Here is a 113,919-nt window from a genome sequence, read left to right as displayed (position 1 = left end):
TCAGTCGCGCGGACAAGAGATTCCGGCGCGGCGGGAGAGACCTCCGGTACCCGCTAGGTCTACCGGAGGTCTGTGTTCATGCATGTGTCACCGCTGGTCTGGGTCATCACCTGTGTGGTGATTCTCGGACTGTTCGTCTTCGACTTCTTCGCGCACGTGCGCACCCCGCACGCCCCCACCTTCCGTGAGTCGGCGTTCTGGTCGTCGGTCTACATCGGCGTCGCGATCCTGTTCGGCCTGGTCGTGATGTGGTTGTGGGGAAGTCAGTACGGCGGCGAGTATTTCGCCGGTTACGTCACCGAGAAGGCGTTGTCGGTCGACAACCTCTTCGTGTTCGTCATCATCATGGGAACATTCGCGGTGCCGCGGGAGTACCAGCAGAAGGTACTGCTGATCGGCATCGTGATGGCGCTGGTGATGCGCGGCATCTTCATCGGGGTCGGTGCCGCGGCGATCAACGCCTACAGCTGGGTGTTCTACCTGTTCGGTGCGTTCCTCATCTACACCGCGTACACGCTGGTACGTGATCACGGGCACGAGAAAGAGGTGGAGGAGGAGCGCGACAGCAAGATCGTCGCCGTCGCGAAGAAGATCCTCCCCACCACGGACACCTACGACGGCGACAAGCTCGTCACGCGGATCAACGGCAAGCGCGTCGTGACGCCGCTGCTGCTCGCGCTGGTCGCCATCGGATTCACCGACGTGCTGTTCGCACTCGACTCGATTCCCGCGATCTATGGACTCACTCAGGAGCCGTACCTGGTCTTCACGGCCAACGCGTTCGCGTTGATGGGTCTGCGTCAGCTGTACTTCCTCATCGGCGGCCTGCTGGACCGCCTGGTGTACCTGTCGTACGGCCTGTCGATCATTCTCGCGTTCATCGGCGTCAAGCTCGTGCTGCACGCCCTGCACGAGAACACGCTGGGCTTCATCAACGGCGGCGAGCACGTGGCCGTACCGGAGGTGTCGACGGTGTTCTCGCTCGCCGTCATCATCGGTGTGCTGGCAGTGACCACCGTCGCCAGCCTTCTCAAGACGCGGAACACGACGCCGGCGAAGTAGTTCCGCCGGGCGTCGTGCTCGAGGGTGTCCGGTGCTCGGCGAGTCAGGAACTGAATTCGCCGAGCACCGGAACCCATTCCACGATCCGCGAGGCCGCCACGAGTCCGTTGCGGGCGAACGGGTCGTGGGTGAAGAGCAGTTCCACGGTCTCCGCGTCGGAGGCGTCGACGATGATGAATGCGCCGCTGCCGTCGGCGAACGGGCCGGACGACACGACGGTCTTCCGCTCGGCGAGCTCACCGAGCCACTCGCGGTGGGCGGGGCGATGCTCGTCGCGTCCTGCGACGGTATCGGCCGAATACGTGTACTCCACTACGAACAGGGACATGTTCTCGCTCTCTCGGGACGGGTTCGTCGAACAAAAATGGGATCACGGCACTTCTGTCTCACACACTGGGATTTCAGAGGGTGAGAAGCATTCGGGTATTGCCGAGGGTGTTCGGCTTGACGTAGCTCAGATCGAGGAATTCGGCGACACCGGTGTCGTACGAGCGGCACATCTCGGCGTAGACCTCGGCGGTCACGGGTGTGCCGTCGATTTCGACGAATCCGTGCTTACCGAAGAAGTCGACCTCGAACGTGAGAACGAAGAGACGCTCGAGTTCGAGTTCCCGCGCCACCTCGATCAGCTTGGCCACCACGTGGTGTCCCGCACCCTGGCCCTTTGCCGACGGATCGACCGCGATCGTGCGTACCTCGCCGAGATCGGCCCACAGCACGTGCATTGCGCCACAACCGATCACATTGCCGGCGCGTTCGGCCACCCAGAACTCCTGGACGGATTCGTACAGGGTCACGAGGTTCTTCTCGAGCAGGATCTTGCCGGAGTAGATGTCGATCAGGCGCTTGATCTCGGGAACGTCGGAGGTTCGTGCTCGCCGCACGATCAGCTGATTGTCGGCGGTGTCCGGCGTCCGAGAAGTCATGTCGTGAACATTAGCCAACGGCCGTACCGATATTCTTAGGCACGTGCCGGTACGACCTACGATTCCTCCCCACTCCCCGCTGCGTCCCGGGGTGCAGTTCGACGCTGCGGTGCTCCGATGAGCACGCAGCGCGAGGATTGGACGGCCGCCGACCAACCGGCGGCCCCGGACCCGTCGGTGGGGCCTGCGAGTGAGACGGCCGTACCGCTTCTGAACATCGCGAACATCCTGACGATTCTCCGGATCCTCCTGGTCCCGGTCTTCCTGGTCGTGCTGTTCGTCGGAGACGGACACTCGACGACGTGGCGCCTGATCGCGACCGGTGTGTTCGCCGTCGCAGCCATCACCGACCGGATCGACGGGCAACTCGCCCGCAAGTACGGCCTCGTCACCGATTTCGGCAAACTCGCCGATCCCATCGCGGACAAGGCGCTGATCGGAGCGGCCCTCGTGGGGCTGTCGATTCTCGGAGACCTGCCCTGGTGGGTCACGGCGGTGATCGCGGTCCGGGAACTGGGCATCACGCTGCTCCGATTCGCGGTCCTGCGACACGCCGTCATTCCCGCGGGCCGGGGCGGCAAGCTCAAGACTCTCGTCCAGACGATCGCGATCGGCTACTACCTGCTGCCGCTGCCCGACGGGTTCGAGGTCGCCGGTTGGGTTCTGATGGGCGCCGCCGTGCTGCTGACGGTGGTGACCGGGCTGGACTACGTCGTGCAGGCGGTCCGCCTGCGAGCCGGCGTGCACAAGGTCGAGGCGAACGCGAGCACCGGGGCGTGACCGACCCGCTGGTCGACGGCACGCGGGCCGGTGACCTGGTCGCCGTGCTCACCGCCCGCGGCGAGACGGTGGCCACCGCGGAATCGCTCACCGCGGGACTGCTCACCGCGACGATCGCCGGAGTGCCCGGCGCCAGCAACGTGCTCCGCGGCGGGCTCGTCGTCTACGCCACCGACCTGAAGGCGACCCTCGCCGGGGTCGATCCCACCCGGCTGGCCGCGGACGGGCCGGTGGCGGCATCCACGGCACGCGCACTCGCGGACGGGGCCCGCACCCGCTGCGGCGCCGACTGGGGCGTCGGACTGACCGGTGTCGCCGGCCCCGACATGCAGGACGGACATCCGGTCGGCACCGTGTTCCTGAGTATTTCCGCGGCATCCGGAACGGCCGTCCGCGAGCTCGGATTGACCGGTGACCGGTGGCAGATCCGTAAATCTGCGGTTTCCGCCGCCGTGTCGGGACTCCTCGATCGTGTGCAGGAAACATCCGCAGGCTAAGGTCGGGAACCAATCGGTCCTGTTCGCGCGTTGAGATAGGCGAGACAGGTGACGGATGAAGGAGGAGCGAGATGGCGCTGCTATTGCGTGAGGCAATCGGTGACAGTCTTCGGCGTACGCGCGTTTCGCAGAGCCGGACCCTGCGTGAGGTCTCCAACAGTGCTCGTGTGAGCCTCGGGTACTTGTCCGAGGTCGAACGAGGGCGCAAGGAAGCCTCGAGTGAGCTCCTGGCGGCGATCTGCGACGCCTTGGAGGTCCCGCTCTCCGATGTGCTCGTCGACGTCAGCGAATCGCTGTCCGACAATTCTTCGGCCAAGCGTGCGGACACCGAGCGGCGCGCCGTCGAATCCGCGCCCGCCGAGGCTCCCGCCGCGAGCGCACGACCGGGTTCGACGACCATCGCCCGCGACACCCGGGTGGTCATCCCTGCACCCGCGCAGGCGCTGGCTGCCGCGTAGCAACACCCGTGCCGAACCGATAGATTTCAGTTAACCGCCGGTCTCGTTGTCGGCGGGTCAGACAGGCAGTCGGGGCGCAGCCCTTGTTCCGGTGCGTGACGGTCGCGTATCGGGTCGCGCATCGCGCGGCGCAACAGATGGAGGCAGGATCAAACCCATGGCTAATCCTTTCGTCAAGGGATGGAAGTACCTGATGGCGCTCTTCAATTCCAAGATCGATGAGAAGGCTGACCCCAAGGTTCAGATTCAGCAGGCGATCGAGGATGCGCAGCGCCAGCACCAGGCCCTGTCGCAGCAGGCCGCGTCTGTCATCGGCAACCAGCGCCAACTCGAGATGAAGCTCAGCCGGCAGCTCGACGAGGTGGAGAAGCTCAACGCCAACGCCCGTCAGGCTGTCAACCTGGCCGACCAGGCCCAGGCCGCGGGCGACACCGAGAAGGCCATCCAGTACACCAACGCCGCCGAGGCGTTCGCCGCGCAGCTCGTCACCGCCGAGCAGGGCGTCGAGGACCTCAAGGCACTGCACGACCAGTCGCTGCAGGCGGCCGCACAGGCGAAGAAGGCCGTGGAGCAGAACGCGATGGCTCTGCAGGCCAAGGTCGCGGAGCGCACCAAACTGCTCAGCCAGCTCGAGCAGGCCAAGATGCAGGAACGGGTCAGCGAGTCGCTGCGCTCCATGGACAGCACCCTCTCGGCTCCCGGCAACACGCCCAGTCTCGACGCCGTGCGCGACAAGATCGAGCGCCGCTACGCCGACGCCCTCGGTTCCGCCGAGCTGGCACAGAACTCGGTGTCGGGTCGCATGATGGAGGTGCAGCAGGCGAGCATCCAGATGGCCGGACACAGCAGGCTCGAGCAGATCCGGGCCTCGATGAAGGGCGACGCCCTGCCGTCCGGCGGTGCCGCCAACGCGCCGGCGACCCCGGCAGCGAACCCGAACCTCGACAAGCAGCCGCCGGCAGCGGGCCAGGCCGGCACTGCGTAGTAGCAGAACAGAATTCGCATGAGTTTTACCCGACGTGGCCGACCTGGACGCGCAGTCCGGTCGGCCACTGTCGTGTCCGGGCTCGCCGGGATCCAGGGCGCGCTGCGTGAGGCCGGCGAGTCCGTCGCGGACGCGGCGCAGAAGTGGCGCGACCCCCGGGAACGTCTGCTGCGGAAGAAGAGGCGGGCCCGGCGTCGCGCGAAGCGCTACGGCATCGTGTCCGGGTCCTCGGCCACCGGTGCCGCCGGTCTCGCTCTGATGGCCGCGCCGGAGTGGTCGATGCTGATGGCCGGCGGCGGCGCCGTCGTGTTCGCGGTTCCCGCCGTGCTGGCCGTCAGCCGATACCGCAAGCTCGACGCCGTGACGTTGCCACCGGGCCTGCCTGCCCGCCGGGTCCTTCCGGCGCTGTCCTCGGCGGCCCGCGAGCCGATGGAACGACTCGTGCACAGTGAGCGCGCACTGCACGGCATCCTCGGCGTGCTGTCCCGGTCCGGGACAATCAGCGGCGAGGACATCGAGGACACCCACTCCACGGCCCGCTCCGCGGCAGCCGCCCTGCAGGCGATCGCCCTCGACATCACGTCCATGGAGGACGCCGCCCAGGGCAGCCGGGCCGCGGCCGCACCGCTCCACCGGGCGATCACCTCCGCCGCCGCGCAACTCGACGACGGCGTCGACCAGTTCGAAGAACTGGTGGCTGCTGCCGCCGAGGTCGCCGTTCCCGGGACCACGAGTGCCGTCGGCGAACTGGCGTACGAACGTGCCGAACTGGTGTCGGCGACGGAAAAACTGGCCGGCCTCGCGGCGGCTCTCGGCGAGATCGACGACATCGTTCGCCGCTACCGCTGATGTCGTCGATCGACCGGTCCGGTGACTTCCGGGAAGTCGTGTGGGGGAGAACCCTGATCTTTCCCTGATCTTTACGCTGACCTGGTGATTTACCCGCTCCGCCGTGCCACGCTGGTGTGCGTACCCGATAAGTGGGGTCGACCAGATGTCGGGCGCAGAAATCGATCGGGGAGACGTGAGTGGAGGAAATCATGTTCTGGAAGATTGTTCTGGCGGTCGCGGCGATCTGGATCGCATTGGCGGTCGTCGGTGCCCTCGTCAAGGGTCTGTTCTGGATTCTCGTGGTCAGCGCCGTGGTGTTCGGCGTGTACCTGTTGATCAAGGCGATGTCCGGATCCGGCGAGAAATCGGACATCACGCGGAGCTGACAGGCATGCTCTACCCATGGAACCGGTACCCGAGGACTGGCATCGTGGGCTCGTCGTCGTCGCGCACCCCGACGACATCGAATACGGCGCAGCGGCGGCCGTAGCGCGCTGGACCGAGCAGGGCAAGGACATCCGCTACGTGCTCGCCACCAGCGGGGAGGCGGGGATCGCGGGACTGCACCCCACGGAGTCGGGCCCGCTGCGGGAGGCGGAGGAGCGGCGTTCCGCAGCCGTGGTGGGAGTGACCGACGTCGAGTTCCTCGGGTACCCCGACGGCACTCTCGTGGAGAGTCTCGCGCTCCGCCGCGACCTCGCGACGGCGATCCGGCGTCATCGCCCGGATCTCGTGGTGACAGCGAACTTCGCGGACACGTGGGGGCCCGGCCAGTTGAACAGCGCGGACCACCGCGCACTCGGCCGTTCCGTTCTCGACGCCACCGCGGATGCTGCGAACGAATGGATCTTTCCTGAGCTGGGGGAGTCGGGGCTGCCGCCGTGGCGCGGTGTCCGCTGGGTCGCCGTCAACACGATGACTCCCACCCACGCGGTGGATGTCACCCACACGGTGGATCGGGCGGTGCTCTCGCTGGCCGAGCACGCCCGCTACCTCGAAGCGCTCAGCGACGTCCCGGTGGGGCAGCAGGCGAGGGCCCAGGTCGAGATGGTGACCGGGCCGCAACCGGGATTCGACGCCGAACGCGCGGTGGGATTCGAGCTCTACTTCTTCGGCTGAGGCCGTGAGCGAGAACGATCGTGGCGGCGCTCCGATCTGTCGCATGAGAATCCGACCCGGACGGAATGCCAGAATTATCCGAATAGTTGTGGTTGCCCTCGGCTTTTCTCCGACGTGCACCCTCTCCTGTCACCTCGCCCTCCGATCGCGACTGCGCTGCTCGCATCCCCGAGGTCGGGGTGGGGGTGGGGGCATCGTGTGGACCTGGTGATGTGTTTCGAGTGCCAGTTCGATGCCGGCGGGGGATTCATGCGTTACGGTGTTACACATAATGTCTATTCGTAATTCTACGTCGCGTGACGACACCGCAGCGAGCGTCGAGGACTCCATTCTCGACGCCGCACGCTCGTGCATCCTCGATTTCGGACTGCGCCGCACCACGCTGGCGGAGGTCGCCCGGCGCGCCGGCGTCAGCAGGCCGACCGTCTACCGGCGCTGGTCCGACACCAGGGCCGTCGTCGCCGATCTCATGACCCGCGAGATCGCTGCCGTGATGCCCGAATTCTCCGCCGAGGAATCGGTCCACCGCCAGCTGGTCGACGCCGTGGTCCACGTGTCCACCGAGGTGCGCAACCATCCGCTGTTCGTGAAGATCCTGCGTTCGGATCAGGAACTGTTCACCACCTACATCCTCGAGCGGCTGGGTACGAGCCAGCGGGCGATCATCGACCAAGTCGCGTTCGCGGTGTCGACGGGTCAGGACCAGGGCTCGATCCGCGCGGGGGACAGCCGTCAGATCGCCACCATGGTGCTGCTCATCGCTCAGTCCGCGGTCCAGTCTGCCGTGATGGTGGCCGAGGAACTTCCCGGCGACGCCCTGACGGAGCAACTCCGGCACGCGGTCGGCGCCTACCTGGCACCGGACGCCGCCGACAACCACCCGACAGAACGAGGAGACCGGTGAACCACCCGAACACGCCGCCCGTGAGCCGCTCGTCGGCTCTGAATGCCGCGCGAAGGGCGCGCGAACTCGACCAGCTGTCGGATGGTGCACTCGTCGACGTCCTGGTGATCGGCGGCGGAGTGACCGGCGTCGGTGTCGCGCTCGACGCGGCGTCACGCGGCCTCGACGTCGTGCTCGTGGAGAAGCGGGATCTCGCGTTCGGGACCAGCCGGTGGAGTTCGAAACTCGCCCACGGAGGGCTGCGGTACCTGGCATCGGGCAATGTCGGCATCGCCCGCGAGAGCGCGGTCGAACGCGGAATCCTCATGACCCGCACCGCCCCCCATCTCGTCCGGGCACTCCCGCAGCTCGTGCCCGTCCTCGATTCGACGACGCTGTTCGGCAAGTCCCTCGTCCGCACGGGCTTCCTGGCCGGTGACCTGCTGCGTGCAAGTGCCCGCACACCGGCGTCGGTCCTGCCGCGATCACGGACGGTCCGGGCCGACCGGGTGGTCCAACTCGCCCCCGCGGTGCGGCGGGAAGGCCTGCGCGGCGGCCTGATGGCATACGACGGCCAGCTCATCGACGACGCCAGACTCGTGGTGTCCCTCGCACGCACCGCCGCGCTCCACGGTGCGAAGGTGCTCACCCGGACGGGCGCGTACGACGTGACCGGGACGTCCGCGACCCTGCGCGACGAGCTGACCGGCTCGGAACTGCCGATCAGGGCGCGCGCCGTGGTCAACGCGGCGGGCGTGTGGTCGGGTGAGATCGATCCCGGGATCACGTTGCGGCCCAGTCGCGGCACACATCTGGTGCTCCCGGCCGAGCGGCTCGGGAACCCGACCGCGGCGCTCACGGTTCCGATCCCCGGTGAGACCAATCGCTTCGTCTTCGCGCTGCCCGCACAGCTCGGCCGCGTGTATCTCGGCTTGACCGACGAGGCGGCGCCGGGACCCGTTCCGGACGTCCCGGTGGCGTCGGAGCAGGAGATCGATTTCCTTCTCGACACGGTCAACACCGCGCTCGAGGTTCCGTTGCAGCGCTCGGACGTCCTCGGGACCTTCGCCGGGCTGCGCCCTCTGCTCGACACCGGGGACGGATCCACCGCGGACCTCTCGCGCAATCACGCCATCCTGCGCTCGGACACGGATCTCGTCAGTGTGGTCGGCGGCAAGCTCACCACCTACCGCAAGATGGCGGAGGACGCCGTCGACGCCGCGGTCGAGGTGGCAGGACTCGACGCGGGCCCGTGCCGGACTCGGGCCCTGCCGCTCGTCGGTGCCGCGACACCCGAAGCGCTGCGGAAGGTCTCGGCCCCACCGGCGCTGCTCGCCCGCTACGGAACGGAGGCGACGCTGATCGCCGCCGCCGACCCCGAACTGCTGGCGCCGATCGCCGAGGGCGTGGACGTGAGCCGCGCCGAGCTCGAGTTCGCGGTGACCCACGAGGGGGCACTCGACGTCGACGACCTGCTCGACCGGCGCACCCGGATCGGACTCGTCCCCGCCGACCGTGCCCGGTCCCTCGGCGCCGCCGAAGCCGTGTTCGAGAAACGGTGACGCCGGCCGTGTGACACTCTGTGGTTCGTGCGAGTCGCCGTGGTCGCCGGGCCTGATCCCGGACATGCCTTCCCTGCCCTTGCGTTGTGCCTCGCCTTCATCGAGGCCGGAGACGATCCGGTCCTGTTCACAGGCACACGGTGGGTCGAGCCCGCACGGGCGGCCGGTGTGCCGGCCGAGTTGCTGAAAGGCCTCGCGCCCCGCCCGACGGACGACGACCTCGATGCGGGCGCGCGCATTCACGCCCGCGCCGCGCACATTTCCACCGAGTTGCTCCCCGACCTGCGCGCGATGGGACCCGACCTCGTCGTCTCGGACATCCTCACCGCCGGCGGGGGTATGGCCGCGGAGCGGCTGGGGATCCCGTGGATCGAGCTGTCCCCGCACCCGCTGTACGCCGCGTCCAAGGGGTTGCCGCCCATCGGAAGCGGTTTGGCCCCGGGCGTGGGAATTCGGGGCAGGCTCCGCGACACGCTCATGCGTACCGCGACGGCGCGGTCGATCCGGCAGGGTGAGCGGCAACGCTCCGACGCCCGGGTCGGCGTCGGACTGCCTGCGAAGGACCCAGGGCCGGTACGGCGGCTGATCGCGACGCTCCCCGCGCTCGAGGTGCCGCGACCGGACTGGCCCGCCGAGGCGCACGTGGTCGGGCCCCTGCTGTGGGAACCGACGAACGAGGTGCTCGAACCGCCGGACGGCGCCGATCCTCTGGTCATGGTGGCTCCGTCGACTGCATTCACCGGCGCCGAGGGCATGCTCGAGACGACGCTCGCGGGGCTCGACGGGGCAGGCGTTCGTGTGATCGCGTCGATACTCGACGGTTCGCCGGCCATGGTTCCGCCCTGGGCGCGAGCAGGTCTCGGCCGTCAGGACACGATGCTGCGCGAGGCCTCGGCCGTCGTCTGCGGCGGCGGACACGGAATGCTGGCCAAGGCCCTGCTCGCAGGGGTTCCGGCGGTGGTGGTTCCCGGCGGCGGCGATCAGTGGGAGCTCGCGAACCGGGCCGCGCGGCAGGGGAGCGCCGTGGTGGTGCGTCCCCCCGGCGCGGACGCCCTCCGCGCGGCGGTCGAACAGGTGCTCTCCAACGGTGCCCACGCGGACGCCGCGCAGCGGGCCGCGCGGAGCATCGCGGATGTCGCCGATCCGGTGGAGGTGTGCCGCGACGCGCTGCGGTGAGAGCCCGGCACGAGGTTCGGCTAGCGTGGATGTGTGCGACTGACCGAATTTCACCAACTCGTCCGCGAAGAGTTCGGGCAGATGCGCGGCGACGCACTGCTCGTCGACCACGTGCTGCTCAGTCTCGGGGGCAAGACCGCCGCCGAAGCCATCGAGGACGGCCGCGAACCCCGCGAGGTGTGGCGTGAACTCTGCGTCGAGTTCGACGTCCCGCCGCAGCGCCGGTAGAAATCCGGCGTGTCGAACGGACCGACCGCACATATCGAACACACGTTCCCCTATGCTGGGGATGTTCGGTGGTCACGGTTCTTGTCGGTACCTGGATCTAACCTGACCGCAGATCACTGATGAGACTCGAGGAATGGGGACGACGATGGCACCACAGGCACACGATCGAGACAAGGCGCTCGACCTCGCGCTGGCGCAGATCGACAAGAACTTCGGCAAGGGCTCGGTGATGCGCCTGGGCGAAGGTGTCCGTCAGCCCATCGCCGTCATCCCGACCGGCTCCATCGCGCTGGACGTCGCCCTCGGCATCGGCGGGCTGCCCCGCGGCCGTGTCGTCGAGATCTACGGCCCGGAGTCCTCGGGTAAGACCACCGTGGCCCTGCACGCGGTCGCCAACGCCCAGGCGGCGGGCGGCATCGCCGCGTTCATCGACGCCGAGCACGCGCTCGACCCCGACTACGCCCAGAAGCTCGGCGTCGACACCGACGCGCTGCTGGTGTCACAGCCCGACACCGGTGAGCAGGCGCTGGAGATCGCAGACATGCTGATCCGCTCCGGCGCCCTCGACATCCTCGTGGTCGACTCCGTGGCCGCTCTGGTCCCGCGCGCCGAGATCGAGGGTGAGATGGGCGACAGCCACGTGGGTCTGCAGGCGCGTCTGATGAGCCAGGCGCTCCGTAAGATGACCGGTGCGCTCAGCAATTCCGGCACCACCGCGATCTTCATCAACCAGCTGCGCGAGAAGATCGGCGTCATGTTCGGTTCCCCCGAAACCACCACCGGTGGTAAGGCATTGAAGTTCTACTCGTCGGTGCGCCTCGACGTGCGGCGGATCGAGACCCTGAAGGACGGCACCGACGCGGTGGGTAACCGTACCCGCGTCAAGGTGGTCAAGAACAAGGTCGCACCGCCATTCAAGCAGGCCGAGTTCGACATTCTCTACGGCCTGGGAATCAGCAAGGAAGGCTCGCTGATCGACATGGGTGTCGAGCACGGGTTCATCCGCAAGTCGGGCTCCTGGTACACCTACGAAGGCGACCAGCTGGGACAGGGTAAGGAGAACGCCCGCAAGTTCCTGTTGGAGAACACCGACATCCGGGACGAGATCGAGAAGAAGATCAAGGAAAAGCTCGGAATCGGCGCGGACGTCACTGCTGCCACGGATGACGCCGCCCCGGTCGAATTCTAAGGCGCCGCCGTGCGTCCGACGGGCGAAGGTGGAACGGAGACGCAGGCCAAGGATTTGTGCCTGCGTCTCTTGACGGACCGTGCCCGGAGTCGAGCGGAGTTGGCCGAGCGTCTGGCGAAAAAGGGCTACTCGCCCGAGATCGCTGAGCGTGTGCTGGATCGTCTCACCGAGGTCGGACTCGTCAACGACGCCGACTTCGCCCAGCAATGGGTGCATTCGCGGCACACGTACTCCGGCAAGGGGAAACGTGCGCTCGCACTGGAACTGCGCCGCAAGGGCATCGGTCAGGAAGACGCCACCGAGGCGCTCGCTCAGATCGACAGCGAAGACGAACGAGCGCGAGCCACCGAACTGGTCGCGAAGAAACTGCGGACGGTGTCCGCGGACGATCGGGACCGTGCGGTCCGCCGCCTGGTGTCGATGCTCGCGCGCCGCGGATTCCCCCAGGGCATGGCGTTCGAGGTGGTCAAGGAACAACTCGATCGCGCGGGTGCGGAAACCGATGGCCTGTTCGACGAGACCTGACCACGACGAGACGACAACAACACTGGCGAGGCGACGACACTGCGGTCGGACGGAACAGGGTTCCCGTCCGACCGCAGTGCTATTTCGGAGCGACTGTCACATCACAACCGCTTGTCGGTGATGTCCATACCCGGAACCGACACCGCCGGAAGCTCGGGAACGGCCCCCTTGGGGCCTCCGCCCTTGCGGCTGGCCCGGAGTCGCTTCTCCACCTTGGTCGCCACCACGGTGAGCGTGTAGTTGAGGACGATCATGATGATCGCCACCACGATCAGGGCGGGCAGGTAGTTGCCGTAGAACGCACCGAGCTGCTGACCGGACCGCACCACTTCGACGTAGCCGATGAGGTAACCGAGCGCGGAGTCCTTCAAGGCCACCACCATCTGCGAGATGATCGCGGGGAGCATCGCCGTGACGGCCTGCGGAAGCAGGATGGTGCGCATGACCTGGCCCTTGCGCATACCGAGCGCCATGGCGGCCTCGCTTTGCCCCTTGGGGAGCGAATTGATGCCTGCCCTGACGATTTCGGCGATCACCGAGCCGTTGTACAGCGTGAGGCCCACGATGACTGCGGCGAGCGCAAGGTATTTCGATTTGAAGACCTCGTACTCGGCGAACAGCTGGTACGAGAAGATCATCAGGATCAGCACCGGGATGGCGCGGAACAATTCGACGATCCCGCCGGCGACCCATCGCACCGGCCGGTGGTTCGACAAGCGTCCGATGCCGAGGATCGCGCCGAGGATCAACGCGAACAGGATCGATACTGCGGCCGCCACGAGGGTGCCGCGGATACCCGGGATCAGATATGTCGTCCACGACGTCGATTCGAGGAACGGATCCCATTTCGCCGCCGTCAGCTGACCTTTGTCGTCGAGCGCGGCGTAGACGAGGTAGCCGATTCCCAGTAGCGCGACAGCGACCGCGACCGAGATCAGGCGATAGATGTTCTTCGCCTTCGGGCCCGGTGCGTCGTAGAGGACGGTGGCGGAATTGCTCATCGTGCAACCTCGAATCGCTTGCTCAGGTATCCGAAGAGAAGCCCCATCGGCAGGGTCAGGATCACGAAGCCGAGCGCGAAGATGCCACCGACGACGAAGATGGCGGCCTCGTTCTCGATCATTTCCTTCATCAGGAGCGACGCCTCCGCCACACCGATCACCGAGGCGATTGTCGTGTTCTTGGTCAAGGCGATCAGCACACTGCCGAGTGGGGCGGTGACCGCGCGGAATGCCTGCGGCAGCACGATCAACCGCAGATTCTGGGAGAACGTGAGGCCGAGCGACCGGCCCGCCTCCGCCTGTCCGACGTGCACCGTGTTGATACCGGACCGCAGCGACTCGCAGACGAAGGCCGCGGTGTAGACGCTGAGGCCGAGCACTGCGAGCCGGAAGTTGTTCTCCTCGAAGAACGTCGGCGACTCCTCGGGGGCGAGCTTGACGCCCATCGTCTGGAAGAGCCCGAAGGAACAGAAGATGATGATGAGCGTCAGGGGAGTGTTACGGAAGATCGTCACGTACGCCGTGCCGACGCCACGCGCGACCGGGATCGGTGACACCCGCATCGCCGCGAGGATGGTGCCGAGTATCAGAGCACCGACAGCCGAGAACGCGGTGAGTTGCACCGTCGTCCAAAATGCGTCGATCAGCTGATCGCTGTATTTGCTCAGTAGGTCCACTTACCGTCTCCCCAGGTCACCGGTGGTTGGTGTCGAACCGGGCCGGACGACTCCACGAATGGGAAGTCGTCCGACCCGGATGAGTGAGTTGCTCAGTACCGATCGACGGTCGGCGGGGCGGGGATCGGGTAACCCGACGCGCCGACGGTCTCGTTGAACGCGCGCTCCCACGAGCCGTCCGCGATCATCGCGTCGATGGCGTCGTTGATCTTGGCGCGGGTCTCGTCGTCGCCCTTGGCCAGGCCGATGCCGTAGCGCTCTTCGGTGAACGGCGCGCCGACCACCTTCAGCTCGCCTGGGTACTGCGCCGCGTAGCCGGCGAGGATGATGTCGTCGGTGGTGACGGCGTCCACCGCACCGTTACGCAGTGCCTCGACGCACGCCGAGTACGTGTCGAATTCCTGCAGCTGCACGTCCTGCGCGTACGTGTCCTTGACCTTCTGCGCCGGGGTGGACCCGGTGACGGAGCACAGCTTCTTTCCGCCGTTGAGCGAATCTGGGCCGGTGATGTCGGTGTTGTCGGACTTCACCAGGAGCGATTGTCCGGCGATGAAGTACGGCCCGGCGAAGTCGACCTTCTCCTTGCGGGCGTCGGTGATCGAGTAGGTGGCGACGATGTAGTCGACCTCACCGTTCTGGATCAACGTCTCGCGCTGAGCCGACGGGGACTCCTTGAACTCGATGTTCTCGGGCGCGACACCCAGCTTGCCGGCCACGTATTCGGCCACCTCGACGTCGAAGCCGCTGAAGGAACCGTCGGGGTTGCGCAATCCGAGGCCGGGCTGGTCGTACTTGATTCCGACCGTGAGCTTGCCCTCCGACGCGCTCTGGGATGCGCTCTTCTCTTCACCTCCACCACAGGCAGATGCGACGACGGCGAGCGCCATGACGCCGATTCCCACGCGAATCGAGCGATTGATCCTCATCGAGTTCCTCCAATTGAAATGACGGGTGTTGCGTGTGGAGCACGGTCGACCGAGAGAGCACCGCAGCGGCGCTCCTTCGGATCAGTGGCTGAGAATCTTGCCGAGAAAGTCCTTCGCGCGCTCGGATTTGGGAGCGGTGAAGAACGTGGTGGGCTCGGCGTCCTCGACGATCTGGCCGTCCGCCATGAAGAGAACACGGTGGCCGACCTTGCGGGCGAAGCCCATCTCGTGGGTCACCACGAGCATGGTCATGCCTTCCTTGGCGAGCGAGGTCATGACGTCCAGGACCTCGTTGACCATTTCCGGGTCGAGAGCGGACGTCGGCTCGTCGAACAGCATGACCTTGGGGTTCATGGCGAGTGCGCGTGCGATTGCGACTCGTTGCTGCTGACCGCCCGACAACTGCGCCGGGTACTTGTCCGCCTGATTGGCGATGCCGACCCGCTCGAGAAGCTCGTAGGCCTTCGCCTTCGCGTCGGCGCTGCTCTTCTTGCGCACCTTGACCGGTGCGAGCATCACGTTCTCGAGGATCGTCTTGTGGGCGAACAGGTTGAACGACTGGAACACCATGCCCACGTCGGCGCGCAGCGCCGCCAGGGCCTTGCCCTCGGCCGGTAGTACCTTGCCGTCCACCGCGATCTCACCGGAGTCGATGGGCTCGAGGCGATTGATGGTGCGGCACAGCGTCGACTTACCCGAGCCGGACGGTCCGAGGACGATCACGACCTGTCCGCGAGGGACTTCGAGGTCGATCTCCTGGAGGACGTGGAGGGCGCCGAAGTGTTTGTTCACCGATTTCATCGAGATCATGGACGGGGCCGCGCCCGTGGAGGGTGTCGGCGTCGCGTCGTCGGCTTGCGTCATAGTCGATGACCCTATGTGTTGGGAGCGGGAGCACCTGCCATTTGCTCCGAGAATCCTCGGGATGTCACGGAAACTTTACTGTCCGGCTTCGGGCGTGTGTCCGGGCGCACACCGGCCGCGACGAGGCGATTTGGCGCGGGCCGTACCCTGGCATACGTGGACACGATCGACCAGACCCCTCACCGCAGCTACGAGGTGCGCACGTACGGCTGCCAGATGAACGTGCACGACTCCGAGCGGCTGTCGGGGCTCCTCGAGGACGCCGGCTACACGAAGGCGGCCGCGGGGCAGGCTCCCGACCTCGTCGTCTTCAACACCTGCGCGGTGCGGGAGAACGCCGACAACAAGTTGTACGGCAACCTGAGCCACCTCGCGCCTGCGAAGGAACAGAACCCCGACATGCAGATCGCGGTCGGCGGGTGCCTGGCGCAGAAGGACCGCGACGTCGTCGTGAAGAAGGCGCCGTGGGTGGACGTCGTGTTCGGCACCCACAACATCGGTTCGCTCCCCGCATTGCTGGACCGGGCCCGCCACAACCAGCGGGCAGAGGTCGAGATCCTCGACGCGCTGGAGGCGTTCCCGTCGACGCTGCCCGCCAAGCGGGAGTCGGCGTACGCGGGCTGGGTGTCCATCTCGGTGGGATGCAACAACACCTGCACGTTCTGCATCGTGCCCGCGCTGCGCGGCAAGGAGGTCGACCGGCGCCCCGGCGACATCCTGGCCGAGGTACAGGCCCTGGTGAACGAGGGCGTCGTCGAGGTCACCCTGCTCGGGCAGAACGTCAACGCCTACGGCGTGTCCTTCGCCGATCCCGATCAGCCCCGCGACCGCGGCGCGTTCGCCGCGCTGCTGCGCGCGTGCGGAGAGATCGACGGGCTGGAGCGGGTGCGCTTCACGTCTCCGCACCCGGCCGAATTCACCGACGACGTCATCGAGGCGATGGCCGAGACCCCCAACGTGTGTCCCCAGCTGCACATGCCGCTGCAGTCCGGATCGGACCGCGTGCTGAAGGCGATGCGCCGCTCCTACCGGAAGTCGCGGTTCCTGGGGATCATCGACAAGGTCCGCACCGCGATGCCGCACGCGGCGATCACCACCGACATCATCGTGGGCTTCCCGGGTGAGACCGAGGAAGACTTCCAGGACACCCTCGACGTGGTCCGGCAGGCACGTTTCACCAGCGCCTACACCTTCCAGTACTCCAAGCGTCCCGGCACGCCGGCAGCGGAGATGGACGAGCAGCTGCCCAAGGCCGTCGTCCAGGAACGGTATGAGCGTCTCATCGCGTTGCAGGAACAGATCACCCTCGAGGAGAACCAGAAGCTCGTCGGCGCCGAAATGGAACTGCTCGTCGCCGCCGGGGAGGGCCGCAAGAACGCGGAGACCGCCCGGATGAGCGGGCGCGCCCGCGACGGCCGGCTCGTCCACTTCCGGCCCGAGGGGAACCTCGACGGGAACGTCCGACCCGGCGACGTCGTCACCGTCGTCGTCAGTGCCGCCGCCCCGCACCACCTCGTCGCCGACACCCCGGTCCTGACCCACCGCCGCACCCGCGCGGGCGACTCCTTCGAGAAGGGTGTGACCCCGAAGACCCCGCCGATCGGCGTGGGACTCGGACTGCCGCAGATCGGTGCGCCCGCACCACTACCCGCCCAGATGGGATGCAACGCATGACGACCCCGTTCGACGACAAGCGGCACGACGGAAACCGGACCGGCGACAACGGTTCGGGTGCCGAGAGCGAGCCGATCGAGAGTTACCTGAAGGATTTCGACGCCGCCGAGAAGAAGGTGGCCGGCGAGATCGATCCCGGCGCGCGTGCGCTCGTCGTCGCGGTCGCGGTGGTCGTGCTCCTCGGTTCGCTGACGTTGCCGCACTCCGGCATCGCCAACGGCTGGGAGGTGCTGGTGTACGGGGACGACGCCCGCGCGGAGACGATCGCGCTGCCGTCGCGGCTGTTCGTGTGGTTCGAGGTGGTGTTCGGGGTCGTCGTGTCGATGCTGGCGCTCGTCACCCGCCGCTGGGCGCTCGCCTGGGTGGCCCTCGCCGGAACCGCGGTGTCCATCGTGTTCGGCATGCTCGCCATCTGGTCGCGGCAGACACCGGCGCCCGGGGTCGAGGCAGCCGGACCGGGGATCGGTCTGATCATCGGCTGGCTCACCGTCATCGTGCTCACGTTCCACTGGTTGAAGGTGGTCTGGAGCCGGACCGCCCTGCAGTTGGCCGCGGAAGAAGAACGCCGCGCCGCTGCCGCCGAAGCGGAGCGACGCGGCGACTGGAACGTCGGCTGATCGTGCCTACGGGCCGCTGACGGCGCCCTCGGCCGCCTCGGCCCATTCGCGCCACTGCTGGGCCTGCGCGAGGGCGCTCTCGGCGTCCTTCGTCTTGCCCGCGGCGGTCGCCTTGGCGGCCTGCTCCTCGAACTGCGTGACCCGTTCCCGGAACTGCGCGGCCCGGGCGAGGGCCTCCGGGTCGGTGCGGCGCCATTCCTCGTCGGCGGCGTCGCGGACACGCTTCTCGATTGCCCGCAGCTTGCCCTCGAGGTCGTGCATCCGCTCGCGGGGCACCTTGCCGATGGCGTCCCACTTCTCCTGCAGGTCGCGGAGCGCGGCCCTCGCCGCGTCGATGTCCTTGGCCGGATCGATGTGGCCTGCGTTCTTCAGCAACTCTTCCTTGGCGACCGCGTTCTCCTCGAACTCGGCGTCGCGTTCGGAGGATGCAGCGTTCCGGGCGGCGAAGAACACGTCCTGAGCGCCCTTGAACCGCTTCCACAGGTTGTCGTCGGCTTCTCGCGGTGCGCGGCCCGCGGCCTTCCACTCGGCGAGGAGATCACGGAAAGCCCCGGCCGTGGGACCCCAGTCGGTGGAGTCGGACAGTGCCTCGGCCCGTTCGACGAGCTCTTCCTTCTTGGTCTTGGCGGCGGCGCGCTCGCGGTCGAGTTCGGCGAAATGGGCGCCGCGACGCCGGTTGAATGCCTCCCGCGCCTTCGAGTACCGCTTCCACAGGGCGTCGTCGACCTTCCGGTCGATACCGCGGATCGTCTTCCACTCGTCCAGGATCTCGCGCAGCCGGTCGCCGGCGGCCTTCCACTGCGTGGATTCGGCACCGATCTGTTCCGCCTCCGCGGCCAGCGCTTCCTTGCGCTCGGTGTGCGCCTGGCGCGACAGTTCCTTCTCGTGCTTGGCGTGGGCCGCGGCCTCGTCGGATCCGGCGATGATGACGTCGAGCCGCGCCGCGAGAGAATCGATGTCACCGATCACCGCGGCGGTCGGGAGGGATTCGGCGAGCGCGAGCGCGGCCGCTTTGGTCTTCTTCGCGTCGCCCGCACCGGAACTGAGCCGGGCCTCGAGGAGTGCCACTTCCGTTGCCAGATCGTCGAAGCGCCGACCGAAGTGCGCCAGACCTTCCGCCGCGTCTCCGGCCTGCCACGACCCGATCTGCCGTTCACCGTCCGCGGTCTTCACCCAGGCGGTGCCGTCGTCGTCCACGCGGCCGAACTTGCTCGGGTCACTGTGGGCGGGGGCGGCGACGGCGGGGGCGGAGAGGGCGTGTGTCGGTGTGGGGTGGGGCTTGGGTGCACCCGGTTTCGCGGCGGCACCGGGCTTCGGGACGCTGGGCTTCGGTGTGTCGTGCTGCTGAGCGGCAGGCTCCACGGCGGGCTTCGCGTCGCTGCTGTCGGTCATCGGTTCCTCATCTCTGCCGCGCGTCACGGCTGCCTGAACGCAATACTGGCTCCATACGACCCGGGGCGGGTGCTGGCTCCATTCAACCCGGTACGGGCCCTGTGGACTATTGAATCAGGTCGGACGGTCCGCGTTGGTACCGATTGACGGCCGCGCCCGAATCGGATGTCGGGTCCGCGCGGACGGTCGACTAGCGTGACTGTGTGTTCACCGCCGCAATCCTCGTACCGTCTCCGCCGCTACTGGTACCCGAACTGACCGGGGCGGCCGCTGCGGAGACGGCGCCGTTGCGGGATGCGGTCCAGACGGCGGCGAAGGCGTTGTCCGCGCTCGCCACCGAGTGGGTGGCGGTCGGAGCGGCACCCGCCGCGGTGGAGGTACGTTCCGACGCCCAGGGCACCTATCGCGGCTACGGCGTCGACGTGCGGGTCGCGCTGCGGCCCGGTCCGGCAGGCGATCCCGACCCGGATCTGCCGCTCGCGGCGCTGACGGCCGGGTGGATCCGGGGGACGTGCGCGCCGGACGCCGTCGTCGATGCGCGGATCCTTTCCGCCGACCTGTCGCCGGACCAGTGCGCCGAGTACGGCGCGGAACTGCGCACCCTTCTCGACCGGGATCCGGAGCCGCGGGGGCTGGTGATCGTCGCGGACGGCGCGAACACTCTCACGGCGAAGGCGCCGGGCGCGTTCGACCCGCGTGCGGAGGGCGTGCAGGCCAGGATCGACGCGGCGCTCGACACCGGCGACCGCGACGCGCTGCTGGCCCTCGAACCCGCGGAGTGCGATTCCCTCGGCATCGGCGGGCGCGTCCCGTGGCAGGTTCTCGCCGGCGTGTTCGACTCGCCGCCTGCTTCCTGCCGGACGCTGTACAGCGCGGCACCCTACGGAGTCGGTTACCACGTGGGGGAGTGGCGTCCGTGACGTCACCCGTGCCGATCGCCGTCGTCGGACCGACCGCAACCGGAAAGTCGGATCTCGCACTGGACCTGGCCGAACGTGTCGGCGGCGAGATCGTCAACATCGACGCGATGCAGCTGTACCGGGGCATGGACATCGGCACCGCCAAACTCGCCCCGGCCGAGCGCCGCGGAATCCCGCACCACCAACTCGACGTGCTCGACGTGACGGAGACGGCCACCGTCGCGAACTATCAGCAGGCGGCGGTCCGCGACGTCGAGGCGATCGCCGCACGCGGCGCAGTGCCGGTCATCGTCGGCGGATCGATGATGTACGTGCAGTCGCTGCTCGACGAGTGGAGCTTCCCCGCCACCGATGCGTCCGTGCGGGCGCGGTGGGAAGCCGTCCTCGCCGAGAAGGGCGTCGCGGCCGTTCACGCCGAACTCGGCCGGGTGGACCCGGACGCCGCCGCGTCGATCCTCCCCACCGACGGCAGGCGCCTGGTCCGGGCTCTAGAAGTCGTGGAGATCACCGGGAAGCCGTTCGCGGCGTCGGCCCCGCGGATCGGCGAACCGCGCTGGGGCACACGCATCGTCGGTGTCGACCGGGACACCGCCGAACTCGACGACCGGATCCGGCTCCGCACCCGGCTGATGTTCGAACGGGGACTGGTCGACGAGGTGCGCGGGCTGATCGACGTCGGACTGCGCGAAGGCGTCACCGCACCCCGGGCCATCGGCTACGCACAGGTCCTCGCCTGGCTCGACGGCGAATACGACCTCGACGAGGCGCAGGAGCGCACGTTCATCGGTACCCGGCGCTACGTGCGCAGGCAACGGTCGTGGTTCCGCCGCGACACCCGTATCCATTGGGTCGACGGAAGCGACCCGGACCTCGCGGACACCACGATCCGCACCCTCGGCGAGACCCGAACACTGGGAGAACGATGAGCCGCGCACCGTCCGGACGCAACCGTCCGGCCCCGTCCCTGCTGGTGACCACCCGCAACGCCCGCTTTCAGCAGTGGCAGTCGTACCTCACCAACCGCGCCAAGCGAACGAAGGCGGGACGCTTCCTGATCCAGGGCGTCCGTCCCCTCAACCTGGCGCTGGAACACGACTGGCCGATCGAATCGCTGCTGCACCGCATCGACGGCCCGCCACTGTCCGACTGGGCGCGGGAACTGCTCGAGACCCGGTCCGTCGAACAGATCGGTGTCAGTGCCGAACTGATGGCCGAACTGGGTGAGAAGACCACCACCGCGCCGGAACTGATCGCCGTCGCGAAGACACGAACCCCGCGACTGAAGGACCTGCGACTGCAGTCCGTCCCCCTGATCGTCGTGTTCGACCGGCCCGCCTCACCCGGAAATCTGGGCACCCTCGTCCGTTCCGCCAACGCGTTCGGCGCCGACGCGGTCGTCGTCGTCGGCCACGGCGCAGATCCGTTCGACCCCCGGAGTGTCCGCGCGTCCACCGGATCCCTCTTCGCGCTGCCCGTCGTCACGGTCTCGTCCGTCGACGAGATCCTCGCCTTCCGCGACGCCCGGCGGGCGTCCGGAACCGACCTGCACATCGTCGGCACCGACGAGACCGGCTCCGTCACCATCGACGCCCACGACTTCGGCGGCGGCACCGTGCTCGTCATCGGCAACGAGACCCGCGGGATGAGCCGCGCGTGGCGCGACGCCTGCGACACGGTGGTCAACATCCCGATCGGGGGCGCCGCGAGTTCCCTCGGCGCCCCCTCCGCCGGTGCCGTCGCCCTCTACGAAATCGCCCGGCAGCGTAGATGAACAGCACCTGCTCGACCGTTGGTTAGAGTGGTGCGCATGGATTTCAGCAAGGGGCACGGCACCGAGAACGACTTCGTGGTCCTCCCGGATCCCGACGTCCGCATCGACCTGTCGGCCCCGCGGGTGTCGGCGCTGTGCGATCGCAGGCGCGGGCTCGGCGCCGACGGAATCCTGCGCGTCGCGAAGGCCGGTGCGCTGGCTGCCGCCGGTGTGCTCGCCGAACTCCCCGACGGCACGTCCGAGGACGACTGGTTTATGGACTACCGCAACGCCGACGGCTCGATCGCGGAGATGTGCGGCAATGGCGTCCGCGTCTTCGCCCACTACCTCCGCGCGGCGGGGCTCGAGACGCGCGACGAGTTCGTGGTCGGCAGCCGGGCCGGTGGCAAGCCGGTGATCGTGCACTCGGCAGACGGCGCCTTCGGCGAGGTCACCGTCGACATGGGTGTGGTGCGGGATCTGGGAACCAGTGCCGCGACCATCGACGGCAAGGTGTTCAACGGGATCGGCATCGACGTCGGCAACCCGCACCTGGCGTGCGTCGATGCGCACCTCACGGCGGCGTCGCTGTCGGCCCTCGACCTGACGGCCGCACCCGGGTTCGATCCCGGCTTCTTCCCGCACGGCGTGAACGTGGAGATCCTCACCCGCATCGATTCCGGTGCCGTGGACATGCGGGTACACGAGCGCGGGGTCGGCGAAACACGGTCGTGCGGCACCGGCACGGTGGCCGCGGCTACCGCTGCGCTGCGCTTCGACGGGGCCGACTCCGGTGAGGTGAATGTCCGTATTCCCGGTGGTCAGGTCACCGTGGCGGTGTCCGACGGCCGGGCGACGTTGCGCGGACCGTCCGTCCTGGTGGCGTCCGGGAACCTCGACGACGGCTGGTGGAACGGCCTCGCCTGATCGCCCTGCGCGAAATGCACGTGCGCACCCTCGACATTCCGTGGGATCATGAGGGTGTATGACGAAAACACATCGCACAGAAGAATCGCCGATCTCCGACTCCACTGAGTTCGCCTACGACGACGGGCGCCCTTCGGTCGGCGAGATGCAACTCGAGGACCGCAGTGCGCTGCGCCGAGTTGCCGGGCTCTCCACCGAGCTCACAGACGTCACCGAGGTCGAATACCGACAGCTGCGCCTCGAACGCGTGGTGCTCGTCGGTGTCTGGACGCAGGGAACCGCGGCGCAGGCCGAATCCAGCATGGCCGAGCTCGCGGCTCTGGCCGAGACCGCCGGGTCCGAGGTCCTCGAGGGCCTCGTCCAGCGGCGGGACAAACCGGACGCGGCCACCTACATCGGTTCCGGCAAGGCCGAGGAACTCCGTGAGGTTGTCCTCTCGACCGGCGCCGACACCGTCATCTGCGACGGTGAACTCACTCCCGCGCAGCTGACCGCGCTGGAGAAGGTCGTCAAGGTCAAGGTCATCGACCGGACGGCCCTCATCCTCGACATCTTCGCTCAGCATGCGACGTCCAGGGAGGGCAAGGCGCAGGTTGCGCTGGCCCAGATGGAATACATGTTGCCGCGACTGCGTGGCTGGGGTGAGTCGATGTCTCGGCAGGCGGGTGGTCGCGCCGGCAGCAACGGCGGCGTGGGTCTGCGTGGTCCCGGTGAGACCAAGATCGAGACGGACCGCCGGCGAATCCGTGAGCGGATGGCGAAGCTGCGGCGTGAGATCAAGGGAATGAAGGCCGCCCGCGACACCAAACGCACCAGGCGTCTGCGGAGCGAGACCCCGTCCATCGCGATCGTCGGATACACCAACGCCGGCAAGTCGAGCCTGCTCAACGCGCTGACCGGGTCCGGGGTGCTGGTGCAGAACGCGCTGTTCGCCACCCTCGATCCCACCACCCGGCGGGCGGCGCTGGACGACGGCCGCGAGTACGTCCTCACCGACACCGTCGGGTTCGTCCGGCACCTGCCGACGCAGCTGATCGAGGCGTTCCGGTCGACGCTCGAGGAAGTCACGGACGCGGATCTGCTGCTCCACGTCGTCGACGGTTCCGATCCGCTGCCCACGGATCAGATCAGGGCCGTCCACGAGGTGATCACCGAGGTGATCCGGGAGAACGACGCCGCAGCGCCGCCGGAACTCATCGTGGTGAACAAGATCGACGCGGCCGACCCGGTCACGCTGACCCAGTTGCGCGGCCTGCTGCCCGGTGCGGCGTTCGTCTCGGCCCGGACCGGGGAAGGCATCGCCGAGTTGCGCGCGCATCTCAGCGATGTCCTGGTCCGCCCGGAGATCGAGGTCAGCGTTCTCCTCCCGTACAACAGGGGAGATCTGATGGCCCGGATCCACTCAGACGGTCAGATCCTCGACTCGTCCCACGAAGAGGATGGCACGCGCGTCCATGCGCGGGTGCCCGAAGCGCTGGCGTCGGCACTGGTTCAGTACAGCGGCAGTGCCTGACCGCTCACGGTGGTCGGCCCGTGTCGCGGTCGCAGTGCTCGCTGCGTGCACACCGCTCGCGGCGGCGGGCGCCGGCTCCGCCGAGCCGTTCTTCCGCGATCAGACCGCCGTCGACGCGTCGGAATTCGGTCCGCTCTGCACTCCCGACGATTCGGTGGTCGGCACTCCGGACGAGGCCTCGCTGGAAGAGCTGTCGGGGCTCGTGTCGGCGGGGGGACTGCTCTACGCGGTCGGTGACAGCGGGTCCGATCGCGCGGTCGCGGTGCTGGACGGGAACTGCGCCGTGCAGCGGTGGCTTCCGCTGCCGGTCGATCCGTACGACGTCGAGGACATGGCATCCGGCCCCGACGGCCGGCTGTGGCTCGCCGATACCGGGGACAACGGACGCCGACGCGACACGGTGGCACTGATCGCGATGGACCGCGACACCGGCGTTGGCGAACTGCATCGGCTGACGTATCCGGACGGCCCGCACGACGCCGAGACCGTTCTCGTCCAGCACGACGGCACCCCGCTGATCGTCACGAAGGAAGTGTTCGGGGCGGGCAACGTGTACCGGCCTGCGGGGGGCGCCGTGGTGGGTGACCTCGCGAGCCCCGGCCCGACCCCGCTCGAGAAGGTGGGGACGCTGGACGTCGCCGAGACGAACGGCGCCGACGACGCCACCACCGGGAGCGGCACCACGGCCCCGGCCCTGCATTCGACGATGTTCACCGGCGGCGCCGTGTCGGCCGACGGAACCGTGGCCGCCGTCCGCAGCTACTCCGACGTGTTCCTGTTCTCGGCGCCGGACGGCGACCTCGCCGCCGCGTTCGCCGCGGGGCCGGTGGTGCGCGCACACGTGCCGCAGCAGCCTCAGGGGGAGTCGATCGCGTTCACCGAGAACGGCGACCTGCTGATCGCCTCCGAGGCGCGGGAGGGTCCGGTTCCGCCGATTCAGGCGGTGCCCGGGGCGGTATCGAGGGTGCAGCAGCAGGCCCGCACGCAGACAGTCGCGGACGAGGTGTCGGCGCATTCGTCGGGAACGTTGTGGGGGATCGGCATCGCCGGCGGCGCGGTCGTGCTCTTGGTCGGCGCCGGCTTCCTGGTCCGCCGCCGTGCCCGATAGGTCTGTTTTGCGAGAAATGTTGCGAGCCTGATTCTTTCGGTGGCCGGCACGGTGTGAATACTGGCGGGGTGCAGGCCCACGAGTTGTTGTCGCGTATCGCCCACCTGTCGCTCGAGCACGGTCGCGCCCAGACCGCATCGACCGTCGCCGTGGTGGCGGGCACCGTCGTGATGCTCGCGGCGTCGCGTTCCGCCCGGCCGCCGATCCTCCGCGCCGCGGCGGTCGCGGTGCCCGTGACCGCGGTGATCGGGGGTGCCGTGTGGGCGACGTACCGGCCGCTTCCCAATCAGATACCGCCGGCGGGATACGCGTGGATCTGGCTCGCCGTCGGCGTCCTCGTACTCGCAGGGGCCCTCCTGCTCCGGCGGCCCGGCATCCGGCGCGCAGTGGTGATCGGGACGGCAGGTGCCATGGTCGCGGCCGCGGCGGTCGGGCAGGTCAATGCGGAGGTCGGCGTCTTCCCGACCGTCGGGTCGCTGGCCGGGCACCGCCCGCCGACGGTCGTCGAGCCGGTGTCGTTCGCTGACGTCCCCGGATTCGAAAGCGCTGTGCAATCCGGGATCCCGATGGACTCGGTGTGGACACGTCCGGTGCGCACACCGGGCTCCGGTGCGGTGACGGAAGTCGAGATCCCCGGCACCGAATCCGGATTCCCGGCCCGGCCGGCCGTGCTGTATCTGCCGCCGGCGTACCTGACGTCGCCCCGCGCCGTGCTCCCCGTCATGGTGATGATCGCGGGACAGCCGGGGCGTCCCCAGGACTGGTTCAGAAGCGGACGACTGGGGTCCACGGTGGACGCGTATGCCGCGCGCCACGACGGCCTCGCGCCGGTCGTCGTGGTGGTCGACGCACTGGGTTCGCAGGACGCGAATCCGCTGTGCCTGGATTCGGCGCTGGGCAACGCTGCCACCTATGTGGCCCGCGACGTGCCCGCGTGGATCGAGAAGTCCTTGCAGGTGTCGCGCGATCCTGCGCAGTGGGCGATCGGCGGATTCTCGTACGGGGGAACCTGTTCGATCCAGCTGGCCGTGAACTATCCGGCGATCTACCCGACGTTTCTCGACTTCCTCGGTCAGGACGAGCCCTCGCTGGGCGATCACGCGGGGACGGTTGCGGCGACGTTCGCCGGCGACGAGCGTGCGTTCGCGGCGGTCAATCCGGTCGACGTGCTGAGGACGCGGCAGTTCCCGGAGCTGACCGGGGTGTTCGTCGCCGGGGCGGCGGACGACGAATACCGCCCGCAGCAGCAGCGGATGTTCGCTGCCGCGCAGGCGGCCGGTCTGAACGTGCGGTACTACGAGCTCCCCGGTGGCCACGAGGGCGCAACCTGGGGTGCGGCGCTCGAGCGGGAGATGGACTGGACCGGCCGTCAGCTGGGTCTCACCAACTGACGGCCGGATAGCGGTCAGGCGTCGAGGTCGGCCGCCACCAGCTGGGCCACCTTCTCGACGGCGTCGGCGTCGTCGCTGGTGACTGTGACGTCGGTGCCTTTGGTGGCGCCGAGCGTCATGATGAGCAGTGCGGAACCGGCGTCCACGGGTTCGCTGTCCGCCACGGCCAGCGTGACGGGCACACCGGCGGCGGCAACCGCTTCGGCGATGACGGCGGCGGGACGGGCGTGCAGGCCGATGGACGAACCGACGGCGACTGTGGTGCTGGGCATGGACTCTCTCCTCTGTCGGTGGGGGTGGTGCGGGACGAGCGGGTCGATCTGTTTCTCTTACGCTGCGACTGTCGCAACGTCGGGGTCGAGTTCGGCGTCGGACGCGCCGGGCTTGATGAATTCCTTGGCGCCGACGACGCACAGTGCGGCGACGACGACACCGGCGGCCAGCGCCACCAGGAACCACAGCAGGTTGCCGATGGCGAAGAAGACGAAGATTCCGCCGTGCGGTGCGCTGAGGGTGACGTTGAACGCCATGATCAGGGCGCCGGTGACGGCGCCGCCGGCCATCATCGAGGGAATGACGCGCAGCGGGTCGGCGGCAGCGAACGGAATGGCACCTTCGGAGATGAACGCCGAGCCGAGAAGCCAGGCCGCCTTGCCGTTCTCGCGTTCCGCCTCGCTGAACAGGCTGGGACGCAGGACGGTCGACGCGAGAGCCATCGCCAGCGGCGGGACCATGCCCGCAGCCATCACGGCGGCCATGATCCGCAGCGAGGCCTGATCGTTGACGTTGAGGCCGGCCACCGCGAACGCGTAGGCGGCCTTGTTCACCGGGCCACCGAGGTCGAAGCACATCATCAGGCCGAGGATGATGCCGAGGACGATGACGGAGCTGCCGGACAGGCCGTTGAGCCAGTTCGTGAGGCCCGACGTGATCTCGGCGAGCGGACGGCCCAGGACCAGGAACATGAGTGCGCCGACGATCAGCGTCGCGAACAGCGGGATGATCACCACCGGCATCAGGCCGCGCAACCACTGGGGAACCGGGATCCGGCTGATCCACAGCGCGACCACGCCGGCGATCAGACCACCGACGAGGCCTCCGATGAATCCGGCTCCGACGAAGACCGCCACGGCGCCCGCGGTGAAGCCCGGCGCCAGACCGGGCCGGTCGGCGATGGCGAAGGCGATGTAACCGGCCAGAGCGGGTACGAGGAAGCTGAACGCCAGCGATCCCAGTTGGAACAGCACCGCGCCCAGGTACGTCGCCAGGCCACCCTCGGGGAGTTGGCCGAGGGAGTTGCTGAGGACGATGTCCTCCGCGGGACCGGAGATCTCGTACCCGCCGAGCAGGAAGCCGAGGGCGATCAGCAGACCGCCGGCGGCGACGAACGGGATCATGTAGCTGACACCGGTGAGCAGCACCTGGCGCAGGTGGGTGCCCCAGCCGATCGATCCGGCCGGCTCGTCCCCCGCGCTGCCGGCGCTACCCGCGTCCACGGTGGCCGCGGACGGGTTCATGCCCGCGCGCAGTGCCTCGGTGATCATGGTGTCGGGCTCGTTGATGGCGCGTTTGACGCCCGACGCCACCACCGGCTTGCCTGCGAAGCGTTCCTTGCCCTTCACCCCGACATCGGTGGCGAAGATGACGGCGGACGCGCCCGCGATCACTCCCGGTGCCAGCGGTGTGCTTCCGCTCGAACCCTGGGTCTCCACGTGGACGACGACGCCTGCGCGTTCGCCGGCGGCGACGAGGGAGTCGGCGGCCATGTACGTGTGGGCGATGCCGGTCGGGCAGGCCGTGACGGCGACGATGTGCTTCGGTCCCTCTTCGGGCTCGGGTTCCTTCTCCGGGGCGACCGGTTCGGGCGTCGGAGCCGGGGCCGCTGTGGGTGCTGCGGGTGCTGCGGCCGCAGGTGCTGCTGCTGCGGGAGCCGCGGCAGCGGGAGTGGCGGCGGGTGCGGGTGCCAGGACGTCGTTCACCAGGGTGACGATCTCGGCGGGGGTCTTCGCATCACGGAGTGACCCGACGAAGGCGGGGCGCACCAGCGCCCGCGCGAGCGAGGAGAGCAGCTTCATGTGCTCCGCGCCCGCACCCTCGGGCGCGGCGATGAGGAACACGAGATCTGCGGGTCCGTCGGGGGCGCCGAAGTCGACCTTCGGGGCGAGCCGGGCGAATCCGAGGGACGCCGCTACGACGGCTTCGGAACGGCAGTGGGGGATCGCGATCCCACCAGGAAGTCCCGTGGCCGATTGTGATTCACGCGCCAGTGCGGCGTCGCGGAGAGCGTCAGCCTCGGTGGCGCGACCGGCGTCGGCCAGACGCCGGGAGAGCGCGGAGATCACGTCCTCCTTGGAGGCTCCGAGGTCGGTGTCCAGGGAGATCAGATCTTCGCTGATGATCTGCGGCCCCGAATCGCGGTCGGGTGTCGAGTGAGACATGGTGTTTCCTTCTGGTTCAGGCCGGATCGGGGGCGGGGGAGCTGAGGGCGGTGACAGTGACGGCGTCGATGTCGACGTGTTCGGGAGTCGGCAGGGTGGTGCCGGGAAGGGCGGCCGCCGCGCTGCCGTAGGCGACGGCGGATCGGAGGCAGTCCGCGGGCGTCGCGCCGGACATCTGGGCTGCCAGGTAGCCCGCCAGCGACGAATCGCCGGCGCCGACGGTGCTGCGGGCAACGATCGGTGGTGGCGTGGCCCACCAGGCTCCGGCCTCCGTCACGAGAACCGCACCCGCGGCGCCGAGCGTGGCGAGGACGGCTTCGACCCCGCGATCCACGAGTTGCCTGCCGGCATGGGCGGTGGCCGTCGGGTCCCCGCGCAGCGCGGACTCCTCGAGCAACTGCCCGTCGGCGCCGGTGAGCTGTGCGAGTTCCTCGCTGTTCGGTTTCACGAGGTCGGGGGCGGCCGCGGGGAACCGTTCCGCGAGCGCGCGCAGCGGGGCGTCCGACGTGTCGACGGCGACCCGGCACGACGCCGAGCGGAGTGCCTCGACGAGGGTGGCGTACCAGTCGGTGGGAATGCCCGGGGGTAGGGAACCGGACAGCACCACCCACTCTGCCCGGGACCCGCGTTCGATGATCTCCGACTGCAGATCGGCGAGGGACTCGGCCGACATGACGACGCCGGGTTCGTTGACCTTGGTGGTGGTGCCGTCGGGTTCGGTGATGGTGATGTTGGTGCGCGCCGGACCGGACGTCGCCACGGTCACGTGCGCGATCCCGTGCTCGGACAGGGCGGTGAGCAGGGGATCACCCTCGTTGCCCGGGAGTACCGCGACAGCGGCGACGCCGGCCGACGTGAGCGCGCGGGCGACGTTGACGCCCTTGCCTCCGGGGTCGCTGTGGGTGGCGGCTGCGCGCAGAACGGTTCCTCGTTCGAGGCGCCCCGCCAGGTTGACGGTGCGGTCGATGCTCGGATTGGCGGTCAGCGTGACGATCATGCGATCACCACCTCGATTCCCTGGTCGTGGAAGTGGGCTCGGTCTGCGGAACTGATGTCGGCGTCGGTGACGAGGATGTCGACGCTGTGGATGGGGGCGAAGCTCACGAGGTGCTCCCGGCCGACCTTCGACGAGTCGGCGACCACGACGACGTGGTTGGCGCACCGGACCATCGCGCGCTTGACCGCGGCCTCCTCGCTGTCCGGTGTGGACAAGCCGTGGCCGACGCTGAGCGCGTTGGTGCCGATGAACGCGACGTCGACGCGGAGGACGTCGAGGATGCGCAGCGCCTCCTCTCCGACGGCGGCCTGCGTGATGCCGCGCACCCGGCCGCCCAGCATGTGGAGCGTCACCGAATTGAGCCCCGCGAGCCGGGCTGCGATCGGCACGGAGTTGGTGATCACGGTGAGGTCCAAATCGGACGGGAGTTCCGGGATGATGCGCCCCGTCGTGGTTCCCGCGTCGAACAGCACGCTGCCCCCGGACGGCGGCAGGTAGGCGGCGGCGCGCTTGGCGATCCGGTCCTTCTGCTCGGCGCGGGTGTGATCGCGCTCCGTCATGCCGGGCTCGGTGACGGTGAGGGATCCCGCGGGCACCGCGCCGCCGTGCACGCGGCGGACGTGGCCGAGACGCTCGAGAAGAGCGAGGTCACGGCGCACGGTCTCGGTGGTGACGCCGAACGTGTCGGAGAGGTCCGCGACCGACATGCGTCCCCGTTGCGAGATCAGCGTGGTGACCGCTTGCTGGCGTTCTTCCGGATACACCGTGACCCCGTTCCTGTTCTCGTCGATGAACTGTTCGGTGACGTGATCCGTTATGGTCTGCATCACACGAAATGTTGTGTCATGTTGTTTTACGCCCGAGTGTGTTGACATGTCAAGAGTTGAGAGTAATCTCCGTCACATAGTCGATTCGCATTTCCGACTGTGTGAAGACAGAACGAGCCGGCCAGGAGGACCCGATGACCGAAGACCGTGAAATCGTGCGAGGTACGCCGGTGGTACCCGGCATTGCCTACGCGCCGGTGATCTGGCCGGCTCCGCGGCCGGAGGTCGCACCCGGATCGGCCCGGATCGACGAGGCGTCGCGCGAGGCGGAGAAGGTCCGCTTCGAGGAAGCGGCCGCCGTCGTGTCACAGCGTCTCCGCGACCGCGCGGCGAGCGTCTCCGGCGCCGCGGCAGAGGTGCTGCAGGCGAACGCGGCGATGGCTGCCGACCGCGGCTGGCTCGGTGCCGCGCAGAAGCTGATCGCCGGTGGAACCCCGGCCGAGGAAGCGGCGGCCGAGGCCACCGAGCAGTTCGCCACCCTGTTCACCAAGATGGGCGGGCTGATGGCCGAACGGGTGACCGACCTGCGCGACATCCGGGACCGGGTCGTGTCCGAACTCCTCGGTCTGCCCGAACCCGGCATCCCCGTGCCCACGACACCGTCGATCCTGTGTGCCCAGGACCTCGCGCCCGCCGACACCGCCGGTCTCGATCCCGAGCTGATCGTCGGACTCGTGACCGTCCTCGGCGGCCCGACGAGCCACACCGCGATCATCTCGCGGCAGCTGGGCATTCCGTGTGTCGTCGCGGTGCGTGATCTCGAATCCGTCGTCGCGGGCACCCCCGTCCTCCTCGACGGGTCGGCGGGCGAACTCGTGGTCGAACCGGATCCCGTCGAGGCCCGCGCCGCCGTGGAACACGGCCGCGCCGAACGGATCCGCATCCAGTCGTGGGAAGGACCCGGCCGCACGAGCGACGGACATCCCGTGTCGATTCTGGCCAACGTTCAGGACGGGGCCGGTGCGCGGTCGGCCGCCACGACCGCCGCCGAGGGCGTCGGACTGTTCCGCACCGAGTTGTGCTTCCTGGACCGCGATTCCGAGCCCGGCGTCGACGAGCAGGCCGAGATCTACGGTGAGGTGCTCGACGCGTTCGCCGGCCGGAAGGTGGTGATCCGGACGCTCGACGCGGGTTCGGACAAGCCGCTGCGCTTCGCCAACCACGCCGAAGAGGCGAACCCGGCGCTCGGGGTCCGCGGAATCCGGATCGCCGAACAGAACCCGGGAATCCTCAGCAGGCAACTCGACGCCGTCGCCGCCGCGGCGAAGCAGACGCAGTCGCAGCCGTGGGTGATGGCGCCGATGATCTCGACTCCCGCCGAGGCCGAATCCTTCGCGGCGGAGGTCCGCGCTCGCGGACTCGTGCCCGGCGTGATGGTCGAGGTACCGGCCGCCGCGCTTCTGGCCGACCGCCTCCTGCGCCACGTAGACTTCTTGTCCATCGGCACGAACGACCTCGCGCAGTACACGATGGCCGCCGACCGGATGTCCTCCGACCTGGCATCGCTCACCGACCCCTGGCAACCGGCGGTCCTCGCGCTCGTCGCCCGCACGGCCGAGGCCGGCATCGCGGCGGGCAAACCGGTCGGCGTGTGCGGCGAGGCGGCCGCCGACCCGCTGCTTGCGTGCGTGCTGATCGGACTCGGGGTCACGTCGCTGTCCTGCGCCGGTGCCGCCGTGTCCGGTGTCGGGGCACAGGTGGGATCGGTCTCGCTGGACGACTGCCGTCGTGCCGCCGGGGACGTGCTCGCCACGAGTGATCCCGCGGAGGCGCGGGCCGCGGCGGTACGGGTGCTCGGCGCGTAGTCCCGGTTTGCCGCGGGATCCGGTCCCGAAGGCGCGAAACTCCCAGATCGTGCCTACTATTGGCGAACTGTGACGAAAAGACAAACCGACGCCCCCGACGGTCCGGCCGGCGGCTCTGCCGGCCCGTCCACCCCCGCGCGGGTGTTCGGGTGGACGCTGCACGGCGACGGCAGGCGGATCGGTGAGGGTGAGGTGGTCGCTCCCGGCGAGCGTCTCACCTGGCCGCGCACGGTCGGAATCGGGATGCAGCACGTCATCGCGATGTTCGGCGCCACCCTCCTGGTGCCGACCATCACCGGGTTTCCGGTCACCACGACACTGCTGTTCTCGGGTGTCGGGACGGCCCTGTTCCTGCTCATCACCCGCGGCCGCATCCCCAGCTATCTCGGGTCGTCGTTCGCGTTCATCGCGCCGCTGACGGCGTCGCAGAGTTCGGGTCCCGCCGCGCAACTCGGCGGTGTCGCCGCCGCGGGTCTGTTGCTGCTCGTGGTGGGCATCGCGGTGAAGCTGGCCGGATCGCGGGTCATCGACGCCGTCATGCCGCCCGTCGTCACCGGCGCCGTGGTCGCCCTGATCGGGCTCAATCTCGCACCCACCGCGGTGGATTCGTTCGAATCGCAACCGCTGATCGCCGGGGTGACCCTGCTGGCGATCCTGCTCGTGACAGTGCTCGGTCCGGGACTGCTGGGCCGTCTCGGCATCCTCGTCGGTGTCGTCGTCGGCTGGGTGTTCGCCGCCGTGATCGGCGGGCTCGCCGACGAGCGGGTCACAGCGCTGCGGGAGGCGGCGTGGTTCGGTGTGCCCGAACTGCGGGGACCGACGTTCGAATGGTCCGTGATCGCGCTGACCCTGCCGGTGGTCATCGTCCTGATCGCCGAGAACGTCGGCCACGTCAAGGCGGTGTCGGCCATGACGGGTCGTTCGCTCGACGACGTCGCCGGCGACGCCCTCGTCGCGGACGGCCTGGCCACCACCCTCGCCGGATTCGGCGGCGGCTCCGGAACCACCACGTACGCCGAGAACATCGGAGTCATGGCCGCGACACGGGTCTACTCCACCGCCGCCTACTGGGTCGCGGCCGCCACCGCCGTGGTCCTCGCGTTCTCACCGAAGTTCGGCGCCCTCGTGTTCACCGTGCCGAACGGTGTCATCGGCGGCGCCACCCTCGTGCTGTACGGACTGATCGGTGTCCTCGGTGTGCGCATCTGGATGGACGCCGAAGTGGATTTCACCGACCCCGTGAACCTCACCGTGGTCGCCGCGGCGCTCGTCGCCGGCATCGGCGACCTGACGCTGACGATCGGATCCGTGGAACTCGGTGGCATCGCGTGGGGTTCGGTCGGCATCCTCGTCGCCTACCCGGTGATGCGCTCGCTCGCGCGGTTCCGCAAGCCCTGACACCGTGACCGGATGGGTCACGAATCCCGATCACCTGGGTCATTCACCACGTAGTTCCTCGCCTCTACCGTCGAACGAGACGGACCCAGATAGTTGATACGAGGAGTCGGCGTGGAGCGCACCCTGTTCGAACCGGAGCACGAATTGTTCCGGGAGTCGTACCGCAAGTTTCTCGCACAGCACGCCGAGCCGAACCACACCAAGTGGGAAGAGCAGAACATCGTCGACCGCAGCCTGTGGGTCGAGGCCGGCAAGCAGGGCTTCCTCGGCATGGCCGTGCCGGAGGAATTCGGTGGCGGCGGCGTGCGCGACTTCCGGTACAACGCGATCGTCACCGAGGAGACCACCCGCGGCGGCTACAGCGGCATCGGCTTCACCCTGCACAACGACGTCGTCGCGCCGTACCTGCTCGAACTGAGCAACGAGGAGCAGAAGCAGCGCTGGCTGCCCGGCTTCGCGTCGGGTGAACTGATCACGGCCATCGCGATGACCGAACCGGGCACGGGCAGCGACCTGCAGGGCATCAAGACCCGCGCCGTGCGCGACGGCGACGACTGGGTCCTCAACGGTTCCAAGACCTTCATCACCAACGGCATCAACGCAGACCTCGTGATCGTCGTCGCGTGTACCGATCCCGACAAGGGGGCACAGGGATTCAGTCTCCTGGTCGTCGAACGGGACATGCCGGGCTTCGAACGCGGCCGCAACCTCGACAAGATCGGTATGAAGGCACAGGACACCGCGGAACTCAGCTTCACCGATGTCCGCGTTCCCGCCGCCAACCTCCTCGGCGAGGAGGGGATGGGCTTCCTCTACCTGATGAAGAACCTTCCCCAGGAGCGGCTGTCGATCGCCGTGGTGGCCGCGGCCGCAATGGAATCGGCACTGGACATGACGATCCAGTACTGCCGCGACCGGAAGGCTTTCGGCAAGTCGATCGGCAGCTTCCAGAACACCCGCTTCGTGCTCGCCGAACTCGCCACCGAGGCAACGGCCGTCCGAGTCCTCGTCGACAAGTTCATCGAACTGCTCAACGACGAGAAGCTGTCGGTGCAGGAAGCGGCGATGGCCAAGTGGTGGACCACGGAGGCGCAGGTCCGGCTGATCGACCGGTGCCTGCAGCTGCACGGCGGCTACGGATACATGAAGGAGTATCCGATCGCCAAGGCGTACATGGATTCTCGTGTCCAGACCATATACGGCGGTACCACCGAGATCATGAAGGAAATCATCGGTCGCGGTCTCAATCTCTGACGAGGCACGACCTGCGTATCCGGGGTGGATGCGAGGAGGGCCCCACGGCAATTGCCGTGGGGCCCTCCTTGTGCCGGGACTAGATCTTGCGCATGACCGTGACGACCTTGCCCAGAATGACCGCGTCGTTGCCGGGGATCGGATCGAACAGCGGATTGTGCGGCATCAGCCACACCTCGTTCTCGGTGCGCTTGAACGTCTTGACGGTGGCTTCGCCGTCGATCATCGCTGCCACGATGTCTCCGTTCTCCGCCACGTTCTGCTGACGGACCACCACCCAGTCGCCGTCGCAGATCGCGGCATCGATCATCGATTCGCCGACGACCTTGAGTAGGAACAGCGAACCCTGGCCCACCAATTCGCGGGGAAGCGGGAAGACGTCCTCCACTGCTTCCTCGGCGAGGATCGGGCCACCGGCCGCGATCCGGCCGAGGACCGGGACGAACGTGGGTTCCGGCAGGGGTGCGCCGTCGGCGCCGGACTTGACCGCGGCCAACCCGACTGCGGCGCTCGCGTTCGCCGCGGCTCCCGCCGCCACCTCGTCGAGGCCGCGCACGTCCACGGCGCGCGGACGATTGGGATCCCGGCGGAGGAAGCCCTTCCGCTCCAGCGTGCGCAGCTGATGAGCGACGGACGAGGTGGAGGTGAGCCCCACGGCGTCGCCGATTTCGCGGATGCTCGGCGGATATCCGCGCTCGTTCACCGACGTGCGAATCACCTCGAGGACACGGCGCTGCCGGTCGGTCAACCCGGCGGCGGAGCCACCGCTCACACGTGGAGTCGAACCGTCGGTCGAGCTGTCGTCCTTCATGGCGAGGTGCCTCCGTCTGTATGTGGATCTTCTCGGTATGGGTCGCATGTGACTGCTGTGCCGCGTGACACGAATCTATCCCGCTTTCCTCGGAGTTTCAAACATCTGTTCGACACGTGTCGCGAGAAGTAGAGACATTGTCGGAGGGTCGTGGTAGAAATCGAACATGTGTTCTTTCGAACGCGTGATCGAACGCCCGGAGCGATCGGACGCCGACCGGGTCGGTAGCGGATACGACAACGGATCTGACAACGGATACGAGCAGCGGAGGTACCGATGAGCAACGCAGTTCTCCATCGGCAGGCAGTGCTGAACCGGCAGGCACTCGAACGGGGTGTCGTCCGTTCCGCGGCCGCACGGTCGTACCGGACCGAGCCGCGCCGCCGGCGCACCGACGGCGAGCTGCGGCGTCCCTCGTCCGGCGCCGTCGCGTACCGGCCCACCCACACCGGTGTCTCCCGCGCCGATCACGCGCGCGGGGCGAACGACGTCGGCTGGCGGATGGTGCTCGCGAGTGTCGTGATCACGGCGGGTGTGTTGTGCGGGCTCGTCGGGGTGGCTCAGCTGGCCACCACCGACGGTGTGAGCAACTCGGCGGCCACGGAGGTCGTGCAGGTGCAGCAGGGGGAGAGCCTGGCAGCGCTCGCGGCGCGGATCTCCCCGGAATTGCCGGTGGCACAGGTGGTCGAGCGGATCATGGAGCTGAACGCCATGTCCAATTCGGCGCTCCACCCGGGCCAGAGTCTGATCGTCCCGTCGTCCTCAACCCGGTGACGGGATGGCTCTGCATGTCTGTCCCATCGGGCGGCCGAGTAGTCTCGGATGCTGTCAGTCCCACCACTTCGTGTGGTCGCGTCGAGATCGTGCATCCGCTGCGTGAATCCGTTTTCGTCGGTTCGCCATCGGGGGAGGCGAACAGTTGCGGCCACGACGGCTACGACGAAGGAATCGCCATGCACTGCCCGTTCTGCCGGCACCCCGATTCACGTGTGGTCGATTCGCGAGAAGCCGACGAAGGACAGGCTATCCGTCGCCGCCGTTCGTGCCCCGAGTGTGGTCGCCGATTCACCACCGTCGAGACCGCTGTGCTGTCGGTGGTCAAGCGCAGTGGTGTCACCGAACCGTTCAGTCGGGAGAAGGTGGTGCGGGGTGTGCGCCGCGCCTGCCAGGGCCGGCAGGTAGACAACGATGCACTGAATCTTCTTGCCCAGCAGGTCGAAGACGCGGTCCGGGCGTCGGGCTCTGCGGAGATCCCGAGCAACGAGGTCGGCCTCGCCATTCTCGGTCCGCTTCGTGATCTCGACGAGGTGGCGTACCTGCGCTTCGCGTCCGTGTACCGGTCTTTCAGCTCCGCCGAGGACTTCGCCCGCGAGATCAAAGAGCTACGCGAACACCGCGAATCCCGGGACGACGCCTGACCCTGCGCGTCAGCGCACCTTTTCCATGGCCCTGCGCGTCAGCGCACCTTCTCCATGGCCCTGCACGTCAGCGCACCTTCTCCATGGCACTGAGCACGCGCTTCTCCGAGACCGGGATGGGTGTCCCGAGTGTTTGAGCGAACAGGCTGACGCGCAACTCCTCGATCATCCAGTGAATCGCATCGACTTCGGGTGAGTGCTGTCGTTCTTCCGGCAGGCCCGCGAGCATGCGTTCGTATCCGGCGTACACCCGGTCGAGGACGTCCATCCCCTTCTGGTCGCGCGGTGCGCTCCCGGGAAGGGCTTCGAGACGTGCCGCCGCGGCGGCGAGGTAGCGGGGCAGTTCGCGGAGGCGAGTGGCACCGATGTCGGCGACGAATCCGGGAAACAGCAGCGACTGCCGTTGTTCCCGCACGTCGTCGGCGGCCTCACCGGTGGCGCGTTCCAGCACGACGGCGAGCCGATGGTCCGCTTCGAGCACCGGTGACACCAGTCGCAGGAGCACCGCCACGTTCCGTGCCATCTCCGCGCGCGCCGTCGCCACGAGGGCGTCGAATTCCTGCGGTGTGCGCACCGGCGTGCCGTGTGCGGCGATCAGTTGGTTCGCGGCGGCGTTGCGGCAGTCGTCGATCAGGGCGTCGAGGCCGCCGTCGGGGTTCTGCCCGAGCGCCAGTCTCTGTGCGTTGCTCAGGCCGGACGTGACCGTCTTCGCCTGGGTGGGAACAGCGGCGAGCAGCAGCCGGCGCGTTCCGGCGCGCATGGCGGCTCGCTGCGCCGCGGCGGTGCTGAGCACGCGGACGGCGACACCGTCACCCTCCGGGACCAGGGCGGGGTAGCCGGTGACCTTCTGGCCGCCGAGTTCGCGCGTCACGGTGGCCTCGAGCGAACCGAGGGTGGCGGGGGTCCACGTGAGTGCGGGCGGCCGCTCCGAGTTCGAGGCCGCTTTCGCCACTTCCACCTGGACGCGGGGAGCGAGCGACTTGCGCAGCGACACGAGGTCCTTGTCCCGGCCGAGGACGGCACCCTTCTCGTCCACGGCCGCGAACGTCATGCGCAGATGGTCGGGGAGCGCGGTGACGTCGAAGTCCTTGGGATCGATGCGACAGGCCCCGAGCCGCGACAGTTCGCGTGCCATCGCTGTGGTGAGCGGTTCGGAGCGGGGCTTCACGGCGGCCAGCGCGGCGGCCGCGAAGTCCGGGGCCGGAACCACCTGTCGGCGAAGGGTCTTCGGGAGCGTCTTGATCAGGGCGGTGACCAGTTCGACGCGCATGCCGGGGACCAGCCAGTCGAAGCCGACCGGGCGCAGGCCCGCCAGCAGCGCGATCGGGATGCGGGCGGTGACGCCGTCGTCCTCGTTCCCGGGCTCGAACTGGTAGGTGAGGGGGAACTGCATGTCGCCCTGACGCCAGGCGTCGGGGTATTCGCCGCCGAGTACTGCGGCCGATTCGGCGTTGACGACCGTCGCCTGGGTGAACGTGAGCAGGTCGGGATTCTTGCGGCGGGCGACCTTCCACCAGGAGTCGAAATGTCGGGCCGAGACCGCTTCCGGGCCGACGCGCTGGTCGTAGAAGTCGTAGAGGGTGTCGTCGTCCACGAGGATGTCGCGCCTGCGGGCGCGATGTTCGAGTTCTTCGACGTCTTCGAGGAGTGCGCGGTTGGCGTGGAAGAACTTGTGCTGCGTCTGCCATTCGCCCTGCACCAGGGCGTGGCGGATGAACAGGTCCCGGGACGTTTCGGGGTCGATGGTGCTGTAGGTGACGGCACGCCGGGCGACGAGCGGGATGCCGTACAACGTGACGCGTTCGTAGGCCATGGCGGCGCCACGCTTCGACGACCAGTGCGGTTCGGAGTAGGTGCGTTTGACGAGGTGCGGCGCCAGCTTCTCGGCCCACTCGGGTTCGATTCTGGCCGACATCCGCGCCCACAGCCGGGACGTCTCGACCAGCTCGGCGGCCATGACCCATCGCGGGGGCTTCTTGAACAGGCTCGAGCCGGGGAAGACCGTGAATCGGCTTCCGCGGGCCCCGAGGAAGTCTCGTTTGTCACCCTCGCGGAGTCCGATGTGCGACAGCAGCCCCGCGAGCAGGGACTGGTGGATCGCCGCCTCACCGGCCGGGGTGTCGGTAGTGTCCCAGCCCAGCCCACGGGTGATCTGCCGGAGCTGACCGTGCAGGTCCTGCCATTCGCGGATGCGCAGCCAGTGCAGGAACTCGTTTCGGCACATCTTCCGGAACTGGTTGGACGACAACTCGTTCCGCTGCTCGCGCAGGTACTTCCACAGTTCGAGGAACGCGAGGAAGTCGGAGTTCTCCACGGTGAACCGGGCGTGCTTCTCGTCGGCTGCCTGCTGGAATTCGGCGGGACGTTCCCGCACGTCCTGGATCGAGAGGGCGGAGACGATGACCAGCACCTCGGACAGGCAGCCGTTCCGGTGTGCCTCGACGAGCATCCGGGCCATGCGCGGATCGACGGGGATCTGCGCGAGTTCGCGTCCGACCGCGGTGAGGACGGGCTGCTCGTCCTGGGCTTTCCGTTCGATGGCCCCGAGTTCCTCGAGCAGGCCGATGCCGTCGCGGACGGCCCGCGGGTCGGGCGGCTGGACGAACGGGAACGCGGCGATGTCGCCGAGGCCGAGCGCCGTCATCTGCAGGATGACGGACGCGAGGTTGGTGCGCAGGATCTCCGGTTCGGTGAACGCGGGCCGCGCCTCGAAGTCCTCTTCCGAGTAGAGGCGGATGCAGATGCCTTCGGCCACACGGCCGCAACGCCCGGAACGCTGGCGGGCGGATGCCTGTGAGATCGGTTCGATGGGCAGCCGCTGCACCTTGGTGCGCACCGAGTAGCGGGAGATGCGGGCGGTTCCCGGGTCCACGACGTACCGGATGCCGGGCACGGTGAGGGAGGTTTCCGCGACGTTCGTCGACAGCACGACCCTCCGCCCGGTGTGGGGCGTGAACACCTTGTGCTGTTCCGCCGCCGACAGCCGGGCGTAGAGGGGCACGATCTCGGTGCCGCGCAGTCTGCGGTCGCGGAGCGCGTCGGCGGTGTCGCGGATCTCCCGTTCGCCGGAGAGGAAGACCAGGATGTCGCCGTCGCCCTCGCCGGAGAGCTCCTCGACCGCCTCGCACACCGCGTCGACGGGGTCGCGGTCGAAGGTCTGGTCGCCCACTTCCACCGTGAGTGGGCGGTACCGCATCTCGACGGGGAATGTGCGCCCGGACACCTCGACGATCGGCGCGGGCACCCCGTCGGTGGCGAAGTGCTGCGCGAAGCGTTCCGGATCGATCGTGGCCGACGTGATGATCACTTTCAGATCGGGCCGGCGGGGGAGAAGCTGTCGCAGGTATCCGAGGATGAAGTCGATGTTGAGGCTGCGTTCGTGGGCCTCGTCGATGATCAGCGTGTCGTACCGGCGCAGCATCCGATCGCGTTGGATCTCGGCGAGCAGGATTCCGTCGGTCATCAGTTTCACCAGCGTGCCGTCCGACACCTGGTCGGTGAATCGCACGGTGTAGCCGACGGTCTCACCGAGTTCGCCGCGGAGTTCCTCCGCGATCCGTTCGGCGACGGTCCGCGCCGCGAGACGGCGGGGCTGGGTGTGTCCGATGAGGCCGCGGACGCCGCGGCCGAGTTCGAGACAGATCTTCGGGATCTGCGTCGTCTTGCCGGATCCCGTCTCGCCGGCGACGATGACGACCTGGTTCTCGGAGATCGCCTTCGCGATGTCGTCGCGGCGCTGACTGACGGGCAGCGTGTCGGGGTAGTCGATGACGGGGACGCTGTCGAGTCTTCGTGTGATGCGTCCGCGTGCGGCGGCGATTTCGTCGGACAGGGACGCGAGTGCTTCGGGTGTGCGCGCACGGTCGAGTCGCCGGCGGAGCCGGTGTTCGTCGCGCAGTGTGAGTTCGCCGAGGCTGTTCTTCAGTTCCCGCCGGCTGGGTGCTGTGGTGGACATGCTGGACCCCAGCCTAGCCAACCCGGTGGATCGCCCTGTGCCGCGCCTGCCCGTGTGCGAATATCGGCGGATGGACGCTGCCGTCGTCACGGACCTGCGAGGTCAGAGGATCGTTCGGGTTCTGCGGGCGGTCTTCGCGGTCTACGGGCTGATCGCGTTGCTGTGGATTCCCCTCCGTAGCGCCGGCAGCGACGACTTCTCACTCGCCAACTACCTCAGCTACTTCACCATCGAGAGCAACATCCTCGCCGTCGTCGTCCTGCTCGTCGGGGCAATCCGGGATCCGCAGTCACGGAGCTGGCAGCTGTTCCGGGGCGCGACCACGCTGTACATGGTCATCACCGGAATCGTGTACGCCGTGCTGCTGGCGAACATCGACGTCATGCTGCAGGACGCCTGGATCAACACGGCCCTGCACCGTCTGCTGCCGCTCGTCGTGCTGCTCGACTGGGTGGTGGCCCCGTCCCGGGTGCGGATCTCCGAGGCGCAGAGCCTCAGCTGGCTGGTCTTCCCGGCCGTGTACGGCGCCTATTCCCTGATACGGGGTCCGATCGTCGACTGGTACCCGTACCCGTTCCTGGACCCCCGGCAGCAGGGGTACCTCCAGCTCGCCGTCACAGCGGTCGTGTTTTTGCCGGCGATGGCGTTGATGGCGCTCGCCGTGAACGCGGTGGGACGTCTCGGTGCGCGCCGGCGGTACGACGAGGATCGGTAGCGGCGAAGGTGCGCGCAGACGATTCGCGGACCGCGCTATCCTCCACAACGACAGGCGTCCGCGCGATCATCCGTGACTTCGGCAACGGCTGGGAGACTATGTTCGACGAGTTCGCAGGCGAGACCTTCGACCTGCTCGGCCGCGACCGCGGCAGTGTCGTGGCCGCCGACGACGGTGTGCCGCTCGCGGTGCGCGAGGTGGGTCCGGCGTTCGCCCCCTTGACGGTGGTGTTCGTCCACGGCTTCTGCAACCGGATGACCGGCTGGCACTTCCAGCGGGTTCAGCTCGAGGAGGCGTGGGGTTCGACGATTCGCATGGTGTTCTTCGACCTGCGGGGGCACGGCGACTCCGGGGTGCCGCGGCGCGCCACCTGCACCATTCCGCATCTCGCGCAGGACGTCGACGCCGTGATCCGTGCGCTCGTGCCGGAGGGGCCGATCGTGCTGGTCGGCCATTCGATGGGCGGTATGGCGGTCCTGTCGTACGTCGGACAGCATCCCGATCTGATCGGTTCCCGCGTCGTCGGGGTGGGTCTGATCGCCACCGCTGCGGAGAAGCTGGGTGACGTGGGGCTCGCGCGGACCCTCAACACGCCGGTGGTTGCCGGATTCAGCACCGCTGCCCGGCACCTGCCCCGGGTCGTCCAGAGCGGTCGCGGCGCGAGCAAGAGGGTGCTCGCGCCGATCCTGAGGTCGGCGTCGTTCGGTGACCGCAGCATCAGCCCGGCGATCATGTGGCACTCCGAGCAGATGATCAACGACACGTCCCTCAAGACACTCGTCGACTTCCTGCCGTCGTTCAAGAATCACGACGAGACGGCGGCGGTGCCATTGCTCGCACCCATCGAGACGCTGGTGGTGTGCGGCGACCGCGACCTCCTGACCCCCTTCCGGTATTCGAAGGCGATCGCCGGGCATCTGCCCGACGCGGAACTGGTGAAGGTTCCCGGTGCGGGGCACATGGTGCAGTTGGAGCGCGCGGAGCTCGTGTCGGACGCGATCGATCGTCTCCTCACCCGTTCGGTCGAGGCCCTTCCCACGCCGAGTGCCTGGAGCGAGTGGGTCCGGGTGGCGACGGATTACGTGGACCACGCACGGCACTGGGTCGCCCACGGCGGGCCCGCCGCCTGGTGGCGAGGGCTACGTGGTCGTCCCGTCGTCGGCCCCACGTTCCGGTAGCACGCAGAATTCGTTGCCCTCGGGGTCTGCGAGGACCACCCAGGGAACGTTCGGGTCGTCGCTCAGCCGACGTGCGCCGAGCGAGAGGAGCCGCCGGACCTCCTCGTCGCGGGTACCGGACGACGGCGCGATGTCGAGGTGCAGGCGGTTCTTCCCGGACTTCGGGTCGTCGACGGGCTGGAACACCAGTGACGGGGACCCCGGTGCATTCGATTCGACGTACTCGAGCCCGTACGAGTCCTTCCATCGGCGGGTCGACGGGTAGCCCAGGGCGTCGCACCAGAATCGTGACAGTGATTCCGCGTCACGGCAGTCGACGGCGATGGCGATGATTCGGCTGGTCATGGGTTGCGAATACCCGCGCGACGGTGGTCGCACACTGTCACGGGGACGGCTCGGGCGCGCCTTCGTGACGTCTCTGTAAACGGCAAACGCGCGACAACACGTGCCACTCGGGCCACAATGAGTGAACGCGAAACCGGCCCGAGGAGACGGGATCACATGGCATCTGCGAATTCGTCAGCCGAGCAGGAAACCCTCCCACCAGGTGTTCTCCGTCGCGCGATCGCGGCGTCGGCGATGGGTAACGCCACCGAATGGTTCGACTACGGCGTCTACGCGTTCACCGTGTCGTACATCTCGGCCGCGTTCTTCCCCGGCGACACCGGTTCGGCGACCCTGTACGCCCTGCTCGTGTTCGCGGTGTCGTTCGTCGTGCGCCCGCTCGGCGGCCTCGTGTGGGGTCCGCTGGGTGACCGGCTCGGACGCCGCCAGGTTCTGGCACTGACGATCATCCTCATGGCGGGTGCGACGTTCTGCGTGGGCCTCGTGCCGGGATACGACGTCATCGGTTTCTGGGCGCCCCTGCTGCTGGTGCTGCTGCGCATGATCCAGGGTTTCTCGACCGGCGGCGAATACGGCGGCGCGGCAACGTTCATGGCCGAGTACTCGCCGGACCGCAAGCGCGGTTTCTGCGGAAGTTTCCTCGAGTTCGGCACCCTCGGCGGGTACGCGCTGGGTGCAATCGTGGTCCTGGCGGTGGAGTTGTTCTCCAGCGATCCGTTCATGTCCACCTGGGGCTGGCGTATCCCGTTCCTGATCGCCGGACCGATGGGTCTGATCGGCCTCTACCTGCGGACCAAGCTCGAGGAGACACCCGTGTTCCGGGAACTGGACGCGGAGGGCGAGGTGGAGTCGACACCGACCCACGAGTTCAAGGATCTGGTGACCGAGTACTGGAAGCCGCTGCTGCTGCTCGGCGGCCTCGTCATCGCGTTGAACGTCACCAATTACACCCTGCTCAGTTACATGCCGACATATCTGGAGACACAGATCGGCCTGACGTCCACCGCGTCGCTGTCCCTGTTCATCGTCGGGCAGCTCGTGATGATGGCGGTCATTCCGTTCGCGGGCGGGTTGTCGGACCGGGTGGGCCGAAAACCGTTGTGGTACGGCTCGCTCGTGGGATTGATCGTGCTCGCCGTCCCGATGTACCTGCTGATGCGTCAGGGTTTCGGATGGGCGATCCTCGCGTTCGCGGTGCTCGGGTTGCTGTACGTCTTGCAGTTGTCCACGATTTCGGCGACGTTCCCGGCCATGTTCCCGACGCACGTGCGGTTCGCGGGTTTCGCCATCGCGTACAACGTGTCGACCTCGTTGTTCGGTGGCACCGCCCCCGCGGTCAACGAACTGCTCATCGAATGGACCGGCAACACGCTGATGCCGGCGTTCTACATGATGGCCGCGTGCGCGATCGGCCTCGTCGCGCTGTACTTCGTGGCCGAGACGGCGGGCGCGTCCATCCGTGGTCGCGGGATACCGGGAATCGACACGGAGCCACACCCCACCGCCCTGGCGGAAAAGTGATGCGTGTGGGTGTGCCCCTGACGCCTGTCAGGGCGCGCCGAACCCCCGACGTGCCGCCATCGCGCCGGCGAATGTGGTGGAAGCGATGGTGACCAGCGCGCCGAGGATCAGTGCCGAAGGCTCGCCTGGGCCCAGGAGATGCGATTGCGCACCGATCGCCGCCGCGGCCACGGGCACGCCGAGTTGAGCGGCGGCCAATACGCCGAGGGGCAGCGGCACACCGACCAGCCGTGTCAGGCAGTGGACGAGAACGGCAGCGAGGCCGAGCGCAACGCCGAGCAGTATCAAGGAGGGGTCCGCCCCGAGGTCCCGGACATTCAATGATGCGCCGAGCCAGACGAAGAACACCGGCCCGAAGAATCCTTCGGTGATCGAGAACAGCTGCTTGGCCAGGCGTCGCGGCTCGCCTACTGCCGCGATCACCAGTCCGAGGGCGAAACCGGCGAGCATGATCGACACGTGGGAGTGGACGGCCAACGCGGCCAGGAGACACAGGACCCCGAGATTGATCCGCAGTTCCAGTGCGAAGCCGCGTTCCTTGGACTCCTGATGCAGGCTGTGAAGCCAGCCGCGTCTGTCACTCGCACGGAGGACCGCGTAGAAGACGGCGGTCGCCCCCGTCACGGCTATCGCGCCTGCTGCGGCGCGTGGGGCCTGCGCCGGATCGATCACAAGCGGCAGAGCGACGATGCACGCGATGTCGGCAACCGCGACCTGGGCTACGGTCTGCACGATCGGTGTGCCCTCGAGCCCGAGCGAGTCGATCAGGGGTAGGACGAGCGCTGCGGACGACGACGCGATGAGGACCGCGTACAGAGCGGCGTGGCCGGTACCGAATGCCTGAGCGATCCCGAACCCTGCCAGAGTGGCACCGACACCGACGAGAACGGCCCGAACCACGCCTTTCGCCAGCGCAGGCCGGATGCGTGCGTCCCGGATCGGCACATGTGTGCCCGCCACGAACATGACGAGTGCGAAGCCGATGTCCGCGAGGAAGGTGAATGTGGGATCGCCGGGATCGAGGATGCGCAAACCCGTGGTGCCGAGGAGGATTCCGGCAAGCAACTCGCCGAGCACGACCGGTAGATGCCAGGTCCGGCGACTCGCGAGCAAGGGGCCGGCCAAAGCTGCGGCGGAGATCAGCGCGAGTACTTCGAAGGACATGCGTACGTCAGTTCGGCGCAGTCGAGCTCGACGGCGGGCACGGGGTCTTCCAGTTCTCGCGACATCTCACTCCGGGCATGGAGAGATTGTGCCTGCCGAAGCTCGCCGTCCGACTCCGATCGAGGCAAGGAGGTCGAGCCGACCAGGCGAGGGACGCGTGAGTCGGGCGAGGGGATTCCCAGGCCACATGGCATAGTCGGCTCGGGGCGGGTTTCACGAAGGGATGAGCATGGCGTCGGCACTGTGGCACGGATTCGCGGACATGGGTGCGGTGGAACAGAAGGGGCCCTTCGTGGTGTCCCGCGGCGAGGGCGCCTACATCTGGGACGACCGCGGCAACCGTTACCTCGACGCGACAGCCGGTCTGTGGTTCACCAACGTGGGGCACGGCCGTGCGGAGATCGCGGACGCCGTCGCGCAGCAGTTGCGGACCGTGGCCCATTTCTCGAACTTCGGCGACTTCGTTCCCGAGACCACCGCGACCCTGGCCGATCGTCTCGCGACCATCGCGCCGGTGCCGGGCAGCAAGATCTTCTTCACGTCCGGTGGTTCGGATTCGGTGGACACGGCGGCCAAGCTCGCCCGCCGCTACTGGCACGAGATGGGCAAGCCGTCCAAGACGATCGTGGTCGGCCGCCAAAAGGCCTATCACGGGATGCACGTGGCGGGCACCGCCCTGGCGGGAATTCCCGCCAACCGCGAGGGCTACGGCGAGTTGATGGCCGACGCCGCCACGGTCGCCTGGAACGACGCGAAGAGCCTGCTCGAACTGATCGAGAAGATCGGCGCCGACACGATCGCCGCGTTCTTCTGCGAACCCGTCATCGGTGCGGGCGGCGTCTACCTGCCGCCGGAAGGCTACCTCGCGGAGGTCCGCGACATCTGCCGCGAGCACGACATCCTGTTCGTCGTCGACGAAGTGGTCACGGGATTCGGCCGCATCGGCGGCGAGTGGTTCGCGTCGACGCGATTCGACCTGCAGCCCGACATGATGACGACGGCAAAGGGCCTCACCTCCGGGTACGTCCCGATGGGGGCGGTGTTCATCGCCCCGCGCGTGGCCGAGCCGTTCTACGCCGGCGGGGTCTGGTGGCGGCACGGCTACACCTACGGTGGGCATGCGGGTGCGGCCGCGGCGGCTCTCGCCAACCTCGACATCATCGAGCGCGAGAACCTGCTGGCGGAGTCGAAGCGGCTCGAGTCGTCACTGCACGAGCACCTCGCGCCCCTCGCCGACCACCCGCGGGTCGAGGAAGTGCGCAGCGGTCTCGGTGCGGTCGCGGCGGTGCAGCTGGCCGATCCGGCGGAAGCGCTCCCGTTCGTGAACACGTTGCGCGAACACGGGATCTCGGGGCGCGCCGCCGGTCAGGGTGCCATGCAGATCTCGCCGGCGTTCGTGATGACGGACGAGCAGGTCGCTCAGCTCGCGGACGGAATCCGCCGGGCCCTGGGCTGATCGGTCCCGGTGCTCCGCCGGCGGAGGCGGCGCAGGGCACCGGTGACCCGGCCCCGCCAGGTGGGCGGGGTCAGGTCGATCTCCTTCTGGCCGTCGTGCACCGCGTACGCGCGGGTGTAGCGCTCGTGGAGACGCGCCCGGACCTCGTCGGGCGTGTACGCCTTGCGTTGCCGATCCGCTCGCACCGCGACGACCCCGGTCGCGGCGACACCCACTACACCGGCGAGTCCGAGAAGTTTCCACCATTGCCTGCCACGGGGTCGCATCCTTCTAGGCTAGGGCCCATGGACGCGCCACGGCACACGGACGCACGACGACACGGCTCCACCATCGACCTCGACACCGCGGTCGAGGTCACCCGCACCGGCGACATCTGGATCTTCCGCGGAGAGTCTCCGGCCGACAGGGCCATTCAGACGCTGACGAACAGTCCGGTCAACCACGTCGGCATGTCGGTGGTCCTCGAGGACCTGCCGCCGCTGATGTGGCACGCCGAGCTGGGGCATTCGCTGCAGGACATGTGGACGGGACGCTTCCAGCGCGGTGTGCAACTCCACGACCTGCGCGCCGCCGTCCAGGTGTGGGGTGCGCGGTACGGGCAGCGGGGATGGCTGCGCCAACTCGCCGAACCCGCGACGTCGCAGCAGGAGGACGCGTTGCTGCGGACGATCGCACGGCTCGACGGAACCCCGTTCCCGTCCACCGCGAAACTTGCGTCACGGTGGTTCGGCGGGCGCCTGCCCGGGACGGGGCGCCGGCAGGAGAAGTCGGGCGGCCTCGAAAGTGCCTATTGCGCCGAGGTGGTTGCGCAGACGTACGAGGAGATGGGTCTGATCAGCGGGCGCAGGCGCACCAACTGGTACGACCCCGGCAAATTCTGGAGCGGCGACAAGCTCCCCCTCGCTCCCGGTGTGACGCTGGGCCGCGAGATCGAGGTGACTCTGAGCGAAGCCGACCTCACCGCTGGGCGAGGCCGGCGGCCGTCGTCAGAGGGTGCGTGACTTCTCGGGGTGGACTCGTCCGCCGACCTCGATCCAGCCGGCGGGGTCGTAGGTGGTGCGCAGTTCGGATCCCTTGCCCTGGGTGATCAGGAGGGCGTGCCGGAGGTGCGCGGTGATCCGGACGGCAGCGGCCCCGGTGGCCTCGTCCTCGGTGATGCCCATGTCCGGGGCGAACATTCGCGACCGGATCGAGTGCTCGACCTTGTCCGTCCAGGCCCACAAATAGTGGTGTCCGGCACCGAACTTCTTCGGGTCCGCAGACTGAACCTCGCGCACGCTGTTCATGGGGTACAGCGAGAACTCGGGCGCCCACTCCGGTCGGGCCCGCACCCAGGTGAAGGCGCCGGAACGGCGGGTGGTGACGGGGCCGGCGGGCACGTCGAGTGTGGTGACCGCGGCGCCGCGCTCGTGCAGCCACCAGGACAGCCCGACCGTGGGGTGTCCGGCGAAGGGCAGTTCGGTGGTGGGGGTGAAGATCTGGGCGCGTGCGTGCTCGTCGCCGGGTCCGGGCATGTCGACGAAGATCGTCTCGCTGTATCCGAGTGCGGCGGCGACGGACTGCCGGTCCTCGGGCGGGACGGCCGAGGAGTCGACGATGCCGAGCAGATTGCCGTGGCGTCCTTTGTCGTCGGTGAACACCCGGACGACATCTACGTGGATGGGCATTGACGCACCCTATCGCTCGTCGACCTCGAGGCAGTGCCTCGACGGTGGGAGAGTTCGCCATCTGCCCCGGGTCAAAAGGCAGAGGTGATGGATAACGCTAGGCTGATAGGTATGGCTGATCAGAGTTATCAACCCACACTGTCGCAGCTGCGTGCGTTCGTGGCAGTCGCGGAATACCGCCATTTCGGCACGGCGGCAGCGCGATTGAGTGTGAGTCAACCCACACTGTCGCAGTCGCTCGCCGCCCTGGAGAACGGGCTGGGCGTGCAACTCATCGAGCGCAGCACCCGACGCGTCCTCGTCACCACGGCGGGGGAGCGGCTCCTCGGTCAGGCCAAGGTCATCCTCGAGGCCGCGGACGGTTTCGTCGCGACGGCCGCGGGTGTCGGCGACCGGTTGGCCGGACCGCTGCGTATCGGGCTGATCCCCACCGTGGCCCCGTACGTACTGCCAGCCCTGTTGCCGGCGCTGCGCGAGGAGATGCCCGCCCTCGAGCCGCAGGTCATCGAGGACCAGACGGCGCGACTCCTGGAGGCGTTGCGTGTGGGTGCGCTCGACGTCGCGGTGCTGGCGTTGCCGAGCGGTGTCAGCGGTCTCGTCGATATTCCTTTGTACACAGAAGATTTCGTGATGGTGGTCCCGGAGGGGCACGCACTCGCGGGTCGCACCGACGTCTCGCCGCAGATGCTGGACGCGCTTCCCCTCCTGCTGCTCGACGAGGGGCACTGCCTGCGCGACCAGACCCTCGACCTGTGCCGCTCGGTCGACGCGCACCCGGTGGCGGGCGACACCCGCGCCACGTCGCTGTCGACGGTGGTGCAGTGTGTCGCCGGCGGGCTCGGCGTCACCCTGGTGCCGGAATCCGCCGTCCAGGTGGAGACCGGACGGGGACCGCTCGCGACCGCCCGCTTCGCGGCTCCGGCGCCCGGCCGCACGATCGGCCTCGTGTTCCGCTCGTCCAGTGCCCGTGCGGATGGCTACGGGCAACTCGCCGCCCTCCTCACGAAGACGGCGTCGGTCGGCGCACCCGCCTGACCTCAGGGCCTAGGACCGCCGCCGCGGTTTGCCCTTCTTGCCGCCCTTCGCTCCGGAGCCCGACCGGGACGTCCTGGCTCCCGTGGCCGGCTTCTGGCGTGCAGCCGCCGCGGCGGGACGCTTCTTCTTCGGCTGAGCCGGCGTCGGGGTGCGGCCCCGGGAGCTGTTGACGGTGCGGCCTCGGACGATCCCGATGAACTCCTCCACCAGTTCGGTGGTCTCGTCCTCTGGCCACGACAACGCGATCCGTGACTCCGGTCCGTCCGACACCGTCCGGTAGACGAGGTCCTTGCGGTGGTGGAGCCGCGCGAGCGACTGCGGGACGACGAGCAACCCGATCCCCGCCGCGACCAGTTCGATTGCGTCGGCCGTCGTGGCGGGGCGGTCCTGGGCCGGCAGTCCCGGCAGGCTGTCCCAGACGAGGACGTCGTCGAGCGGGTGCAGCACGATCTCGTCGGCCAGATCCGCGATCGACACCTCGTCCACCGCGGCCACCACGTGGTCCTTCGGCGCCACGACCACGGGGATCTCGGTGTACAGAGGGATTGCGCTGAGACGGGTCCGGTCGATCGGCAGCCGCACCAGGCCCGCGTCCGCGCCGCCGCCGCGCAACTGGTCGGGTGCGTCCGCGGCCGCCACCGGGACGAGGGTGAGCGGGACGTCGGGCAGCCGTTCGTTCCAGATCCGCACCCACTTGGTGGGGGTCACGCCCGGGACATACGCGAGCCGGAACGAAGGGGATGCATCCGCGTCTGTCACTCCGTCAGGCTACCGGCCTTGGTCAACGACGCCGCACACGCTCGTTACTCTTGACACCATGACGTCGCACAAGAGCCCTCAGACTATGAAGCCCGCCACCGCGGCGAAGAAGCTGGGTGTGTACCTCGAGGCCACCCCCGCGGAGTTCCAGGAGGGTCTCGTCTCCCGTGACGAGCTGAGTGCACTGCAGAGCGATCCGCCGGAGTGGCTGCTCGAGCTACGCCGCAACGGCCCGCACCCGCGGCCGGTGGTTGCGGCGAAGCTGGGGGTGTCCATCGCGGGCCTCGCCCGAGGCGGCGTCACCGAGGCGCTCACCACCGAGCAGATCGACGCGCTCATGGCGGATCGTCCCGAATGGCTGCAGCAGGAACGCGCCACCCAGGCCGAGGTCCGCAAGGAGACCGTCCGCATCAAGGAGAAGAACGCGGCGCGGCGTGATCAGCCCCGCCGGCCGCGTTCCTGACCGCTACCCCTCGACGATGCTGAGCTCGTCGAAGATCACTTCGCCGGCCGCGTCGGACTCGGGAAGGTCGACGACCGCCGTCAACGCCCACCCGTGATCGCCCTGTGGGTCCTCGAGGACCTGCCGCACCCGCCACAGCTCGGGCGCGGTCTCCACCTGGAACAGTTGGGGGCCGCGCGCCGAGGGGCCGGTGCCGAGGGAGTCGTATTCGTCGAAGTACGGCTGGAGCTGGTCCTCCCACTCCTCGGCGTCGATGCCGTCGTCGAGTCCTTCCAATTCGGCCCACCGCCGCCGCGACGCGAGTTCGATACGCCGGAACATGGCGTTGCGCACCATCACCCGGAATGCCCGCGTGTTCGCCGAGATCGGGCGCGGCACATCGGCGCCGAACGCGACCTGCTGGTCGTCTCCCTCGGCGCCGGGGTCGGTGAGGGATTCCCATTCGTCGAGCAGGCTCGAATCGACCTGACGGATCAGCTCGCCCAGCCACTCGATGAGGTCGTCCAGCTCCTCCGTCCGGGCCTCGGTCGGAACGGTCTGGCGCAGTGCTCGATACGCGTCCGCGAGATACCGCAGCACGAGCCCCTCCGAACGGGCCAGACCGTAGTGGCTGACCATCTCGGCGAACGTCATCGCCCGCTCGACCATGTCGCGCACGACCGACTTGGGCGACAGCGCGAACTCGGTGATCCACGGATGTCCACCGCGGTACATCTCGAACGCCGGGAACAGCAGGTCCGCGAGTGGCTTTGGCCAGGTGACCTCCTCGAGCAGTTCCATGCGTTCCTCGTACTCGATCCCGTCGGCCTTCATCTGCGCGACCGCCTCACCGCGGGCGAAGTGCTGCTGCGCCATGAGGACCTGCCGCGGGTCGTCGAGGGTCGACTCGATCACCGACACCACATCCAGTGCATAGGAATCGGATTCGACGTCGAGCAGTTCGAGGGCGGCGAGGGCGAACGGGGACAGCGGCTGGTTCAGTGCGAAGTCCCGCTGGAGTTCCATCGTGAGCCGGGCCATGCGGCCGTCGGCGTCGGGTTCGTCGAGTCTCTGCACCACGCCGGCGTCGATCAGCCCGCGGTACAACGACAACGCCTTCAGGATGTGCTTGCGCTGCGCAGGCCGCGACTCGTGGTTGTCCTCGAGAAGGTGCCGCATGGACTCGAAGCAGTTGCCCGGTCGCGCGATCACGTTGAGCAGCATGGAGTTCGACACGGAGAACCGTGAGACGAGCGGTTCGGGTGACGCGGCGACGAGGCGATCGAACGTCGCCTCGCTCCACGACACGAAGCCGTCCGGCGCCTTTTTGCGCTGCACCTTCCGGCGCTTCTTCGGGTCGTCGCCCGCCTTGGCGAGTGCACGCAGATTCTCGACCTCGTGTTCGGGAGCCTGCACGACCACGGTGCCCAGGGTGTCGTAGCCGGCGCGTCCCGCGCGTCCCGCGATCTGGTGGAACTCGCGGGCCCGGAGGTGCCGCGTGCGGGTGCCGTCGAACTTGGTCAGCCCGGTGAGGAGCACGGTGCGGATGGGGACGTTGATCCCCACGCCGAGGGTGTCGGTGCCGCAGATGACCTTCAGCAGACCGTCCTGCGCCAGCTTCTCGATGAGACGGCGGTACTTCGGCAGCATGCCCGCGTGGTGGACGCCGATACCGTGCCGGACGAGACGCGAGAGCGTCTTGCCGAATCCGGTGGTGAACCGGAAGCCGCCCAGCGCTTCGGCGATGGCGTCCTTCTCCTCGCGCGAACAGAAGTTGACGCTGGTCAGGGCCTGCGCGCGTTCGAGGGCTGCGGCCTGGGTGAAGTGAACCACGTAGACGGGGGCCTGGTTGGTGGTCACCAATTCCTCGATCGTCTCGCTCACCGGAGTCGTGGCGTACGAGAACATGAGGGGAACGGGACGTTCGGTGCCCGCCACCACTGTGGTGGGGCGGCCGGTCCGGCGGGTGAGGTCGGACGAGAAGAAGTCGACCTCCCCGAGGGTGGCCGACATGAGCAGAAACTGGGCGTGGGGGAGTTCGACGAGTGGGACCTGCCACGCCCAGCCCCGATCGGGTTCGGAGTAGAAGTGGAACTCGTCCATCACGACCTGGCCGATGTCGGAGTCGGGGCCCTCGCGCAGTGCGAGGTTCGCGACGATCTCGGCGGTCGCGCAGATGATCGGTGCCCGCGAGTTGACGGCGGCGTCGCCGGTCATCATGCCGACGTTCTCGGCGCCGAACACCTCGCACAGGGCGAAGAACTTCTCGCTGACAAGGGCTTTGATCGGGGCGGTGTAAAAGGTGCGCTTGCCGGTGGCCATGGCGTAGAAGTGCGCTCCGACCGCCACCATCGACTTGCCGGATCCGGTGGGCGTCGCCAGGATCACGTTGGCCCCGGACACCAGCTCCATCACGGATTCTTCCTGGGCGGGGTAGAGCGTCAGACCCCGTTCATCGGTCCAGGAGGTGAAGGCGTCGAAAACGGAATCGGAATCCGCGTTCTCGGGGAGCAGGTCGGAGAGAAGCACTGCTACAGGCTAGCCGGAACGCGGTGCGCCGCTGCCGGGCCTATGTCGCGCTGCGTTCGTCCGATCCCATCGCGTCCAGAACCGCCATGCGGGTGGACGCGCTGCCGGTGATGGTGCTCTCACCGACGCCGGTGACGAGCATCTGCCGCCACTTCGCTTCGTCGAACTGCAGGGGATGAGTCACGGACAGGAACTTCTCGATGGTGCGCAGGAACCGCATCGGGTCGTCGCGGAACGGGAAATGGCCTGCGCCGCGGAAGATCTCGAGGTGAGAGCCGGGCATCGCCGCGTGCGCGAGGTGGGCGTGGCTCACCGGAATGACGGCGTCCTGATCGCCCCAGATGAGCTGCACTGGGAGATTCTCGGTCAGATAACATCGGTCGAGCATGGTGACGACCTGGCCGCGCCAGTCGACTACCGCGCGCAGGGTGCGCAGATATGCCTCGTAGGCCGTGGGGTCGTACAGCTCCGCCAGTACGCGCACCAGGTCGGGTGTGTCGTGCAGCATCGCACCGGGACGCAGTCGTGTCCCGTTCAGCTGGCTCAACACGTTGCCCACCAGACGCACGGTGGGCATCGCACCGGGAATGCGCAGCAGTTTCAGCGCCTCGTTGACCACCGGCACCGACGCGAGCCGCAGCAGCGGGTGAACGTCCTTGGTGACGCCGCCGGCCGAGACCAGGACGAGCCGGTCGACCATCTGCGGGAACTGGTAGGAGAACTGCATGGCGACCCCGCCGCCGAGGGAGTGACCGACGACGGTCACCTTGTCGATGCCCAGGGTGGACAGCAGGTCGCGCATGCCGTTGGCGTACGCCGCGACCGAGTAGTCGGCCCGCGGCTTGTCGGAGCGTCCGTGACCCAGCAGATCGGGGGCGATGACGGTGTAGTTCTTGGCGAGGTGCGGAATGATCTCGGTCCAGGTGGACGAGTTGTCACCGATGCCGTGGATCAGCAGCAGCGCGGGACCCTCGCCTGCCATGCGGAACGCACGGCGGTAACCGTGGATCGTGCGGAACATCATGCGGGTTTCGGCGTTCGGAACGGGCCTGAGCTTACGAATGCGAGTGTCGCTCATGTCGCCTCCTGAACTAGGTGCACTCCCGAATGTTGACAGCTCAATCATCCGCTTGATCTCGACGCTATTGCACCGCTCTCGGCCGAACAACTGGACCGTGCGGTCGCACAGTGTCCGAGTGGCGACCGCACAACAGCTCCTCGGTCACGCCCCGCCCGGTGATCCCCCCTCTTCCTCGGAGTCGCCGCCCTCGCCGTCCTGCAGGGCCTGTTCGGCGAGGAAACGCTCGAATTCTGCACCGAGTTCGTCACCACTCGGCAGGTCTTCTTCGCTGGCCAGGAGCGTGGACTGCTGTTCTTGAGCCGTTACGTACGCATCGTACTGGCGTTCCAGGGCGTGGACGACGGTTTGTACCTCCTCGTTACCCGCGATGTGCTCGTCGACCTGTTCGCGGACGCGTGCGGCGGCCTCGCCGAGCGCGGCCAGCGGCAGGTCGAGGTCGGTGACGTCACTCACATTCTCGAGGAGGGTCTCGGCGGCGCCCGGGTAGTCCGTCTGAGCCAGGTAGTGGGGGACGTGAACCGAGAATCCGACGGACTCGTGCCCGTGCTGCGCCATCCGCAACTCGATCAGTGAGGACGCGCTGCCGGGAACCTGCAGTTCGCCGGACCAGCGCTGGTGGTCCTTGATCAGGTCCTTGTTGGTGGAATGCGCGGTCACCCCGAGCGGGCGGGTGTGCGGGATGGCCATCGGAATGGCGTTGATGCCCACGGTCCGGCGCACACCGAGCTGCTCGGCCAGCAGACGCACCGCCGTCGTGAACCGCTCCCAGCGGAGATCAGGTTCCATGCCGGCCAGCAGCAGGAACGGGGTGCCCGCCGTGTCCTTCAGCGCATACAGGTTCAGCTCGGGCTGGTCGTAGTCCGAGAAGTGGTCGGCCTTGAACGTCATGGTGGGCCGACGTGAGCGGTAATCGACGAGTTCGTCGACCGCGAAGGAGGCGACCAGCTCGCTCTCGAGGCTCTCGCGGAGGTGCGTCGTGGCGAGTTTGACGGCGTGGCCTGCGTCGGAGAAGCCCTCGAGTCCGTGGATCAGTACAGGTCCCTGGCCGTCCGCGGAGGACAGCTGCGGTGCCGGGAACTCCAGCTCGTACATCTTCGACTGTTCGTCCATTACAGACCTCTTCTCCTTCGTGCCTGGCCTCCAGTGTCCCCTATCGTCTCCGGCATCGATACGTCGGACTTTGCTCTCGGAGGTCCTGCTCTGGGGGAACACGGCGCGGGCGACCGATAATTCCCGTCCGGAGCCTTCCGGCGTTCGCCCACAGCGAGATCCCGCGCACGGTCTGTGGCAATGTGAGGAACGGCACGGTCCGAGACGGACGAGATCCTGGAGGTGCACGATGTCGGCACGGGTACGAAGAATTGCGGACCGGGTTCGGCGATCGGCGGTCGAGTCGTGAGCGTGCGCATCGACCGAGTGGTCACCTCCGGCACCTTCAGTCTCGACGGGGGCACCTGGGACGTCGACAACAACGTGTGGATCGTCGGCGACGACTCCGAGGTGGTGGTGATCGACGCCGCGCACACCGCCGCCCCGATCGTCGAGGCTGTCGGCGGCAGGCACGTGCGGGCCATCGTCTGCACACACGGCCACAACGACCACGTCACCGTGGCGCCGGAACTGTCCACGGCACTGGACGCCCCTCTCTACCTCCATGCGGCCGACGACGTGTTGTGGCGACAGACTCACCCCGCCGTCGTCTACACGCCGATCGAGGACGGGCAGGAGATCGCCGTGGCCGGGACCGACCTCCGCGTGCTCCACACGCCCGGGCACTCGCCCGGGTCCTGCTGCCTGTATCTGCCGGAGGCGGGGGAGTTGTTCAGTGGGGACACCCTGTTCTCGGGCGGTCCGGGAGCAACCGGGCGCTCCTACTCGGACTTCCCGACGATCATCGGGTCCATCCGCGACCGTTTGTTCGCGTTGCCGCCGTCGACGGCGGTCCGCACCGGGCACGGCGACGGAACAACCATCGGGACCGAATCCCCGCATCTGGAGGAGTGGATCGCCCGCGGCAGCTGAGCCGCAGCCTCCCCGCTGTCGGCGCGCCGGCGTGGCAGAGTGGCGGAAAAGGCTCCCCGGGCGGGGGCACCACACATCCGACACGGGAGGTCGACGGTGAGGTCTCGGCGCACAGCGGTACGGACGGCCATGGTTGTCCCGGTGGTCTCGCTGGCCGCGGTGACGATTCTCTCCGGATGTTCCTCGACGGTCTCCGGTGACGCGCAGCCGAGCACGACGATCGCGGCGGGGTCGCCGTCGGGCAAGGGACTGTCGAAGCTTCTGGTGGATCCGGCCGAATTCCCGGCCCGGTACGAGGCGATCGTGCTGCCCGCCCAGGCCGTGTCGATGGCGGCACCCGACCTGACGGGCGTACCGCAGGGCGCGGTGGTCGACCCCGCGGACTGTGCGCCGCCCGCGCAGGACTACGGACCGACCGGCACCGTCATGGCGGTGGGCACGGACAACGCGAGCCGTTCGACGATCTCGGTCGAGCTCACCAGAACCGATACGCCCCTCGACGAACTGGCGGCGCAGACGAAGAAGTGCGGCGAGGTCACCGTGACGGACAGTGGGGCCGAGTCCACCGTCACCACCGAGGTCACACCTGCCCCTCCGGTCCGGGCCGACGACACCCTCGCGCTCCGGCGGACCGTCAAGTCCGGCAACGGGAGCGACAAGGTCACTCAGTCGATGGTCACGTTGATCGCGCAGGTGGGCGACGTGCGGGTGTCTGCGACCTTCATGTCGTTCGGCGACGCGAAGGCCGATACCGTCGCGCTCGACGAGTTGTTCACCGCCGCGGTGCAGAAGGTGCAGAACAGCTGAGCGGGCCGTAGCACAGGGGTCCGACGACTTCTCGGTCGCTCGGCGCGTCCGTGCGGCGCGGCGACCCGGTTGTCCACAACCGACGGCCCATCCACAGCCCTCTGTGTTTCCCCAGTTCGCCCGCCCGCGCCGTCGCGTCGACCCGTCAGAGTCTGATGCATGACGACACCCGCATTCCCGCACGGTTCCGGATTCTCCGACGATCCCGGCGGGGGACCGCCCCCGCACCAGCACACCGTCACGTTGTCCGCCCCGGGCGACCTTCTCGCCTCGGTTCCCGCACTACTCGGATTCCGGCCCGCCCGCTCGATCGTGGCGGTGTGCCTGTCCGGGGAGCGCAACCCGTCGGTCGGAGCCGTCATGAGACACGACCTGGTCCTCGGCGGCGGCGACGTGCCGACCCCGCCGATGTACGCGGCGTTGGGTCAGTTCGCCGACGTCTGTGAGAGGGAGCAGGCCACCGGGGTGCTCCTGGTGCTCGTCGACGACCGCTTCACCGACCCGCCCGCGAATCTCCCTCGACGAGCTGTCCGCGATCGTCGAAGAATTCGAAGAGCTCCTCGACTTCACACCGACCGAGCTTCTCGACGTGTTCGTCACGGCGGAGATCGCGGCCGGCCGCGAATGGTTCAGCCTTCTCGGCGGCGGTGGTTACGGAGCCCAGTCCGATCCGACGTCGTCCCGGGTCGCGCTCGCGCGGGTCGTCGAGGGCAGGGCCATCCGCTCTTCGCGCGAGGAGCTGGAAGCCACCATCGAGGTGGGCCCGGTGCTCGAACGGATGCAGATCGCCGCCCTCATCGAACGCGGCCGTCAATCATCGCTTCTGCGAAGGGAATTGGCGGGACGGTCGGCCACGCCGGAGCGTGGTCACCGTCTCGAACTCGAGCTTGTGCTGACACATGTCGCGCGGGTGTCGTCCGGGGAGCGGCTCCTCGCGCCGGAGTACGCGGAACTCGCGCTCGCACTGGAGAACGTCACCGTCCGGGACAGCGCGCTCGCTCTGGCCGTCGGCCCGTACGCCGACGACGCGGAGCAACTGTGGATTCTCCTCGCCCGCAACCTCCCGGATCCGGAACGCGCGAACCCGGCGGCGTTGCTCGGATACAGCGCCTACCTTCGCGGCGACGGCCCGTTCGCCGGCATCGCGTTGGCCGCCGCCCTGGACTCGGAGCCGGGTCACGTACTGGCCACCCTGCTCGACGGTGCACTGCACTCCGGACTCCGGCCCACCGAGGTGCGGGGCCTGGCCGACATCGGTTACGAGCGAGCCGAAGCGATCGGTGTCGTGCTGCCCCGCTGAATCGCGGACCGAGCCGGCGTCACCGACGTGCCGCGTGCGACCGGTCGCCCAGCTCCTGCAGGTAGGCCCAGGCGTCGGCGACGATCTCGTCGAGGTCGGTGTGCTCCGGCTGCCACCCGAGCTCCGCGATCGCCCGATCACTCGACGCCACCAGCACGGCGGGATCACCGGCCCGGCGCGGTGCGTCCTCGACCGCGATGGGGAGCCCGGTGACCCGCGCGCACGCCGAGATGACTTCGCGCACACTGAAACCCGCACCGCTGCCGAGATTGTAGATGCGGTGCCTGCCCTCGATCGACGACTCCAGTGCCAGCACGTGCGCGTCGGCGAGGTCGAGCACGTGGATGTAGTCGCGGATCGCCGTTCCGTCCGGAGTCGGCCAGTCGGTTCCGAAGATCGAGATCTTCTCCCGCTGACCGAGCGCCACCTGGAGCACGAGAGGAATCAAATGCGTTTCGACGACCCGGTTCTCGCCGGCCGACTTGTACGCTCCCGCGACGTTGAAGTACCGCAGGCTGGTCGCCGCGAGCGAATGAGCCACCGAGTACGACGTGATGGCATGGTCGATCGCGAGTTTCGTCGCTCCGTACGGATTGGTGGGACGGGTCGGATCGGCCTCCGTGATCGGCGAGTGCTCCGGCTCGCCGTACGTCGCGGCGGTCGACGAGAACACGAGTTTCCGTGTCCCCGAATGCCGCATGGCCTCGAGAAGTTCGAGCGTGGTGACGACGTTGCCGCGCCAGTACTTCTCCGGGTACTGGACGGACTCGCCGACGAGCGACTGCGCCGCGAAGTGCAGGACGCCGTCGAAGCGGGGTACGCCGCTCGTGCCGAGCACGTCCGACACCACCTCCGCGACGTCGCCCTCGACGAACTCGGCACCGAGCGGCACCGCGTCGGCGTTACCCGTGGACAGGTCGTCGATGATGACGACCTCGTGTCCGCGTTCGAGCAGGACCGTGCTGCAGACGCTGCCGACATAGCCGGCGCCGCCGGTGACCAGAAGTTTCATCGACTATCCCTGTACCTGCTTCACCTGGACGGCGTGTGCCATCTCCTCGGACAGATCGAACCCGCTGTGGCCGGGCACCGTGATGGTGACCGAACCGGGCTTGGTCTCGACGGTGACGCGCGCGTCCGGAACGACACCCGCCTCGCGCAGCTGCCCGATGACGTCCGGATCCGACTGCACGTGCTCCGCGAGACGCCGGACGACGACAGCGGTCGGTTTGCCGGGCGGCACGTCCGTGAGCCGGATGAGCGTCTCGGGGGCGTCGACCGGGCGGTCCAGCCCGAGCAGCGCGAGCCCCGGAATCGGGTTGCCGTACGGCGATGTAGTGGGGTTGTTGAGCACCTCCACGAGACGCCGCTCGACTTCTTCGCTCATGACGTGCTCCCACCGGCACGCCTCCGCATGGACCTCTTCCCACTTGAGGCCGATGACGTCGACCAGCAGTCGTTCGGCGAGGCGGTGCTTGCGCATCACCGACACGGCGAGTTCGCGGCCCTTCTCCGTCAGTTCCAGGTGGCGGTCACCGGCGACCAGGAGGAGACCGTCACGCTCCATCCGGGCAACGGTCTGGCTGACCGTGGGACCGCTCTGCTCGAGTCGTTCGGCAATACGTGCTCGAAGTGGGACGACGCCCTCTTCTTCCAAGTCATAGATCGTCCGGAGGTACATCTCCGTGGTGTCGACCAGATCCTTCACACTCACACCCCTTCGTCTCGGTTGATTCTACCGGTGATTGGCCGCCACCGGCGCCGTCCGTCCCCGCAGCGCGTCGGTGCCGGTCGTGCCGGGTCTGCTCGCACCCTCCGCGGGGGACCAGTAGCGTGAGTTCATGACCGCGTCGTTCAGTTCCGGGGAGGATTCGGCTGCACTGGTATCGCACCGTGCAGTCGTGTGGAGTCCGGACTATCTCAGTTATCGGTGGAGTGCGGACCACCCGATGAATCCCACCCGGCTCGAGCTGACCATGTCGCTCGCCCGCAGCCTCGGGATTCTGGAGGGGGTCGAACTGTTGCGGCCCGACGCCGCCTCGGACGCAGACCTGTTGCGGATCCACACTCCCGCGTACGTCGAAGCAGTCAAACAGGCCGGGCACTCGGCTACGTCGGGTGTGCTCGGGGCGGACGCCCCGCACGGGCTCGGCACCGAGGACAATCCGGTCTTCCCCCAGATGCACGAGGCGAGCGCGATCCTCGCGGGCGGTTCCCTCGCCGCGGCGCAGGAGATCGCAGCGGGACGCACACGCCGCGCCGTGAGCATCGGCGGTGGCATGCACCATGCGATGCCCGACTGGGCCTCCGGCTTCTGTGTGTACAACGATGTCGCCATTGCGATCTCCTGGCTGCTGGACCACGGTTTCGACCGGATCGCCTACATCGACGTCGACGCGCACCACGGGGACGGGGTGCAGCACGCGTTCGCGCACGACCCCCGCGTCCTGACGATCTCGCTCCACCAGCATCCGGCGACGCTCTGGCCCAACACGGGGTGGTCCAGCGAGGTCGGTGAGGGGTCGGGGGAGGGCACCGCCGTCAACCTCCCCGTGCTGCCCGGCACCGTCGATGCGTTGTGGCTGCGCGGTTTCCACGCCGTCGTCCCGGGCGCACTCGCGTCGTTCCGGCCCCAGATCGTGATCAGCCAGTGCGGTGTCGACAGCCACCGCGAGGATCCGCTGGCCGACCTCGCTCTGACGGTCGACGGCCAGCGGGCCGCGTTCCTCGCCATGCGTGATCTCGCCGACCGCTACGCCGAAGGACGCTGGCTCGCCGTCGGCGGCGGCGGATACGGCCTCGTCCGTGTCGTCCCGCGTGCGTGGACCCACCTCATCGCCGCAGCGCTCGACCGCGAGATCGAGACGGGCCGTGCCGTACCCGAGGCCTGGCAGGAACGGGCGCACGCGCTCGCACCCAGCGTGGACCTGCCGGACACGATGGGCGACGGCGGCGAGGTCGACTACCGGCCCTGGGACGGTCCCGGTGGCACACCGGAAACCGGGATCCCGTCGGTCGACCGCGCCCTGACTCGGATCGACTCGGCCGTCATCGCCACTCGCCGCGCCTGCTTCCCACTACTCGGACTCGACCCGGAGGATCCCCGTGACTGAGCCGACGGACGGCAGTGAGACCACCGACGGCATCCAGGCGTCGGACGGCACCGAGACGTCGGGTAGCGCCGGGGCGGCGGTCACGACCGAGGCGAGAGGGAAACCCGACGCCGCGCACAACTACCCGCGGCACTGGGTCGCCGACGTGCTGGCGGCGGACGGCGGAGCGGTGGCGCTGCGGCCGATCGTGCCCGAGGACGCGGACAAACTCGTCGCGTTCCATTCGAAGCTCTCCGAACGCACCCGCTATCTGCGGTATTTCGGCCCTTACCCGACCATGTCGCAACGGGACATCGTTCACTTCACCACGGTCGATCACCACGACCGGGTGGCGTTCGTGGTGCTGCTCGGGGACGAGATCATCGCCGTCGGCCGGTACGAGCGACTCATCGGCGAGGGGGACGGCAAGTCCGCGGAGGTGGCGTTCGTCGTCGCCGACGCACATCAGGGCCGCGGTCTCGGGCCCATCCTGCTCGAGCACCTCGCCGCGGCGGCCGCGGAGAACGGCCTGACGATGTTCGTCGCCGAGGTCCTCGCGGAGAACCGGAACATGGTGACGGTCTTCCGCGAGGCGGGATATCAGGTCAGCCGCAGCTTCGAGGGTGGGGTGCTCAAGCTCGAGTTCGCGATCGACCCCACCGAAGCGATGGTGTCCGTGCGCAATTCCCGCGAGCGGGCCGCCGAGGCGCGCAGCATGCGTAACGTGCTCAGTCCGCGGTCGGTCGCGGTGATCGGTGCGTCCACCGACCGGGCGAAGGTCGGCAACGCCGTGCTGACCAACCTGCTGCGGGCGGGATTCACCGGCCCGGTGTACCCGGTCAACGCCGAGCACCGTTCGGTCCACGGTGTACGGGCGTACCCGTCGGTCCGCGACATCCCCGACGAGGTGGATCTCGCCGTCGTCGCGGTACCCGCCGAATCGATCAACGCCGTCCTCGACGACTGCCTGGACAAGGGCGTCAAGGCCCTCGTCGTCGTTTCTTCGGGGTTCAGTGAAACAGGGATGGACGGACGGCAGTCCGAACGTCGCCTCGTCCACGCCGCCCGCGCGCACGGGATGCGGCTGATCGGTCCCAACGCGCTCGGCGTGGCCAACAACGACAGCGAGGTCTCGTTGAACGCCACCCTCGCGCCGGTGCTGCCGAGCCCCGGCAACGTCGGATTCTTCTGCCAGTCCGGCGCACTCGGCATCGCCATCCTCGACGAGGCCGCACGGAGTCGAATCGGATTGTCCGCCTTCGTCTCCGCGGGTAACCGCGCCGACGTCTCCGGCAACGACCTACTGCAGTACTGGGATTCGGATCCGGCCACCGAGGTGGTGCTGCTGTACCTGGAGAGCTTCGGCAATCCCCGCAAGTTCTCGCGCATCGCGCGCCGGGTGGCGCGGAACAAGCCGATCGTCGCGGTCAAGAGCGGCAGGCACGCCGTCCCGCCCGCATTGGCGGCCAGCGGTGGCGAGATGGACGATTCGATCGTCCGCGCCCTCTTCGAGCAGGCCGGTGTGGTGCAGGTCGGGTCGATCTCCCAGCTGTTCGACTGTGCGCTGCTGTTCGGATATCAGCCGCTGCCCGCGGGACCCCGGCTCGCTGTGGTCGGAAACTCCACCGCGCTCGGTGTGCTCGCCGCGGATGCGGCACGCAGTGAGGGTCTGCAGGTCGGCGACCCCGTCGATCTCGGTCCGCAGGCCGGTCCCGAGGAGTTTGCGGCGGCCGTGCGGACGGCGCTCACGTCCTTCGACGTCGACTCGGTGATCGCCGTGTTCGTTCCGCCGGTCGCCGTTCCCGTCGAACCCTATGCCCAGGCGCTGCGGGAGGCGGTGCGGGACGCCGACAAACCCGTGCTCACGACGTTCCTCGCGGCGGAGGGTGTGCCCGACGTCCTGGCGGTCCGGGGTGAGGACGGGCACCCGACGCGCGGTTCGGTTCCCTCCTATCCCGGTCCGGAACGCGCGGCGCTGGCACTGGCCCGTGCCTGGCGATACTCGGCGTGGAAGAGTAAACCGTCCTCGAAAGTGGTGCGCCCCAACGGGATCGATCCGGAGCGGGCGAAAGCGATGGTCGACGGCTGGCTCGGGACGTCGTCCGGGCGCTGGCTGTCGGACTTCGAGGCATCGCAACTCCTCGCGTGCTACGGCGTGAACGTCGTGGAATTCCGTTCCGCCACCACCGAAGACGAGGCCGTGCAGGCCGCCGAGGAATTGGGGTACCCGGTCGCGGTGAAGGCGACGGGGGAGCAGTGGCGGCACCGGCCGGACCTCGGTGGCGTCCGCCTCGATCTGGTCGGGCCCGATTCGGTCCGCTGGGCCTACCGCGACCTCGCCGCCGCGTCCGGTGAACCGCTACTCCACGTCCAGCGGATGGCCACCAAGGGAATCGGTTGTGTGGTGGGCGTCCAGGACGACCCGTCGTTCGGTTCGCTCATCTCGTTCGGACTCGCCGGCGTGATCTCCGACCTCCTCGGCGACCGCGCCTACCGGGTGCTGCCCCTCACCGAGGACGCCGCAACGGAACTGATCGACGCACCGAAAGCCGCGCCGCTGCTGTCCGGCTACCGCAGCGCGGTCCCGGTGAACAAATCGGCTCTCGTCGACCTCGTGCAGCGGATCTCCGCTCTCGCGGACGACCTCCCGGAGGTGCGGGAACTGGCCTGCGAACCCGTGCTCGCATCGGCCGAGGGCGCGCAGATCACCGATTCCCGGGTGCGGATCGGCCCGGAGCCCAGCGTCGCCGACCTCGGGCCCCGCCGCCTGCGCTGACCGGTCACCCGGCCCCGCAGACAGCGCAACGCCGGTGCCGGTCGCGTACGACCGGCACCGGCGCTGATTCCGGTGGGAGGCTCTCGTCAGCTGGCGTAGGAGCGCAGCCGCTCGGCGCGGTCGCCCTGACGCAGCTTGCCCATCACTTCGCGCTCGATCTGACGGACACGCTCGCGGGAGAGCCCGAAGAGCTTGCCGATCTGGTCGAGAGTGCGCGGCTGACCGTCGTCGAGACCGTAGCGCAGCCGGATGACCTGCTGCTCACGTTCGTCGAGGGTGGCCAGCACGGTGCGCACGTCGCTGTGCAGGAGACCGGCGATCACGGCGTTCTCCGCCGACGTGGCCTCGGAATCCTCGATGAAGTCGCCCAGGGGAGCTTCCTCGTCGTTGCCGACCGGCATGTCGAGGCTCACCGGGTCGCGGCTGTGGTCGAGGAGATCTGCGATCTTGTGCGCCGGGATACCCGACTCCTCGGCCAGCTCGTCGTCCGTGGCCTCACGCCCGAGCTGCTGATGCAGCTCGCGCTTGATACGGGCCAGCTTGTTGACCTGCTCCACGAGGTGCACTGGGAGCCGGATCGTCCGGCTCTGGTCGGCCATGCCGCGGGTGATCGCCTGACGAATCCACCAGGTGGCGTACGTCGAGAACTTGAACCCCTTCGCGTAGTCGAACTTCTCCATCGCGCGGATCAGACCCAGGTTGCCCTCCTGGATGAGGTCCAGCAGGGGCATGCCGCGTCCGGTGTACCGCTTCGCGAGCGAGACGACGAGCCGCAGGTTGGCCTCGAGGAGATGTGCGCGGGCTGACTGTCCTTCACGGACGACCGTCGCGAGGTCGCGCTTCTTGGCGGGGGAGAGTCGCTTCCCGGTCTCCAGGATGTGCGCGGCGTACAGCCCAGCCTCGATTCGCTTGGACAGTTCTACCTCGTCTGCGGCCGTCAGCAGAGCCGTGCGGCCGATTCCGTTCAGGTAGACCCGGACCAGGTCGGCAGCGGGGCTCTGGGCGTCCAGATCGGCAGCGCTGGGGCGAATGCGAGTAGTGGTGCTGGGGCTTGTCATGACTTGCCTCCTCATCGGTGGTGTCTCATATGGATCAACGCACCGAAGGCCTGGGAAAGTTCCCGGCCGGTAATTTGTGAAGGCGCTGTGACCTGCGGGTTCCTCGATTCGGTCCTGAGAAGTTGCTGAGAACACGTATAAGGGGGACGGATCGGGAACCCGGCGGCTACGTGGGAAGCACGAGTCCGTGCCGGACGAGGGCGTGCACGAGCGGCACGGCCGACTGCGCGAGTTCCTCGGCGTCGACGCCGTGGGCGGCGGCGAGAAGCTCGATCAGTTCGCCCAGCACGAGGCCGTCGCCGCGCATGCCGGCGACGAGCGAGGCGACGAGATCGTCGACCTCGTGCTGCCACGCCGGGCCGTTCCCCCGGTGCAGCCGGGCGACCACCTGGGTCCATCCCTCGTCGCCGGGCAGGAACACCCGCTCCAGGGCGGTGCTCTCCTCCACGCGGAAACGGGCGGTGAGCACGTCGTGGTCGCGCAGCCACGCCACCCGCTCGAAGTACGCGAGCGCCTCCGCGCCCAAGGGGTCGCTGAAGCCGTGGGTGAGGTCCTCCGCCATCAGATCGGTGGGTGCGTCGGTCCGGCGCAGGTAGACGAACCCGAAGCCGACCCCCTCGACGTTCGCGCTCGCGAGGTGATCCAGCCAGTCCTCGGCGATGGTCGCGGTGGCCGGGTCCCGGGTGTCGAGGCCGCCGTCGCGCATCCAGGTGCCGACGTACAGGGCCGGGTCCGCGACGTCCCGCTGCACCACCCACGCGTCGATCCCGTGGGCGGGAAGCCAGGAGGCCACCCGGGCGCGCCAGTCCTCGTCCTCGACGTGGATCCAGGACGCCAGCAGCGCCGCCGTGCCACCGGGCGCGAGATAGTCGGCCACTCGGGAGATCATCAGCTCGCTCGCGCCGTCGAGGTCGAGTCCGGAGTCGCGGTAGGTGTGACCCACCCGGGCGCGGCTCACGACGAACGGCGGATTGGCCACGACCTGATCGAACGTGCGGCCCTCGACCGGCTCGAACCACGACCCGGCGAGCAGTTCCAGCTCCTCCTCGTTGAGCGCCGCTGTGACGGCCGCCAGATCGACGGCACGGACGTTCAGGTCCGTGGCCGTGACCGAGTCGGCGTAGGACGCGCCGTGCAGGGCTTGGATGCCGCAACCGGTCCCGACGTCGAGCAGCGTCCCGACCGGCGCGGTCGGGGTGGCCTGCAGCAGCGACAGCGACGCGTGCCCGACGCCGATGACGTGGTCGACCGGGGTCTCGCGGGGTCGGAGTGAGCCGTCGAGGTCGGAGAGCACCCAGCGGTTGCCTCCGCCGATGTCCATCGGACGGAGATCGAGGGCTGCCCGGACGACGTCGCCCTCGGATTCGAGCAGGCCGGCCGCGACGGCGTCCTCGACCGGCAGCGGGGACAGCGCCGCGGCCACCTCGCCGACGGGACAGTCGTCGGTGAGAAGGAACAGGCGGATCAGGGTGCCGAGTTCGCCGCAGGCCGCGCTGGCTCGGCGCACCGGGACCGGCTCGTTGCGGCTCAGCGCCGCATGGACGTCGGGGCCCAGCGCATCGAGCAGGGTGTCCGTGTCGTACCGGTTGCGGCGGAGGGCCTCACGCAGAGAGGGGCAGATCGACAGCAGCTCGTCACGGTTCACCCGTGCATTGTTGCAGCACGCCCGACTGCGTCAGCCCTCGATCGTGTGGTGCGGCGGCGCGGGCAGCGCGGTGGACGGCGACTCGCGGTGGTCGTACCGACTGGGCTCGTCCTTGGTGCGCGGCGGGCGGTCGTTGGCGATGAGAACCGCGATCCACGGCAGCGGGATCGACACACCGATGATCGCCATCGAGATCCACGGGTTCTCCCAGATGCCGTACGCCACCGCCGCGAAGATCAGCGCGGGGAAACGGAAGGACATGATGAGCAGGTACTTGCGGACACGGGCGCGATGTTGATCCTCGATGGATCGCGCCGCCTCGGTGATGAGAACCGGATTGCTCGGGGAGCCGGCGTCGTGGGACCCACCGAACCCTGCACTTCGTGCCATGACTCCACTGTTCCACTGTCGGGCGGCAAATGCACACAGGGGGTGGGTTCGTCGGCCGGTTGCGGCATTATTGAGGGGTGAGCACTCAAACCAAGGAACGGCCCGACGTCACCACCGACGAGTCGACCGATGACGACACTCCCAAATTCTTCCACTACGTCAAGAAGAACAAGATCGCGGAGAGCGCCGTCATGGGCACTCACGTCGTCGCGTTGTGCGGCGAAGTGTTTCCGGTGACGAAGTCCGCGAAACCGGGATCGCCGGTCTGCCCCGACTGCAAGAAGATCTACGAAGGATTACGCAAGGGCGACTGAGGCTTCACCGGCGCTCGTCGCACACCCGGTGGCTCGGGAGCTTCTCGAACCGGGCCGTCGGGCTCGTCGTCGTTCCCCGGATCCGGCTCGGCCGCATCCGGACGGGCACGGTCGCCGACGACCTTGATCGGGCCGGTGGCGATGCGACGTGTGAGGCTGGTCACCGGACCCGTCGACGGCGAACTCTCGGCCTGTGCGGCGATCCAATCCCGCATCTGGTCGATACGGGTGGCACGGGCGGGCCAGAACTCCTGGACGGTGGCATTGAACTCGGCGCCGAGCACCACCGCGAAACCCAGGAAGAACGTGAACAGCAGGAACGCGATCGGCGTGGCCAGCGCCCCGTACGTGTATCCGGTTCCGGCCACCCAGGAGAGGTAGCGGCGCAGGCAGGTGCTCGCGCCGAGGAAGAACACCCCCGCGACGAGCGCGCCGCCGAGCAGCCGGTGCCAGGGCAGCGACCGGGGCAGTGCCACCTTGTACAGCGTCGTCAGGCCCACGATGAGCAACAGGCCCACGCCGGGGTAGTAGAACGTGTCGACGATCTCCGTCCCGATCGTGCGCCACGCCTCCGGGAGCACCCTGCCGACGAGCGTCGGCCCCAGCGCGACCAGCGGCAGGGTGAACACGGCGAGGATCAGGAACATCACGTAGAGCAGCAACGCGAACACGCGCTGCCACACCGGGTGCCGCGCCTCCTGCTGGCCGTGGGCCTCGACGATCGAGTCCACGAACGTGGAAATGGCGGAGGAGCCGGCCCACAGGGACAGCAGGAAGCTCAGTGACACGATCTCGGGACGTCCGCGTTCGAGTACGTCGCCGACGGTGGGGCGGATGATCTGTTCGACGACGCTGTCGCTGAACACCGTCCCGCTGAAGTTGATGATCTTCGACTGGATGATGTCGACGGTGTCGGGTCCGAACCAGCCGCCGACGTAGCCGAGCATTCCGAGGAGCCCCAGCAGGAGCGGAGGCAGCGACAGTGTCTGCCAGAACGCCGCCGTGGCCGCTTTTCCGAAGATCGAATCGTCCCAGGCCTTGCTCGCTGTGTGACCGATCACGCTCAGTGCGCGACGTAGCGGATGCCACCCGGACCGGGGTGGGTCACCGCCACTCTGCGGCGTTGTCGAGGGTGTTTCGGTCATGATGTTTCCAGCATCCCTGACGACACGCCCGGTTGCCCACCGCTGCTGTCCTCGTGTCGCGACAAATCTGTCACTATCGGATGTCGCGAATGCGGTCCGCATCGGATCCGGACGCTAGGCTCCTTGACGGACAGCGCCTTCGGGTCTGGACCCGGACATGTCGATCGAATACCGAGGAGTGCGAGCAAACAGTGCCATGCCAGCGGAGGGCAGCCCGTGAGTGCTGAGACAGTGGGCTCCCAGTCGGCGCCGAGAATGGAAACCGAGGCAGCGCAGATCGTGGGCACCGAGGCCTACCTCGCACAGACCGAACCTGCCAGACCCGCAGGATCACTGCGCGCCTGGCAGCGTCGTGCGCTGACGAAGTATCTGTCCACCGGACCGCAGGACTTCCTCGCGGTCGCGACACCGGGCGCCGGTAAGACCACGTTCGCGCTGCGGGTCGCGTCGGAGTTGCTGCGCGACCGCACCGTCGATCAGGTGACCGTGGTCGCACCGACCGAGCACCTCAAGCACCAGTGGGCCGAGTCCGCTGCGCGCAACGGCATCGCGCTGGACTCGTACTTCTCGAACTCGACCGGGCAGACGTCCAGCGACTACCAGGGTGTCGTGGTGACGTACGCGCAGGTCGCCTCCCACCCGTTCAAGCACCGGGTCCGCACCGAGAGCCGCCGCACGCTGGTCATCCTCGACGAGATCCACCACGGTGGCGACGCGAAGAGCTGGGGTGACGCCATCCGGGAGGCGTTCGGTGACGCCACCCGCCGCCTCGCCCTGACCGGTACGCCGTTCCGCAGCGACGACAGTGCGATCCCGTTCGTGACGTACGAACCCGATCGCGAGGGTCTGATGCGCTCGAAGGCGGATCACTCCTACGGGTACTCGGACGCCCTCGCGGACGGCGTCGTCCGGCCCGTCGTGTTCCTCGCCTACTCCGGCGAGGCGCGCTGGCGGAACAACGCGGGCGAGGAGTTCTCTGCGCGACTCGGCGAGCCGCTCAGCGCGGAACAGACGGCCCGGGCGTGGCGAACGGCCCTGGACCCGTCGGGCGACTGGATTCCCGCGGTCCTGCACGCCGCAGACACCCGGCTCGGCCAGCTGCGCACGGGCGGCATGCCTGACGCCGGAGGTCTCGTGATCGCCACCGACCAGACCGTGGCCCGTGCGTACGCGCAGACCCTGAAGGCGGTCACCGGGGAAGACCCGGTCGTGGTGCTCTCCGACGACCCCACGGCGTCCAAGCGGATCGCCGAGTTCGGGGCGAGCACCCAGAAGTGGATGGTCGCCGTCCGCATGGTGTCGGAAGGCGTCGACGTTCCCCGCCTGGCCGTCGGTGTGTACGCGACCAGTGCGTCCACCCCACTCTATTTCGCGCAGGCGATCGGGCGATTCGTGCGGTCCCGCCGCAAGGGTGAGACCGCGAGCGTGTTCCTCCCGTCGGTTCCGGTGCTGCTCGACCTGGCCAGCCAGCTCGAGGCTCAGCGCGACCACGTGCTCGGCAAGCCCCATCGGGAGAAGGACGGCTTCGACGACGACCTTCTCGCCGACGCGAACAAGCAGAAGGACGAGCTCGGCGAGGAGGAGAAGGCGTTCACCTCGCTCGGCGCGGACGCCGAGCTCGACCAGGTGATCTACGACGGGTCGTCCTTCGGGACGGCCACGTTCTCGGGCTCCGACGAGGAGGCCGACTACCTGGGTCTGCCCGGGCTGCTCGACGCCGACCAGATGCGCGCGCTGCTCCGTCAGCGTCAGTCGGAGCAGCTGGACAAGCAGGAGCCCGCGCCCGCGCCCGTGCACACGCCCGTGCCCCAGGTCGCGGACCGGGTGGCCGCCGCCGGACAGCTCGCGCAGCTGCGCCGCGAACTGAACAGTCTCGTCGCGATGCACCACCACAGGACGGGCAAGCCGCACGGCACCATCCACGGCGAACTGCGTCGTGTCTGCGGGGGACCGCCCACGGCGATCGCCACCGTCGAGCAGCTCACCGAGCGGATCTCCACCCTGCGACAGTGGTGACCGCCGTCGCCCGGTGACGCGAACACAAAGAGACCGGCGAGTGCATCGCACTCGCCGGTCTCTTTCTGAAGAGGTGAGCCTGGGACGGGTCACCCGGGCTGACGTATCAGATTGCAGCTTCGGCTTCGGACACGATCGTGGCGTTCATCTCGCGAAGGCGGTCTGCGTGCTCGTTGGCGTGGTGACCGCAGAAGAGCAACTCTCCTCCGGTCGGAAGAACCGCGCGAACGCGGGCTCCCGCACCGCACCGGTCGCACCGGTCGGCTGCGGTCAACGGGGGGCTGGTCAGTGTTCCGGGCATGACTCCTCCGTACTGGCTTCGACTGATGCCGAGTGCCTGGGGCCTTGGTCCGCCGCGTCGGGGGTGGCGCGGTGGATCTACTCTGTCAGACGTTTGGGGTTTACGCGTTGTTCCCGTCGGCGTTTCTCAGTGTTGCATCACACACGAAACCCGCCGGAAACGCCCAGTCAGGGACGTGACGAGCGCAGATGTGAACAGACCGCGCGGTCCGAGTTCGCTGACAGCTGATTCGTTTTGGGGCGTGACGCTAGTCTCACCGTGTGAAATCCGAAGACCAGCTGGTCCACATCTGCAGCCGCGAGGAGTGGCGCACCGCGGAACGCGAAGGCAGTCGAGTGCCCGCGACGTTCGCCGCGGACGGTTTCGTGCACCTCTCGACGCCGGCCCAGGTGCATCTGCCCGCCAACAGGTTGTTCGCCGGGCGTACGGACCTCGTCCTGCTGAGGCTCGACCTCGCCGCGCTCGGTGCGCCGGTGAAGTGGGAGCCGGGCGTGCCGACCGATCCGGCGTCGATGCTGTTCCCACACCTGTACGGGCCGCTGCCCGCCGCGGCGGTCACCGCGGTCGAGGATTACCGCCCCGATGCCGACGGAACGTTCCCGGCCCGGCACTGACGCGAGCCTTCCGCGGTTGGTCACACCGATCGGTCTACCGTGGAGGCATGAACGTTGAAGTGACGCCACTACCGGGTATCGGGGTGCGTAAGGACTTCGAACTCGCCGCCGGTCGCCGCATCGGTGTCATCACCCACCGCGACGGTCGCACCGATCTGATCGTCTCGAAGGCGGACGATCCCGATGCGTGCGCTGCGTCCGTTCCGCTCACCACCGAGGAGGCGGCAGTCCTCAGCAATCTGCTGGGGGCACCGCAACTGGTGGCACAGTTGGAGGAGGAGCACCGGGACCTGCCCGGAATCCGCACCAAGCAGCTCTACATCAAGGAGGACTCCCGGTTCGACGGCCGCCCGCTCGGCGACACGGCGATGCGCACACGCACCGGGGTCTCGATCGTCGCGGTCATGCGGGCCGGTCAGGTCTACCCGTCACCGAAGCCCGACTTCCTGCTCACCTCCGGCGACCTCCTGGTCGCCGTCGGAACCACAGACGGACTGGACGCGTCAGCCAAGCTCCTGGCCAACGGCTGACGGTCCCGTGAACACCACCACGCTCGCGCTCATCGAACTGGGCGCGGTGTTCTTCGCGCTCGGATTGCTGGGCCGTCTGGCAGCTCAGTTCGGCATGTCGCCGATCCCGTTCTACCTCCTCGGCGGACTCTGCTTCGGCAGCGGCGGCTTCGTCAATCTCGGCGACATCAGCGAGTTCAGCCACCTGGCGGCCGAGATCGGCGTGGTTCTTCTCCTGCTTCTGCTGGGGCTGGAATACACGGCGTCGGAACTCGTCACCGGGTTGCGACGGTCGTGGATGGCCGGGGTCGTGGACGCCGTCCTCAACGCCGCGCCCGGAGCGGTCGTAGCACTGATGCTGGGGTGGGGACCCACCGGCGCGGTCGTGATGGGCGGCGTCACCTACATCTCGTCGTCGGGCATCATCGCGAAGGTGCTGAGCGACCTGGGTCGGCTCGGTAACCGCGAAACGCCGGTCGTGCTCTCGATTCTCGTGTTCGAGGACCTCGCGATGGCCGTGTACCTGCCCATTCTGACGGCCCTGCTCGCCGGCGTCAGTTTCGCCGGCGGACTCGAGGCGGTGGGCATCTCCCTCGTCGTCATCTCGGTCGTCCTCGTGATCGCCCTGCGGTACGGCCGCTACGTGTCCGCCCTGCTGGACAGCCCGGACAGCGAGACCCTGCTCCTGAAGCTGCTCGGCGCCGCTCTCCTCGTCGCGGGGATCAGCTCGGCGATGCAGGTCTCGGCCGCCGTCGGAGCGTTCCTCCTGGGAATCGCGATCTCCGGCACGACCGCCCACAACGCGAGCCGCGTCCTCGAACCGCTCCGCGATCTGTTCGCCGCGATGTTCTTCGTGGTGTTCGGACTCAACACCGACCCCCGGGCGATTCCACCGGTCCTCGGCTGGGCCGTTCTGCTCGCCGTCGTCACCGCGCTGACGAAGATGGTCACCGGCGCTTGGGCGGCGAAACAGCAGGGCGTCGGGCGGCTGGGCCGGGCCCGGGCGGGGGTCGCGCTGATCGCGCGTGGCGAGTTCTCGATCGTCATCGCAGGCCTGGCATTGTCGGCCGGAGCGGTGGAGAGCGAACTCGTGGCACTCGCCACCGCGTATGTCCTCCTGATGGCCGTCATCGGCCCGGTGGCGGCACGGGTGGTCGAACCGGTGGCAGGCGCCTGGATCCGGGTTCGCACCAGCGCGTAGCGGGCCGTACGCGGATGCCGCGGGCGCACACGACGATGCCCCCGGACTCGCTCGGAGTCCGGGGGCATCGAGGTGTGTTCGTCAGTCCAGGTAGTCGCGCAGCACCTGCGACCGGGACGGGTGGCGCAGCTTCGACATGGTCTTGGACTCGATCTGACGGATGCGCTCACGCGTGACCCCGTAGACCTGTCCGATCTCGTCGAGGGTGCGGGGCTGTCCGTCGGTCAGGCCGAAGCGCAGGCGCACGACGCCCGCTTCACGCTCTGAGAGAGTCTCGAGCACCGACTGCAGCTGATCCTGCAGGAGGGTGAACGAGACGGCGTCGACGGCCACGACGGCCTCGGAGTCCTCGATGAAGTCGCCGAGCTGGCTGTCGCCCTCGTCGCCGATCGTCTGGTCGAGGGAGATGGGCTCACGAGCGTACTGCTGGATCTCCAGCACCTTCTCGGGCGTGATGTCCATTTCCTTGGCGAGCTCTTCGGGAGTGGGCTCACGGCCCAGGTCCTGCAGGAGTTCACGCTGGATGCGGCCGAGTTTGTTGATGACCTCCACCATGTGCACCGGGATGCGGATGGTGCGGGCCTGGTCGGCCATCGCGCGGGTGATGGCCTGACGGATCCACCACGTGGCGTAGGTCGAGAACTTGTAGCCCTTGGTGTAGTCGAATTTCTCGACGGCACGGATGAGGCCCAGGTTGCCTTCCTGGATCAGGTCGAGGAATGCCATGCCGCGGCCGGTGTAGCGCTTGGCCAGCGACACGACGAGACGGAGGTTCGCCTCGAGGAGGTGGTTCTTGGCGCGGTTTCCGTCGCGGCAGATCCAGCTCATGTCCCGGCGCTGGGCGGCGGGGAGCTTCTCGCCGGAATCGGACAGCTCCTGCATGATCTGGGTCGCGTAGAGCCCGGCCTCGATCCGCTTGGCGAGCTCGACCTCCTCTTCGGCGTTGAGGAGGGCGACCTTGCCGATCTGCTTGAGGTAGGCGCGGACCGAGTCGGCGGACGCGGTCAGTTCGGCGTCCTTGCGGGCCTGGCGGAGCGCTTCGGACTCCTCCTCGTCCCACACGAAGTCGCCGGAGGCCTTGTCCTTCTCGGACGGCTCCTCGGTCTCCTCGTCCTCGCCGACTGCGACGACCTCGACGACGTCGGACTCGACCTCGGCGAGGTCGCCCTCGGTGATGTCGATGTCCTCCATGTCGGCGGAGTCTTCGTCGCCGTCCTCGCCGTCCGCGCCCTTACCGGCCGTGGCCTTCTTTCCGCCCGCCTTCTTGGCTGCCGCCTTCTTGGCGGGAGCCTTCTTCGCTGCTGCCTTCTTGGCGGGAGCCTTCTTGGCCGCCGGCTTCTTCGCGGGAGCTTCCTCGGCTGCCGGAGCAGTGCCGGTGGCTGCCGCTCCGACTGGTGCTTCCGGTCCTGACTCCGAAGTCGAATCAGCAGTCTGACGTGTATCGGTGGCTGCCACGTACGCCCTTTCGTGACGGTGTCGTGCGGCGTCACGCCAGAGTGGTCATCCGGCGGAGAGGTCTACTGGTTTCGCCGGCGCGCAGCCGGGCTCTTCCATTGTAACGACCCATCCGAATTAGTTACGGAGCGATGCCCGTTTCCACCGCGAGCGCAGCACCGACGATGCCCGCCGTATTGAGCAGCGCAGCAGGTACGACGGGTGTCCTGTTGGTCAGATGCGGGATCCACTTCTCGTTCTTCCGGCTGATTCCGCCGCCGGCGATGAACAGATCCGGGCACATGAGGTTCTCGAACCGGGTGAGGACACGGCTCACCTCGCCGGCCCATTCCTTGTACGACAGATCCTTCTTCTCCTTGACCGAGGACGCCGCCCGGTGCTCGGCTTCCTTGCCGTCCACCTCCATGTGCCCGAACTCGGTGTTGGGAAGCAGGACGCCGTCGTGGAGGATCGCCGAGCCGATGCCGGTGCCGAACGTGAGGAGGATGACGACCCCCTTCGCGTCTTTGCCGGCGCCGAGCGCGTCCTCTGCTATTCCTGCCGCGTCCGCGTCGTTGAGGACGGTGACGAGCCGGCCGCCGAGTGCGTCGGAGAACAGCGCGCGGGCGTCCGTCCCGATCCACTTCTTGTCGATGTTGGCGGCGGATCGCGCCACACCGCCGGTGACGACGCTCGGCAGGGTGATACCGACCGGTCCGTCCCATTCTGCCTGGCGGATGATCTCGGCGACGGTCTCCGCGACCGCCTCCGGAGTGGACGGCTGGGGGGTGAGGAGCTTGATGCGGTCCCCGACCAGCTGGCCCGTCTCGAGATCCACGACGCCACCCTTGACGCCACTGCCTCCGACGTCGACACCGAACCCCGTTTTGGTCATGGCGTGTGCTCCTTCGTGTCGACGTCGACGTGTTTTCCGGCGCTCTTCTGCTGCTCGTCACACTAGTGTGTCGACGCGTGTTCGGTGGGCGATGACACCAGCTGCGCGAAACGTCAGCGGTGGTGTGAGGCAGCGAAAGTGTGTTCCGATGGGTGGGTGCATGCACCCCAGAGTTCAGAGTCCGCGCCAGGCAACGTCGGCACCGATCCCAGGCGACTGCTCGAGGTCGCCGTGGCGGTGGCCGAGGAAGCCGCCGCCCACGTCCGGGCGCGACGGCCCGAGGTCTTCGGAATCGTCGGGAAGCGAGCGGGATCCGGCGATTCCGTCGCGTCGAAGAGCACCCCGACCGACCCGGTCACGGTGGTCGACACCGAGAGCGAGCAGGTGATCCGCGACCGGCTCGCGGAGCTTCGCCCCGACGACGCGATCCTCGGCGAAGAAGGTGGGGGAGAGGAGGATTCCGTCGCCGAGGTGCGGTGGATCGTGGATCCGATCGACGGCACCGTGAACTTTCTGTACGGCGTCCCCGCGTACGCGGTGTCCGTGGCCGCCCAGATCGACGGGGTATCCGTCGCCGGGGCCGTGGTCGACGTGGCGGCCCGATCGACCTACGCGGCGGCACGTGGTGGCGGGGCGACCCTCACCGACGGGGACGGGCGGGTGAGCGACCTCCGGTGCAACCCGGTCACCGACGTGTCGATGGCGTTGCTCGCCACCGGATTCGGGTACGGCGCGGCGCGGCGCAAGGCGCAGGGCGCCCTCATCGCGGACATTCTGCCGAGGGTGCGCGACATCCGCCGGATCGGTTCGGCGGCTCTCGATCTGTGCATGGTCGCGGCCGGTCGTGTCGACGCCCATTTCGAACACGGGCTGAGCCCGTGGGACTGGGCCGCGGGGTCGCTGATCGCGACCGAGGCGGGGGCCCGCGTGCGAATCCCCTCCCCGCAGACGTCGAGCGCGGACGGCGAAGTGGTGGTGGCCGCGGCCCCCGGCATCGCCGACGCCCTGGACGCCCTGTTCGCCGAGATCGGGGTGGACACCCCGATCCCGGAACGGTGACCGCCGGTCAGCAGCGGGCGGTGCGCGCCGCCTTCAGCAGGTCGATGTCGAGGGGGGCGGGCTGGCTGCCGGGCGGCGGATCCTTCAGGGACCGCAGGACCTCTTCGGCGTCGGTGTTCGGCGAGATCTTGCGGAAGTAGGTGCCGAGCGCGAGGTCGACCGTGTCGTCGGTGCGGGTGTCCTGGATGAGTTCGGCACACGGGGCCACCAGCCAGAGTGCGCTCGCGGCGGCGGCGCCGTTGGGGCCGAATCGCAGCTGCCCCTGGCACTGCATGTTCTGGTCGACGTAGACCGGGTCGTTGCCCGCCTGGACGTCGGGCGCGCTCGCGAACCCGTAGTCGCTGAGCTGTGCGGCCACCTGCGCCGCCTGGCCGTGCTCGCCGTTGGCGTTGAACACGCGCACCTTCGTGGCGGACAGCGCGGCAGGCTCCACGTCCCGCAGGGTCGAACCGTCGACCTTCTCGCCCAGTGCCTGCTGCGGCGGGGCGGCGGGGTCGACGGGCTGCGCGGCCGGCTGCGGAGGGTTGCAGTCGACCGTGGTGGCCAGATCCTCGTCGTCGCCGAGGACGCCGATCCACACGACGGCGCCGAGCAGGGCGAGGACCGCGAACACCACGAGGATCGGCATCGCCCGCCGCCGCCGGAACGGACGACCCTTGTCGTCGAGCGGGCTGCCTTCGGTGATCAGTGAAACCACAGTGTGCCTCGACCTCTCCTACGAACTGCGCTTCGTACGTTGCACCCGTACAGCGCACCGATACAGGGCCCGGCCACACGTCGTGGCGCAGGTTCGGCACCTACCTTAGATCCCTGGCACGTCATAACCCCGAACCCGTCCCCGTTGTGGAATGTCACAGCTTGCTGTGGTGTTGGTGACGATTAGCAGACAATTTGCGCGATCGGTCGATTCGGTTACGACTTTTGTACTTCCTTCGGCTACTGTCTGGCGGCCCCAGTCGTTCAAAGCGTGCAGAACGAGGGTCGGCAGAAGATGACAAAAGAGGCGTAGATCATGTTTCCGGGGCCTGGTTCCGGGCACGAACCCATCCGCTGCAGCGTTGTGCAGCCGCAGGGTGTGATCTGCGCCGAGGCGGTTTTCGTGTGGGCGGTCGACCAACAATCGGTTCGACGTACCGCACGGGCCGGGATACACCGAAGAGGATGAGGGGAAGGCGACATGGCAACTGACTACGACGCACCGCGGCGAACAGAGTCCGACGAGGTTTCGGAGGATTCGCTGGAGGAACTGAAGGCGCGACGCAACGAGGCTCAGTCGGCTGTTGTCGACGTGGACGAGTCCGACACCGCGGAATCGTTCGAACTGCCCGGCGCGGATCTGTCCGGTGAAGAGCTCTCGGTGCGGGTCGTGCCGAAGCAGGCCGACGAGTTCACGTGTTCGAGCTGTTTCCTGGTGCACCACCGCAGCCGGCTCGCCAGCGACGCGGGCGGAGTGCTGGTGTGCAGGGACTGCGCGGCCTGAGCGACGGTGAGTACGAGAGGCGGACGGCGGGAGGCCCACCGTCCGATCAGTCTCCGTCCGCCTGCGGGCGGGCACGGTTGACGGCGGCCAGCAACTCGGCCGGCCGTCGTGTACTGATCAACCAGTAGGGGGTCGGGTCCTCGGGGTCGTCGAGCACGATCAGTGCCATCGGCTTGACCCACACCCGGTGTTGCACGAACGCGGCGGGGTCGAGCTGACGACCGAGAGCCGCGCTCTTCGCCGAACCGGGCACCTCGGCGACCCGCGCGATCACGTCCAGCGGCAGATGCGCCTGTCCGACCCGCAGGTGAACGCCGTTCGGTTCCTCGACGACCTCGACGCGGAGACGGCTGAGCCAGACGAGTCCCCACACGGGCAGGGGAACCAGAAGGACGTACGGCAGCCACGCGCGCAGACCCGGCGCACCCATGTGCACCTCGGCGGCGAGCAGACCGGCGACGAACAAGCCCACTGCCCACCACCAGACGGGCACCCACAGGCGCTCGGAGTACAGCACGGGCGAGGTGTTATCGGTGGGCGCGACTTCGGGCCGGGACGTTTGTGACACCCGTCCAGGATAGTCGGTGTCTGAGAGTAGGCTCGGTGCACGTGAGCGACCTATCTCCCGGCCTTTCTCCCGCCGCGACCCCCGCCCTTCCGCCCGTCGCCCTCCAGCGGCTGGACCCCGACATTCCGGTCCCGCAGCGTGCGCACGACGGCGACGCCGGTGTCGACCTGTGCAGCACCATCGACGTGACCATCGAGCCGGGGCGCCGCGTCCTCGTCGGAACCGGCATCGCGATCGCGCTGCCCCTGGGCACGGTCGGGCTGATCCATCCCCGATCCGGGCTGGCCGCAAAATCGGGTCTGTCGGTGGTCAACACCCCCGGCACCATCGATGCCGGGTACCGCGGCGAGATCAAGGTGTGCCTGATCAATCACGACCTCGAGACCCCGATCGAGATCCGCCGGGGCGACCGGATCGCCCAACTGCTCGTCCAACGGGTCGAACTGGTGTCGTTCGTCGAGGTCCCGTCGCTCGACGGCACCACCCGCGGCAGCGACGGCCACGGGTCGAGCGGAGGCCACGCGAGCCTCGTCGGCAATGCCAGTGAAGGAGCCTGATCATGTTCGGACGTCGTAAGAAGAAGGAAGCCGAGGACGACCGGCCCGGTTTCTTCGAGGACGCCGAGACGGACGCCGCGGCCGGCGACGCCGACGCGGACGCGGACTATGAAGACGACTACGACGCCGTGACCGAGGTGGACGGCGGCCCGTACGACGCCGACGACCTCGAGTCGGGCGCCGACCTCACCGTCGGTGAGGTGGGAACCCGCCTCGACCTCGGTTCCGTACTCGTCCCGATGCCGCAGGGCGCCCAGTTGCAGGTGGAGATGGCGCCCGACGGTTCGCCGCAGGCCGTGCATCTCGTCACCCAGCACGGGCGCATCACGGTGGCCGCGTATGCCGCCCCGAAGTCTCCGGGCCAGTGGCGGGAAGTCGCGGGCGACCTCGCCGAATCGCTGCGCAACGACAATGCGACGGTGAGCGTCGAGAGCGGACCGTGGGGACGCGAGGTCTTCGCCGTCACCCCGAACGCCGACCTGCGCTTCATCGGCGTCGACGGCTACCGGTGGATGGTGCGCTGCGTGGTCGCGGGACCGAGCGGTGGCAACACGGCCGACTCGGAGCTCGTCGCGACCGCCAGGGCGATCCTGCGCGACACCGTCGTGAAGCGGGGCAACGAGCCGAACCCGGTGCGGACGCCGCTGCCGGTGGTCCTGCCCGAGGCACTCGCCCAGCAGCTGGCCGCCGCTCACCAGCAGCAGCTGGCGCAGCAGCAGGGTGCCGCTCCGCAGCAGTCCGCGCCGCAGCAGCCGGCTCCGGCGAGTCCGCAGGGCGAGCAGCAGGCGCCCCCCGCGGAGGCGCCGGCTCAGCCGCAGCAGCGTCGCGGCGAATCGGGTTCGGCGATGCAGCAACTCGGTCGCTGATCCCGGTTCCGGAGATTCGACGCTCAGGTCCTGTGCAGGACCGAGTCCAGCGCATCGAGGCTGGCGTAGCCGAGAATCGCCGGGTCGGCGCCGATCTCGTCCAGCGACATCGTGACGAGGCCCGCGTGCGGTAGTCGTTCGGACCACTCACGGGCGACCTCGAGGGGATGCACGGCGTCGTCGGTGGCGGCGGCGATCCCCACCGGCACCGTGATGCGCTCGAGGTCGCCCACACCGGGAGCGTGGTACTCGGACGCTTCGTCCAGCGCGGCGGGAAGGTGCGGCCACTGCGATCGCCACGATTTCGCCAGTTCCCGGCCCAGCCAGGGCGGGCTGGAGGCGATCATCTCGGCAGTGACCTGTTCGAGGCCGTCAGCCCGCAGCCGGGCCGCGGTGAACCGGGCGCTGGCGGCGGCGGGAGCGTCCGCGGCGGTCCCGGTCCACGCGGGCAGCGCCGCGAGGACGCCCGCGACGCGATCCGGGTGTGATCCTGCCCACTGCAGTGCCACGGCGGCCCCGATGGAGACCCCTCCGACGAGGATGCGCCCGTGCCGCGCGGCCGCGGCGTCGAGCGCGTCGACGTAGCTTCCGACGACTCGCCGGGGATCGGGTTCGACTGCGGCCGTGCGCACTCCACGGCAGGTCAGGGGCTCGGTGAAGGCGCGGGCCACGAAGTCCGCGTCGGATCCCGTACCCGGGAGCACAACGGCCACGGACGGCCGGTCATCAGAGGGCATGAGACGATCCTGCCTCGTCCGTCACGGTGCTCCTCCGGTGGTGTGGTTGCTTGGAACCAATGGGTCTACAGTGGCGAATACACAGCCCTACGAGCGGCGCGAAGATCTCGCGTCGCACATGCTCCAGGAGCGCGCAATGGCACCCGCCACGGCAGGATATTTTCGTCGGCTGACTCGCAGGCTCACCGAGGACCTCGAGCAGCTGGACGCCGAGGAAATGGCCGAGACGTCTCAGGCGTCCGGCGCACAACGTGCCTGCGACTGCAGCCGCGGCGAAGAGGTCACCATGCTGGGACGGCTCCGTAGTGTCGAAGCCTGTCCGAAGTCCGGCAATGCCAGCATCGAAGCCGAATTCTTCGACGGCACGGAACAGATCAAGTTGGTGTGGATCGGCCGGCGGAGGATTCCGGGTATCGAGCCGGGCAAAACTCTGCTGGTTCGTGGACGTGTCGGCGAACGCGACGGCCAGAAGGTGATCTTCAACCCGTATTACGAGTTGCGCGGCGAATCGTAGGGGCCGCCCCATGTGGCACTCTCGTTGAGTGACCGAAACGAAGCAGCAATCCATACTCGAACAGCTCGGTGGGATCAGCGGGCTCATCTATTCGACCCTGCCCATCCTGGTCTTCGTTCCGGTCAACGGTGTGTGGGGCCTGGGTCCGGCGATCTGGGCGGCTCTCGGTGTCGCCGTCGCCATTCTCGTCTGGCGCCTCGTCCGCCACAGCCCCATCCAGCCCGCGGTGTCCGGATTCTTCGGCGTCGGCATTTCCGCGTTCATCGCCTATCGCACGGGCGATGCCAAGGGATACTTCCTGTTCGGGATTTACACGAGCCTCGCGTACGGGGCGGTGTTCCTGATCTCGATTCTGGTGCGCTGGCCGCTCGTCGGCCTGATCTGGGGATTCCTCAACGGCCACGGCAACCTCTGGCGGCGCCATCGTGGCGCGGTACGGGCCTACGACGTGGCCACTGCCGCCTGGGCGCTGGTGTTCGCGGCCCGGTACCTCGTGCAGTCGCAACTCTACGATTCGGACCAGACCGGGTGGCTCGCGTTCGCGCGCATCGCGATGGGCTGGCCGTTGGCGGGATTGGCTCTCCTGGTGACGATCTGGGCTGTGCGCCGGGCCGACCGGATCGTCGAACCGGGACCCTCGGACGAGGCCGGCGAACCGACGGACGACACGGAGGCAGGCGGCCCCCGGGACGAGCCCGGCCGTACCTGAGCTCGGCGCCCTTCACATGGGACCGCGGGGGCGCTGACCGGTTGTGCCGGAGACGAAGTCGCCGAACCGATCAGGCCACGAGGTCCTGGTACTCGGGATGCTTCGACACGAATTTCACGACGTACGGGCACACCGGGCGCACCCGCAGTCCACGGCGGCGCAGATCGTCCAGAGCCGCACTCACGAGCGTCCGGGCGAGTCCGAGTCCCTCGTACCGCGGATAGATCTCGGTGTGAACGAAAACGCGTACTTCCCCGTCGACTTCGTACTGCTCGATTCCCGCGAGTTCCCCGTCGGCGTGGATCTCGTACCGGCTCTGCTGCGGGCTGTCGGTGACGACGATGCTCTCGGGTGTTGCGGTGGTACTCAACGGATCCTCCCGGGTGTCGATCGGTCCCCGCCGGGTCAGGAGAGCCCGACGGCCGCTCGAAGGTCGTCCTCGACGTCCACGGACGCGACGAACAGGAGTTCGTCGCCGCCCTCGAGCGGATCGTCCTGCTGCGGCACGATGACCCGTCCGCCGCGGAGGATGGTGACCAGGGCGGCGTCGCGGGGCAATTGCAGCTTGCGGACGGGTTTCCCGGCGAGCGGGGTGTTGTCGGGCAGCGTGACCTCGACGAGGTTGGCCTGCCCCTGGCGCAGCGTCATCAGCCGCACGAGATCGCCGACCGACACCGCCTCCTCCACCAGCGAGGCGAGCATCCGGGGCGTGGAGACGGCGACGTCGACTCCCCAGGACTCGTCGAACAACCACTCGTTGCGGGGATCGTTGACGCGGGCCACCACGCGGCTGACCCCGAACTCGGTCTTCGCGAGGAGGCTGAGGACCAGGTTGGCCTTGTCGTCACCGGTGGCCGCGATCACCACCTCGTAGGTTTCGAGGGACGCCGTTTCGAGGCTGCTCAGCTCGCACGCGTCGGCGTGGACCCAGGTCGCCTCGGGCACCGACTCCTGCTCGACGTGCTCGAGCTTGCGTTCGATCAGCATGACGTCGTGTTCGCTGCGGACCAGTTCGCGCGCGATCGAGCGTCCGACTGCGCCGGCTCCTGCGATTGCGACTCTCATCGATTGCTTCCGTTCGGGTGGTCGATCGTGAACATTCTCACTGCCGTCTCAGTTGTCCGAAGGCGGGGGATTGCCCGCGAGCGCGACGGCCTCGGCCACCGTTCCCGACACGGCCGCGATGTACACCTGGTCGTCGGCCTGGAAGACCGTCTTGCGGTCGGGAAGGACGCCGGTGCCGAAGCGGATGATGAACGCGACACGCGAATTCGTCGCCGCCTCGAGTTCGGCGACCGGTCTGCCGATCCAGTCCTCGTGCAAGGACAACTCGGTGACCGCGACGGTTCCGGACGGATCGCGCCACTTGGCGGTCTGGCTGTCGCGGGTGAGGGTGTGCAGGAAGCGGTCCGTCGACCACGGGACGGTGGCGACAGTGGGGATCCCGAGCCGCTCGTACACGGCGGCACGCTTGGCGTCGTAGATCCGGGCGACGACGCGCTCCACGCCGAACGTCTCCCGGGCCACTCGCGCGGAAATGATGTTGGAGTTGTCTCCGGACGACACCGCGGCGAATGCCTCTGCGCGCTCGATACCGGACTTGACCAGCACGTCACGGTCGAATCCCATGCCGACGACGGTGCGTCCGGGGAAGTCGGGTTCGAGACGTAGGAATGCGGCAGGGTCGCGATCGATGACCGCGACCTCGTGGCCGATCCGGGTCAGCGAGCCAGCGAGGGATGAGCCGACCCGGCCGCATCCCATGATGACCACATACACCTTGTACTCCGTTCATGGGCTCTGGCGTCACGTCTCGAGTACGTGCGTACCGAATCGAACCGTACAGTGCCCAGGCGGAAGAGCAACCGAGACAGAGATCGCAATCCGGACACATTGGTGGGTGAGGGTCCAGGTTTTCTGCGGACGGCTTACGCTTTGGCAGTGTCAAAGCTCTCGACCGCCACAAAGCGGCTACTGCTAGGCAGACCCTTCCGGAGCGACAAGCTCGGGCACACGCTGCTTCCCAAGAGGATCGCCCTCCCGGTCTTCGCCTCCGATGCGATGTCGTCGGTGGCCTACGCCCCCGAGGAAATCTTCCTCGTACTATCGGTGGCGGGCATCTCCGCCTACGCGTACACCCCCTGGATCGGACTTGCCGTCGCCGCGGTGATGGCGGTGGTGGTCGCCAGTTACCGGCAGAACGTGCACGCCTACCCGTCGGGCGGCGGCGACTACGAGGTCGCGACCGTCAATCTCGGTCCCAACGCGGGTCTGACCGTGGGCAGCGCCCTGCTGGTGGACTACGTCCTCACGGTCGCGGTCTCCATCTCGTCGGCCGCGTCCAACATCGGTTCGGCGGTGCCGTTCGTGGCCCAGCACAAGGTGCTGTTCGCGGTCGCGGCCATCGTGCTGCTGACTGCCATCAATCTGCGTGGCATCCGTGAATCCGGTGCCGCCTTCGCGATCCCGACATACGCGTTCATCGCCGGCATGGCCCTGATGCTGCTGTGGGGGTTCTTCCAGATCTTCGTCCTCGGCGACGACCTGCGCGCCGAATCGTCCGGATTCGAACTCGAAGCCGAGGACTCCCACCTGTACGGGATCGCGTTCGCGTTCCTGATCGCTCGGGCCTTCTCCTCCGGCTGTGCGGCACTGACCGGTGTCGAGGCGATCAGCAACGGTGTTCCCGCCTTCCAGAAGCCCAAGTCCCGCAACGCGGCCACCACGCTGCTGCTGCTGGGATCGATTGCCATCGTGCTGCTGATGGGCATCATCATCCTGGCCCAGAAGATCGGGATCGTGTACGCGCACAGCCCGGCCGAACAGCTGATCGGCGCCCCCGCCGGGTATCACCAGAAGACTCTGATCGCGCAGATCGCGGAGACGGTGTTCGGCGGTTTCCCCATCGGCTTCTATTTCATCGCGATCGTGACGGCCCTGATCCTCGTGCTCGCCGCCAACACGGCCTTCAACGGGTTCCCCGTGCTCGGCTCGATCCTCGCGCAGGACCGCTACCTGCCCCGGCAGCTGCACACCCGCGGCGACCGCCTGGCGTTCAGCAACGGCATCCTGTTCCTGTCCGGGGCGGCGATCGCGTTCGTCGTCCTGTTCGGCGCCGAGGTGACCAAGCTGATCCAGCTGTACATCGTCGGCGTGTTCGTGTCGTTCGTGCTGAGCCAGACGGGCATGATCCGGCACTGGACCCGGCACCTGAAGACCGAGAACGACCCGGCTCAGCGTCGGCGGATGCACCGCTCCCGGGTGATCAACTCCATCGGCCTCGCCATGACCGGCGCCGTCCTGATCATCGTGCTCATCACGAAGTTCGCGGCAGGCGCCTGGATCGCGATCGTAGCCATGGTCGCCATCTTCGTCGTGATGAAGATGATCCGGAAGCACTACGACAGCGTCGCGCGGGAGCTCGAGGAACAGGAATGGGACGGGGTGCTGCCCAGCCGGACTCACTCCATCGTCCTCGTCTCCAAGCTGCACATGCCGACGATGCGCGCGCTCGCCTATGCCCGGGCCACACGGCCGGACACACTCGAGGCGATCACGGTGAACGTCGACGAACCCGACACCCGGGCGCTCGTGCGCCAGTGGGAGAAGACCGACATCGCGGTGCCGCTCAAGGTGATCGAGTCGCCGTACCGCGAAATCACCAAACCCGTGCTCGACTACGTGCGGCGCGTCCGGAAGGACTCGCCGCGGGACGTCGTCACCGTGTTCATCCCCGAGTACGTGGTGGGGCACTGGTGGGAGCAGATCCTGCACAACCAGAGTGCGCTGCGGCTCAAGAGCCGCCTGCTGTTCCAGCCGGGTGTGATGGTCACCAGCGTTCCGTGGCAACTGAACTCGTCCGAGAAGGCGAAGACACTGAACATCGAATACACGGCCGGGGCGTCACGCCGCGGCTACGAACCCGACGACAAGTGACGGGCGAGAAGCGTTGAGTGAGAACTGGTCGGACCGCCGCCTCGAACTGCGGCTGGGAAATCCCGGGCACGGCGGTTTCGTCGTCGCCCGCCATGAGGGCCGCGTGGTCTTCGTCCGGCACGGACTGCCCGGCGAGCGGGTGATCGCCCTCGTCACCGAGGATCGCGGCGGGTCCTACTGCCGGGCCGACGCGATCGAGATCCTCGACGCGTCCCCGGAGCGGGTCACCCCGGTGTGCCCGGTGTCGGGTCCGGGCGGCGCGGGGTGTTGCGACTTCTCGCACGCGAGCCTGCACGTGCAGCGGGACATGAAGGCGCAGGTCGTGGCCGAGCAGTTGGCGCGGCTCGCGCGTGTGCAGCGGGACGTGGACGTCGAGGAACTGCCCGGCACCGGCGACGGCACCGACTGGCGCACGCGGGTGCGGCTCGCCGTCGACCCGGACGGCCGCCCCGGCTATCACCGGCACCGCAGTTCCGGGATCGTCACGGACCTGGCGTGCCCGCAGATCGAGTCGGCCGCCTACGACGGTGTGAGCGAACACGATTGGACGCCCGGCAGCGAGGTGCAGATCGTTCTCGACGGCGCGGGGGAGCGGCACGTGGTCGAGATCGCTCCGCCGAAGGTGTCGCGGACCGGCCGTACGAGTCCCGGGCGCCGCGGTGCCATGGCACGCCGCGCCGCCAGCGGTGCGCCGCGCGCCGAGCGGGTGGTCGTCGGATCGGGTCGCCCGGTGGAGCGGGTGCGCGACCGGGAATGGGCGCTGGCCGCCACCGGGTTCTGGCAGGCGCATCGCGGGGCCGCGGAAACGTATTCGGCCGTGGTCTCCGAATGGGCCGGGATGTCCGCGGGTGAGACCGCATGGGACCTGTACGGGGGAGTGGGTGTGTTCGCCGCCGCCCTCGCCGGCGGTGCCGGGTCGTCCGGGCACGTGGATTCCGTCGAGTCCTCGCGCCAGGCCGTCGCGGACGGGAAGGCGGCACTCTCCGACCTGCCGCAGGTGCGTTTCCACGCCGACCGGGTCGAGCGCGCCATCTCCGGGCTCGCCTCCCCGCCACAGGTCGTGGTGCTCGATCCGCCGCGTGCGGGCGCGGGGCGTGACGTGATCGGGGCGGTCGCCGCCGCGGGCGCCGAACGGGTCGTGCACGTGGGGTGCGACCCGGCGTCGTTCGCCCGCGACATCGGTCTGTACCTCGCGCAGGGATATCATGTCGACGAGCTGCGCGCGTTCGATGCGTTCCCTCTCACCCACCACGTGGAGTGCATCGCGTTGCTGACGCGCTGACAGCGGCGCATCGTTACCGAACGCAACAAAACGTTATAGTCGGCCCGCAAGTAGTGGGTGTGTGGGACGGGGACTGGATGTCGGTACAGGCAGATACTGCGCAAGCGCTCGTCGATGCGGTGTTCGCACTCGGGCGGTCGCTGCGGGCGGTCGTCTCCGCGAGCGGCGAGACCCCGATCCCGCCGGCGCTGACGAGCGTGCTCTTCGTGCTCGCCGCGCGCGGGGAGTGCCGCCAGAACGAACTGGCCGCAGACCTGTGCGTCAGTCAGTCCTCGCTGAGCAGGCAGATTTCCGAACTGGTCGACGCGGGATACGTGTCGCGCGCCGCCGATCCCCACGACAAGCGTGCCTCCCGCATTCGGGTGTCGCCGAACGGGATGGACATTCTGCGCGAGACGACCGAGCGCCGGGCCGAACGGCTGCGCGGCATGCTCGAAGGCTGGTCCCAGGAACAGGCGCTCGCGGCGGTGACGTCGCTGACGCAGCTCAACGACACGTTCGCCGCGTCGGTCCAGCAGCGGGGCCCCCGGGTCTAGACGAGACGCCACCGTACCCGGACGTCGACCCGCGTCGGTTTCTCGCCGCGTTCGACGGCGATCGGGGAGTCGGCCGCCGCGAACGCCTTCGCGACCGGCCGCGGGGACACGTCACCGATGTCGACTTCCGCGATGTCGAGCACCTCGCCCAGCGCACGACGCGACAGCGAGGCGTACTGCTCCGCCTTGGCGAGGGCATCGGCCCAGGCCCGGTCCCGAGCGGTCGCCGTCAGCGCGGCAGGATCGGCGAAGTCGAATTCGAGTCCGCCGAGGCGGATGTCGTCGCCACCCGCGCCGACGCACGCGGCCACCACCTGCGCGGGTGACGATGCGGCCGCCCCGGCCACGCGGACCGTGACCTGCAGCGTCGTCGCGGCGGTGTAGCCCGTCACCTCGCTGCCCCGGCCCTCGGTCCAGGTGGTTTCGGAGTGCACGGAGAGCCCGGTGGTCGCGAGGTCGGGCCCCGAGACGCCGTACCCGCGCAGGGTGTCCGTGACGGCGGTGGTGGACCGGGCGACGGCCTCGAACGCGTCGGCCACCGCGGGACGTGTCGCGGTCACGGTGACGGTGGCGCGGACGAGATCCGGAACCGCCGACACGATTCCGGATCCCCGCACCGTCACCGATCTCTCGGCGTGATCGGTGGCCGCCACCGTCACGACTTACGGTTGTACAGGCGCATCGTCAGCGGTCCGAAGATCACGACGAACCCGGCGCACCACCCGAACACGACGGCGAGATCCGCCAACTCCACCGTCCCGGCCATGAGCCCGCGGATGGACGTCACCAGCTTGCTGATCGGGTTGACGCCGACGAACGCCTGCAGCCAGCCCGGCATGGTCGCGGGGTCGACGAAGATGTTGCTGGCGAATGTCAGCGGGAACAGGATGAACATCGACACACCCATGACCGCCTGCTCGGTGCGCATGAGCATCGCGAACATCGTCCAGATCCAGGACAGGCTGAACGAGAACAGCAACAGCAGGCCGATCGACGCCACCACACCGACGAGACCGCCGTCCGGGCGGAATCCCAGGACGAGCCCGAGGATCAGGACGATGATCGAGGCGATCGTGTAGCGGACGACGTCACCGAGCAGCGCGCCGACGAGCGGGGACGGACGCCAGATCGGGAGCGACCGGAACCGGTCGAACACACCCTTCTCGATGTCCTTGTTGAGCGTCAGCCCGGTGTACATGGTGATCATGACGACCGTCTGCACGAGGATGCCCGGCAGCAGGAACTGTACGTAGGCACTGGTCGAACCGGCCAGCGCGCCGCCGAAGAGGTACGTGAACATCAACGTGAACATGATCGGGAACATCGTCACGTCGAACAGTTGCTCGGGCACGTGCTTGATCTTGAGCAGCGCTCGCCAGCCGAACGAGAGCGAGGTCGACCACGCGGTGGGTCTCGCGGGCCTCGGGCCGGGCATCTTCAGGACGTCGGCGACAGCGGTGGCGGTGTCGGCGGTCCGGTCGGTGGTGGAGGTCATGACGCATGCTCCTCGGTGGGTCGGCCGGTGAGGGAGAGGAAGACTTCGTCGAGGCTCGGTTGCCCCAATGCGAATGTGCTGACGGCGATTCCGGCGTCGTCGAGTGCGGGCAGCGCCCGCGAGACCCGGGCCGGGTCGTCGATACGGGCGGTGAGGGCGGCCGGATCGGCTTCTTCGGTGATCGGCACCTCGAGCACGTCCCGCAGCAGCGCTGCCGCCGCGGGACGGGTGGCGATGTCGGTGACCCGCACGTGCAGGGCACCCGACCCGACGGAGGCCTTCAGTTCACCGGTGGTGCCCTCGGCGATCACCTTGCCGTGGTCGATGACGGCGACCCGGTCGGCGAGTTGATCCGCCTCGTCGAGGTACTGCGTGGTCAGCAGAACCGTCGTGCCGCCGGCCACCAGTGCGCGGACGATCTCCCATACCTGATTGCGACTGCGCGGGTCGAGACCGGTGGTGGGCTCGTCGAGGAAGATCATCTCCGGAGTGACGATGATGCTCGCCGCGATGTCGAGCCTCCGGCGCATGCCGCCGGAGTAGTTCTTCACCTGCCGGTTGCCCGCCTCGTCGAGCCCGAAGGCGGACAGCAGCTGTTCGGACCGGGTGCGGGCCGCCGCGCGGGAGTACCCGTACAGCCGGCCGAGCAGCAGCAGATTCTCGTTGCCCGTCAGATCCTCGTCGAGCGACGCGAACTGTCCCGTGAGGGAGACCTTGCTGCGCACGGCGTCCGGTTCGCTCGCGACGTCGTGCCCCAGCACGGTGGCCGTTCCACCGTCGAGGGGCAGAAGCGTGGCCAGCATCCGGATCGCGGTGGTCTTGCCCGCGCCGTTCGGCCCGAGGACGCCGTACACGCCCCCGAGGGGGACGGCCAGATCCAGGCCGTCGACCGCGTGGGTGGATCCGAACGTCTTGACGAGTCCCGTCGTCTCGATGGCCAGCTTTGTCGCTGTGAGCATTGCACCCTGCTTTCGATTCGAGCGTCGTCGATTCCGAGCCCCAAGCCTGTCCGATTTTTCCGATTCGGGCAATCACTTTCCTGTGGGCGGTCCTCGATCAGGGCCGCAGCAGCGACCGGAGCATCACGTCGAGTTGCTCGTAGGCACCGGCAGCAAGCCGTTCGAGGAGAGCGAGTTTGAGGTCGGGCTCGTGGGCGGCCATGTCGGCGTACCGTTCCGCGGGGAGTACGGCGACGGTGACTTCGGAGTCGGCGCACACGTCGTTGAGGAAGTGCAAGTCGAGCAGCATCGTCATCTCGCCGAAGGTCATGCCCGTCGACAGCGTCATGATCCGGTACACGGCACCCCCGGAATCGGTGACTCTCATGCTGACCCGGCCCGACAGGATCAGAAACAGCCCGCACGCCCGGTCGCCCCGGTGGATGATCTGCTCGTCGCGCGTGAACGTGCGGATATCGAGGTCGCGGGTGAGTCGCCGCAACTGCTCCGGTCGAAGCCCGGCCAGCACCGGATGTTGCGCGACGTCGATCGATGCCGGCTGACGGAGGGCGGCGCAGTGCAGATCGAGGAGGGTGTCCTCTGACCACTGCAATGCGGCTTCGAGGTCGGCGAACACCCGGCCGCTCGCGCCGGTGAGATCCGAATGCGTGTAGCCGAGCAGGGCCGCCGGATCGACGAGGGCGACTGCGCAGCCGCGACGGGTGAGTTCGTCGCGCAGACTGTCGAGCATGCGGCGCGCGATGCCGCCGACGTCGTCCACCCGCCGGACGTCGACCACCACGACCTCGAGCTCGGTCTCGACCCCGCCGATCTCGCGCACCGCGGACTCCGCGCCGGCGAAGAGGAGATCACCGTGCAGCTCGTAGATCCGGCTGCGCTTGCCGACGTCGTCGAGGGCGGCCCGCTCGGCGGGGGTGCGCCGCATCCGCGACGGACTGTCGACGACGGAGTAACTGGCACGGATCGCCGAACGGGCGGCCCGGGTGACATGGAGGAAATGCAACTCCAACTCGGCCGACAACGCCCGGCACGCCTCCACCCCGCGCACGCTGTTGCCGTGCTCGTCGAGGCGCGGCGAGTAGACGGCGATGCCGATCTGACCCGGCAGGACCGCGATGATGCCGCCGCCGACGCCGCTCTTGGCCGGCAACCCCACCTCGTACACCCACTTGCCCGCGGCGTCGTACATGCCGCACGTGGACATCACGCTCAGAACCCGCTCGACGAGGGCCGGGTCGAGAACGGTCTCCCTGGTGACGGGGTTGACGCCGTTGTTCGCCATCGTCGCAGCCATCACGCTCAGGTCCCGGCACGTCACGTCGACGGAACACTGGCGGAAGTAGAGGTCGACCGCCTCGTCCGGGTCGCCGGTGATGATGTCGAACGAGCGCAGCATGTGGCCGATGGCCCGGTTGCGGTGCCCGGTCCGTGACTCGGACTCGTACACCGACCGGTTGAACGTCAGGTCCCGTCCGGCGTACCGGGAGTACGCGGCCCGGATTCGTTCGAACCGGGTGTCCAGGTCCGGCCCGGCCACCAGCGACGCCGCGGTGATCGCCCCGGCGTTGATCATGGGATTGCGCGGTCGCTCCGTCCGCGGGTCGAGGCTGATCTCGTTGAACGGTTCCCCGGACGGTTCGACGTCGATCTTCTCGGCGACGGCGCCGGACCCGCGATCGGCGAGCGCCAGGGCATACGTGAACGGTTTCGAGATGGACTGGATCGTGAACGGCAGACGGGTGTCGCCGACCTCGTACACGAAGCCGTCCACGGTGGCGATGCAGATTCCGAACGAGTCGGGGGCGACCGCGGCGAGTTCGGGAATGTAGTCGGCGAGCTCGCCGCTGCGGTTCTCCCGGGTTGCGGCGAAGACTTTCCCGATCAGCGCGTCCACGACGGTGCTCATGAGTCGACCCTAGAGGCTGTTCACGACGCTGTCGGGTGTTCCGAGGGGCCCGTCCGGCGGCACAATTGTGTGAAGCCGGTCACGGCCGTGGCCGGGATGCCCGAGGACGAACCCGCGATACGGGGCCGCACCGGCCCATACCGTGTGTCCCGCACTCCGGCGGCTCCGTAGACTGGTTCCACTGTGACGTGACACGAAGCCACGGCAGAGGCACGCAAGGCGGCGTGCATCACGGAGGGAGCGATCTCGTTGGGTGTTCTTGCCCGTATCCAGACGCCTGACGATCTTCGTCAGCTGAATTCGACGGAGATGAAGCAGCTCGCCGCGGAGATTCGTGAGTTCCTCGTGCAGAAGGTCGCGGCGACCGGTGGGCATCTCGGCCCCAACCTGGGCGTCGTCGAACTGACCCTCGCGTTGCACCGCATCTTCGAGTCGCCCGCCGACCCGATCATCTTCGACACGGGCCACCAGGCGTACGTCCACAAGATCCTCACCGGCCGCAAGGACGATTTCGACTCGCTCCGCAAGCAGGGTGGCCTGTCCGGGTACCCGTGCCGGGCGGAGAGCGACCACGACTGGGTCGAGTCCTCGCACGCATCGGCGTCGCTGTCGTACGCGGACGGCCTCGCGAAGGCCTTCGAGCTGACCGGTCAGGACCGCCACGTCGTGGCCGTCGTGGGTGACGGCGCGCTGACCGGAGGCATGTGCTGGGAGGCCCTGAACAACATCGCGGCAGGCAAGGACCGCTCGGTGGTCATCGTCGTCAACGACAACGGCCGCTCGTACGCGCCGACCATCGGTGGTCTCGCCGACCACCTCGCCGCCCTCCGCCTCCAGCCGGGATACGAGCGCATCCTCGACAGCGGCCGCCGGATGGTGAAGAAACTTCCGTGGGTGGGCCGAACCGCCTACTCGGTCCTGCACGGCATGAAGGCGGGTCTCAAGGACGCCGTGGCCCCGCAGGTGATGTTCACGGACCTCGGCATCAAGTACCTCGGGCCGGTCGACGGACACGACGAGGCCGCACTCGAATCCGCGCTGCGCCGCGCGAAGGCGTTCGGTGGCCCGGTCATCGTCCACGCCGTCACCCGCAAGGGCATGGGTTACGCGCCCGCCGAGAACCACGTGGCCGATCAGATGCACTCGACCGGCGTGATCGACCCGATCACGGGTAAGTCGACCGGGTCGGCGTCCGCCGACTGGACGTCGGTGTTCTCGGCCGAGCTGATCGATCAGGCGAGCCACCGGCAGGACATCGTGGCGATCACCGCGGCGATGGCGGGCCCGACCGGTCTCGCCGCGTTCGGCGAGAAGTATCCCGACCGGATGTTCGACGTCGGGATCGCCGAGCAGCACGCCGTGACGTCGGCGGCCGGCCTCGCCCTGGGGGGTCTGCACCCGGTGGTCGCGGTCTATTCGACGTTCCTCAACCGCGCGTTCGATCAGCTGCTGATGGACGTGGCGTTGCTGAAACTTCCCGTCACCCTCGTTCTCGACCGCGCGGGTATCACCGGCAACGACGGCGCCAGCCACAACGGCATGTGGGACATGTCGCTGCTCGGCATCGTCCCCGGTATGAAGGTCGCGGCTCCCCGCGACACTGCCACCCTGCGGGAGGAACTGGACGAAGCGCTGGCCGTCGACGACGGCCCGACCGCGCTCCGGTTCCCGAAGGGCACGGTCTGCGACGACGTCCCCGCGCTGAGCCGCGTGGACGGTGTCGTCGACATCCTTCGCGCCCCCTCCGGGCGGAACGACGTGCTCATCGTGTCGGTCGGCGCGTTCGCCGGTCTCGCGCTCGCCGCGGCGGAACGCCTGGAACAGCAGGGCATCTCGGCGACCGTCGTCGACCCGCGGTGGGTTCTGCCGGTCCCGGAGTCGCTGGTGAAGCTCGCCGAGGACTACACGATGGTCGTCACCGTCGAGGACAGCGGGCTGCACGGCGGTGTCGGTTCCACCGTGTCCGCCGCGCTGCGGTCGGCCGGGGTCGACGTCCCCTGTCGTGATCTCGGTGTTCCGCAACGGTTCCTCGACCACGCGTCGCGCGCGCAGATCCACGCCGAGCTGGGCCTCACCGCGCAGGACGTCGCCCGGCAGATCACCGGATGGTTCGCCGGCCTCGGGAACCTGCGCCCCGAGCAGCAGAACGGTGTCGTCGCCGACCTCGATGCGCAGCGCGCGGAGAAAAGCGGACAGTAGTACCGGGCGCCCCACACAGAAATCCGGCCGAATCGCACTGTGATTCGGCCGGATCCGTTCGTGCCTGGGTCAGGTGTGCATCTCCTCGAGCTCCATCCCCTTCGTCTCCCGGACCTTCGACCGGACGAAGAAGAAGGACAGCAACGCGAAGAACGCGAACAGTCCGTACAGGAACCACAGCCCCACCGAGCGGGTGAGAGGCGGGAACGACAGCGTGACCGTGAAGTTCGCGATCCAGTTCGCCGCCGTGCTGATGCCGAGTGCGTAGGCGCGCATGTTGTTGGGGAACATCTCGCCCAGCATCACCCACATGACCGGGCCCCAGGTGGAGGCGAAGAAGATCACGAACAGGTTGGCGCCGATCAGCGCGACCGCCCCCCACGGGCTGGGGAGCACGACGTCGTCGCCGCTGCCCGTCGCCTGGGAGAAGGCGATTGCGGCCATGAGCAGGCTCACGAACATGCCGAGCGAGCCGACCATGAGCAGGATGCGCCTGCCGATCCGGTCGACGAACAGGATGGCGACGAACGTCATGCCCACATTGATGATCGCGGTGATCACCGACGTGGTGAACGACTCGTTCTCGGTGAAGCCCACCGACTTCCAGAGCGTGGTGGAGTAGTAGAAGATCGCGTTGATACCCACGAACTGCTGGAAGATGGCCATGAAGATGCCGACCCAGACGATCGGCTGCAGCCCGAACTTCGGGCCGCGAATATCGTCGAACGACGCCGTCGACTCGTGGCGGAGGGTCAGCCGGATCTCGGAGACGCGCTCCTGCGGGTCGACTTCGCCGGTGATGTTCGCGAGGATGTCGGCCGCTTCCTGATCGAGGTGCTTGCCGACCAGGTAGCGGGGTGACTCGGGGATCATCAGTGCGAGAATGCCGTACACGACCGCGGGGACCACACCGACGATGAACATCCAGCGCCAGGCCTCGAGGTTCAGCCACAACTCGTTGGAGGCGCCGCCCGCGGCGTTCTGCAGCACCGCGTCCGACAGCAGCGCGGCGAAGATGCCGAGTGTGATGGCCAACTGCTGCAGCGACGCCAACGCGCCGCGGTAGCGGGCCGGCGCGATCTCCGAGATGTATGTGGGCGCAATGACCGACGCGATACCGATGCCGAGACCGCCGAGGACGCGCCACAGCATCAGGTCGGGGACGCTGAACGCGAGACCCGCTCCGAGCGAGGACACGACGAACAGCACCGAACCGAGCAGCATCACTTTCTTGCGGCCCCAGCGGTCCGCGAGGCGACCCGCAAACCATGCGCCCACAGCACATCCGAGCAGAGCGATCGCCACGGCGAAGCCGGTGAAGAACGACCCCAGCTCGAAGTGGTCCTGGATGGAGTCGACGGCGCCGTTGATGACCGAGCTGTCGAAACCGAAGAGAAATCCACCGACCGCGGCGGCGACAGTGACGCCGATGACCTTCGCGGTGTGTCTTTCGGACATCTGCGTCATCGCATACCTGCTTTCGGCGAGCGTTCCTGATGCGGGCACAGCGGAAATTCGTGTCTCGGATTACGCTACGCCCGACACCGCCTGTCAGGCGGGAGTTCAGGCACCCGCTTTCTTCGCGGCCTCGCTCAGCTGAGGTGTCAGCTTGTCCAGAACCCACGGTGTCGCGAGAACGCTGGTCTGGCTGAGCCCCGAGATGATCTTCGTGTCCGACAGCGCGACCGCGGTTCCACGCCCGATGGCACCGAGATTCGCGTAGGCCGGGTTCGCGCCAACGGTGGTGTTCTCCGGGACGAACGCGACCACGACGTCGGCGTCCACATCGGAGATGTTCTCCACGGAGATGTCGGCGAAGAACTTGTCCGGATCATTGGCCGCAGCCAGCTTCTGCACGCCGGGTGACACGGTGAACCCGAGCTGGGTCAGCACCTGGACACGGGGATCGGAGGGCATGTAGACGTTGACCGTCGCGGCGTCGGTGTCGAAGTTGATCACCGAGATCGTCTTGCCGGCGAACTCGGGGTGTGCGGCGGCGGTCTGGGCGAGGGTGTCGTCGAGACCGGCCACCAGCTGCTCCGCCTCGGCGCTCTTGCCGAGTGCCTGTCCGACCAGCGTGGTCTGGTCCTGCCACGTGGTCTGCCACGCCTTGTCCGGGTACGCCACCGTGGGGGCGATCCCCGACAGCTTCTCGTACGTCGCCTGGTCGAATCCCTCGTACGGGGCGAGGACGACATCGGGCGCCAGCGAGGCGACGCCCTCGATGGGGGTGGACGTGGCCGTGTCGAGCAACGTGGTCCGGGACGGATCGAATCGGTCCTGCAGCCAGGGCATCACACCGTTCGCCTCGGCGCCGTACGTGTACTTCGGCATCCCGACCGGTGTCTCGCCTAGTGCGTAGACGACGTCCTGGGCGTTCCATCCGAGCGTGACGATGCGTTCGGGCGCCGCGTCGAGGGTGGTCGATCCGAACGTGTTCTCGATCGTGACGGGGAACCCCTCACCGGACGCTGCCGTGCTGCCTCCGCTGTCGCCGGACGAGCACGCGGCGAGGAAGAGGGACGAACTGGCCACGGCGAGTGCGACGGCGAGCTGACGTCTGGCGGTGGGTGCGAACACGGCAACGACTCCTTCGGGACGAAAACAGAAGGTAAGCCTAACCTAGACTTGATCTCTCGACGGGCGGACGTCGCGACTTCGAATCACCCTGATTGAAACTTCCCGGCCCGGCCCGGCCTGGCGCATTAGCGGGTCGCTGCCGTGTTTCCGCTGGTGAGGCGTTCCGGTCCCGCCGCGGACCCGGCCGATTCGCGGGGTCGCCCCGAGCGGCCGTTCGCGGCGACTCCGGGCCCCGCCGACTGCCGTTAGCGTTTGTCTTCGTCCAGCTCACACGCACTATCGACGAAGGAAACCACGGTGGTGAATCCGACTCCCCTCCAGACGGCGTCGCGCAGTTCCCGCGCGGACCATGCGCGCAGATTCGCCGACCTGCTCCGTCAGCAGATCCACGCGGACTCCTTCGCCGAGCGCGGATTGCCGTCGGAATCGGAGTTGGCCGAAGAGTTCGGCGTGTCGCGCAATGCGGTACGCGACGGACTGGCGCTGCTGAAGCAGGAGGGGCTCATCGACCGGGCCCCGCGCGTGGGAACGCACGTGGCGCAGCGCAAGTACGACCACGGTCTCGACGCCCTGCTCGGGCTGAAGGAGACGCTCAAGGGGCACGGCGACGTCCGCAACGACGTCCGCGCCGCCCTGGAGATCAGCCCGCCGCCCGCCGTCGCCCGCCGCCTGCAGCTGGAGCCGGGCGAACCCGCCGTCTACATCGAGCGGGTGCGCTACCTCGGCGACCTGCCGCTCAGCCTGGACCTTACCTACCTCGTTCCCGACATCGGAGCCGAGATCCTCGGCCACGACCTCGAAACCAACGACGTGTTCGCGCTGATCGAGGAGGTGTGCGGCCAGCCCCTCGGCTCCGCCGATCTGGCGATCGAATCGGTGAACGCCGACGCCCATTCCGCCGCGAACCTCCAGACGCCCGAGGGTGCGGCGCTCCTGTTGCTCGAACGCCTCACCCGGCTCGTCGACGGACGTCCCGTCGACCTTGAATACATCCGCATGCGCGGTGACCGAATCACCATGCGCAGCAGCCTCGTCCGCCGACCCGACATCACGAACTGGGAGCTCACCTCATGACCTTGGTCAATCAACGAGCCGACGTACCCGTCACCATCGACGAGTCGCTGTGCATCGAGGGCTGCACCCTGTGCGTCGAGATCTGCCCGCTCGATTCGCTGGCCATCAACCCGGAGAACGGCAAGGCCTTCATGCACGTCGACGAATGCTGGTACTGCGGGCCCTGCGCGGCTCGCTGCCCGACCGGCGCGGTCACCGTGAACATGCCGTACCTCCTCCGCTGAGCGAAAGACCACACAGATGAAGCGACGCTCTTCCACCTTCGCGATCGCCGCCGCGGCACTGACACTCGTGGCGACCAGTTGCTCGCTCGAACCCTCCGCCGACGACGGTGACGCGGTCACGCTCGTGATCGGGTACCAGTCCAAGACGATCAACACCGTCACCGCCGGAACGCTGCTGCGCGCACAGGGATACCTCGAACAGCGCCTGCAGGACGTGACCGAGCAGACCGGGACGAAGTACTCCGTCGAATGGCAGGACTACGACACCGGGGCGCCGATCACCGCCCAGATGGTGGCCGAGAAGATCGACATCGGATCGATGGGCGACTACCCCATGCTGATCAACGGCTCCCGCACCCAGGCGAACCCGCGCTCGAAGACGGAGATCGTCTCGGTCACCGGCTACAACCCCGAGGGCGCACTGAACATGGTGGTGGTGCCACCGAATTCACCGGCGACCACACTCGGCGACCTGGCCGGCAAGAAGGTGTCCGCGAGCGTCGGCTCCGCAGGCCACGGCACCCTCGTCCAGGCGCTCGACCGCGCCGGAATCGACCCGGGTACCGGCGTCGAAGTGCTCAACCAGCAGCCGCAGGTCGGATCCTCGGCCCTGGAATCCGGTCAGGTGGCGGCGCTGTCCCAGTTCGTGGCCTGGCCCGGACTTCTCGTCTTCCAGGACAAGGCCAAGCTGCTGTACGACGGCGCCGAACTCCGAACCCCGACCCTGCACGGTGTGGTGGCCCGTGAGGCGTACGCGGACGAACACCCCGAAGTTCTCGACGCGTTCCTCCGGGCGCAGCTCGACGCCACGCGGTTCGTCCAGACGCAACCGCTCGAGGCGTCGCGGATCGTGGCCGACGCGAGCGGCCTGCCGCAGGAGGTCGTGTACCTGTACAACGGCCCGGGCGGCACGTCGTTCGACACCACCCTCAAGCCCGGGCTGATCGATGCGCTGAAGAACGATGTGCCGTACCTGAAGTCGATCGGCGACTTCGCCGACCTCGACGTCGACGGTTTCGTGAACGACGCTCCGCTCCGGTCCGCGTTCGAGGCCGACGGGCAGGACTACGACGCCACGCTCGCGTCCACGGCCAACCCGACGTCGGTCACCGGCACCGATCCCGTGTGCGCCACCGCCCCGGGCGATCCGGCACTGGCCGGGGAGGTCTGGTTCGACGGCGCCACCGGGACGCAACCGGCCGCGAACCCGACGTGCCTGCTCCGGGCGGTCAAGCAGGCCCGGGCCGAGGGACGCGCCGTGCGCGCCGCCTACGTTCCCGACGCCGAACTGGGCACCCGGTGGTTCGCGGACAAATCGGTGTGGGTGCGCGACGGCGACAACTTCCTGCCCTTCACCACCGGCGCCGCGGCAGACCGCTACCTGCGCGCGCATCCCACGGGTGGCGTGGTCACGTACGACCGCGCGGTCGAGGAGGTGCGGCAGTGACCACCCTGCAACAGTCCACGGTCCTGTTCGACACCGAAGCCGCTGCCGAAGAACATGATCCGGCATCGACGCGCCGGCGAACCTCGCCGTGGCGGTCACGCCTCGTACGAATCACGTCCGTGATCGCGGCAATCGTCGCGTGGCAGTTGCTGACCGCCAACGACGTGCGGGTGTGGCTGCGGTTCGACACGCTCCCCACCGTCACCGACGTCGTGTCCGCGTTCGGAACCCAGCTGCAGAGCGACCTGTTCTACCTCGACCTCGGGCAGTCGCTGATCCGCATCCTCAGCGGATTCGGACTCGCGACTGTGGTCGGTGTGGCCACCGGAATCGCCCTCGGCAGATCGGAACTGTTCGCCGACGTCCTCGGTCCGCTGACGGAACTCGCGCGGCCGATCCCCGCCATCGCGGTGGTACCCGTCGCGATCCTGCTGTTTCCCAGCGACGAGGCCGGCATCGTGTTCATCACGTTCGTTGCCGCGTTCTTCCCGATCATGGTGAGCACCCGGCATGCCGTCCGGGCCCTCCCGACGTTGTGGGAGGACTCGGTGCGCACGCTCGGCGGCGGACGCTGGGACGTGCTGTCCCGGGTGGTGCTGCCCGGAATCCTGCCCGGCGTGTTCGGTGGACTCTCGGTCGGAATCGGGGTGGCGTGGATCTGCGTGATCTCCGCCGAGATGATCTCCGGCAGGCTCGGTGTCGGGTACCGCACCTGGCAGGCGTACACGATCGTCGACTATCCCGGCGTCTTCGTCGGCATGATCACTATCGGCATCCTCGGATTCGCGACGTCCGGCGCAGTCGAACTGCTCGGCAGGCGCGTCACCCGCTGGCTGCCACGAGGGGAGCGCGCATGACCGCCACCGCAGTGCCGTCCGTGACCGCCGGCATGTCGCTGGTCCTCGACGACGTCACCCTGTCCTACACCGGGAACCCCGTCATCCGTTCGCTGTCGCTGACCGTGGTCCCCGGCGAGATCCTCGTGCTCACCGGGCCTTCGGGGTGCGGCAAGTCCACCGTGCTGCGCGCGTTGGCCGGCCTGCTGCCGCCCGATTCGGGCCGCGTCGTCGCCGACGGCGCGGCGGTGGAGTCGACGTCCCGGGACCGGGCCGTCGTCTTCCAGGACAACGCGCTCCTCCCGTGGCGCACGGTGCGCTCGAACATCGAGCTGGCCCTCGCGCTCCGCGGCGAACCCCGCAAGGGACGCCGTGAGACCGCCGATCGCTGGATCGCGGAGGTCGGTCTGACCGGGTTCGGCGACTTCCTGCCCAAGAACCTGTCCGGCGGCATGCGGCAACGAGTGCAGTTGGCGCGCGGCCTCGCCGGGGCTCCGCGGGCCGTGATGATGGACGAGCCGTTCGGCGCCCTCGACACGCAGACCCGCGGCGTCATGCAGCGACTGCTCGTCGACACGTGGAGTACTCACCCGACCACCGTGGTGTTCGTGACCCACGACGTGGACGAGGCGGTGCTGCTCGGTGATCGCGTCGCGGTGCTCGGCCGGGCCGGCGAGCCGCTGCGGGCGCTCGTCGACATCCCGCACCCCCGGGACCGCGACCACCTCGACCACCCCGACACCCGTGCCGCGCGCGCCGACGTGCTCGCCGCACTGAACCACACTTCGGAGACCTGATGGACATCCCCGACCTCGCCGACACCGTCCGTCTCGATTGCGACGTGCTCGTGATCGGTGGCGGCACCGCCGGCACGATGGCGGCACTGACCGCCGCCGAGAACGGCGCGAACGTGCTCCTGCTCGAGAAGGCGCACGTGCGCCATTCCGGCGCGCTCGCAATGGGAATGGACGGCGTCAACAACGCCGTCATCCCCGGCAAGGCCGAACCCGAGGACTACGTCGCCGAGATCACCAGAGCCAACGACGGGATCGTCAACCAGCGCACCGTGTACCAGACGGCGACCCGCGGTTTCGCGATGGTGCAGCGCCTCGAGAAGTACGGCGTGAAGTTCGAGAAGGACGAGTACGGCGAATACGCGGTCCGCCGGGTGCACCGCTCCGGCTCGTACGTGCTGCCGATGCCCGAGGGCAAGGACGTGAAGAAGGCTCTCTACCGGGTGCTGCGGCAGCGGAAGATGCGGGAGAAGATCCGCATCGAGAACCGCCTGATGCCCGTCCGGGTGCTGACGGAGAACGGCCGCGCCGTCGGGGCCGCGGCGCTGAACACCCGCACCGGTGAGTTCGTCGCGGTCGGGGCGAAGGCGGTGATCCTCGCGACCGGTCCGTGTGGCCGGCTCGGGCTCCCGGCATCGGGGTACCTCTACGGCACGTACGAGAACCCGACCAACGCCGGTGACGGCTACTCGATGGCCTATCACGCGGGAGCCGAACTGAGCGGCATCGAATGCTTCCAGATCAACCCGCTGATCAAGGACTACAACGGCCCGGCGTGCGCGTACGTCGCGAACCCGTTCGGCGGTTACCAGGTGAATGCCGAGGGGGAGAGGTTCGTCGACTCCGACTACTGGTCGGGGCAGATGATGAGCGAGGTCAAGAGCGAGATCGAATCCGCTCGCGGGCCCATCTATCTCAAGGTCAGCCACCTCCCGGAGGAAACCCTCGACACGCTCGAGTCGATCCTGCACACCACTGAACGCCCCACCCGCGGCACGTTCCACGCGAACCGCGGCCACAACTACCGCAGCCACGACATCGAGATGCACATCTCCGAGATCGGCTTGTGCAGCGGGCATTCCGCGTCCGGGGTGTGGGTGGACGAGCACGGCGCGACCACCGTCCCCGGCTTGTACGCGGCAGGCGACCTCGCCTGCGTCCCCCACAACTACATGATCGGCGCATTCGTGTACGGCGACCTCGCCGGATCGCACGCCACCGGCACCCTGCCCGACGTCGAGGCGCCGACCGCGCTGCCCGCAGAGCAGCTGGCCGCCGCGCACGAGCTGATCTACCGGCCGCTGCGCAACCCGGACGGGCCGCCGCAGCCGCAGGTCGAGTACAAGCTGCGCCGCTTCGTCAACGACTATGTCGCGCCGCCGAAGACGGCGACGAAGCTGTCGATCGCCGTCGAGACGTTCGAACGGATGGCAGGGGAGATCGCCGGGATGGGCGCGACCACCCCGCACGAACTGATGCGCTGCGCGGAGGTCACGTTCATCCGGGACTGCGCGGAAATGGCGTCCCGCAGCTCCCTCACCAGAACCGAAAGTCGCTGGGGGCTCTACCACGAACGGGCGGACCTCCCGGAGCAGCGGGACGACGAATGGGGATACCACCTGAATCTGCGGCGCGGCGAGAACGGCGACATGGAATTCCTCAAGCGCCCCGTCGAGCCGTACTTCGTGCCGGTGCCCGGACTCGATTCCCTTCCGCCGGTGGACCGGACGGTCGTACCCGTCGCGCAGCCGCCACTGGTCGGGGGGCGTGCCCCGGTGGAGGAGCGCTCGCGCATCGCCGCGCCGGTCCGGCAGGAGCCGTCGTCACCGGCCATCGTCGCGGTCCTCGGACTCGACGCGCCGAGCGTCGCCGAGCTTGCACCGTATCTGGGCGACGCCGACCCGCAGGTCCGCGTCACGGCACTCTCGGTGCTGACGGAAGGAACCCCCGACGGATTCGGGACGGCCCTCGTCGACGCCCTCGGCGACGGTGCGGTGACGGTGCGCCGCGCTGCCGCCGACGGCCTGCGCGAACTCGTCGAGGTGCTGCCGTCCGCCGACGGACTGGCCGACCACCTGGGGTCGGGTGACGCCGTGGTCCGGTCCGCCGTGGTCGACGTTCTGCGCGCGTTGCACGCCGGTTCGGCGGAGCAGTTCCTGACGGCGCTGTCCGACGGTGATCACCACGTCCGGATCGAAGCGGTGCGGGCACTGGTGTCGCTGGACCGGTGGGAGTCGGTGGCGGCGGGCGCGCACGACGAGAACCGGGAAGTGCGGATCACCGTCGCGCACGGCCTGGCCACCATCGGGCTCGGCGGTGTCGACACCGTGCGCTCACTGGCCGGCGACCGCGATCCGCTGGTACGCGCCGCCGCGCTCACGGCGTTCGCGAGTCTGGGCTGCACCGGCGACGACGTGACCCTTGCGACGGCGGCGCTGCGGGAGTCGGCCTGGCAGATCCGGCAGGGCGCTGCGCGGGCACTCGCCGGAGCGGACCCCGAGGTCGCGGTGCCCGCGCTGGCGGACGCCCTGACGGATGCGCACCTCGATGTGCGCAAGGCCGCCGTCCTCGCACTCGGCCGGTGGCCGGGCGACCGCGCCGCCGTCGGCGCGCTCACCACTGCGCTCGAGGACACGGACGCCGACGTGCGGGCGTACGCCCGCCAGGCGCTCGCCGCCGCCGATCACGTCCCCGTGTCCTGAGCAGGTGAGTGGCAATGTGTGCCGGGGCACACATTGCCACTCACCTCCGGGTCAGACGCTCGCGACGCCCGGTGCCAGGAACCGCTTGCCGTTGACGGCCTCGGACGTGCCGGTGCGGTCCAGGTACGGCGTGATACCACCGTTCCAGAAGCCGAATCCGCCGCCCAGGATCAGGCAGAGGTCGATGTCCTCGGCCGCGGCGACGACACCCTCGTCGAGCATGATCTGGATCTCTTCGGCGAACGCGCGACGCGTGCGATCCAGAACCTCTTCGGACGTGGACGCCTTGTCGCCCTGCTTCCACAGTTCGGCGACCTCGGGGTCGACGACCTGCTTGCCGTCGGCGCCGTAGCTCCACACCGCCGACTTCTTGGCCTCGACCAGCGCCTCGAGTCCGGGGGAGTTGTGGAAGCGCTCGGGGTACGCCTCGGCGAGGGTCTCACCGGTGTGCAGCGCGACCGCAGGCCCGACGAGGGCCAGCAGGGTGAACGGGGTCATCGGCATGCCGAGTTCGGCGATGGCGTTGTCGGCCACCTCGAACGGGGTGCCCTCGTCGACCGCGTTCATGACCTCACCGAGGGTGCGGATCAGGAGTCGGTTGAAGACGAACCCGGGCAGGTCGGCGGAACCGACGGCCGACTTCTTGAGCGCCTTGGCGGTGGCGAATGCCGTTGCCAGCGTGGCGTCGTCGGTCTTCTCGCCCTTGATGACCTCGAGCAGGGGCAGCACGGCGACCGGGTTGAAGAAGTGGAAGCCGACCACCCGCTCGGGGTGCTTCAGGTCCGCGGCCATCTTGGTGATCGACAGCGAGGACGTGTTCGTCGCCAGGATGGTCTCGGGGGCGACGTGCTCCTCGAGTTCCGCGAAGATCTTCTTCTTCAGATCGAGGTTCTCGAACACGGCCTCGATCACGAAGTCGGTCTTCGCGAACGCGGCCTTGTCCAGCGAGCCGGACACGAGACCCTTGAGGCGGTTCGCCGCGTCCGGCGACAACCGGCCCTTGCCCTGCAGCTTGTCGATCTCGCCGTGGACGTAGCCGACACCCTTGTCGATGCGCTCCTGGTCGATGTCGGTGAGGATGACCGGCACCTTGAGCTGGCGGACGAACAGCATCGCGAGCTGGCTGGCCATCAATCCGGCACCGACGATGCCGACACCCGTCACCTTGCGGGCGAGGGACTTGTCCGGTGCGCCGGCGGGACGCTTGGCGCGCTTGTTCACCAGGTCGAACGCGTACAGGCCTGCGCGGAGCTCGTCCGCGAGCAGCAGATCGGCGAGCGCCTCGTCCTCGGCGGCGAAGCCCTTGTCGAGCGACGCGGGATCGGTGAGATCGGTGGTCCGGGCCAGCTCGAGGAGCTCGACGGCCTTGACCGGTCCGGGGGCGTTGTTCTTGGTCTTGCCCTCGACGACGGCCTTCGCGCGGGCGATCGCGTCGTCCCAGCCCTTGCCCCGGTCGATCTCGGGACGCGTGGGGGTGATCTCGCCGGCCAGGACCTGCGCGGCCCAGGCGAATGACTGCTCGAGGAAGTCGGCCGAACCGAACACCGCGTCGACGACGCCGAGTTCGAGGGCCTTCTTCGGGGTGAGCGTCTTGTTCTGGTTCAGCGCGTTCTCGAGGACGACGGTGACCGCGTTCGAGGGGCCGATGAGGTTGGGCAGCAACTGCGTTCCGCCCCAGCCCGGCACCAGTCCGAGGAACGTCTCGGGCAGACCCAGGGCGCCCGCGCTCTCGGATGCGGTGCGGTAGTGGCTGTGCAGCGCGACCTCGAGTCCGCCGCCGAGTGCGACGCCGTTGACGAACGCGAACGTCGGCACGGACGATTCGCGCAGCCGGCGGAACACCTTGTGGCCGAGCCGGCCGAGTTCGAGCGCCTGGTCACGGTTCGTGATGCTCGGAACACCCTTGAGGTCCGCGCCGGCGGCGAAGATGAAGGGCTTGCCGGTGATCGCGATCGCGACGGGATGGGCCGCGAACGCCTCGTCCAGTGCGGCGTCGAGCGCCTTCAGGCCGCCCGGGCCGAACGACGACGGCTTGGTGTGGTCGAAACCGTTGTCGAGGGTGATCAGCGCGACCGGGCCCTCGATGCCGGGTACGGCGACGATCTTGGTGTACGCGTTGGTCACGACCTCGTCGGCGAATGCCGTTGCAATGTCGGTCATCTACTTGGCTCCATCGAAGTTCGGGTTCTCCCAGATCACGGTTCCGCCCATGCCCAGACCGATGCACATGGTGGTCAGGCCGTAACGGACGTCGGGGCGCTGGGCGAATTGGCGGGACAGCTGGGTCATCAGGCGGACACCGGAGGACGCGAGGGGGTGGCCGCATGCGATGGCGCCGCCCCACTGGTTGACGCGCGGATCGTCGTCGGCGATGCCGTAGTGCTCGAGGAACGCGAGGACCTGGACGGCGAAGGCCTCGTTGATCTCGAACAGACCGATGTCCTCGATCTTCAGGCCGGTGCGGGCAAGCAGCTTCTCGGTGGCCGGCACCGGGCCGATGCCCATGACTGCGGGGTCGACGCCCTGGAACGCGAATCCGACCATGCGCATGCCGATCGGCAGTCCGAGTTCGAGCGCGGTGTCCTCACCGGCGAGGAGGGCGGCGGTCGCACCGTCGTTCAGACCGGCCGCGTTACCCGCGGTGATCCGACCCGCGGGACGGAACGGCGTCTTCAGCTTGCCGAGGTCCTCGAGCGTGGTGCCCGGACGCGGCGGCTCGTCCTCGGTGGCCAGCCCCCAGCCGGCGGCGGAGCGGGTGGCGACGGGCACGAGGGTGTCGGCGATGAAGCCGGCCTTGCGGGCTGCCTCGTACTTGTTCTGGCTCGCGACGGCGTACGCGTCGGTGCGGTCCTTGGTGATGGTCGGGAACCGGTCGTGCAGGTTCTCGGCCGTGTTGCCCATGACGAGCGCGCTGGGGTCGACGAGGCGATCGGCGAGGAACCGGGGGTTCGGGTCTGCGCCCTCGCCCATCGGGTGACGGCCCATGTGCTCGACGCCGCCGGCGATCACCACGTCGTACTGGCCGAAGCCGATGCCCGACGCGGTGGTGGTGACGGACGTCATGGCACCGGCACACATGCGGTCGATGGCGAAACCGGGGACGGTCTCGGGAAGTCCGGCCAGGATCGCGGAGGTGCGGCCGATGGTGAGACCCTGATCGCCCGTCTGCGTGGTCGCGGCGATGGCGACCTCGTCGATGCGCGCGGGGTCGAGCTGCGGATTACGGCGAAGCAGCTCGCGGATGGTCTTGACGACGAGGTCGTCCGCGCGGGTCTCCGCGTAGATGCCCTTGGGGCCGGCCTTGCCGAACGGAGTGCGGATGCCGTCGACGAACACGACGTTGCGTTGAGTTGTGGTGGATGGAGCCACGCGAATTCCTCCTGATGGAGCAGTTTGGTTCCGGATCACGGCCAGGCGTCCGGCCTCCAGACCAGCGTACCCCTATCGTTACTCGCGGGTAACTTAATGGGTACCTCATCGGGAATTCACGCGCTCACCCCGCGTGTCGGTGCTGTCGGTCAGGTGCCGCCGGAGCCCTTCTGCTCGGCGGCGGAGAGCAGTGCGCTCGCCAGCGCGGGCACGGTCAGCGTCCGCTGCCAGGGGCGGGCACCGCCCGCGTCGAGCACCCGGTCGATCGCCGTCTCGACCTCGCCGTCCTCGGGGGCCGACCAGTCCCAGCACAACCTGCGGACGAGTTCCGGGGTCACCAGGTTCTCCACCGGCACCGACACCTCCGCGCCGAGGGCGGCCAGCGCGGCGCGGGCAGCCGTCAGCCGTTCGGCGGCCTCGGGGTCGTGTCGCGCCCACCGGCTCGCCGGCGGCGGTCCCGTGAACGGCGGGGTCTTCGGAGGAAGTGCGGTGTCCGGCAGTGCCCGGGCATCCTCGAGCGCCTGCAGCCAGATCCGGGAGTGCCGCCGCTGGCGGGGACCGCCGAACACGGGCAGCGCCCGGAGCGCCTCGATGCTCCGGGGGTCCTTGGTCGCCGCGTCGATGATCGCCGAATCCGGCAGGACCCGGCTGGGGGAGACGTCCCGTTTGCGGGCGAGGTCCTCGCGGGCCTGCCACAGGGAGCGTGCCGCGGCGAGTTGCCGCTGCGTCTTCAGCGACGTGATGTGCGACGTCCGCCGCCAGCGGTCGGCCTTGGGCTTCGGTGGCCCCGCGAGCCGGATGTGCTCGAACTCCTGTGCAGCCCACCCGCTCTTGCCCTGCTCGTCGAGTTCCGCGGCCATCACGTTCCGCAACTCGACCAGAACCTCGACGTCGAGGGCTGCGTAGTTCAGCCAGGAATCGGGCAGCGGCCGCTTCGACCAGTCGGCGGCGCCGTGGCCCTTCCGGAGTTCGAGGCCCAGCGTCCGCTCGACGATCGCGGCGAGACCGACCCGTTCGAACCCGGCGAGGCGCCCCGCCAGTTCGGTGTCGAACAGGGTCGCCGGCGCCAGACCGATCTCCGCGAGCCCCGGCAGATCCTGGTCGGCGGAGTGCAGGATCCACTCCAGCGGATTGATCACCTCCGCCAGCGGGGCGAGATCGGCGGCGGTGGGGATCGGGTCGAGGAGCACCGTGCCCGCACCCTCCCGGCGCAGCTGCACGAGATACGCCCGCGCCGAATAGCGGAAGCCGGACGCCCGCTCGGCGTCGACCGCCAGCGGCCCGGTGCCCTCGCTCAGCGCGGCCGCGGCCTTCGCGACACCCTCCGCCGTGGTCACGACGTCGGGCACGCCGTCCCGGGGTGCGAGCAGGGGAACGATCTGCCGGCCGGGCTCTTCGGCGGGGCCGGGTGACGAGGCGTCGTCGGTGACTTCGGACATGACAGCTGACTCTACGTCGCTTCGGGATTCCCGCAGCGCACCGGCGGGTTCACGTCCGGTTCCCCGCGGCCGCGACGAGCTCGTCCAACGCCGCGGGAAACGCGTCGACGAGGTCCCAGAGGTGGGGTGCCAGTTCCGGGCAGCTCATCAGGCCGACGTCGAGCTGACCGTTCAGTGACATCACCGTCACGTTGAGCCCGGCGCCGTGGAAGATCGGTCCCAGCGGATACATCGCCTTGATCAGCGCGCCCAGGAAGTACAGCGGGACCGACGGTCCGGGCACGTTGGAGATGACCAGGTTGTGGACCACCGGATGCCGCTCCGCCAGGCCGAGGGTCGAGTAGAGGCGCATGGCGGTGCCGAACACAGCCTGCCCGGCGAACTGGGACCAATCCTGCAGCAGGCTCGCGCCGAGGGTTTCGTTGTGTTCCTTCGAGGTCGAGTTGTGTTCGCCGATCGCCAGCAGGCGTTCGGCCGGATCCTCGATCTGGGTGCCGAGCTGGGTGAACATGCCCGACACCTGGTTGGTGCCCGGGCGGTCCGACTTTCCGTGTACCGACACCGGGACGATGGCGACGAGCGACTTGTCGGGCAGCTCCCGGCGGTGCTGCAGGTACTTCCGCAGCGCGCCCGAGCACAGCGCGAGCACCACGTCGTTGACCTTGACGTCGAACGCGTCCTTGACCGTCTTGACCTTCTCGAGGTCGAGCTGGGTGAACGCGAGATTGCGGTGACTGGTCAACGTGCCGTTCAGGGACGTGCGCGGCGCGGTGAACGGTGCGGGCATCGCCTCGCCGCGGCGGGCCCGGCCGATCCAGCGGGGTAGCAGAGTCAGGCTCTGCGGGACGATCCTGAGGAGTTTCGCGGGCCGGGACGCGACCGCGAGCAGCCCGCCCACGGCGATGTCGAGTGTGCTCGCCTGCCCCGCGCTCTCGGCGGAGTCGTCGGGGTCTGGGCGTGGTGCGTCCGGTTCGAGGCCGCACAGCTGGGCCATCATGTTGGCGCCGGTGATGCCGTCGACCCCGGCGTGGTGCATCTTCGACATCACGGCGACGGAACCGTCCTCGAGGCCCTCGATCACCCACATCTCCCACAGCGGCCGGGCACGGTCGAGGGGAATGCCTGCGATGTCGCCGCACAGCTCGGCCAGCTCGTCGCGGCCGCCGGGAGCGGGGAGCGCGACACGATGGCAGTGCCGGTCGATGTCGAAGTCGGTGTCCTCGACCCACACGGGGTGGTCGAGGTTGAACTTCGAGTCCTGCAGCTTGCGCCGGAACGAGGGAATCGCCTCGGTGCGCGCGCCGAGCTCCGCCTTGAGCTGGGCGAACGTGTAGCCGCCCGGAACCGTCGAGACGTCGAGGATGATGACTCCGCAGACGTGGAGGAGTTGCGTCGACGTTTCGAGATAGAGGAAGGACGCGTCGAGACCGCTGAGTCGCTGCATGGTCCGATACTAGAACACGTTCTAGAAGTAGGTCCATCGAATCATGGAACTGCGAGGTCGACGGCGCGCCGGGCCCCGGGTGATGGCCCACCGCCTCGTTCTCGATCCGGCGCCCGCGGGCCGGGGCGGGCAACCGATCGATTAGAACATGTTCTACGGTTGGGGGTATGACCCGAGGCTTCGTTCTCCGGCAGGCCGTCGGCGCGGCACTCGCCGCCAACGCCCTGCGTCCCCTGCCCGGTGCGCCCACGTCGGTGGTCGCGTTCTTCTCGGGGTGGCTCACTACCGAAACCGCGCCGCACCTGCTCGCCGTGACCGCGGCCGACGCCGCCCAGCACGCCGCGCGTCACGGAACACGGACCCGAAGCGACCGCATCGGGCTGGCGCTGGCCGCCGCATCCGCCGCCGGGCTCGCCGCCGTGATCGCCACCGGCCGGGGCGCCGGAGCGGAAGCCGAATCCGCTCTCGTCGAGACGCTCGGCGAGAACTACACCGACCGCGACACTGCCATCGAACACCCGGGGCGACCCGTGTGGCGGCAACTCCTCAACCCGTTCTGGATGCGCAACAAGGCGGTCACCCGGGTCCGCAACCTCGCGTACGGGCCGGGCGGGCGCCGGGCCCGCCTCGACATCTATCACCGGCAGGATGTGCCGTCGAAGAGTCCGGTCCTCCTGCAGATCCACGGCGGGGGATGGGTGATCGGGAACAAGGATCAACAGGGTCTGCCGCTCATGCTGGAGATGGCCTCGCGGGGGTGGGTGTGCGCGGCCGTCAACTACCCGCTGTCGCCGAAGGCGAAGTGGCCCGAACACCTGATCGCGATCAAGCAGGCCCTGGCCTGGCTCCGGGAGCACGTCGAGGAATACGGCGGCAACCCCGACTTCATCGCCGTCACAGGTGGTTCCGCGGGCGGCCACCTCGCCGCCATGGTGGGACTCACCGCGAACGACAGCCACCTGCAGCCGGGGTTCGAGGACGTCGACACCTCGGTCCAGGCGTGTGTCCCGTACTACGGCGTCTACGACTTCGCCGGCGACACCGGCATCAAGGCCGTCCTCCAGCGCGTGCACTCCGGACTGATGCCGATGGTGCTCGGCAAGCAGGCCACGTTCCCCGACGACTACCGGGCGGCGTCGCCGCTGGCGCACCTGCGGGCGGACGCACCGCCGTTCTTCGTGATCCACGGCACGAGCGATTCGCTCATTCCCGTCGCCGAGGCGCGGATCTTCGTCGACGAACTGCGGCAGGTGTCGGACAGCCCCGTCGTCTACGCGGAATTGAAGGGCGCGCAGCACGCGTTCGACGTGTTCCCCTCGATCCGCAGCATCTCCGTCACCCAGGCGGTCGGACGATTCCTGGAATGGTCGCGCAGCGCCACCACCGACGTGCCCTCGGCGGGCACCGAATCGGCCTGACTACTCGTCGCCCAGCGTCCGCAGCTGGGACACCCCGGCGGGCGGCAGACCGGCCGCATACGCCAGTACCTCGCAGAACGCCTCGACGTGCGTGGCCAGTTCGACCGACGTCGCCGTCCACGACGCGCGCAGTTCCAGCTGATGCGCATGCGGGGGACCGGCGATGTCGCCGTAGCGCACCGACGTCGTCGCGGTCACCGTCCCGCCGAGCGCGTTGAGCGGTTCGTGGCGCGATTCGAGTGCGTCGACGAGCCAGCTCCACGCCACCTCGGGAAGCAGGGGGTCGGACGCCACGGCGGCGTCGAGGTCGGCCTGAATGTAGGCGACCAGCCGCATGGTGCCGTTCCAGGCCTCGTCGCCCTCGGGGTCGAACAGGAGGATCAATCTGCCGAACGCGTCACCCTCGCTCTGTTCGGCGACGACCCCGGTGTCCTCGTGCACGACCTCTGCGCCGACGGCGTAGCTGTACGGCGCGAGCCGTTGCGGGGGCCGGA

At 68.4% G+C, this 113,919-nt stretch carries 109 protein-coding genes and 1 pseudogene; 63 read left to right on the top strand and 47 right to left on the bottom strand.

Annotated features, from left to right (window positions below):
* The first annotated feature begins 78 nt into the window (after window positions 1-78).
* Window positions 79-1,062 (top strand): TerC family protein, encoded by a 984-nt coding sequence (locus AZG88_RS45355; RefSeq protein WP_061043021.1) that lies wholly within the window; start codon window positions 79-81, stop codon window positions 1,060-1,062.
* 43 nt (window positions 1,063-1,105) lie between these two features.
* On the opposite strand, the gene AZG88_RS45350 is transcribed toward AZG88_RS45355, so the two are convergent.
* Both AZG88_RS45350 and AZG88_RS45345 read right to left on the bottom strand, forming a co-directional pair.
* Window positions 1,106-1,390, bottom strand: a complete 285-nt coding sequence (locus AZG88_RS45350; protein ID WP_061701332.1) for a YciI family protein — start codon at window positions 1,388-1,390, stop codon at window positions 1,106-1,108.
* A gap of 73 nt (window positions 1,391-1,463) precedes the next feature.
* Window positions 1,464-1,988: an amino-acid N-acetyltransferase gene (locus AZG88_RS45345; RefSeq protein ID WP_061701331.1), complete on the bottom strand. Its 525-nt coding sequence runs from the start codon at window positions 1,986-1,988 to the stop codon at window positions 1,464-1,466.
* Window positions 1,989-2,105: 117 nt separating this feature from the next.
* On the opposite strand from AZG88_RS45345, the gene pgsA reads away from it, so the two are divergent.
* The 13 genes from pgsA to recX all read left to right on the top strand — a co-directional run bounded on the left by pgsA (window position 2,106) and on the right by recX (window position 12,221).
* On the top strand, window positions 2,106-2,768 hold the full coding sequence (pgsA, locus tag AZG88_RS45340) for a CDP-diacylglycerol--glycerol-3-phosphate 3-phosphatidyltransferase (protein WP_005240738.1): 663 nt from the start codon (window positions 2,106-2,108) through the stop codon (window positions 2,766-2,768).
* Window positions 2,765-3,265 (top strand): CinA family protein, encoded by a 501-nt coding sequence (locus tag AZG88_RS45335; protein WP_061701330.1) that lies wholly within the window; start codon window positions 2,765-2,767, stop codon window positions 3,263-3,265. Before pgsA ends, AZG88_RS45335 begins: the two co-directional genes overlap by 4 nt.
* 71 nt (window positions 3,266-3,336) lie before the next feature.
* Entirely contained in the window at window positions 3,337-3,723 is a 387-nt protein-coding gene (locus AZG88_RS45330; RefSeq protein WP_061701329.1) for a helix-turn-helix domain-containing protein, read from the top strand.
* A gap of 157 nt (window positions 3,724-3,880) precedes the next feature.
* Window positions 3,881-4,708 carry a PspA/IM30 family protein gene (locus tag AZG88_RS45325; RefSeq protein ID WP_005240741.1) on the top strand — a complete coding sequence of 276 codons (828 nt, stop codon included), beginning with the start codon at window positions 3,881-3,883 and terminating at the stop codon, window positions 4,706-4,708.
* A gap of 18 nt (window positions 4,709-4,726) precedes the next feature.
* Window positions 4,727-5,557, top strand: coding sequence for a phage shock envelope stress response protein PspM (gene pspM, locus AZG88_RS45320; protein ID WP_231914425.1), 831 nt, complete (start codon window positions 4,727-4,729; stop codon window positions 5,555-5,557).
* 191 nt (window positions 5,558-5,748) lie between these two features.
* On the top strand, window positions 5,749-5,925 hold the full coding sequence (locus tag AZG88_RS53200) for a hypothetical protein (protein ID WP_007296377.1): 177 nt from the start codon (window positions 5,749-5,751) through the stop codon (window positions 5,923-5,925).
* Between the two features lie 16 nt (window positions 5,926-5,941).
* Entirely contained in the window at window positions 5,942-6,658 is a 717-nt protein-coding gene (locus AZG88_RS45310; protein WP_005240744.1) for a PIG-L deacetylase family protein, read from the top strand.
* Between the two features lie 271 nt (window positions 6,659-6,929).
* Window positions 6,930-7,562 carry a TetR/AcrR family transcriptional regulator gene (locus AZG88_RS45305; protein ID WP_061701327.1) on the top strand — a complete coding sequence of 211 codons (633 nt, stop codon included), beginning with the start codon at window positions 6,930-6,932 and terminating at the stop codon, window positions 7,560-7,562.
* Entirely contained in the window at window positions 7,559-9,103 is a 1,545-nt protein-coding gene (locus tag AZG88_RS45300) for a glycerol-3-phosphate dehydrogenase/oxidase (protein WP_061701326.1), read from the top strand. Before AZG88_RS45305 ends, AZG88_RS45300 begins: the two co-directional genes overlap by 4 nt.
* A 27-nt stretch (window positions 9,104-9,130) precedes the next feature.
* Window positions 9,131-10,279, top strand: a complete 1,149-nt coding sequence (locus AZG88_RS45295) for a glycosyltransferase (RefSeq protein WP_082833653.1) — start codon at window positions 9,131-9,133, stop codon at window positions 10,277-10,279.
* A gap of 33 nt (window positions 10,280-10,312) precedes the next feature.
* On the top strand, window positions 10,313-10,507 hold the full coding sequence (locus AZG88_RS45290) for a DUF3046 domain-containing protein (protein ID WP_005240748.1): 195 nt from the start codon (window positions 10,313-10,315) through the stop codon (window positions 10,505-10,507).
* 145 nt (window positions 10,508-10,652) lie between these two features.
* Window positions 10,653-11,696: a recombinase RecA gene (gene recA / locus AZG88_RS45285; protein ID WP_005240749.1), complete on the top strand. Its 1,044-nt coding sequence runs from the start codon at window positions 10,653-10,655 to the stop codon at window positions 11,694-11,696.
* A gap of 9 nt (window positions 11,697-11,705) precedes the next feature.
* Entirely contained in the window at window positions 11,706-12,221 is a 516-nt protein-coding gene (recX, locus tag AZG88_RS45280; RefSeq protein ID WP_005240750.1) for a recombination regulator RecX, read from the top strand.
* 101 nt (window positions 12,222-12,322) lie between these two features.
* Here the strand turns inward: recX and AZG88_RS45275 are convergent, their stop codons facing one another.
* The 4 genes from AZG88_RS45275 to AZG88_RS45260 form a co-directional block, all read right to left on the bottom strand.
* Window positions 12,323-13,222, bottom strand: a complete 900-nt coding sequence (locus AZG88_RS45275; RefSeq protein ID WP_005240751.1) for an amino acid ABC transporter permease — start codon at window positions 13,220-13,222, stop codon at window positions 12,323-12,325.
* Window positions 13,219-13,899, bottom strand: coding sequence for an amino acid ABC transporter permease (locus AZG88_RS45270; RefSeq protein ID WP_005240752.1), 681 nt, complete (start codon window positions 13,897-13,899; stop codon window positions 13,219-13,221). Before AZG88_RS45270 ends, AZG88_RS45275 begins: the two co-directional genes overlap by 4 nt.
* A 92-nt stretch (window positions 13,900-13,991) precedes the next feature.
* Window positions 13,992-14,825, bottom strand: a complete 834-nt coding sequence (locus AZG88_RS45265) for a glutamate ABC transporter substrate-binding protein (RefSeq protein ID WP_005240753.1) — start codon at window positions 14,823-14,825, stop codon at window positions 13,992-13,994.
* Window positions 14,826-14,906: 81 nt separating this feature from the next.
* Window positions 14,907-15,635: an amino acid ABC transporter ATP-binding protein gene (locus AZG88_RS45260; protein WP_025432387.1), complete on the bottom strand. Its 729-nt coding sequence runs from the start codon at window positions 15,633-15,635 to the stop codon at window positions 14,907-14,909.
* Window positions 15,636-15,845: 210 nt separating this feature from the next.
* Between AZG88_RS45260 and miaB the strand changes: the two genes are divergently transcribed.
* Together miaB and AZG88_RS45250 are read left to right on the top strand one after the other, a co-directional pair.
* On the top strand, window positions 15,846-17,363 hold the full coding sequence (gene miaB, locus AZG88_RS45255) for a tRNA (N6-isopentenyl adenosine(37)-C2)-methylthiotransferase MiaB (RefSeq protein ID WP_061042983.1): 1,518 nt from the start codon (window positions 15,846-15,848) through the stop codon (window positions 17,361-17,363).
* Complete coding sequence (locus AZG88_RS45250; RefSeq protein ID WP_025432389.1) at window positions 17,360-17,980, top strand: Rv2732c family membrane protein; 621 nt, start codon at window positions 17,360-17,362, stop codon at window positions 17,978-17,980. Before miaB ends, AZG88_RS45250 begins: the two co-directional genes overlap by 4 nt.
* Before the next feature lie 6 nt (window positions 17,981-17,986).
* Here the strand turns inward: AZG88_RS45250 and AZG88_RS45245 are convergent, their stop codons facing one another.
* Window positions 17,987-19,372, bottom strand: coding sequence for a DUF349 domain-containing protein (locus AZG88_RS45245; RefSeq protein ID WP_061701324.1), 1,386 nt, complete (start codon window positions 19,370-19,372; stop codon window positions 17,987-17,989).
* Between the two features lie 203 nt (window positions 19,373-19,575).
* Here AZG88_RS45245 and AZG88_RS45240 point away from each other — a divergent pair, with 203 nt between their 5' ends.
* The 7 genes from AZG88_RS45240 (at window position 19,576) to AZG88_RS45210 (ending at window position 26,981) form a co-directional block, all read left to right on the top strand.
* A complete protein-coding gene (locus AZG88_RS45240) occupies window positions 19,576-20,292 on the top strand; it encodes a class III extradiol dioxygenase subunit B-like domain-containing protein (RefSeq protein WP_005240758.1) in 717 nt (238 codons plus the stop codon).
* The gene (gene miaA, locus AZG88_RS45235) at window positions 20,289-21,218 is read left to right on the top strand and encodes a tRNA (adenosine(37)-N6)-dimethylallyltransferase MiaA (protein WP_179443166.1); all 930 of its coding nucleotides are present in this window, start codon (window positions 20,289-20,291) and stop codon (window positions 21,216-21,218) included. Before AZG88_RS45240 ends, miaA begins: the two co-directional genes overlap by 4 nt.
* Window positions 21,215-22,063, top strand: coding sequence for a TrmH family RNA methyltransferase (locus tag AZG88_RS45230; RefSeq protein ID WP_061701323.1), 849 nt, complete (start codon window positions 21,215-21,217; stop codon window positions 22,061-22,063). The genes miaA and AZG88_RS45230 overlap by 4 nt, the downstream gene beginning before the upstream one ends.
* A gap of 36 nt (window positions 22,064-22,099) precedes the next feature.
* On the top strand, window positions 22,100-22,969 hold the full coding sequence (gene dapF, locus AZG88_RS45225; RefSeq protein WP_005240761.1) for a diaminopimelate epimerase: 870 nt from the start codon (window positions 22,100-22,102) through the stop codon (window positions 22,967-22,969).
* A 58-nt stretch (window positions 22,970-23,027) separates the two neighbouring features.
* Entirely contained in the window at window positions 23,028-24,482 is a 1,455-nt protein-coding gene (gene hflX, locus AZG88_RS45220; RefSeq protein WP_005240762.1) for a GTPase HflX, read from the top strand.
* Window positions 24,475-25,590 carry a hypothetical protein gene (locus AZG88_RS45215; protein WP_061701322.1) on the top strand — a complete coding sequence of 372 codons (1,116 nt, stop codon included), beginning with the start codon at window positions 24,475-24,477 and terminating at the stop codon, window positions 25,588-25,590. Before hflX ends, AZG88_RS45215 begins: the two co-directional genes overlap by 8 nt.
* Window positions 25,591-25,658: 68 nt before the next feature.
* Complete coding sequence (locus AZG88_RS45210; RefSeq protein WP_061701321.1) at window positions 25,659-26,981, top strand: alpha/beta hydrolase; 1,323 nt, start codon at window positions 25,659-25,661, stop codon at window positions 26,979-26,981.
* 14 nt (window positions 26,982-26,995) lie between these two features.
* On the opposite strand, the gene AZG88_RS45205 is transcribed toward AZG88_RS45210, so the two are convergent.
* The 4 genes from AZG88_RS45205 to AZG88_RS45190 are packed head-to-tail and all read right to left on the bottom strand — an operon-like array spanning window position 26,996 to window position 31,180.
* Window positions 26,996-27,253 (bottom strand): HPr family phosphocarrier protein, encoded by a 258-nt coding sequence (locus tag AZG88_RS45205; RefSeq protein WP_005240765.1) that lies wholly within the window; start codon window positions 27,251-27,253, stop codon window positions 26,996-26,998.
* A 57-nt stretch (window positions 27,254-27,310) separates the two neighbouring features.
* Entirely contained in the window at window positions 27,311-29,419 is a 2,109-nt protein-coding gene (locus AZG88_RS45200) for a PTS fructose transporter subunit IIABC (RefSeq protein ID WP_025432391.1), read from the bottom strand.
* A 16-nt stretch (window positions 29,420-29,435) separates the two neighbouring features.
* Window positions 29,436-30,416: a 1-phosphofructokinase gene (gene pfkB / locus AZG88_RS45195; protein ID WP_005240767.1), complete on the bottom strand. Its 981-nt coding sequence runs from the start codon at window positions 30,414-30,416 to the stop codon at window positions 29,436-29,438.
* Complete coding sequence (locus AZG88_RS45190) at window positions 30,413-31,180, bottom strand: DeoR/GlpR family DNA-binding transcription regulator (protein ID WP_025432392.1); 768 nt, start codon at window positions 31,178-31,180, stop codon at window positions 30,413-30,415. The genes pfkB and AZG88_RS45190 overlap by 4 nt, the downstream gene beginning before the upstream one ends.
* 197 nt (window positions 31,181-31,377) lie before the next feature.
* Between AZG88_RS45190 and ptsP the strand changes: the two genes are divergently transcribed.
* The 3 genes from ptsP (at window position 31,378) to AZG88_RS45175 (ending at window position 35,700) form a co-directional block, all read left to right on the top strand.
* Complete coding sequence (ptsP, locus tag AZG88_RS45185) at window positions 31,378-33,048, top strand: phosphoenolpyruvate--protein phosphotransferase (RefSeq protein ID WP_061701320.1); 1,671 nt, start codon at window positions 31,378-31,380, stop codon at window positions 33,046-33,048.
* 69 nt (window positions 33,049-33,117) lie between these two features.
* Window positions 33,118-34,446, top strand: a complete 1,329-nt coding sequence (locus tag AZG88_RS45180; RefSeq protein WP_231914424.1) for a uracil-xanthine permease family protein — start codon at window positions 33,118-33,120, stop codon at window positions 34,444-34,446.
* 111 nt (window positions 34,447-34,557) lie between these two features.
* Window positions 34,558-35,700: an acyl-CoA dehydrogenase family protein gene (locus AZG88_RS45175; RefSeq protein WP_005240771.1), complete on the top strand. Its 1,143-nt coding sequence runs from the start codon at window positions 34,558-34,560 to the stop codon at window positions 35,698-35,700.
* A 79-nt stretch (window positions 35,701-35,779) separates the two neighbouring features.
* On the opposite strand, the gene lexA is transcribed toward AZG88_RS45175, so the two are convergent.
* The gene (gene lexA / locus AZG88_RS45170) at window positions 35,780-36,511 is read right to left on the bottom strand and encodes a transcriptional repressor LexA (protein ID WP_009480043.1); all 732 of its coding nucleotides are present in this window, start codon (window positions 36,509-36,511) and stop codon (window positions 35,780-35,782) included.
* A gap of 276 nt (window positions 36,512-36,787) precedes the next feature.
* On the opposite strand from lexA, the gene AZG88_RS45165 reads away from it, so the two are divergent.
* On the top strand, window positions 36,788-37,285 hold the full coding sequence (locus AZG88_RS45165) for a LysM peptidoglycan-binding domain-containing protein (RefSeq protein ID WP_005240773.1): 498 nt from the start codon (window positions 36,788-36,790) through the stop codon (window positions 37,283-37,285).
* Between the two features lie 179 nt (window positions 37,286-37,464).
* On the top strand, window positions 37,465-37,929 hold the full coding sequence (gene nrdR, locus AZG88_RS45160) for a transcriptional regulator NrdR (protein ID WP_015890458.1): 465 nt from the start codon (window positions 37,465-37,467) through the stop codon (window positions 37,927-37,929).
* Between the two features lie 67 nt (window positions 37,930-37,996).
* On the opposite strand, the gene hrpA is transcribed toward nrdR, so the two are convergent.
* Window positions 37,997-41,884 carry an ATP-dependent RNA helicase HrpA gene (gene hrpA, locus AZG88_RS45155; RefSeq protein ID WP_061701319.1) on the bottom strand — a complete coding sequence of 1,296 codons (3,888 nt, stop codon included), beginning with the start codon at window positions 41,882-41,884 and terminating at the stop codon, window positions 37,997-37,999.
* A 70-nt stretch (window positions 41,885-41,954) separates the two neighbouring features.
* On the opposite strand from hrpA, the gene AZG88_RS45150 reads away from it, so the two are divergent.
* On the top strand, window positions 41,955-42,599 hold the full coding sequence (locus tag AZG88_RS45150) for a Pr6Pr family membrane protein (protein WP_061701339.1): 645 nt from the start codon (window positions 41,955-41,957) through the stop codon (window positions 42,597-42,599).
* Between the two features lie 8 nt (window positions 42,600-42,607).
* Window positions 42,608-43,777 carry an alpha/beta fold hydrolase gene (locus AZG88_RS45145; protein ID WP_231914423.1) on the top strand — a complete coding sequence of 390 codons (1,170 nt, stop codon included), beginning with the start codon at window positions 42,608-42,610 and terminating at the stop codon, window positions 43,775-43,777.
* Here AZG88_RS45145 and AZG88_RS45140 read toward each other — a convergent pair.
* Window positions 43,739-44,122 carry a VOC family protein gene (locus tag AZG88_RS45140; RefSeq protein WP_025432396.1) on the bottom strand — a complete coding sequence of 128 codons (384 nt, stop codon included), beginning with the start codon at window positions 44,120-44,122 and terminating at the stop codon, window positions 43,739-43,741. The two genes, AZG88_RS45145 and AZG88_RS45140, sit on opposite strands and share 39 nt — an antisense overlap.
* Window positions 44,123-44,278: 156 nt before the next feature.
* On the opposite strand from AZG88_RS45140, the gene AZG88_RS45135 reads away from it, so the two are divergent.
* The gene (locus AZG88_RS45135; protein ID WP_005240779.1) at window positions 44,279-45,643 is read left to right on the top strand and encodes an MFS transporter; all 1,365 of its coding nucleotides are present in this window, start codon (window positions 44,279-44,281) and stop codon (window positions 45,641-45,643) included.
* Between the two features lie 27 nt (window positions 45,644-45,670).
* Here the strand turns inward: AZG88_RS45135 and AZG88_RS45130 are convergent, their stop codons facing one another.
* On the bottom strand, window positions 45,671-46,807 hold the full coding sequence (locus tag AZG88_RS45130) for a cation:proton antiporter (RefSeq protein WP_061701318.1): 1,137 nt from the start codon (window positions 46,805-46,807) through the stop codon (window positions 45,671-45,673).
* A gap of 223 nt (window positions 46,808-47,030) precedes the next feature.
* Between AZG88_RS45130 and AZG88_RS45125 the strand changes: the two genes are divergently transcribed.
* Entirely contained in the window at window positions 47,031-48,263 is a 1,233-nt protein-coding gene (locus AZG88_RS45125; protein ID WP_061701317.1) for an aminotransferase family protein, read from the top strand.
* Here the strand turns inward: AZG88_RS45125 and AZG88_RS45120 are convergent.
* On the bottom strand, window positions 48,227-48,529 hold the full coding sequence (locus AZG88_RS45120; protein WP_025432397.1) for a hypothetical protein: 303 nt from the start codon (window positions 48,527-48,529) through the stop codon (window positions 48,227-48,229). The genes AZG88_RS45125 and AZG88_RS45120 overlap by 37 nt on opposite strands.
* Window positions 48,530-48,547: 18 nt before the next feature.
* Between AZG88_RS45120 and AZG88_RS45115 the strand changes: the two genes are divergently transcribed.
* Window positions 48,548-49,264 (top strand): hypothetical protein, encoded by a 717-nt coding sequence (locus tag AZG88_RS45115; RefSeq protein ID WP_061042998.1) that lies wholly within the window; start codon window positions 48,548-48,550, stop codon window positions 49,262-49,264.
* Here the strand turns inward: AZG88_RS45115 and AZG88_RS45110 are convergent.
* A complete protein-coding gene (locus tag AZG88_RS45110; protein ID WP_005240783.1) occupies window positions 49,250-49,930 on the bottom strand; it encodes a PhzF family phenazine biosynthesis protein in 681 nt (226 codons plus the stop codon). The two genes, AZG88_RS45115 and AZG88_RS45110, sit on opposite strands and share 15 nt — an antisense overlap.
* A gap of 111 nt (window positions 49,931-50,041) precedes the next feature.
* On the opposite strand from AZG88_RS45110, the gene AZG88_RS45105 reads away from it, so the two are divergent.
* Window positions 50,042-50,965, top strand: a complete 924-nt coding sequence (locus AZG88_RS45105; RefSeq protein ID WP_025432399.1) for a hydrogen peroxide-inducible genes activator — start codon at window positions 50,042-50,044, stop codon at window positions 50,963-50,965.
* 9 nt (window positions 50,966-50,974) lie between these two features.
* On the opposite strand, the gene AZG88_RS45100 is transcribed toward AZG88_RS45105, so the two are convergent.
* On the bottom strand, window positions 50,975-51,724 hold the full coding sequence (locus AZG88_RS45100) for a LysR family substrate-binding domain-containing protein (protein WP_061701316.1): 750 nt from the start codon (window positions 51,722-51,724) through the stop codon (window positions 50,975-50,977).
* 58 nt (window positions 51,725-51,782) lie between these two features.
* Between AZG88_RS45100 and AZG88_RS45095 the strand changes: the two genes are divergently transcribed.
* Window positions 51,783-52,187 (top strand): DUF5997 family protein, encoded by a 405-nt coding sequence (locus tag AZG88_RS45095; protein WP_005240786.1) that lies wholly within the window; start codon window positions 51,783-51,785, stop codon window positions 52,185-52,187.
* 3 nt (window positions 52,188-52,190) lie between these two features.
* Here the strand turns inward: AZG88_RS45095 and AZG88_RS45090 are convergent, their stop codons facing one another.
* The 3 genes from AZG88_RS45090 to AZG88_RS45080 all read right to left on the bottom strand — a co-directional run bounded on the left by AZG88_RS45090 (window position 52,191) and on the right by AZG88_RS45080 (window position 56,886).
* Window positions 52,191-54,695: a DEAD/DEAH box helicase gene (locus AZG88_RS45090; protein ID WP_005240787.1), complete on the bottom strand. Its 2,505-nt coding sequence runs from the start codon at window positions 54,693-54,695 to the stop codon at window positions 52,191-52,193.
* A 40-nt stretch (window positions 54,696-54,735) separates the two neighbouring features.
* Window positions 54,736-55,773, bottom strand: coding sequence for an alpha/beta fold hydrolase (locus AZG88_RS45085; protein WP_005240793.1), 1,038 nt, complete (start codon window positions 55,771-55,773; stop codon window positions 54,736-54,738).
* Window positions 55,774-55,917: 144 nt separating this feature from the next.
* Window positions 55,918-56,886, bottom strand: coding sequence for a proteasome assembly chaperone family protein (locus tag AZG88_RS45080; protein WP_005240795.1), 969 nt, complete (start codon window positions 56,884-56,886; stop codon window positions 55,918-55,920).
* Window positions 56,887-57,171: 285 nt separating this feature from the next.
* Here AZG88_RS45080 and AZG88_RS45075 point away from each other — a divergent pair, with 285 nt between their 5' ends.
* The 4 genes and pseudogenes from AZG88_RS45075 to AZG88_RS45065 all read left to right on the top strand — a co-directional run bounded on the left by AZG88_RS45075 (window position 57,172) and on the right by AZG88_RS45065 (window position 59,905).
* Window positions 57,172-57,798 (top strand): MBL fold metallo-hydrolase, encoded by a 627-nt coding sequence (locus AZG88_RS45075; RefSeq protein ID WP_005240796.1) that lies wholly within the window; start codon window positions 57,172-57,174, stop codon window positions 57,796-57,798.
* Window positions 57,799-57,939: 141 nt separating this feature from the next.
* Complete coding sequence (locus AZG88_RS45070) at window positions 57,940-58,605, top strand: DUF5642 family protein (RefSeq protein ID WP_025432400.1); 666 nt, start codon at window positions 57,940-57,942, stop codon at window positions 58,603-58,605.
* 159 nt (window positions 58,606-58,764) lie between these two features.
* Window positions 58,765-59,082: pseudogene (locus AZG88_RS54830) on the top strand (DUF4192 family protein); the annotation flags it as partial.
* Window positions 59,048-59,905 carry a DUF4192 domain-containing protein gene (locus tag AZG88_RS45065; protein WP_231914422.1) on the top strand — a complete coding sequence of 286 codons (858 nt, stop codon included), beginning with the start codon at window positions 59,048-59,050 and terminating at the stop codon, window positions 59,903-59,905. The pseudogene AZG88_RS54830 and the gene AZG88_RS45065, both read left to right, overlap by 35 nt.
* 19 nt (window positions 59,906-59,924) lie before the next feature.
* Here the strand turns inward: AZG88_RS45065 and galE are convergent, their stop codons facing one another.
* Entirely contained in the window at window positions 59,925-60,917 is a 993-nt protein-coding gene (gene galE / locus AZG88_RS45060; RefSeq protein ID WP_061701315.1) for a UDP-glucose 4-epimerase GalE, read from the bottom strand.
* 3 nt (window positions 60,918-60,920) lie between these two features.
* On the bottom strand, window positions 60,921-61,613 hold the full coding sequence (locus AZG88_RS45055; protein WP_005240804.1) for a metal-dependent transcriptional regulator: 693 nt from the start codon (window positions 61,611-61,613) through the stop codon (window positions 60,921-60,923).
* A gap of 133 nt (window positions 61,614-61,746) precedes the next feature.
* Between AZG88_RS45055 and AZG88_RS45050 the strand changes: the two genes are divergently transcribed.
* On the top strand, window positions 61,747-63,018 hold the full coding sequence (locus AZG88_RS45050) for an acetoin utilization protein AcuC (protein ID WP_061701314.1): 1,272 nt from the start codon (window positions 61,747-61,749) through the stop codon (window positions 63,016-63,018).
* Window positions 63,011-65,773, top strand: a complete 2,763-nt coding sequence (locus AZG88_RS45045) for a bifunctional acetate--CoA ligase family protein/GNAT family N-acetyltransferase (protein WP_005240808.1) — start codon at window positions 63,011-63,013, stop codon at window positions 65,771-65,773. Before AZG88_RS45050 ends, AZG88_RS45045 begins: the two co-directional genes overlap by 8 nt.
* An 86-nt stretch (window positions 65,774-65,859) precedes the next feature.
* On the opposite strand, the gene AZG88_RS45040 is transcribed toward AZG88_RS45045, so the two are convergent.
* The 3 genes from AZG88_RS45040 to AZG88_RS45030 all read right to left on the bottom strand — a co-directional run bounded on the left by AZG88_RS45040 (window position 65,860) and on the right by AZG88_RS45030 (window position 68,866).
* Complete coding sequence (locus AZG88_RS45040; RefSeq protein WP_005240812.1) at window positions 65,860-66,831, bottom strand: sigma-70 family RNA polymerase sigma factor; 972 nt, start codon at window positions 66,829-66,831, stop codon at window positions 65,860-65,862.
* Between the two features lie 166 nt (window positions 66,832-66,997).
* On the bottom strand, window positions 66,998-68,476 hold the full coding sequence (locus AZG88_RS45035) for a DUF7782 domain-containing protein (RefSeq protein ID WP_061701313.1): 1,479 nt from the start codon (window positions 68,474-68,476) through the stop codon (window positions 66,998-67,000).
* Between the two features lie 30 nt (window positions 68,477-68,506).
* Window positions 68,507-68,866: a DUF3099 domain-containing protein gene (locus AZG88_RS45030; RefSeq protein ID WP_005261100.1), complete on the bottom strand. Its 360-nt coding sequence runs from the start codon at window positions 68,864-68,866 to the stop codon at window positions 68,507-68,509.
* 77 nt (window positions 68,867-68,943) lie between these two features.
* Between AZG88_RS45030 and AZG88_RS45025 the strand changes: the two genes are divergently transcribed.
* On the top strand, window positions 68,944-69,180 hold the full coding sequence (locus tag AZG88_RS45025) for a DUF3039 domain-containing protein (protein ID WP_005240826.1): 237 nt from the start codon (window positions 68,944-68,946) through the stop codon (window positions 69,178-69,180).
* Here AZG88_RS45025 and AZG88_RS45020 read toward each other — a convergent pair.
* Window positions 69,153-70,325, bottom strand: a complete 1,173-nt coding sequence (locus AZG88_RS45020) for a YihY/virulence factor BrkB family protein (protein WP_061043001.1) — start codon at window positions 70,323-70,325, stop codon at window positions 69,153-69,155. The genes AZG88_RS45025 and AZG88_RS45020 overlap by 28 nt on opposite strands.
* A gap of 255 nt (window positions 70,326-70,580) precedes the next feature.
* On the opposite strand from AZG88_RS45020, the gene AZG88_RS45015 reads away from it, so the two are divergent.
* A complete protein-coding gene (locus AZG88_RS45015; RefSeq protein WP_054246693.1) occupies window positions 70,581-72,341 on the top strand; it encodes a DEAD/DEAH box helicase in 1,761 nt (586 codons plus the stop codon).
* 106 nt (window positions 72,342-72,447) lie between these two features.
* Here the strand turns inward: AZG88_RS45015 and AZG88_RS45010 are convergent, their stop codons facing one another.
* Complete coding sequence (locus tag AZG88_RS45010) at window positions 72,448-72,642, bottom strand: DUF7455 domain-containing protein (protein ID WP_005240831.1); 195 nt, start codon at window positions 72,640-72,642, stop codon at window positions 72,448-72,450.
* Between the two features lie 260 nt (window positions 72,643-72,902).
* On the opposite strand from AZG88_RS45010, the gene AZG88_RS45005 reads away from it, so the two are divergent.
* Genes AZG88_RS45005 through AZG88_RS44995 form a run of 3 tightly spaced genes read left to right on the top strand, consistent with a single transcriptional unit; the run spans window position 72,903 to window position 74,966 of the window.
* Window positions 72,903-73,256, top strand: coding sequence for a DUF952 domain-containing protein (locus AZG88_RS45005; RefSeq protein WP_005240832.1), 354 nt, complete (start codon window positions 72,903-72,905; stop codon window positions 73,254-73,256).
* 47 nt (window positions 73,257-73,303) lie between these two features.
* Window positions 73,304-73,786, top strand: a complete 483-nt coding sequence (locus tag AZG88_RS45000; protein ID WP_005240833.1) for a cation:proton antiporter regulatory subunit — start codon at window positions 73,304-73,306, stop codon at window positions 73,784-73,786.
* 7 nt (window positions 73,787-73,793) lie between these two features.
* Window positions 73,794-74,966 (top strand): cation:proton antiporter, encoded by a 1,173-nt coding sequence (locus AZG88_RS44995; RefSeq protein WP_005240834.1) that lies wholly within the window; start codon window positions 73,794-73,796, stop codon window positions 74,964-74,966.
* 81 nt (window positions 74,967-75,047) lie between these two features.
* Here AZG88_RS44995 and AZG88_RS44990 read toward each other — a convergent pair whose 3' ends face one another.
* The gene (locus AZG88_RS44990) at window positions 75,048-76,421 is read right to left on the bottom strand and encodes an RNA polymerase sigma factor (protein WP_005240835.1); all 1,374 of its coding nucleotides are present in this window, start codon (window positions 76,419-76,421) and stop codon (window positions 75,048-75,050) included.
* 121 nt (window positions 76,422-76,542) lie between these two features.
* The gene (gene ppgK / locus AZG88_RS44985) at window positions 76,543-77,295 is read right to left on the bottom strand and encodes a polyphosphate--glucose phosphotransferase (protein ID WP_005240845.1); all 753 of its coding nucleotides are present in this window, start codon (window positions 77,293-77,295) and stop codon (window positions 76,543-76,545) included.
* Between the two features lie 156 nt (window positions 77,296-77,451).
* On the opposite strand from ppgK, the gene AZG88_RS44980 reads away from it, so the two are divergent.
* Entirely contained in the window at window positions 77,452-78,354 is a 903-nt protein-coding gene (locus AZG88_RS44980; RefSeq protein WP_037179155.1) for an inositol monophosphatase family protein, read from the top strand.
* A 7-nt stretch (window positions 78,355-78,361) separates the two neighbouring features.
* On the opposite strand, the gene cei is transcribed toward AZG88_RS44980, so the two are convergent.
* Entirely contained in the window at window positions 78,362-79,051 is a 690-nt protein-coding gene (gene cei / locus AZG88_RS44975) for an envelope integrity protein Cei (RefSeq protein ID WP_005240849.1), read from the bottom strand.
* 480 nt (window positions 79,052-79,531) lie between these two features.
* Between cei and AZG88_RS44970 the strand changes: the two genes are divergently transcribed.
* Window positions 79,532-79,834, top strand: coding sequence for a DUF4193 domain-containing protein (locus AZG88_RS44970; RefSeq protein ID WP_005240850.1), 303 nt, complete (start codon window positions 79,532-79,534; stop codon window positions 79,832-79,834).
* A 46-nt stretch (window positions 79,835-79,880) separates the two neighbouring features.
* On the opposite strand, the gene AZG88_RS44965 is transcribed toward AZG88_RS44970, so the two are convergent.
* Complete coding sequence (locus tag AZG88_RS44965) at window positions 79,881-80,351, bottom strand: DUF3093 domain-containing protein (RefSeq protein WP_061701312.1); 471 nt, start codon at window positions 80,349-80,351, stop codon at window positions 79,881-79,883.
* An 86-nt stretch (window positions 80,352-80,437) separates the two neighbouring features.
* Between AZG88_RS44965 and dut the strand changes: the two genes are divergently transcribed.
* Window positions 80,438-80,959: a dUTP diphosphatase gene (gene dut, locus AZG88_RS44960; protein ID WP_025432405.1), complete on the top strand. Its 522-nt coding sequence runs from the start codon at window positions 80,438-80,440 to the stop codon at window positions 80,957-80,959.
* A gap of 2 nt (window positions 80,960-80,961) precedes the next feature.
* Window positions 80,962-81,825: a DUF3710 domain-containing protein gene (locus AZG88_RS44955; protein WP_061701311.1), complete on the top strand. Its 864-nt coding sequence runs from the start codon at window positions 80,962-80,964 to the stop codon at window positions 81,823-81,825.
* 23 nt (window positions 81,826-81,848) lie between these two features.
* Here the strand turns inward: AZG88_RS44955 and AZG88_RS44950 are convergent, their stop codons facing one another.
* Window positions 81,849-82,562, bottom strand: coding sequence for an alpha/beta fold hydrolase (locus tag AZG88_RS44950; RefSeq protein ID WP_005240854.1), 714 nt, complete (start codon window positions 82,560-82,562; stop codon window positions 81,849-81,851).
* A gap of 136 nt (window positions 82,563-82,698) precedes the next feature.
* Between AZG88_RS44950 and AZG88_RS44945 the strand changes: the two genes are divergently transcribed.
* Window positions 82,699-83,076, top strand: a complete 378-nt coding sequence (locus AZG88_RS44945) for an OB-fold nucleic acid binding domain-containing protein (RefSeq protein ID WP_005240856.1) — start codon at window positions 82,699-82,701, stop codon at window positions 83,074-83,076.
* Window positions 83,077-83,104: 28 nt separating this feature from the next.
* The gene (locus AZG88_RS44940; protein ID WP_005240866.1) at window positions 83,105-83,785 is read left to right on the top strand and encodes a DUF3159 domain-containing protein; all 681 of its coding nucleotides are present in this window, start codon (window positions 83,105-83,107) and stop codon (window positions 83,783-83,785) included.
* 70 nt (window positions 83,786-83,855) lie between these two features.
* Here AZG88_RS44940 and AZG88_RS44935 read toward each other — a convergent pair whose 3' ends face one another.
* Genes AZG88_RS44935 through AZG88_RS44925 form a run of 3 tightly spaced genes read right to left on the bottom strand, consistent with a single transcriptional unit; the run spans window position 83,856 to window position 85,564 of the window.
* A complete protein-coding gene (locus AZG88_RS44935; protein ID WP_061701310.1) occupies window positions 83,856-84,155 on the bottom strand; it encodes a GNAT family N-acetyltransferase in 300 nt (99 codons plus the stop codon).
* A 35-nt stretch (window positions 84,156-84,190) separates the two neighbouring features.
* Entirely contained in the window at window positions 84,191-84,850 is a 660-nt protein-coding gene (locus AZG88_RS44930) for a potassium channel family protein (RefSeq protein WP_005240868.1), read from the bottom strand.
* A 48-nt stretch (window positions 84,851-84,898) separates the two neighbouring features.
* Entirely contained in the window at window positions 84,899-85,564 is a 666-nt protein-coding gene (locus AZG88_RS44925; RefSeq protein WP_005240869.1) for a potassium channel family protein, read from the bottom strand.
* A 162-nt stretch (window positions 85,565-85,726) separates the two neighbouring features.
* Here AZG88_RS44925 and AZG88_RS44920 point away from each other — a divergent pair, with 162 nt between their 5' ends.
* From AZG88_RS44920 to AZG88_RS44910, 3 genes are all read left to right on the top strand, one after another.
* Window positions 85,727-87,721 carry an APC family permease gene (locus tag AZG88_RS44920; RefSeq protein ID WP_025432406.1) on the top strand — a complete coding sequence of 665 codons (1,995 nt, stop codon included), beginning with the start codon at window positions 85,727-85,729 and terminating at the stop codon, window positions 87,719-87,721.
* Window positions 87,722-87,734: 13 nt separating this feature from the next.
* The gene (locus tag AZG88_RS44915; RefSeq protein ID WP_061701309.1) at window positions 87,735-89,003 is read left to right on the top strand and encodes a class I SAM-dependent RNA methyltransferase; all 1,269 of its coding nucleotides are present in this window, start codon (window positions 87,735-87,737) and stop codon (window positions 89,001-89,003) included.
* Between the two features lie 77 nt (window positions 89,004-89,080).
* Window positions 89,081-89,539: a MarR family winged helix-turn-helix transcriptional regulator gene (locus tag AZG88_RS44910; RefSeq protein ID WP_005240874.1), complete on the top strand. Its 459-nt coding sequence runs from the start codon at window positions 89,081-89,083 to the stop codon at window positions 89,537-89,539.
* Here the strand turns inward: AZG88_RS44910 and AZG88_RS44905 are convergent.
* From AZG88_RS44905 to glsA, 4 genes are all read right to left on the bottom strand, one after another.
* Window positions 89,536-90,198 carry an SIMPL domain-containing protein gene (locus AZG88_RS44905; protein ID WP_025432408.1) on the bottom strand — a complete coding sequence of 221 codons (663 nt, stop codon included), beginning with the start codon at window positions 90,196-90,198 and terminating at the stop codon, window positions 89,536-89,538. The two genes, AZG88_RS44910 and AZG88_RS44905, sit on opposite strands and share 4 nt — an antisense overlap.
* On the bottom strand, window positions 90,195-91,034 hold the full coding sequence (locus AZG88_RS44900; RefSeq protein WP_005240878.1) for an ABC transporter permease: 840 nt from the start codon (window positions 91,032-91,034) through the stop codon (window positions 90,195-90,197). The genes AZG88_RS44905 and AZG88_RS44900 overlap by 4 nt, the downstream gene beginning before the upstream one ends.
* Window positions 91,031-91,993, bottom strand: a complete 963-nt coding sequence (locus tag AZG88_RS44895) for a daunorubicin resistance protein DrrA family ABC transporter ATP-binding protein (protein WP_005240880.1) — start codon at window positions 91,991-91,993, stop codon at window positions 91,031-91,033. Before AZG88_RS44895 ends, AZG88_RS44900 begins: the two co-directional genes overlap by 4 nt.
* 97 nt (window positions 91,994-92,090) lie before the next feature.
* Window positions 92,091-93,899 carry a glutaminase A gene (glsA, locus tag AZG88_RS44890; RefSeq protein WP_061701308.1) on the bottom strand — a complete coding sequence of 603 codons (1,809 nt, stop codon included), beginning with the start codon at window positions 93,897-93,899 and terminating at the stop codon, window positions 92,091-92,093.
* 249 nt (window positions 93,900-94,148) lie between these two features.
* Here glsA and dxs point away from each other — a divergent pair, with 249 nt between their 5' ends.
* Window positions 94,149-96,098 carry a 1-deoxy-D-xylulose-5-phosphate synthase gene (dxs, locus tag AZG88_RS44885; RefSeq protein ID WP_061701307.1) on the top strand — a complete coding sequence of 650 codons (1,950 nt, stop codon included), beginning with the start codon at window positions 94,149-94,151 and terminating at the stop codon, window positions 96,096-96,098.
* A 69-nt stretch (window positions 96,099-96,167) separates the two neighbouring features.
* On the opposite strand, the gene AZG88_RS44880 is transcribed toward dxs, so the two are convergent.
* Window positions 96,168-97,565, bottom strand: a complete 1,398-nt coding sequence (locus AZG88_RS44880; protein ID WP_005240899.1) for a sugar porter family MFS transporter — start codon at window positions 97,563-97,565, stop codon at window positions 96,168-96,170.
* A gap of 96 nt (window positions 97,566-97,661) precedes the next feature.
* A complete protein-coding gene (locus tag AZG88_RS44875) occupies window positions 97,662-98,678 on the bottom strand; it encodes an iron-siderophore ABC transporter substrate-binding protein (RefSeq protein WP_061701306.1) in 1,017 nt (338 codons plus the stop codon).
* A gap of 297 nt (window positions 98,679-98,975) precedes the next feature.
* Between AZG88_RS44875 and AZG88_RS44870 the strand changes: the two genes are divergently transcribed.
* The 6 genes from AZG88_RS44870 to AZG88_RS44845 are packed head-to-tail and all read left to right on the top strand — an operon-like array spanning window position 98,976 to window position 105,755.
* Entirely contained in the window at window positions 98,976-99,752 is a 777-nt protein-coding gene (locus tag AZG88_RS44870) for a GntR family transcriptional regulator (protein WP_025432410.1), read from the top strand.
* On the top strand, window positions 99,749-99,976 hold the full coding sequence (locus tag AZG88_RS44865; protein WP_005240903.1) for a 4Fe-4S dicluster domain-containing protein: 228 nt from the start codon (window positions 99,749-99,751) through the stop codon (window positions 99,974-99,976). The genes AZG88_RS44870 and AZG88_RS44865 overlap by 4 nt, the downstream gene beginning before the upstream one ends.
* A 16-nt stretch (window positions 99,977-99,992) precedes the next feature.
* A complete protein-coding gene (locus AZG88_RS44860) occupies window positions 99,993-101,423 on the top strand; it encodes an ABC transporter substrate-binding protein (RefSeq protein WP_061701305.1) in 1,431 nt (476 codons plus the stop codon).
* Complete coding sequence (locus AZG88_RS44855; protein ID WP_061701304.1) at window positions 101,420-102,280, top strand: ABC transporter permease; 861 nt, start codon at window positions 101,420-101,422, stop codon at window positions 102,278-102,280. Before AZG88_RS44860 ends, AZG88_RS44855 begins: the two co-directional genes overlap by 4 nt.
* Entirely contained in the window at window positions 102,277-103,056 is a 780-nt protein-coding gene (locus AZG88_RS44850; RefSeq protein ID WP_061043009.1) for an ABC transporter ATP-binding protein, read from the top strand. Before AZG88_RS44855 ends, AZG88_RS44850 begins: the two co-directional genes overlap by 4 nt.
* Window positions 103,056-105,755, top strand: a complete 2,700-nt coding sequence (locus AZG88_RS44845) for a fumarate reductase/succinate dehydrogenase flavoprotein subunit (RefSeq protein WP_061701303.1) — start codon at window positions 103,056-103,058, stop codon at window positions 105,753-105,755. Before AZG88_RS44850 ends, AZG88_RS44845 begins: the two co-directional genes overlap by 1 nt.
* Window positions 105,756-105,806: 51 nt before the next feature.
* Here AZG88_RS44845 and AZG88_RS44840 read toward each other — a convergent pair whose 3' ends face one another.
* The 4 genes from AZG88_RS44840 to AZG88_RS44825 form a co-directional block, all read right to left on the bottom strand.
* The gene (locus AZG88_RS44840) at window positions 105,807-107,915 is read right to left on the bottom strand and encodes a 3-hydroxyacyl-CoA dehydrogenase NAD-binding domain-containing protein (protein ID WP_061701302.1); all 2,109 of its coding nucleotides are present in this window, start codon (window positions 107,913-107,915) and stop codon (window positions 105,807-105,809) included.
* Window positions 107,916-109,124, bottom strand: a complete 1,209-nt coding sequence (locus AZG88_RS44835) for a thiolase family protein (protein ID WP_005240909.1) — start codon at window positions 109,122-109,124, stop codon at window positions 107,916-107,918.
* Window positions 109,125-109,273: 149 nt separating this feature from the next.
* Complete coding sequence (locus AZG88_RS44830; protein WP_005240910.1) at window positions 109,274-110,563, bottom strand: ribonuclease D; 1,290 nt, start codon at window positions 110,561-110,563, stop codon at window positions 109,274-109,276.
* A 49-nt stretch (window positions 110,564-110,612) separates the two neighbouring features.
* Window positions 110,613-112,007 (bottom strand): WS/DGAT/MGAT family O-acyltransferase, encoded by a 1,395-nt coding sequence (locus AZG88_RS44825; RefSeq protein WP_061043013.1) that lies wholly within the window; start codon window positions 112,005-112,007, stop codon window positions 110,613-110,615.
* Between the two features lie 167 nt (window positions 112,008-112,174).
* Between AZG88_RS44825 and AZG88_RS44820 the strand changes: the two genes are divergently transcribed.
* Window positions 112,175-113,425, top strand: a complete 1,251-nt coding sequence (locus tag AZG88_RS44820; protein ID WP_061701301.1) for an alpha/beta hydrolase — start codon at window positions 112,175-112,177, stop codon at window positions 113,423-113,425.
* On the opposite strand, the gene AZG88_RS44815 is transcribed toward AZG88_RS44820, so the two are convergent.
* A partial coding sequence (locus AZG88_RS44815) for a DUF3000 domain-containing protein (RefSeq protein ID WP_061701300.1) occupies window positions 113,426-113,919 on the bottom strand: 494 nt, incomplete at its 5' end.

It is taken from the genome of Rhodococcus sp. LB1, from assembly GCF_001583455.1.
GTDB lineage: Bacteria > Actinomycetota > Actinomycetes > Mycobacteriales > Mycobacteriaceae > Rhodococcus_F > Rhodococcus_F opacus.
Note: the sequence above shows the minus strand (reverse complement) of the source record. Positions and strands in the feature narration are given on the sequence as shown.

Coding starts and splice junctions, on each gene's coding strand:
- AZG88_RS45355 (WP_061043021.1), top strand. CDS start 79: ATGCATGTGTCACCGCTGGTCTGGGTCATCACCTGTGTGGTGATTCTC.
- AZG88_RS45350 (WP_061701332.1), bottom strand. CDS start 1,390: ATGTCCCTGTTCGTAGTGGAGTACACGTATTCGGCCGATACCGTCGCA.
- AZG88_RS45345 (WP_061701331.1), bottom strand. CDS start 1,988: ATGACTTCTCGGACGCCGGACACCGCCGACAATCAGCTGATCGTGCGG.
- pgsA (WP_005240738.1), top strand. CDS start 2,106: ATGAGCACGCAGCGCGAGGATTGGACGGCCGCCGACCAACCGGCGGCC.
- AZG88_RS45330 (WP_061701329.1), top strand. CDS start 3,337: ATGGCGCTGCTATTGCGTGAGGCAATCGGTGACAGTCTTCGGCGTACG.
- AZG88_RS45325 (WP_005240741.1), top strand. CDS start 3,881: ATGGCTAATCCTTTCGTCAAGGGATGGAAGTACCTGATGGCGCTCTTC.
- pspM (WP_231914425.1), top strand. CDS start 4,727: ATGAGTTTTACCCGACGTGGCCGACCTGGACGCGCAGTCCGGTCGGCC.
- AZG88_RS53200 (WP_007296377.1), top strand. CDS start 5,749: ATGTTCTGGAAGATTGTTCTGGCGGTCGCGGCGATCTGGATCGCATTG.
- AZG88_RS45310 (WP_005240744.1), top strand. CDS start 5,942: ATGGAACCGGTACCCGAGGACTGGCATCGTGGGCTCGTCGTCGTCGCG.
- AZG88_RS45305 (WP_061701327.1), top strand. CDS start 6,930: ATGTCTATTCGTAATTCTACGTCGCGTGACGACACCGCAGCGAGCGTC.
- recA (WP_005240749.1), top strand. CDS start 10,653: ATGGCACCACAGGCACACGATCGAGACAAGGCGCTCGACCTCGCGCTG.
- AZG88_RS45275 (WP_005240751.1), bottom strand. CDS start 13,222: ATGAGCAATTCCGCCACCGTCCTCTACGACGCACCGGGCCCGAAGGCG.
- AZG88_RS45265 (WP_005240753.1), bottom strand. CDS start 14,825: ATGAGGATCAATCGCTCGATTCGCGTGGGAATCGGCGTCATGGCGCTC.
- AZG88_RS45260 (WP_025432387.1), bottom strand. CDS start 15,635: ATGATCTCGATGAAATCGGTGAACAAACACTTCGGCGCCCTCCACGTC.
- AZG88_RS45250 (WP_025432389.1), top strand. CDS start 17,360: ATGACGACCCCGTTCGACGACAAGCGGCACGACGGAAACCGGACCGGC.
- AZG88_RS45245 (WP_061701324.1), bottom strand. CDS start 19,372: ATGACCGACAGCAGCGACGCGAAGCCCGCCGTGGAGCCTGCCGCTCAG.
- AZG88_RS45230 (WP_061701323.1), top strand. CDS start 21,215: ATGAGCCGCGCACCGTCCGGACGCAACCGTCCGGCCCCGTCCCTGCTG.
- dapF (WP_005240761.1), top strand. CDS start 22,100: ATGGATTTCAGCAAGGGGCACGGCACCGAGAACGACTTCGTGGTCCTC.
- hflX (WP_005240762.1), top strand. CDS start 23,028: ATGACGAAAACACATCGCACAGAAGAATCGCCGATCTCCGACTCCACT.
- AZG88_RS45205 (WP_005240765.1), bottom strand. CDS start 27,253: ATGCCCAGCACCACAGTCGCCGTCGGTTCGTCCATCGGCCTGCACGCC.
- AZG88_RS45200 (WP_025432391.1), bottom strand. CDS start 29,419: ATGTCTCACTCGACACCCGACCGCGATTCGGGGCCGCAGATCATCAGC.
- pfkB (WP_005240767.1), bottom strand. CDS start 30,416: ATGATCGTCACGCTGACCGCCAATCCGAGCATCGACCGCACCGTCAAC.
- ptsP (WP_061701320.1), top strand. CDS start 31,378: ATGACCGAAGACCGTGAAATCGTGCGAGGTACGCCGGTGGTACCCGGC.
- lexA (WP_009480043.1), bottom strand. CDS start 36,511: ATGAAGGACGACAGCTCGACCGACGGTTCGACTCCACGTGTGAGCGGT.
- AZG88_RS45165 (WP_005240773.1), top strand. CDS start 36,788: ATGAGCAACGCAGTTCTCCATCGGCAGGCAGTGCTGAACCGGCAGGCA.
- nrdR (WP_015890458.1), top strand. CDS start 37,465: ATGCACTGCCCGTTCTGCCGGCACCCCGATTCACGTGTGGTCGATTCG.
- hrpA (WP_061701319.1), bottom strand. CDS start 41,884: ATGTCCACCACAGCACCCAGCCGGCGGGAACTGAAGAACAGCCTCGGC.
- AZG88_RS45150 (WP_061701339.1), top strand. CDS start 41,955: ATGGACGCTGCCGTCGTCACGGACCTGCGAGGTCAGAGGATCGTTCGG.
- AZG88_RS45140 (WP_025432396.1), bottom strand. CDS start 44,122: ATGACCAGCCGAATCATCGCCATCGCCGTCGACTGCCGTGACGCGGAA.
- AZG88_RS45135 (WP_005240779.1), top strand. CDS start 44,279: ATGGCATCTGCGAATTCGTCAGCCGAGCAGGAAACCCTCCCACCAGGT.
- AZG88_RS45130 (WP_061701318.1), bottom strand. CDS start 46,807: ATGTCCTTCGAAGTACTCGCGCTGATCTCCGCCGCAGCTTTGGCCGGC.
- AZG88_RS45125 (WP_061701317.1), top strand. CDS start 47,031: ATGAGCATGGCGTCGGCACTGTGGCACGGATTCGCGGACATGGGTGCG.
- AZG88_RS45120 (WP_025432397.1), bottom strand. CDS start 48,529: ATGCGACCCCGTGGCAGGCAATGGTGGAAACTTCTCGGACTCGCCGGT.
- AZG88_RS45115 (WP_061042998.1), top strand. CDS start 48,548: ATGGACGCGCCACGGCACACGGACGCACGACGACACGGCTCCACCATC.
- AZG88_RS45110 (WP_005240783.1), bottom strand. CDS start 49,930: ATGCCCATCCACGTAGATGTCGTCCGGGTGTTCACCGACGACAAAGGA.
- AZG88_RS45105 (WP_025432399.1), top strand. CDS start 50,042: ATGGCTGATCAGAGTTATCAACCCACACTGTCGCAGCTGCGTGCGTTC.
- AZG88_RS45095 (WP_005240786.1), top strand. CDS start 51,783: ATGACGTCGCACAAGAGCCCTCAGACTATGAAGCCCGCCACCGCGGCG.
- AZG88_RS45085 (WP_005240793.1), bottom strand. CDS start 55,773: ATGAGCGACACTCGCATTCGTAAGCTCAGGCCCGTTCCGAACGCCGAA.
- AZG88_RS45080 (WP_005240795.1), bottom strand. CDS start 56,886: ATGGACGAACAGTCGAAGATGTACGAGCTGGAGTTCCCGGCACCGCAG.
- galE (WP_061701315.1), bottom strand. CDS start 60,917: ATGAAACTTCTGGTCACCGGCGGCGCCGGCTATGTCGGCAGCGTCTGC.
- AZG88_RS45050 (WP_061701314.1), top strand. CDS start 61,747: ATGACCGCGTCGTTCAGTTCCGGGGAGGATTCGGCTGCACTGGTATCG.
- AZG88_RS45040 (WP_005240812.1), bottom strand. CDS start 66,831: ATGACAAGCCCCAGCACCACTACTCGCATTCGCCCCAGCGCTGCCGAT.
- AZG88_RS45030 (WP_005261100.1), bottom strand. CDS start 68,866: ATGGCACGAAGTGCAGGGTTCGGTGGGTCCCACGACGCCGGCTCCCCG.
- AZG88_RS45020 (WP_061043001.1), bottom strand. CDS start 70,325: ATGACCGAAACACCCTCGACAACGCCGCAGAGTGGCGGTGACCCACCC.
- AZG88_RS45015 (WP_054246693.1), top strand. CDS start 70,581: ATGGAAACCGAGGCAGCGCAGATCGTGGGCACCGAGGCCTACCTCGCA.
- AZG88_RS45010 (WP_005240831.1), bottom strand. CDS start 72,642: ATGCCCGGAACACTGACCAGCCCCCCGTTGACCGCAGCCGACCGGTGC.
- AZG88_RS45000 (WP_005240833.1), top strand. CDS start 73,304: ATGAACGTTGAAGTGACGCCACTACCGGGTATCGGGGTGCGTAAGGAC.
- ppgK (WP_005240845.1), bottom strand. CDS start 77,295: ATGACCAAAACGGGGTTCGGTGTCGACGTCGGAGGCAGTGGCGTCAAG.
- AZG88_RS44970 (WP_005240850.1), top strand. CDS start 79,532: ATGGCAACTGACTACGACGCACCGCGGCGAACAGAGTCCGACGAGGTT.
- AZG88_RS44955 (WP_061701311.1), top strand. CDS start 80,962: ATGTTCGGACGTCGTAAGAAGAAGGAAGCCGAGGACGACCGGCCCGGT.
- AZG88_RS44950 (WP_005240854.1), bottom strand. CDS start 82,562: ATGCCCTCTGATGACCGGCCGTCCGTGGCCGTTGTGCTCCCGGGTACG.
- AZG88_RS44945 (WP_005240856.1), top strand. CDS start 82,699: ATGGCACCCGCCACGGCAGGATATTTTCGTCGGCTGACTCGCAGGCTC.
- AZG88_RS44930 (WP_005240868.1), bottom strand. CDS start 84,850: ATGAGAGTCGCAATCGCAGGAGCCGGCGCAGTCGGACGCTCGATCGCG.
- AZG88_RS44910 (WP_005240874.1), top strand. CDS start 89,081: ATGTCGGTACAGGCAGATACTGCGCAAGCGCTCGTCGATGCGGTGTTC.
- AZG88_RS44900 (WP_005240878.1), bottom strand. CDS start 91,034: ATGACCTCCACCACCGACCGGACCGCCGACACCGCCACCGCTGTCGCC.
- AZG88_RS44895 (WP_005240880.1), bottom strand. CDS start 91,993: ATGCTCACAGCGACAAAGCTGGCCATCGAGACGACGGGACTCGTCAAG.
- glsA (WP_061701308.1), bottom strand. CDS start 93,899: ATGAGCACCGTCGTGGACGCGCTGATCGGGAAAGTCTTCGCCGCAACC.
- AZG88_RS44880 (WP_005240899.1), bottom strand. CDS start 97,565: ATGACGCAGATGTCCGAAAGACACACCGCGAAGGTCATCGGCGTCACT.
- AZG88_RS44865 (WP_005240903.1), top strand. CDS start 99,749: ATGACCTTGGTCAATCAACGAGCCGACGTACCCGTCACCATCGACGAG.
- AZG88_RS44860 (WP_061701305.1), top strand. CDS start 99,993: ATGAAGCGACGCTCTTCCACCTTCGCGATCGCCGCCGCGGCACTGACA.
- AZG88_RS44850 (WP_061043009.1), top strand. CDS start 102,277: ATGACCGCCACCGCAGTGCCGTCCGTGACCGCCGGCATGTCGCTGGTC.
- AZG88_RS44845 (WP_061701303.1), top strand. CDS start 103,056: ATGGACATCCCCGACCTCGCCGACACCGTCCGTCTCGATTGCGACGTG.
- AZG88_RS44840 (WP_061701302.1), bottom strand. CDS start 107,915: ATGACCGACATTGCAACGGCATTCGCCGACGAGGTCGTGACCAACGCG.
- AZG88_RS44830 (WP_005240910.1), bottom strand. CDS start 110,563: ATGTCCGAAGTCACCGACGACGCCTCGTCACCCGGCCCCGCCGAAGAG.
- AZG88_RS44825 (WP_061043013.1), bottom strand. CDS start 112,007: ATGCAGCGACTCAGCGGTCTCGACGCGTCCTTCCTCTATCTCGAAACG.
- AZG88_RS44820 (WP_061701301.1), top strand. CDS start 112,175: ATGACCCGAGGCTTCGTTCTCCGGCAGGCCGTCGGCGCGGCACTCGCC.